A 109,983-nucleotide genomic window follows, 5' to 3' on the forward strand; every position below is an offset into this window, starting at 1 on the left:
AGGGGCTCAAACGAGAGGTGTGTGAATGAAACTCTGTGGATTCGATGTCGGGCTCGACCAGCCCCTGTTCCTGATCGCCGGCCCGTGCGTGATCGAATCGATGCAGCTGCAGATCGACGTCGCTGGCCGCCTGAAGGAAATCACCGGCAAGCTGGGGATGAACTTCATCTTCAAGTCCAGCTTCGACAAGGCCAACCGCACCTCCGGCACCAGCTTCCGCGGCCCGGGCATGGAAGAGGGCCTGAAGGTGCTGGACGCAGTGAAGAAGCAGGTCGGCGTGCCGGTACTCACCGACGTGCACGAATACACCCCGATGGACGAAGTCGCGGCCGTCGTCGACGTGCTGCAGACGCCGGCCTTCCTCGTGCGCCAGACGGACTTCATCAAGAAAGTCTGCTCGGCGGGCAAGCCGGTCAACATCAAGAAGGGCCAGTTCCTGTCGCCGTGGGACATGAAGCCCGTGGTCGACAAGGCCAAGTCCACCGGCAACCAGGACATCATGGTCTGCGAGCGGGGCGCTTCCTTCGGTTACAACAATCTGGTCAGCGACATGCGTTCGTTGAGCGTGATGCGCGATACCGGTTGCCCGGTGGTATTCGATGCGACGCATTCGGTGCAGTTGCCGGGAGGGCAGGGCAGCAGCTCGGGCGGCCAGCGCGAATTCGTGCCGGTGCTGGCACGCGCCGCAGTCGCGGTCGGTGTGGCCGGCCTGTTCGCCGAAACCCACCCGGATCCGGCCAAGGCCCTGTCCGATGGCCCGAACGCGTGGCCGCTGGACAAGATGGAAGCGCTGCTGGAAACGCTGCTGGCGCTGGACGGCATCACCAAGAAGAATGGTTTTTTGGAGAGCACGGTCTGAGACTGGCGCGCTCCATTGTCGTCGTGTTGATGCTTGCGTCGACGTGCGTGACGTCCGCATTCGGCTGCACGATTGGCTCTCAGGTGCCCGAACAAGATCTGCCGGACGCGGTCTTGCGCAATGATGTCGTTTTCGTCGCTCGCCTGTCCGACTACGCGCGTATTGCCCCAGCCTTGGGTGAAGAATACTTCCGTGGACAAATGGCGTTCGAGGTGACCGAGCGGATCAAAGGTGAACCCGGAGCGGGTGCCATGCTGGTCGAAAGGACGACGGTACCGGCCTATGAGGGCTTGCCTCCCGGACCGGCTTGCGGCCCATTCGTCGTCGCACCCTACAACGAGGGTGCCATGTTCATTGTCTTTGCCTTGCGTGACGAAAAGACCGGATATTTGCGTCCGGACCCGCGCTCGTACAGGCTTGATATTCCCGATAGCGAGTCTGAAAGATGGCTCGCCCTTGTCAGAACAACCCACCACGACTCCTTGACCCCATGACCAACATTACCAAGATCCACGCCCGCGAAATCCTCGATTCCCGCGGTAATCCCACCCTCGAAGCCGAGGTCACGCTGGAAGACGGTTCCTTCGGTCGCGCGATGGTGCCGTCTGGCGCCTCGACCGGCACCAAGGAAGCCGTGGAACTGCGCGACGGCGACAAGACCCGCTACCTGGGCAAGGGCGTGCGCAAGGCGGTGGAGAACGTCAACGGCCCCATCGCGAATGCGCTGCACGGGTTCGACGCCACCGACCAGGAGGGTCTGGACCGTCGCCTGATCGACCTGGACGGCACCGAGAACAAGGGTCGTCTGGGCGCCAATGCACTGCTCGGCGTGTCGATGGCGAACGCCCATGCGGTGGCCGCGTCTAAGAAGGTCCCGCTGTGGCAGCACCTGTCCAATGGCGAGGTGACCTTGCCGGTGCCGATGATGAACATCATCAACGGCGGCGCGCACGCCGACAACAACGTGGACTTCCAGGAATTCATGGTGCTGCCGGTCGGATTCGATTCGTTCGCCGAATCGCTGCGCGCGGGCACCGAGATCTTCCACTCGCTGAAGTCGGTGCTGAAGGGCCACGGCCTGAGCACGGCGGTCGGCGACGAGGGCGGCTTCGCCCCCGATTTCCGCAGCAACGTAGAAGCGCTGGACACCATCCTGGAAGCCATCGGCAAGGCCGGCTACACCGCCGGCGAAGACGTGCTGCTGGGCCTGGACGTGGCGTCCAGCGAGTTCTTCGACAACGGCAAGTACCATCTGGTGGGCGAGAACAAGCGCCTGACCAGCGAGCAGTTCGTCGACTTCCTGGCCGACTGGGCCGCGCAGTACCCCATCATCACCATCGAAGACGGCCTGGCCGAGGACGACTGGGCGGGCTGGAAGCTGCTGACCGACCGGATCGGCAAGAAGGTGCAGCTGGTCGGCGACGACCTGTTCGTGACCAATCCGAAGATCTTCAAGGAAGGCATCGAGTCCGGCACGGCCAACGCGATCCTGATCAAGGTCAACCAGATCGGCACGCTTACCGAGACCCTGGAGGCCATCGCGATGGCGCACCACGCGAACTACGCCGCCGTCGTGTCGCATCGCTCGGGCGAAACCGAAGACACCACCATCGCCGACATCGCGGTAGCCACGACGGCCACGCAGATCAAGACCGGCTCGCTGTGCCGCAGCGACCGCGTGGCCAAATACAACCAGCTGCTGCGCATCGAAGAGGCGCTGGGCAGCAAGGCGCGCTACGCCGGCCGCAACGCCTTCGTGTCGCTGAAGAAGTAATCCATGCGCAAGGCGCCCTGGCTCCTGCTGGTCCTCGTGCTGCTGCTGGGATGGCTGCAGTACAAGTTCTGGTTCGGTGTGGGAAGTTCAGGGCAGGTCGTCGCGCTGGAGCAGCAGGTCGAGTCGCAGAAGCGCGAGAATGCCGGCCTGCAGGAGCGCAACGATGCGTTGGCCGCCGAAGTCGAGGACCTCAAATCGGGCGAATCGGCGGTGGAGGAGCGTGCACGCAGCGAACTGGGCATGATCAAGCCGGGCGAGAAGTTCTACCGCGTGGTCGAACCCGCTGCGCCGGCGCCGGCCGCGGAAGGCGATGCGGCCGGCAACGCCGCCACCGCGGACCCGCTTCCCTGATGGCCCGTCTCTGGGCCGTCGTGCCCGCCGCAGGACGCGGCACCCGCTTCGGCGGCGAACTCCCCAAGCAGTATCTCCCGGTGGAGGGTGCGCCCCTGATCGCGCACACGCTCGCGGCCCTGTTCGCGCACGATGCGGTGGAGGGCGCCGTGGTGCCGGTGTCGGAGAACGACGCGGACTGGCCGCGCTGGACGGAATTCGCGGGCAAGCCGGTGCTCGCCTGCGTCGGTGGCGCCAGCCGTGCGGCGTCCGTGCTGGCCGGCCTGCACGCACTGCCTGACGACGTGCGCCCGGATGATTTCGTACTGGTGCACGATGCGGCGCGCCCGAACGTCTCCCTGGCCGACCTGACGCAACTGCTGGAACGTGGTCGCAATGATCCGGTCGGTGCGATCCTCGCCGCACCGGTGCGGGACACGTTGAAACGGGGTGGCGACGACGGCGGGATCGACGCCACCGAACCCCGAGAGCGCCTGTGGCGTGCGTTCACGCCGCAACTTTTCCGTCGCCTGCAGCTGACCCGCGCGCTCGAGTCCGCCACGACCGATGGCGTCGAGGTCACCGACGAGGCGATGGCGATGGAGCGCCAGGGCTTGCGCCCGCTGCTGGTGGAAGGCTCCGAGAGCAACTTCAAGATCACCACGCCGGCGGACCTGGCCCGGTTCGCCTACGAACTGGCGCAGCGTCACCGCTGACCTCCTGACGGAAACGACATGCCCGATTCCTTGAACATCCGCATCGGCCAGGGCTTCGATGTGCACGCCTTCGGCGACGGCGACCACCTCATGCTGGGTGGTGTGCGCGTGCCGCACGATCGCGGCGTGCTGGCGCACAGCGACGGCGACGTGGTGCTGCATGCCGTGTGCGATGCCATGCTCGGTGCGTTGGCGCTCGGCGACATCGGCCGGCATTTCCCGCCTTCGGATGATCGTTGGAAGGGCGCGGACAGCCGTGCGTTCCTGCGCCACTGCGATGCCTTGCTGCGTGAACGCGGCTGGCGCGTCGGCAATGCCGACGTCACCGTCATCTGCGAGCGTCCCAAGGTCGGTCCCCATGCCGATGCGATGCGGGCTTGCGTGGCCACGGATCTCGGGATCGACGCGGATGCGGTCAGCATCAAGGCGACCACGACGGAGAAGCTGGGCTTCACCGGGCGCGGCGAAGGCATCGCGGCGCAGGCGGTGGTGCTGCTGGTGCGCGCATGAGCGGGGCATTGCCGCGCGCGTTCGGCGCGTCGGTGCTGTCGGCGCGTATCCGCACGGCACCGGAGGATTTCTTCGTCGAGGAGCTTCCGGGTTTCGAGCCCTCGGGCGAAGGCGAACACCTGCTGCTGACGGTCGAGAAGCGCGGCATGAATACCGCGTTCGCCGCCAAGCGCATCGCGGCGTGGGCGGCGATCGCCGACATGGGCGTCGGCTACGCCGGCCTCAAGGACCGCCATGCGGTGACGCGGCAGCGCTTCAGCGTGCACCTGCCACGCAAGGTGGCACCGGACCTGGGCGGGCTGGCATCGGACGATCTCAAGGTCATCGATGCGTCATGGCATTCGCGCAAGCTGCCGCGCGGGGCGTTGGCCGGCAACCGGTTCGCGCTGGTGCTGCGTCAGGTGGAAGGGAATCGGCAAGCGATCGATGCACGTCTTGCCGAGATCGCCGCGCATGGTCTGCCCAACTGGTTCGGTGAACAGCGCTTCGGACGCGATGGCGGCAACGTGGCGGCGGCACTGGCGATGTTCGGTGGGCGCCGGGTGCGGCGCGAGCAACGGTCCATTCTCCTGTCCGCCGCACGTTCGGAGCTGTTCAACCGCGTGCTCTCGGCCCGGCTTGCCGACGGCAGCTGGAATCGCGGCCTCGAAGGCGAAGTGTGGATGCTGGCCGGAAGCCGCAGCGTCTTCGGGCCCGAGCCCTGGAGCGAGACGCTCGCGCAGCGCCTGGCCGACTTCGATATCCATCCGACAGGGCCGTTGTGGGGCGCGGGGGCATCGCGCGCGCAGGCTGCCGCCCATGCCTGCGAGGACGCGGCGCTGCAGGGCGAGGATGCGCGCGCGCTGAAGACGGGGCTCGAGCAGGAGGGCCTCCGCCAAGAGCGTCGTGCCCTGCGACTGCGACCCGACGGGTTGGCTTGGGAGTGGCTGGATGCGTCGACGCTCAAGGTTCATTTCGCTCTGCCGCCCGGGAGCTATGCCACCGCCGTGCTGCACGAGTTGGGGGACGCCGCGGACGCGTCCGGACCGGCCTGAGCCGTTCGTCGGAAATCGGGCACAAGCACTGGCAGCGTGGAATGGCGGGCGTATAAGCGTTAGCGACGGCGGTGGATGATGCCTCGCCGCCGAGATGTCGGTCGCAGCAACGTCCTGCTACTTGGAGGTCGCCATGAGTCGCCTCGATCGCTTTTCCAGCGCCCTTTTCCTCGCCGTGCTGCTTTCCGGTTGCGCGAGCACCCGTACCGCGAGCACCGCCGACGAGGCATTGATGCAGCCACGATCCGACGTGGATGCGGTCTACGTGGGCTATGTCAATGCCATCGCCAAACAGCGCGGTACCGAAGTGATGTGGGTCAACCCACCCAAGAAGCGAGTGTCGGCCTCCGTCGCCTCCGCGCGATAGCGGATAGGCAGGCCGAGCTAGCGGCGCCGGGCCAGGAGTACCAGCACGGCGCCGGTGCCGCCCTGCGCCGGTGGTGCCGAGTGGAACGCGAGGACATCCGCGCGATGGCGCAGCATCCTGTCGACCGCATTCTTGATCACGGGTGCGCCGACCTCGGATCGCGTGCCCTTGCCATGGATGATTCGGACACATCCGTAGTCGTGCTGGTGGGCCTCCAGCAGGAATTGCCTCAACAGGCCTTCCGCCTGCAACGCCGTGGCGCCGTGCAAGTCGAGTTCATCCTGGACGGAGAACTGGCCCCGCTTCAGTCGCTGGAAGGCGCGCGGCGACAAGGCCTCGCGCCGATGGCTCAGCACATCGCCGGCCGCGTGCAGGTCGAAGGATTCCAGCCCGCGCTGGAATTCGCTCAGCGCGTCGACATCATCCTGCTCGGCCATGCGAGCACGCGGTTTCGGCGGCGCCTTGCGCGGCGGTGGCGTGGCGGTGTCCAGGCGTCGCACGTCGCCGATCGCCTCGCGGAACAGCGCGGCGTCGTCATCGTCGGGGGGCGCGGAGCGGGACATGCCGCCAGCGTAGCGGCATCGCCACGTGACGCAAGCGCGGGAAGCCTCGGCGTTGTTCCGGTATCATGGGGCCGTCCCCGAGGAACCCCATGCGCGTACTGGTCAGCAACGACGACGGCGTCGACGCCCCCGGCATCCGAATCCTGGCAGAGGGCCTGCGTAGCGCAGGCCACGAAGTGTATGTGGTCGCGCCCGACCGCGATCGCTCCGGCGCCAGCAACTCGCTGACGCTCGACCTGCCGATCCGGCTCAAGCGCATCGACCACTACACCTGCAGCATCGCCGGCACGCCGACCGACTGCGTGCACCTGGCGCTGACGGGCATGCTCGAGTTCGAGCCCGACATCGTGGTATCGGGCATCAACAACACCGCCAACCTGGGCGACGACGTCATCTACTCCGGCACGGTCTCGGCGGCGATGGAAGGGCGCTTCCTGGGCCTGCCCGCAGTGGCCATGTCGCTGGCCACCAAGAACCACGACGCCAGGCATTACGAGACCGCCGCGCGTGCCGCCGTGGAGATCGTCGCGCGTTTGAAGTCGGATCCGCTGCCGGCCGACACCATCCTCAACGTCAACGTGCCGGATCTCGCATGGTCGGAGGTGCGGGGCTTCGAAGTCACGCGCCTCGGCAACCGCCACCGTTCCGAGCCCTGCGTGCCGCAGCCGGATCCGCGCGGCCACACCGTCTACTGGATAGGCCCCGCCGGCCGCGAGCAGGATGCGGGCCCGGGCACGGACTTCCACGCGGTGCGTACGGGCCATATCTCCATCACGCCGATCCATGTCGACCTGACCCGCTACCAGGCGCTCGAGAAAGTCGCGGGCTGGGTGGGCGGATTGACGGCCTCGCTCGAGGGGACGGCATGACGCCGCGACTGCGGCTGCAGCCGGAAGCGGTGGGCATGGGCATGACCTCGCAGCGCGTGCGCGACCGCCTGGTCGAGCGGCTGCGCGAGTCGGGCATCGCCGACGAGCGCGTGCTGAATGCCATCCGCACGTTGCCGCGCCACCTGTTCGTCGATGAAGCGCTCGCCACCCGCGCTTACGAGGACACGGCGCTGCCGATCGGCCACAGCCAGACCATTTCGCAGCCGTGGGTGGTCGCGCGCATGACCGAGGTCCTGCTGGAAGCGGCGCCGAAGAAGGTACTGGAGATCGGCACCGGATCGGGTTACCAGGCCGCGGTCCTCGCGATCCTCGGGCTGGAGGTGTACACGGTCGAACGCATCGGCGACCTGCTGCGTCAGGCGCGCAAGCGGCTGCGGCAGATGGGCTTCAACGTCCGCAGCAAGCACGACGACGGACGCATCGGCTGGGTCGAGCACGGTCCCTACGACGCCATCATCGTGACCGCCGCCGCGCCGGCCCTGGTGCCGGTGCTGGTGGAACAACTCGCGATCGGCGGGCACCTCGTCGCACCGGTCGGCGGCAGCGGCTCGCAATCGCTCGTGCGTCTGGTGAAGCGCGCCGACGGCAGCATCGAGGAAACGACGCTGGCGCCCGTCGTGTTCGTGCCGCTGTTGTCCGGCACCCTGGACTGACCGGCATGACCCATCCGCGTCCCGACGAAGGATCGCCGAACCATCCGGCATCGCTGGGAGAGCAGCTGGCCGGCATCATCGAGCGCCTGCCTCCCGACACGCTGAGCCTGGGCGAACTGCTGGATGTGTTCAGCGACGAAGGCCTGCTGTTGCTCACCATCCTGCTGACCCTGGTGTTCCTGATCCCCGTGTCGATCCCGGGCGTCAGCACCGTGTTCGGCGCGGCGATCCTGCTGGTCGGCGTGAGCCGCCTGTTCAACCGCCCGCTGTGGCTGCCACAACGCGTCAAGCACAAGGCGCTGCCGGCCGATCGCCTGCGCCCCGGCCTGACCGGTGGGCTGGTCTGGGTGCGCCGGATGGAAAGGATCAGCCGTCCGCACCGGCTGCGTGTCTTCGTCGACGGGCCGGGGCAAGGCGTCTTCAACAACCTCGCCTTCATCCTCGCTGCCCTATTGTTGATGGCGCCTTTTGGATTCGTGCCATTCAGCAACACCCTGCCAGCCTTGGCGCTGCTGCTGTACGCCATCGGCTTCATCCAGCGCGATGGCGGCGCGATCCTGATGGGCCACCTGGCCAACATCGGTACGATCGTCTACTTCAGCGTGCTGATCGGTGGGGGCGGGGTGGCGGCACGCGAACTGTTCCAGCGCCTGACCGGCTGAGGCCGGCGGCCATCGCCCTGTGAGGAAACGAACGACCGCATGACCACGACGCTTCGTCCACGCCACCGCATCGCGCGCGCGTTCCTTGCCGGCATCGCCCTCGCGGTGCTGGGCGCCTGCTCCACCACGGTGGTGCGCGAGCCCACCGCATCGTCGACCACGCGCAAGGCGTCCCAGGCCAAGCCCGGTGCCACGGTGCGCGTGCAGCGCGGCGACACGCTCTACGGCATCGCGTTCCGCAACGGCATCGACGTCAACGACCTGGCCCGCTGGAACAACCTCGCTGCCCCCTACACGATCTATCCGGGCCAGTCGCTCAAGCTGTTCCCCGGCACCGGCGGCAGTCGTCCCACGACGACCACCACGACGGCCGCCCGACCCACGACCGGCACGACCACGCGTCCCGCCCCGCCGCCAGCGCCGGTCACCCGCCCAGCGCCGACGCCGGCGCCCGCAAACAGCGGTTTCAGCTGGCGCTGGCCTGCCGAGGGGCACTTGATCGGTCGGTATGTCGCAGGCGACGCGACGAAGCAGGGTATCGACATCGCGGGCAGCAGCGGACAGGCCGTCCGCGCCGCCGCGGATGGGGTGGTGGTCTATTCCGGCGCAGGGCTGGTGGGTTACGGCGAGCTGATCATCGTCAAGCACAGTGAGGCCTGGCTGTCGGCGTACGGCCACAACCGCAAGCGACTGGTCAACGAAGGCCAGAACGTCAAGACCGGCCAGCAGATCGCGGAAATGGGCAGCAGTGGCGCTTCGCGCGAGATGCTCCACTTCGAGATCCGCCACAACGGCAAGCCGGTGGATCCGCTCCAGTACCTGCCGCCGCGGTGAACGTCGTCCAGGGCGGGGCGATGGCAAGGTGGACGCCGGCGGTGCTGGCGGTTGTCGTGTTCGCAGCGGGGGTCCTCGCCGCGTGCCAGCGTCCCCGCGAGGTACCCACGCAATCGCACGTGGACGTGGTCACGCTCAATCTCTGGCACGACAAGCAGGACTGGCCGCACCGGCAGGACATGATCGTCGCCGAGTTGGCGACGCTGGCACCCGACATCATCGTCTTGCAGGAGGTGCTGCAGGACGCCGCGCTACCGAACCAGGCGCAGACGCTTGCCGCCCGACTCGGCTACCGGTACCGCTTCTTTTCCGCCGACGCGGCCGGCCAGGCCCGGCGCTACGGCAATGCGATCCTGGTGAAGGGGGCGGTCGAAAAGTCGCGGGAGGTCAAGCTGTCCCCGCTGGACGATTACCGTACCGCCGGCTGGGTGCGCACGCGGGTCGGGGGCCGTCCATTGAATGTCTACGTGACCCACCTGCACCACACGCCGACCGGCGGGGCGATCCGGGCAGACCAGATCGGCGGTGTGCTGGCGTTGATCGGCGAGACATCGGGCGACGCCCCCTCGATCATCGGCGGCGACTTCAACACGCGCGCCGATGCGTCCGAACTCGCGCCGCTGCGCACGCGCTTCGTCGACGCCTATTCGGACGCGCACGCGGGCGTGGATACGAACGACCCGACGCACACCACGCTCAATCCGCACCTCGGCCATGCGCCGATCCGCATCGACCACGTGTTCGCCCAGCGCGATGCGTTCCGTGTCGTCGACGCCGACATCATCCTCGACCGGCCCGACGCGACCGGCGCCTGGCCCTCGGACCATTACGGCGTCCGCGTGCGGCTGGCGCGCTCGCCGGACTGATCCTCGGCGGTGACGCACAGCGAGGTGCCGCGCCGATGGTCGGTGCCCCATGTTCGGTGCCCGGCCGTATCGATGTGGATCCTGGTCGGCGTGTAGAACCCTAGCCCCATCGCCAGCGCGGGCCCCTGCGTGCGCCAGAAGTGGCATAGCGCGGCCACGCGACGGTCGTCGGCAAGGTCGAAATCCAGCGCATTGTTCAGCAGATGCCGACTGCGCGCGCTGCCGCCGGCGCAGCGGTTCACCTCCACCGACCGGTAACCCGAACGCACCCGGTTGCCGTCGACGATTCCCATCGCCTGCAACTGCGCGACCACGCGCAGGGTAGGCACGATCGCCGCGGCGCTGTCGGGCGGGGGCAACAGGAATTCCGGCGCATCGCAGGCCTGCCAGCGACGGCTGGAGCGCAGCAGCGCGGGGATCGGCACGACCCGACCCACGCCGGCATCGGTCAATGTGCGCTGATAGGCCGTCAGGGCGCGCGCGTCGGCCTTCGCACGCCAGGCGTCGTACCGCTGGGTGGCATCCGGAGCCGGGACCGGCCGAGCGCATGCCGCGAGGAGCAGCAGGGCAGGCAGCAGGGACCGGCCCCGCATCGCGGCCAGATCAGGCCGATGCGAGCAGGAAACCAGCCACGACCTTGCGCGATTCGCCGGCCAGTACGTTGAAGGTGCGGGCGGCCGCGGCATTGGTCATGACCTCCAGGCCCACGCCCTGGCGCAGGCAGGCGGCCATGACGGACGCGGGCGGAAACACCTGGCGCTCGCCCGTGCCCAGCAGGATCACTTCCGGCTGCAGCGCCAGCAGCGGGGCCAGGTCGTCCGGCGCCAGCGCGGCGCTGTCGTGCACCGGCCAGTCCTCGACCAGCTGCTGGGGCGAGAGGATGAAGCTGGTCGCCAGCACGCGGTCGTTCACGCGTGCGGTCTGGCCGTCCGCGGCGCGCAGCGCGAAGGCGTAGTCGGGCAGTTCGTGGCTCAGCTGCATGGCAGGCGACCTGCGTGACGGATCAGCCGCGCGGCAGCACGATGTGCCGGCGTTCCTTGCTCGGACGGTACAGGACGGCGGTGTGGCCGATGCGCTGCACGAGGGCGGCGTCGACCTTGTCTGCCAGGTCCTCGATCATGCTGTCGCGGGCGTCGCGATCCTCGCCGGCGACTTTCACCTTGATAAGTTCGTGCTGTTCCAGCACCGCGTCCAGCTCGGCGATGAAGGCCGGGGTGACGCCCTTGTTGCCGATCTGCAGCAGCGCTTTCAGGTCGTGGGCCTGGCCGCGCAGGAAACGGGTCTGGGCAGCGGTCAGGGCAACAGGCATGCGGCACGGTACGGGTCGAAAAGGGCGATCAGGGTATCATGGCCACCCCCACGAACGGCTCCGGCGGCTCCCGTCGCAGCGTGCCCGGAGACCTCGCCGCCATGGCCACCCGCAGCAAGAGCAGCCAGCGCTGGCTGAAGGAACACTTCTCCGATCCCTACGTGAAAAAGGCCCAGGCCGAGGGTCTCCGATCCCGTGCGGCCTACAAGCTGGAGGAGCTGCTCGAGCGCGACCGCCTCCTCAAGCCGGGCATGGTCGTCGTGGACCTGGGCGCCGCCCCGGGCGGCTGGTCGCAGTTCGTCCGCCAGGCGATGGGGGACAGCGGCCGTGTGGTCGCGATGGACATCCTGGACATGCCGCCGCTGGCCGGCGTGGACTTCCTTCATGGGGATTTCAGGGAGGACAGCGTCCTATCGCAGCTGGAAGCCATGCTGGACGGTGCCCGGGTGGACCTTGTGCTGTCCGATATGGCCCCCAATAAGAGTGGTGTGGATGCGGTGGACCAGCCGCGGATGATGCATCTGGCGGAGTTGGCGATGGCATTCGCCGACGACCACCTGAAGCCGGGCGGGGCCTTCCTGATCAAGCTGTTCCAGGGGGCCGGGTCCGACGACTACATCCGCGAGCTGCGTCGCCGCTACGACAAGGTGGCGATCCGCAAGCCGGACGCCTCCCGCAAGCGCTCCCCCGAGGTGTACGCCCTGGGACAGGGCAAGCGGATCCAAATCAAGTAAGGTCACGTAACGTGCGCAAGCGCAAAGAGGAATACCGGAGCCGATGAGGATGAACGACCTGACCAAGAATCTGCTGCTGTGGGTAGTCGTCGCCGTCGTGCTGATGGTCGTCTTCCAGAGCTTCTCGCCCAAGGGCGCCAGCACGGCGGCCATGGCGGGCGGCACCACGTATTCCGACTTCCTCGACCAGGTCGACAGCGGCAACGTGCAGCGCGTCGAGTTCGGCGGCGATGCCCGCAGCGGCGTCGGCGAGATCACCTACACCCTGCGCAACGGCGACAGCAAGACCATCAATGCGCCGTTTGACCGTGACCTGATAAGCGACCTGCGCCTCAAGAAGGTCGAGATGACCCAGAAGGAGCCGCCCAGCGGCATCAGCCTGACGGCGATCCTGCTGAACTTCCTGCCGGTGCTGCTGATCATCGGCTTCTGGATCTTCATCATGCGCCAGATGCAGGGTGGTGGTGGCGGTGCCAAGGGCGCGATGTCCTTCGGCAAGTCACGCGCCAAGCTGCAGGGCGAGGACCAGGTGAAGGTCACCTTCGCCGACGTCGCCGGTTGCGATGAAGCGAAGGAGGAAGTCGGCGAACTGGTCGAGTTCCTGCGCGACCCCGGCAAGTTCCAGAAGCTGGGCGGCAAGATCCCGCGCGGCGTGCTGATGGTCGGCCAGCCCGGCACCGGCAAGACGCTGCTGGCCAAGGCCATCGCCGGCGAAGCCAAGGTGCCGTTCTTCAGCATCTCCGGTTCGGACTTCGTCGAGATGTTCGTCGGCGTCGGCGCCAGCCGCGTGCGCGACATGTTCGAGCAGGCCAAGAAGCATGCGCCGTGCATCATCTTCATCGACGAAATCGACGCCGTCGGCCGCCATCGCGGCGCCGGCCTGGGCGGTGGTCACGACGAGCGCGAGCAGACCCTCAACCAGTTGCTGGTCGAGATGGACGGGTTCGAAGGGGGCGAAGGCGTCATCGTCATCGCCGCGACCAACCGTCCCGACGTGCTGGATCCGGCGCTGCTGCGCCCGGGCCGCTTCGATCGCCAGGTGACCGTGGGCCTGCCTGACGTGAAGGGTCGCGAGCAGATCCTGCGCGTGCACATGCGCAAGCTGCCGCTGGCCGACGACGTCGAGCCGATGGTCATCGCGCGCGGTACGCCCGGCTTCAGTGGTGCTGACCTGGCCAACCTGTGCAACGAAGCCGCGCTGTTCGCGGCGCGCGAGAACGCCAAGGAGGTCCGCATGGACCACCTGGACCGCGCCCGCGACAAGATCATCATGGGCACCGAGCGTCGCTCCATGGCGATGAGCGAGGAAGAGAAGCGCAACACCGCGTACCACGAGTCCGGCCACGCCATCGTCGGCCGGCTGGTGCCCGAGCACGACCCGGTCTACAAGGTCACCATCATTCCGCGCGATCGCGCGCTGGGCGTGACCGTCTACCTGCCGGAGGGCGACAAGTACAGCATCAACCGCACCGGCATCGAAAGCCGCCTGTGCACGCTGTACGGCGGTCGCGTGGCGGAAGAGTTGATCTTCGGTGCGGACAAGGTCACCACCGGCGCGTCCAACGACATCGAGCGCGCCACCAAGATGGCCCGCAACATGGTCACCAAGTGGGGCCTGTCGGAAGAGCTCGGTCCGATCACCTACGCGGAAGAAGAGGAGGAAGTGTTCCTCGGCCGCTCGGTGTCGCAGCACAAGAACGTCTCCGACGACACCGCGCGCAAGATCGACGAAGTGGTCCGCGGGATCCTGGACAAGGCGTATGCGCGCACCACCCAGATCCTCACCGAGAACATCGACAAGCTGCATGCGATGGCTGATGCATTGATGCTGTACGAGACCATCGATGCGCCGCAGATCGACGCCATCATGGAAGGCCGCGACGTACCGCCGCCCGTGGGTTGGGGCAAGTCGGACAAGGACGACAAGCCGGAGTCGCGCCCGCTGCCCCCGATCGGTGGGCCGGCCGAGCAGACCTGAGTCGCGTTGCCAGCGCGGTGATGAAAGGCCAGACTTGCGTCTGGCCTTTTCTTTGCGCGCAGGTTGCCGCAGGGGCCGCTTCGATCAGTCAAGGGGAATGCCATGAAGGGGATGGGAATGGGCGTCGTCCTGCTGGGGGTGCTGCTGGCCACGTCGGTGCACGCGGCCGAGTTCAAGGCGCCGCGGGACGTGCCGTTTGCGGAGGATTCGATCGTCGCCGGCAACATCAAGCGCGAATGTCCCATCGGGACGCAGCTGACGGACGCCCTGGTCCGGTTCGCATCCGCCGGCGGGCATCGCGTCGAGCTGGTGGATTCGCTGGACACGGCGTCGGGGCAAGTGCTGAAGATGGAATTCCATGACGCGCAAAGCGCGGGCAATGCCTGGATGGGCCATCGCAAGTCGGTCACCGTGAAGGGATGGCTCTATCGCGACGGACAGCAGGTCGCCAAGTTCATCGCGCGGCGGAATTCGGGCGGAGGCTTCGCGGGCGGTTTCAAGGGCTCGTGCGCCGTGCTGGAGCGGACCGTCAACGCCATCGGCAAGGACGTGGCGGGCTGGTTGAACAATCCCGTCGACGGCGGCCAGCTCGGCGATCTGCGCTGAATCAAGCCACTCGTACCACGACAAGGGCATCGCCATGTTCGATACCGTTCCCCAACTCGACTGCGCCGGCCGCATCCTGAAGCTCGATCGTCCGCAGGTCATGGGCATCGTCAATGTCACCCCGGACTCGTTCTCCGACGGTGGCGCGCATGACACGACCGACGCCGCCGTCGCGCATGCGTTGAAGCTGGTGGAGGAGGGGGCCGACGTCCTCGACATCGGGGGCGAATCCACGCGCCCGGGCGCCGCCGAGGTGGAGGTCGAAGAAGAACTGCGCCGCGTGGTGCCGGTGATCGCGCGGCTGGCCGCACAGGTGTCCGTGCCGATCAGCATCGACACCTCCAAGCCCGAGGTCATGCGTGCCGCCGTGCAGGCGGGCGCCGGGATGATCAACGATGTCTACGGCTTGCGCCGCGAGGGTGCGCTCGATGCCGCCGCCGCGCTCGGTGTGCCGGTGGTGCTGATGCACATGCAGGGCGAGCCACGCTCGATGCAGTCCACGCCGCAGTACGACGACGTGGTGGGCGACGTGCACCGCTTCCTGGCCGAACGCATCTTCGCCGCCGAGATGGCCGGCATCCCGAAGAAGCACATCGTCATCGATCCGGGTTTCGGCTTCGGCAAGGACACGGCGCATAACCTGCAGCTGCTGGCGCACCTGGCGCGATTCGTCGAGCTCGGCGTGCCGGTGCTGGCGGGTCTGTCGCGCAAGCGCAGCCTCGGCGAACTGACCGGCCGCGACGCGCCGGCGGATCGCGTGGCTGCTTCGGTGGCCGCCCACCTGATCGCCGCGCAGCGTGGCGCCCTGATCGTGCGCGTGCACGACGTCGCCGCCACGGTCGATGCCCTGAAGGTGTGGAACGCCGTCGCGGCAGTCCCGTCGCCGCGCAAGGCGGCGGCCACGCCCTCGATCCGCTGGCCCGACGACGACTGACGGGCCGGCGCGCGGCATCCGGCGCGTTCGGCGCCTTGGCCCGGAACGTGCGGCCATGTGCGGTGGGGCGTGCCGGCCAGGATGTTCCAGCACCTCAGCGACCGCGAAGTGCGCGACAACATCACGTGGCTGTGTGGTCTGTCACGCGTGGACAACGCGGCGTTGCCGGAAGGACGATGGTCGGACAGCCTGCGCAAGGCCGCGCAGGGTCGCCACGCACCGCTACAAGTACCCGACCGGGCGGGAAATCACCGCGCTCGCACAGTTCCTGGACGCGCGCAGAGCCGGCGCGCGTCCGCCATCGCCCGTGCCGTCAGTGCGCGGGCCGATGGCTTCGCGTGGCGTCGCGTGCGTCCCGTCGTGGCGTTGCCTCTTCCAGCCAGCGTCGCGTCAGCGTCGCGCCATCGCCAGTCGCGACGGCGCCCGCACCCGCGCTCGTCGCTGCCGGCAACGCGGCGCGGTTCGGGATCAGCGGCTGCGAACCGTTGACCCGGATCGGATCGGTCGAATGCTGCTGCTTCCAGTGGCGCAGCAGTTGGCGCAGCGCTTCGGGCGACGCCGTGGACGGCACGGCACCGGCCTGGTTGCGCGCGTTCTCGCCATGGCAGCCGGTGCACGTCCGGATTTCGCCGGCCTGCAGGGTGACCCAGACGCGCTCGCGCACGATCGGCACGCCGGCCGCGTCGGTGCTCTGCCAGGTCAGTGCGCGACTGGCGGGCACGAACGCTGCGGTCGACCCATCCGCGGCGATGCGCACGCTGCCGCTGGGGCCGCCCGTGTTCGTCGGATTGGCAGCGACCGCCATCGGTTGCGCGATCGGCCGGCGGCCACGCTGGTAGATGGATGCGTTGTTGTACGCGCGGATCATGTTCGCCTGCAGGATCTGGTAGTGCGAGACCTCGTAGATCCTGCCGCTGCCGCCGAGGGTCTGCACGCCGCCGGGGACGCGCAGGTTGTAGGGCTGCTGCTTGTCGTCGCGATCGCGCGCGGTCTGGTTGCGGGTGACGATGAGCGCAAGCTGGTTCGCTTTCAGCCAGGCGCGGAACGCGGCTTCGTTGACCTGCTCGCTGGCGAACACCGCCTGTTCCGGCGACGCCATCGGCGTGGTGATGACGGGCGGACGCGCACGCGCCACCACTTCCACCGGCTCGATCTCCCACAGCGCGCCGTTGTAGCTGCGCTGCGTGTCCGGATCCCACCACGTCAGGTTCTTGCTGATGCCGGGGGTGAGCGCCGGGCCGGCTACCAGCATTCCACTGGCGTTCGTCTGCAGCTGGTGCAAGCGCAGCGAGACGCCCGACTGGAAGGACGGGCTGCTCGTGTAGCTGGCGACCATGTGGCCGCTGCTCATCGGCAACGGATTGCGGAAACGGCCACCCGCCAGGTTGCCGCTGCCGTCGGCCGCCGGCGATGCGTCCACGATTTCCATCTGCTCCGCGTTGAGGGTGGGCGCACCGGTGATGCGGACGATCTGGTTGGTGCCGCCGGTGGCGAACTCGCGCGTGTAGATGGCGTAGTAGCTGCCGGGCACGGTCGGGTCTTCGCGTACCTGGAACAGCCCGCCGTCCATGCGGATGTATTTCTTGTTGGCGATCAGCGCGGTGTTGGAGTAGTCAGACAGGGCGCTGTCGGTGGAGAACGACTTCGGCAGATAACCGAACGACAGTTCCTGGCGGCCGATGTGGTTGAGCGTGAGCTCCTCGGTGCCGTCCTGGTTCATCTGCCACGGCGTGAACAGGTTGTAGGTGAAGCCGTTGACCTGCCCGTACGCGCTGCTCATGCCCGATCGCGATTCGGGGAATGTCTCCGGCTGCAGGCCGATGCTGGCCGCGCCCGAAGCTTCGCTGGCGACGTCGTAAGCGCCGTAGGTGCCGGCATCGGCCTGCTGGTCGCGCTGCAGGTGGTCCCAGCGGATGAAGATCACCCGGCCATAGCGGTCGATGCTTGGGGAGAACGCACCGCTCGGTGCATGGTTGAGCAGGCGCACCTGTCCATTCGATGGATCGAGCTGCCAGATTCCGGTGATGGTCGGCGTGCTCTCGTACTCATCGAGCTGCGGATACAGATGGGCTTCGCCCCCGCGCGGACGATCCGAGGTGAACAGGATGCGGTCCTGGCTGTCGTAGATCGGCGACACGTTGTTGTAGTCCGCCGGCTGGTTCGCGACCTTGGTGATGGTGGCGGTCTGGCCCTGTCCCAGGCCGGTAACCTCGTACAGCTGCCACTTCGCGGTGGGGTGCACGTAACGTTGCGGCGGTCCGCCGACCACCATGCTGAAGATCGCCTTGGTGCCGTTCCAGTGCACGGCGGGTTCGCGCACCGCGATGGCATTGGCGCCCTGCTGGCCTTCCATGCCGAAGCCGGCTTCCTTCGTCAGGTTGCGCAGCGTGCCGTCGGGGTAGCGGATCATGAGGTCGCCGCCGCGCGGCAGGGCGAGCATGCTGGGCAGATGGTTGGCGAAGGTCGACATGCGGCTGGCGAACGGATCGCCCGCCATCGGCACCTGCGTCACGAACAGGATCGGGTTGGGTACCGCGGTGGTCGGGACGGCGGCGGCCATCACGCGCGCAGGCTGCGCTGCAGGAGAGGACGAAGGCATCGCAGCCGCCCGGGCGGTAGCCTTGGTAGCGGAAGCTGGTGTTTCCGGGCCGCAGCCGGTGAGCAGGACGGACAGTGCGAACAGGACCAGCAGCGGCTGGCGCAGGGAAAGGGGAAAAACAGGCATCCGGTCGACTCGCGCAAAAATGGAGTGCCGTCCGCTGCGCAGACAAGTGACGTGCACGGATCTCGCGCGCATCGGCCTTGCTGCTTGCATCCCCCTGTGGACGCCGCCCGACTTTACACGAGCCGCGCGCGTGCGCGCCGCCGCCGCATCGTCCAACCATGACCGGCATCCCACAACGCCGTCGGCCCGGGTGGCGGCACGTTAAGCTTGGCGCCCGCCCACGCATCGCGTTCCGCATGTCGCTCGACGCACGTCCGCTCGCCATCGCCATCATGGGCCCGACCGCCTCGGGCAAGACCGCGTTCGCGCTCGACGTGGCGGCGCGTGTCGGCGGCGAGATCGTCAGCGTGGATTCGGCGCTCGTGTATCGCGGCCTGGATATCGGCGCGGCGAAACCCACGCCCGCCGAACAGGCGCGCGTCCCTCATCATCTGCTGGACGTGCGCGACCCCTGGCAGGCGTACTCGGCCGCCGAGTTCGCCGACGATGCCCGGCGCGCGCTCGACGACATCGCCGCACGGGGTCGACTGCCGATCCTGGCCGGCGGTACGGGGCTCTACTTCCAGGCGCTGCTCGAGGGGCTGGCCGCGATGCCGGCCGCCGATGCCGGCGTGCGCGCCGACATCACCGCCCAGGCGCAGGCATGCGGCTGGCCGGCCCTGCATGCCGAGCTGGCGAAGGTCGATCCTGCCGCGGCGGCGCGCATCCACACCACCGATCCGCAGCGCATCCAGCGCGCGCTGGAGGTGTATCGCCTGACCGGCAGGCCGATCAGCGACCTCCAGAACGCCGCGCGCGGCGCCCGCCTGCCGTTCCGCGTGCTGAAGCTGGTGCTGGCCCCCGCCGACCGCGCGGTGCTGCACGCGCGCATCGCGCGACGCTTCGACCTGATGCTCGACGCCGGCTTCCTCGATGAAGTCCACCGCCTGCGCGCGCTGCCCGGCATGCAGGCCGTGGCCGCGCCGCTCGATCTGCCGGCGGTGCGCGCGGTGGGCTATCGCCAGGCCTGGGAGTTCCTCGACGGGCAGGGCACGGCCGCCGACTTCCGCGAGCGTGCCATCGCCGCCACCCGCCAGCTCGCCAAGCGGCAGCTGACCTGGCTGCGCGGGGAGCGGGATGTCCGCTGGTTCGATCCCGCCACCGATCGCGCCCGGCTGGACGAGGCGCTGGCCCTGTTCCTGCCGGCATCGTGAGCCATCCGGGCCACATTGTCCGGAATTGGGACCCGTTGCCGCACTTGGCGGCGCCCCGCCGGGCCGATGTTGTGTAACATCGGGTCTTCCGGGCGGCAGGGGAGCTGTTCGCCGGCCCGGTACGGCAGCACCCAACTAACTATAAGAACGCAAGGCGGGAGTACGTCATGTCCAAGGGGCAATCCCTGCAGGATCCTTTCCTGAATGCACTGCGGCGCGAGCGCGTCCCGGTGTCGGTCTACCTGGTCAACGGCATCAAGCTGCAGGGCACCATCGAATCCTTCGACCAGTTCGTGGTCCTGCTGCGCAACACGGTCAGCCAGATGGTCTACAAGCACGCCATCTCCACCGTGGTGCCGGCGCGCAACGTGCGCGTGGGCCCGGGCGGCGGCTACGTGCAGCAGGGTGACGAGGACGCGGACGGCGGCGACGACGAAACCGCGTGATAATGCGTGCCTCGATTGAAGAGGCACGACCCCATTGTTTGAAAGATCCCGCAAGGGCGAGCATGCGCTGCTGATCCAGCCGTATGCCGGCGGCCGTCCCGACGACGGCCTCACCGAGGAATTCAGCGACCTGGCCCGCTCGGCCGGAGCGACCGTCGCCGCGCTGCTGACCGCCCGCATCGACCGTCCCAATCCGTCCACGCTGATCGGCAGCGGCAAGCTGGAAGAAGTGAAGGCGGCCGCCGACGCGACCGGCGCCGACCTGGTGCTGGTGAATTTCCCGCTGTCGCCGGGCCAGGAACGCAACCTGGAAAAACTGCTTCAGCGCCGCGTGCTCGACCGTACCGGGCTGATCCTGGACATCTTCGCCCAGCGCGCGCGCAGCCACGAAGGCAAGCTGCAGGTGGAACTGGCGCAGCTGCGCCACATGGCCACGCGCCTGGTGCGCGGCTGGACCCACCTGGAACGCCAGCGTGGCGGCTCCATCGGCCTGCGCGGCCCTGGCGAAACCCAGCTGGAAACCGACCGCCGCCTGCTGCAGAAGCGCGTCGAGCAACTGCAGAAGCGGCTGGAAAAAGTCGAAGTGCAGCGCACCCAGATGCGCCGCGCCCGCGTGCGTAGCGAACTGCCGCGCGTGGCCCTGGTGGGCTACACCAACGCCGGCAAGTCCACGCTGTTCAACGTGCTGACCGGCGCCGAGGCCTACGCGGCCGACCAGCTGTTCGCCACGCTCGATCCCACGGTGCGCCGCATCGACCTGCCCGGCGGCGCCGTGGTGCTGGCCGACACGGTGGGCTTCGTGCGCGACCTGCCGCACGAACTCGTCGCCGCGTTCCGCTCCACCCTGAGCGAGGCGCGCGAAGCCGACCTGCTGCTGCACGTCATCGACGCTGCCGATCCGCACCGCGAGGAACGCATCGCCCAGGTCGACGAGGTGCTGCAGGAGATCGGCGCCGGCGACCTGCCGCAGATGCTGGTGTTCAACAAGATCGACCGCATCGAGGGTGCCGCCCCGCGCCACGACCAGCCCGATCCGGGCGTCGACGAAGGCGACGCGCCCAGTGCCGGCATGGGCCGCGAGCGCGTCTGGCTGTCGGCCCGCGACGGGCAGGGCATCGACCTGCTGCGCGGCGCGCTGGCGCAACGGCTGGGCTTCCAGCGCGTGCGCGGCGAACTCCACCTGCCCGCGAACTCCGCCCGCCTGCGCTCGCGCCTGCATGCCCTGGGTGCCGTGCTGGCCGAGGATTTCGAAGAGAACGGCTGGCGCGTCACCGTCGACCTGGCCCTGGCGGATGCCCAGCGGCTGGCCTCGCAGGCCGGCGGGCATCCGCTGGAGGCGCTGCTGCCGCAGGGGGAGCGGGAAGACTGGCAGTAGGTAGGCGCCCTGGGTTGTTGTGGGAGCGACGTAAGTCGCGAATGGGGTGTGATTGGACCCAGGTAGGTCGGTAAAGCCATCGCGACTTACGTCGCTCCCACGACATGCCGCTCGCCCCATGACCTCCCGGCCTTGCCTCCCGGCCGCGCCGTCCCTATCTAGTAGAATCGAAACCTGCGCCGGCCCCGGCCGCGCGAATCTTTCAGAATGGAGTGGGCATGGCCTGGAACACCCCTGGCAGTGGCGGCGGATCTGGCAACAACGGCAACCGGAACAGCAACTGGAAGCCGCGCAACCCGCAGGGAGGCGGTGGCATCGGCGACGTGGTCGACCGCCTGCGTGGCCTGTTCGGTGGCGTCGGCGGCGGGGGCAATCCGCTGCGCTGGGTGCTGGTCGGCGTCGGCCTGCTGGTGCTGTTCTCCAGCTTCCAGCTGATCGGCGAACAGGACCGTGGCGTCGTGCTGCGCCTGGGCAAGTACAACCGCACCATGCAGCCGGGCCCGAACTTCAAATTCCCCTGGCCGATCGAAAGCGTCACCAAGGTCAACGCCACCGGCGTGCGCACCTTCAGCAACAGCCTGCCGGTGCTGACGCGCGACGAGAACATCATCACCGTCTCGTTCAACGTCCAGTACCGCGTCGGCGACCCGCAGCTGTTCCTGTTCGGCACCACCGACGCCACCCGCGTGCTGGAGCAGACCGCGCAGAGCGCCGTGCGCGAAGTCATCGGCCGTTCCGACCTGGACGCCGCCCTCAACAACCGTGGCCCGCTGTCGGCCACCGCCGGGACCGCGCTACAGGCCTCGCTGGAGGCCTATCGCACCGGCCTGGTCGTCACCGAACTGAGCCTGCAGGACGCGCGTCCGCCGGAAGCCGTCAAGCCGGCCTTCGACGAAGTCAACAGCGCGCAGCAGGAAAACGAACGTGTCATCAGCCAGGCCCGCGCGTATGCGGCCAAGGTCGTGCCCGAGGCCCGCGGTAATGCGCAGCAGGTCCGTACCCAGGCCGAGGGCTACAAGACCGCCGCCATCGCCCGCGCGACCGGTGACGCGACCCGCTTCAGCCTGCTGCTGGACGAGTACCGCAACGCGCCGGAAGTCACCCGCAAGCGCCTGTGGCTGGATACCGTGCAGCAGGTGCTGGCCGGCAACCGCAAGGTGGTCGGCGGCGACAGCCGCCAGCTGATCTACGTGCCGATGGGCAACGCGCCGGCGACGACGCAGCCGCCGGCCGGTGTCATCCCGACCGAGGTGCTGCCGCAGGTCGAAAGCACCCCGTCCAGTTCCCGCAATTCGGCGCGCACGCCACGCCCGGCCGGCCGTGAGGAGGCGCAGCCATGAAGAATTCCCTGATCGTCGGCATCGTCGTGGCGGTGCTGCTGGGCCTGATGGGCTCGGTGTTCGTGGTGCGCGAAGGGCAGGTGGGCCTGGTGCTCAACCTGGGCCGCGTGGTGCGCAGCGAGATCGGCCCCGGCCTGCACTTCAAGCTGCCGCTGGTGGAAACCGCGCGCGTGTTCGATCGCCGCTTCACCGCCAATGAGTTCCCGCCGGAACGTTCGCTCACTTCCGAGCGCAAGGACGTCAGCGTCGACTTCATCGCCATCGGTTTCATCGTCAACGCGGCGGACTTCTACCGTGCGACCGGCGGCCAGGCCGAGCTGGCCACCGAACGCCTGGCGCCGATCATCAAGGAGTCGCTGCGCAACGAGATCAACTCGCGCACGCTGACCCAGCTGGTGTCGGGCAACCGCAATGAACTGATCGAGAAGCAGCTGCCCGCCATCAACGCCGGTGCCAAGAACCTCGGCATGCAGGTCGTGGACATCCGCTTCAAGCAGATCGACCTGCCCACCGACAGTGAAGTCATCGACCAGGTCTACAACCGCATGCGCGCGGAACGCTCGCAGGTGGCCAGTGCACTGCGTGCGCAGGGTGCCGAGCAGGCGACGATCGTCGAAGCACAGGCCAACCGCGATGTCGCCGTGCTGCTGGCCGAGGCCGAACGCGATGCGCAGAAGCTGCGCGGTGAAGGCGACGCCGAAGCCGCCCGCATCTACGGCGAAGCCGCCAGCCGCGACGCCTCTTTCTATGCGTTCCAGCGCAGCCTGGAGGCCTACCGCGCCTCGTTCAAGGACGGGCAGGGCGTGGTCGTGCTGGACAAGGACGATCCCTTCCTCCAGTACATGAAGAGCGACCGCTGAGGTCACCCACCGGCCGCCCCAGGGCGGCCGGTCCCGTTTCGCCCCCCCTCTTGCCGTGTCCCGCGCCCGCGCGGGGCAGGAGTCCGTCCATGTCCGACCTCTGGTCCGCCCTGTGCCTCGTCGCCATCCTCGAAGGCCTGGTGCTGTTCGCCATCCCCGCCAGCTGGAAGCGCGCCGCCCTGCAGCTGTTGCAGATGAGCGATGGCCAGGTGCGCGCGGTGGGCGGATTCATCCTGATCTTCGGATTGACGTTTTTGTGGGTGTTGAAGCGCTGAGGCGTGGGAGTCGTTTGCTGACGGAAGCGCGCCCCTCATCCGGCCTTCGGCCACCTTCTCCCTGCTGCGCAGGGAGAAGGGAGCAATAACGGCTTCGCTTTTTCCTTCCCCCCGCTTCGTAAGGAGGAGGGAGCAATCAGGGCTTCGCTGTTTCCTTCTCCCCGCGTGCGGGGAGAAGGTGCCCGGAGGGCGGATGAGGGGCGAGCGCGGTAAGGATCGCCACCAGCACTGCCTCCGTCTCGCGCAGCACGTCATCGTTCCAGAATCGCAGCACCTCAAACCCCTCACGCTTGAGGTGCGCCGTACGCGTGCGGTCGTACTGCTCCTGTTTGAGATGCTGGCTCCCGTCCAGTTCGACCACCAGCCCCGCTTCCAGGCAGACGAAGTCGGCGAAGTAGGGCCCGATCCGGTGCTGCCTTCTGAACTTCCAACCCTGCAGGCGACGGTTCCGCAGTCGCCACCACAGGGCGTGTTCGGCGTCGGTCTGTTCGTGCCGAAGGCGGCGTTCGCGTTCGTGGTCCAACGTGCTGCGCATGGGTGGCCTCCGAGGGTGTGGAGACAGCGTCCGCGACACCCGGGGGTCGATGGGATCGGGGAAGGGCGTGCACGCGGATAGGAAAGCGCCCCTCATCCGCCCCCTGGGCACCTTCTCCCCGCTTCGCAGGGAGAAGGAAAAGCTGGGCGTCTGGCGTCTCCTTCTCCCCGCCTGGGGAGAAGGGGCCCGAAGGCCGGATGAGGGGCCGCTCTTCGCGCCATGCCTGAACCGGCGAGGCGATTCCCACCAGGGTAGCCCCCGTCCCCTTAAACCCGGATAATGCACAAAAGCCGGACGGGCTCCCTGCGTGGGAAGACCGCCGGCTTTTTCCGTGTCTGGGCCCGGCGTGGCGGGCGGCTCCCCGATGGAGCCTGCCGGCGGCAACGGCGCCGTGGACCAGCACGACCCTTCCGGCGGCCCCGATGGCCGCCAACAATCGAGGAGTTACCCGTCATGGGTCAGTCAGTCGTCGTTCTCGGCGCCCAGTGGGGCGATGAAGGCAAGGGCAAGATCGTCGATCTGCTCACCGAGGAAATCGGTGCCGTCGTCCGTTTCCAGGGCGGCCACAATGCCGGCCACACCCTGGTCATCGGTGGCAAGAAGACCGTTCTCCACCTGATTCCGTCCGGCATCCTGCGCCCCGACGCGCTGTGCCTGATCGGCAACGGCGTGGTGCTGTCGCCCGCCGCGTTGATCAAGGAAATCGACGAACTGGAATCGGCCGGCGTGGAAGTGCGCTCGCGCCTGAAGATCTCCCCGGCCACGCCGCTGATCATGCCGTACCACATCGCCCTGGATCAGGCGCGCGAGAAGGCTGCCGGCGGCAAGGCCATCGGCACCACCGGCCGCGGCATCGGCCCGGCGTACGAAGACAAGGTGGCGCGTCGCGGCATCCGCGTGGCCGACCTGCATTACCCCAAGCAGCTGGAAGAACTGCTGCGCACCGCGCTGGACTACCACAACTTCGTGCTGACCAAGTACCTGGGCGTGGACGCCGTCGATTTCCAGAAGACCTATGACGAAGCGCTCGCCTTCGGCGAGTACGTGCAGCCGATGAAGTCCGACGTGGCCGGCATCCTGCACGACCTGCGCAAGCAGGGTAAGCGCGTGCTGTTCGAAGGCGCGCAGGGCGCGCTGCTCGACATCGACCACGGCACCTATCCCTACGTCACCAGCTCCAACACCACCGTCGGCGGCGCGTTCGCCGGCACCGGCGTGGGCGCGGACGCGATCGACTACGTGCTGGGCATCTGCAAGGCCTACGCCACGCGCGTGGGCGGCGGTCCGTTCCCGACCGAACTGGACGACGACATCGGCCAGGGCATCCGCGACCGCGGCCAGGAGTACGGCGCCTCCACCGGCCGTCCGCGCCGCTGCGGCTGGATGGACATCGTCGCGCTGAAGCGGGCCGTCGCCATCAACGGCATCTCCGGCCTGTGCATCACCAAGCTCGACGTGCTGGACGGCATGAAGACGCTGAAGATCTGCATCGCCTACGAATACCGCGGCAAGCGCACCGAATACGCGCCGCTGGATGCGGGCGGGTGGGAAGAGTGCACGCCGGTGTACCTGGAGTTCCCGGGCTGGGACGAGAACACCCACGGCATCACCGAGTGGGACAAGCTGCCGCCGGCCGCCCGTGCCTACCTGCGCGCGCTGGAAGAACTGTCCGGCTGCCCGCTCGCCATCGTCAGCACCGGCCCGGACCGCGACCACACCATGGTCCTGCAGGATCCGTTCGCCTGAGGGATGGTTCCTTCTCGCTGCAAGCGGGGACGCGTGCTCTTCCTTCTCCCCGCAAGCGGGGACACGTGCTCTTCCTTCCCCCGCAAGGGGGGAGAAGGTGCCGAAGGCGGATGAGGAGCGAGCGCGATCCCTCCCACTGCAAAGAAAAGCCCCGCACCAGCGGGGCTTTTTCTTGCCTGCGCCCCGTTTCGGCACGCGGCTTGCAACGCCCCTGCTGCCCTAAATCGCGGCCGATCGCGGCCGTTAGATGCATCAGGTGTCGCCCGTAGTCGATGGAGTTGCCCCCATGTACCGCAATGCCGCCCGCGCCGCTGTCATCACCGGCCCCTGGCAAACCCCCGCACCCGCCGCGGCCAAGCCGCGCGCGGTCGAACGCCGCAAGGCCGTGCACGACGCCGACGCACTGCGCGTGGGCCTCACGCCCGCGCAGCTGATGACGCTGGAGGCGATGGAAATCTTCCACTGGCGGCTGGCCTTCGTACGCCGTCCGCTATTCCAGGCACCCATCCCGGTGCTGTTCGACCGCGGCGATACGCGCTACGTGGTCATCGAGGAAGACGGCACCCTCAACGAGAACCCCACGCTCGTCCTGCGCGCCTGATCCCACTCCCTTCTCCCGCGCGTCTCCTTCTCCCCGCCCAGCGGGGAGAAGGTGCCCGAAGGGCGGATGAGGGGCAGTTATTCGCGCTGATCCTTCAGCGCACCTGAACCAACGCCCCCGCATTTCCCAAAACCCTCACGTTCCCTTGCTCCCGGCCGATACAAGGTGACCCCCTGCCGCTCTGGCGGCAGACCTGTTTCCGTTCCACGCCATCAGGAGCCCCCCACCGGATGTCGGATTCGCATCGCCCCCGCACCCCCGCCGAGCCCGAGTCGCCCGGCACCGCCCCCCGCACCCCGGAGCGCCGCAAGGGCGCCCCGACGATGGACGACGCCACCCTGCTGGCCGGCCTCACCCCCGCGCAGCAGGCCACCATCCAAACCATGGAAACCTTCCACTGGCGCCTGAAGTTCGTCCGCCGCCCGCTGTTCAAGACCCCCATCCCCGTGCTGTTCAATCGCGAGGGCGATCGCTATGTGGTGGTCAACGAGGATGGGACGATTGATGAGAACCCGGCGTTGGTGTTGAGGGATTGAGGGGGTGGGAACTCGGCAGATCATGTTGCTGGCATCGGCAAAATGATCCACAGCAGCACTCATCATTCATGCTTCGATCTGGCTATCGCCGCGCTGACCTCGCGAAACGAAAGTGGCGCCGCTTGAAGATGATCGATGATCTCCTGCGCACAGCACATATCCGGCGCAGGCAGGCTGTCCGGATCATCCAGACTGTCGTCTTTCAGAAAGAAGATCGTGGCGATGATCAGTGGCCCCCCTCATGCCTAGTTGGCCCAAAAGCAAGGCCGACACACTTCGATTGTCTAAGACAGCTTGGCAATGTCCGAGGCTTAAGATCATTGTTGGCGCTTAGCGCAAACCTCATTCCAGGCCAGTCGTTGCTCATAGCCTAGATCTGGGTCTGACTCGACAAGCGTCGTGTACAAGTTAATGAATGTGGCTGGGGAGTCGATCAAGCGAAGATAGTACTTGATGGTATCAAGTACTCCGTTGACGATGATCTCGCACCCATTTGAGCGTCGGAAATCGTTCGTCAGCTTTGCAATCTCATCAATCTCTCCGTCGGCGACGCCCACCGTCGACAAGATCAGATATCGCTGCACGGAAGCGGTTTTTATCTTCTGAATGGCTTCGGCCACATGATTTCTGTTGATCCCAACTTCAAATTTTATCTCAACAGCTTCAAAAGGCGTTCCGCTCCTGTTTACGTCGATGTCGCCTACTGAGCCGCTCTTGCGATTAGCGGCTTTCATCCGTTCCAAAGGGCCTAAGTCAAGGTCCTTATAGCGATCAACTGTCGGAAGGATGGCCTGATAGATCGCGTAAATTGCCACCTGCGGCAGGCGGGGGTTGTTCTTCTCGTAGCCGTGCAAGAAGTGTTGTTTCAGGAGTGTCGTGGTTTGATCGATCGATAGGTTTTGAGGCTTTTCCAATGGAACCTTCCCGCGATTCCTGTCGTCTATAAGTGCGCCTAGGATCAGTTGCAGCGCGGCCTTCGCGAACACAAGCGGGTCTTCCGCCGTTTGTATGGAATTCACTGTTCTTATCATTAGCGGGCCCGCATGCTTTGGCTGGGTCTTGAGTACGAGGTCGTCCATGTACGGTCCAGCAAAAGAGAATGTCTGGCTAAGCCAATGGGTTTCGACGTTGTAGTAAAGGCTGTTCGCCTGCAGAAAGGGGATGGTTGCGCTGTGATCGATTGATCGCGCGGAAAAGCCGCCTACGAACTCCGACTTATGAAGCCGAATGTCTTGGCTTGGTTCGGTGAGCTTGTAGGCTGCTAGAGTTAGGGCGATTCCGCGAGCAGCATGCTTGGTTCTCGATAACTTGAGAATGTCTTCATAAGCTTCGCCCAGGATCGCCTTTTGGTCGGACCAGTCGTCCGCTTTAAGATGAAGCTCGGCCGCGAGGTACGCTTCTCGCAGAAACTGGGTAAATCTCTCGAGCTTTCCTACCTCTACAGTCTCAGTCGTAGAGGCGGGTGCCTCCGCTTTGTGAGTCGCCAAGGTGGAAGAAGGCTCAGGTTCGTTCTTCGGGTTGGATGGCGTTGGAGTTTCGTTGTGTGTCATGCGCTCCTCCGTCGCTCTAGTTGGGCTTTGTCTGAAAGAAGCGGGAACGGATAAGTACAAAGCATCCTTTCATCGCGAATGGTGGCATGAGTTTCCGGTAGCCTGACGTCCCATCGCATCTCTCTAAGCCTGAAAGTTAAACTTCGAACCTCTTTATGATCGCATCCCATCGCTGCTGAAAAATCGGGCTCTGAAAGAAACTGGCCGCAGTTCTCAGAAGATCCAAAGAACTCAATGGCTTTCTCTAGTGAGGTCTTCTTTCCGCCGGTAATCCTTGTCGACACTTTTACGGTGTCTCCACGGTTGGCGTAATGTCCATAGATGTCGATCAGGGTAAAAAACTGACTATCTTTCGTTAGTGAGTCTTCAATCAGATCCCAGATTCGAAAGATATCCTCATGGTCAAGCATCGTTGCTTTGCAGGTCAACGATTCGATGTGTAGTAGGTACTTCGAAAGTCCCGAAATCTTAATCTCGATTTGGCGCTTTGCTTTGACTGAAAGAGGATCGATGGTGAGGTCGATGTGCTGGTCGTGACGTTCATCTACTACCTTGTAGCAGCGTTTGGCCGCTCTCGGTCGCGGGCGACTCGCGAGTATCTGTTTGTCGAAAAATCCCTCGTAGACGGCAAAGAATTGCTCCTTGGAGTTCTCTCTCGGCTGGTCAAGGTGAGTGACGTTTGCGAACCGCTCTGCAATTTCGCGTTTGGCAACATCTTTGAAGTGATTAGTTCTCTCGCGTTGACGTTGTCGGAATGTCGACGTAAAACCAGGGGGGCGAAGAGCGAAATCAAGCTTCTTTGAGGGTCGCAATAGCTGCTCTCTAACGGAGTGGGCTATTACTTGCGCCAACCGTGGCGGGACAGAATTTCCGATCTGCTCAACAACCTTGCCGAACTTTCCGACAAGCTCATACTCGTCCGGGAAGCTTTGCAGGCGCTTCAGCTCCGGAACGGTGAAATGGCGATTCTTCCAGTGAAAAGGTCCGGTGAACTTTCCTGGCTGCGCTTTGATGGTGCGAGACGGACTATTACGGTCAACTTTGTAAAGAAAGTCGTGAAACTTTGAGCGCCAGGCGAAATAGGGCTTTGGGTATCCCATCTCACGGGTGAAAAAGGAATAGTTGAGGCCTTCTGGGACGAGTGGCAGCAGGTGTCCGTAAAGGCCATCAAACTCGTGCGACGGCTCATCTGGGTCCTGAAGGTCCTTAATGGCATCGTAGATCGACACTAAGGCCGGCCCGTTCATTGAGTCGGGCCCATGAGTGGGTAAAGGAAACTCATAGTTCAGAGCCCGGTCGCGATAGCCCACGATGATGAGTCGCTCGCGATGCTGAGGGACGCCATAGTCGGCGCTATCGATTACCTCGGCGCGTAGTTTGTAACCGAGGCGGGAGAATGCATTGCAAATCTCTCGCCATGGTTCACCATCGTTTGCGCCTGGTAGGCCATAGACATTTTCGAATACAAAAACGGCCGGTGAAATGGCTTTGAGGATGCGGCAATAGCTTTCGAACAGGCGCCCTCGTGGGTCAATCGTGCCAAGAACTCCGCCGGAACGACGGCCGGCAGCGGAGAAGGTCTGGCATGGCGGGCCACCGATTACGCACTCAATGCCGACTCCGACGTAGGGAGTCGGATCGAAAGTGCGGATGTCTTGGCAGTGGACGTTGAGCTTGGGTCCAAACAAGCGACCTGGTCCCTTGTTGCGCTCAATGCTGGCCGCATAGCCGGGCTCGATTTCTACACATCCGAGGATGTCGAAGCCAGCGGCGTGGAAGCCGATATCGAGTCCACCTGCTCCGCTAAACAAGCTAAGGGTCTTAATTCTTTTTTGAGGCATGCTGTGGGCTCAGGGAAGGTTCGCGTTCTTCGTTGTAGATGGGGCGTGTTGGCTGCCGTAGTGCTGTGCGACGTACTTACGCATGAATTCTCTGAGTACTTGAGCTGCTGCCCGATCATTTGCACGGCAGGCGGAGATGAAATCTTGTCTGAGCTGATCATCTACCCGCAGTCTGAACCCGCTTGAGTCTTGCACGTAGGCCTCATGGATGTACGTGGTGTGCCCAAATTGTATCCGTCTTCGGAGCCGTAACCTATCCCCTAGGATAGGTTCGGCTGCCCTAGGGGCGCCCCGCTAAGCTGTCCGCTCGCTCTTCGCAAAGGGGCACGGGGACGCAAGTGCCGTCATTGAGTCGATTCTTCCCTCCCGTAGTCTCGTCCATTGAGACTGGTGTCGCTTCCTAGTGTTCGTGAAGGAGGCTCTGACTGCGTTAGACGTTGCCGAGTGCGCCACTATGTTCAAGGTCTGCTTTCGCTGTTGATTGCTGGCGGATTCCCCGAAGCCCACCTGCTGCAATGGATGGGTTACCGCGCTCGACAGACCCGAAAGTACGAACCTAGGAAGGTCGTCATCGCTCACAGGGATCACCTCGATAATTGCCGCCCGTCATCAAAGAACTGGTCAAAAGCAGCCCCGGCACTGCGACAGAAAAAGATGTCTCAGCGCTCCACGGCAAGTCGTCTGGCGGGGAATACGGGCTGTTCCTCACCCTGGGGACTTTCAGTCCCGCGTCTCGGACATTCGAGCAAGCAAGTCGAGCTTGCGGCGGATCGACGGCGATGAGCTGGCCGAGCTGACCTTTGCGCACTACGAGCAATTTGATTCGCGCCACTAGGGTCTGCTGCCATTGCGGCGGATCAATATGTGTCGCAGGTGTTGGCCAAGGACTGAAAGGTCAGGCGAAGCAGCCAAGTGCCGTCGGCTGACCTGTTTTTTTGATTGAGTGCGATGTAGCAGGGGGAGCTTCGAAGCTTCTCAACGAGCGGTGCCACCCCCGAGATTGGGTGGCTTTTCTTCGCTCGCGTTAGGGGCGAGGGCCGGCGTAGGACTACGTCGGGAGTGGGCGAATAGAACACCCGAAAGGGGAATAAGCCCGCCGTCTTGTTGCGGTTCGAGCCTCCCGACACCCCCGGCGCATGCGCGTCCGGGCCGTACCCATGGATTGGAGTACTTGTATGTCAAAGCATGTCGGATCGGCGACCGGTTACCTGTTGAGCGAAGACGGACACGCCGAGCTCTGTCGCCTCATCGAACACCTCTACCTGTTGGCCTGCCTCACCCGCGCCTACGCCCCAGGCGCGCCCGACGAGGAACCCATCCCTATCCCGCCCACCCATTGGGCCGCCAGCCTCCAACTGTGGGGCGACACGCTGGAGCGCACCTTGGCCGCGCTCCGATGGCAGGGCCCCTGAAGCCGAGCGCCCGGCACGCCTGCCCGGCAGTTCAGTGGGCCCGCTCGCAATGGAATGCGCGGGTGAGATAGGGGTGGGGATACAGAAAACACCTCGCAAGCCTCAAACCCTTATCCGCAAGCCTCTCCAGCCTTGCCCGCAAGCCGCCGAGCCTTGCGCGCGCGAGGCATCAGACCTTGCGGTCGGCATGCCATGACCTGCACGCAAGGCCGCCGCGCATCGCGTGCAAGCTGCCGCTTCCCCGGTTTCTCACATTGCGCCTTGCGCGCGAAGTGCCGCGCCTTGCCATCGCAAGCCTGCTGGCGTCGCGATCCGTGCATGGCGGTTTCGCCTGCAAGGCATTTCGCCTTGCGCGCAGGGCAGGCGGAATCCAGGCGCAAAGGAAACCATCCCGCCGCTCAGGCTTCGCACCATTGCCGGCAAGGCTTAATGCCTTGCGACTCACATTGACGCACTTGCGCGTGCGGCCCTTGAGGCGCGCGCAGCGCACGCTACGCTCCTGTTGCCCGCCATGGTGGCGGGTACTCGAACGGATGCACTCAAGGAACGACCATGACCCAGAACCGTATTGCCGTCACTTTCGCGGATACCGCACTGCAGAACATCGACACCGCCATCAACAGCCTCGAACAGGAGTTCGCCGGCTTGATCGGCCTGAGCCCCGACGAGCGTCGCGACCTCACCAAGATGGGCGCCAAATCGGAAGCGTTCTGCCGGCAGGCCGTGAACGTGTTGAGCGAACACAGCGGCGTGCTACCGCGCAACTTCGACCTGGCCGGCTACGTCGGCGATCTCGCGGCGCTCGATCAGCTCCGTCCGCGCGCCGTTCGGCTGCGACGCCTGCTGGAACGCATCGCCGACAGCGAAATGGCCCTCGGCAGCGACCTGATGACCGCATCGCTGGAAGGCTATGCCCACCTGAAGGTGGCGGGCAGGGGAGAAGGACTGGACGAGCTGCGCAAGATGCTGTCCGTGCGCTTCAGCCGCCGCAGCGCAACGCCCGTCGCGCCCGACCCCGCGGGCGGCGACGGGGGCACCGTCACCAACGGCTGACGCCCCCGCATCCTCTCGACAAAGGCCCCGCAACGCGGGGCCTTTTTTCATGCGCGCGCACGCCGCGCCTTCATCTCCATGAACCCCTGCGCGATTCAAGCCAGCGCGTGCGCGGCCGATACAACGCCAGACGTTCTTCCGCCCTGCTGGCCTCCATGTCCCTGTTCCTGCCCGGCGGCGCGCCAGCGCCCGCAACCACCCGACGCCTGCGGCGCATGACCCGCCTGGCGTGCGCCTGCGCCGGTGGCCTGCTGGCGACCACGGCCCACGCCCAGGCACCGGACCTGTCGCGCCTGTCGCTGGAAGACCTGCTGGACGTGGACATCGTCACCGCCTCGCGCTTCCAGCAGCGCGTGGCCGATGCGCCGTCCGTGGTGCAGGTGATCACCGCCGACGACATCCGCGCGCACGGCTGGCGCACCCTGGCCGAGGCGCTCGACAGCCTGCCCGGCCTCTACGTCAGCGACACCGGCCTGTACACCTACCTGGGCGCGCGCGGCCTGCTGCGCGCCGGCGACTACGACACCCGCTTCCTGCTGCTGGTCAACGGCCACCGCATCAACGACCCCGTCTACAGCCAGAGCCCGGTGGGCGCCGAATTCCCGCTCGACCTGGCGCTGGTGGAACGCATCGAATTCGCCCCCGGCCCCGGCTCGGCGGTGTACGGCTCCAACGCCTTCTTCGGCGTCATCAACGTGCTCACGCGCGAGCCCGACACCTACGGCCACGGGCAGCTGCGCGCCGCCGCCGGCAACCACGGCACCACCGACCTGCAGCTGACCGTGCCCGTCAGCGCCGGGCAGGGGCGCACGCTGCTGTCGGTGCGCGCGTTCGATACCGAGGGCCGCACGCTGCGCTTCCCCGCCTTCGCCGACACGCCCACCGGCGGCGTGGTGCGCGGCCAGGACAGCGAGCGCGTGCGCCAGGTGTTCGTACAGCACGCGCGCGACGGGCTGTCGTTGCAGCTGGTGGCCGGCGACCGCCGCAAGGACGATCCCGTCGCCCCGTACGAACAGACCTTCGCCGTGCCCGGCGCGCAGGTGCAGGACCGCTGGATCGCCTTCGGCGCCACCCTGGCCCGGCCGCTGGGCGAGCGCGTCGAGGCGAGCGCACGCCTGGACGTGATCGACTACCGCTACGTCGGCGACTACGTCTACGGCAGCGCACCCACCTACCTCAACCGCGACATCGCCTCCGGCGTGTCGGTGGTGGCGGGCGGGCAGGTGGTCGCCCGCGTCGGCGCGCGCCATACCTTCGTCGCCGGCGCCGAAGCGCAGTGGGACCGTGGGGTGGTGCAACGCAACTTCGACGTATCGCCGCGCGCGACCTACCTGGATTCGCGCCAGCACATGACCAGTGGCGGCGTGTTCGTCGACGACGAGTTCCGCATGTCCGACGCGTGGCGGCTCAATGCGGGCCTGCGCGCCGATCGCAGCGACCGCGGCATCGTGCGCCTCAGTCCGCGCCTGGCGCTGATCGGCACGCGCGCGGACAACCGCGTGGTCAAGCTGATCGTGGGCCAGGCCTACCGCTCGCCCAATGCGTACGAGCGCTACTACCAGGTGGATTCGGACGAAAGCGCGCAGCTGGCGAATCCGTCGCTGAACGCCGAGCACGTGCAGACCGCCGAGCTGTTCTACAGCCGCAGCGTGGGCGCGCACAGCCGGGCCGAACTCAGCGTGTACCACTACCGCCTGAGCGACCTGATCACCTTGGCCGCCACCGACGACGGCACGCTGACGCTCGCCAACGCCGGCCGTGCCACCTCGCGCGGTGCCGAGCTGGCCTACGCCTACCAGGGCGACGGCGGCGTGCGCCTGCGTGCGAGCTATGCCTACAGCGACGTCACCGAATCGGATACCGCGCGGGCCCTCAACGCGCCGCATGGCATCGCCCGCGTGCAGGCGTCCGTGCCGCTGGCCGCCGGCTGGGACCTGGCGATGAGCGCGCACCACATGGGCCAGCGCGTGTCGCGCGAGGGCCGCGTGCCGGCCTACACCACCGTCAACGCGCACCTGGTGTGGGACGTGGCCTCGCGGCCGCTGGCGTGGTCGCTGGGCGTTCGCAATCTGCTGGACGAGCGTTACGCCGATCCGGTCGGCCCGGAGTTCCTGCAGGACACCGTGCCGCGGCGCGGCCGCGAGTACTGGCTCGAAGCGCGGTGGCGCTGGTGAGCGTGCGGCGCGCCGGGCAGGGGATGGCCGCGCTGCTGGGGCTGGCGTTCGCCGGCAGCGGCCATGCGCAGGTGGACGAACACGCGCTGAAGGCCGCGTTCGTCTACAACATCGCCGCGTTCGCGCAGTCGGCGCATGTGCGTGCGTCCACGCTGACCATCTGCACCCAGACTGATGCGGCGCTGGCGGCCGCGATCGCCACGCTGGCCGGCCGCGACCTGGCCGGCCGCCGCGTCACCGTCGCCCGCGTCGCCAGCGCCCCCGCGGCCGACTGCGACGTGCTGGTGCACGCGGCGGACACGCCCGTGGCCGCGGCGCTGACCGCACTGGTGATCTGCGACGCCTGCGCGTTGCCCAACGGCGTCAGCACGGTCGCGCTGGTGCGCGAAGGCAACAAGATCCGCTTCGACGTGGATGCCACGCGTGCGCGCGCCAACGGCATCACCCTGAGCAGCCAGCTGCTGCGCCTGGCCCGGCGGGTGCTGTGAGCACGCCCGGCTTCCGCACCTCGGCCAGCGTGCGCACCAGCGCCATCGTCGCGACGGTGGTGCTGCTGGTGGCGGGCTGCGTGCTGATGCTCATCCAGTGGATCGACATCCGACGCGAGTTCCTGGCCGACGCCGAAGCCCAGGCACGGGTGGTGGCCTCGGGCAGTGCGGCGGCGGTGATGTTCCGCGACAGCGCCGGCGCGCGCGAGACGCTCGCGCCGCTGGTGTCCGTGCCGGCGGTGCGCCAGGCCGACATCGTGGCCCGCGATGGCGAAGTGATCGCCCGCTATCCCGACGGGGTGGACGCCGCGGCCCGCCCCTGCGGCTACGACTGCGCACGGGTGAGCGCGCCGGTGCTGTTCCGCGACCAGCCGGTCGGCACGGTGCGCCTGCAGATCAGCATGAAGCGCGCGCACGGACGGCTGGGCAGCCTGGCCATCGCGTTCTGCATCGCCTCGGCAGTGGCCTACGCGCTGGCGCTGCCGCTGATGCGCGGCATGCGCGAGCGCGTGCGCCGGGCCGAGGCGCAGTTGCACCACCTGGCCCACAACGATCCGATCACCGGGCTGCTCAACCGCAACGCCTTCAACGCGCAGCTGGAACACGCGCGCACGCGCAACCGCCGGCTGGCGCTGGTGCAGCTGGACCTGGACCGCTTCAAGGACGTCAACGACAAGCTCGGCCACCAGGGCGGCGACGCCCTGCTGCGCCAGGTGGGCCACCGCATCGCCGACGCCCTGCCGGCCGGCGCACGGCTGTTCCGCCTGGGCGGCGACGAGTTCGCGGTCCTGCTGGCCGGCGACGACGCGGCTGCGCGCGTGGGCGGCGTGGCCGACGCGGTGCTCGACCGGTTCGTCGTGCCTTTCACGGTAGACGGCCTGAGCCTGCGCATCACCGCCAGTGCGGGCATCAGCCGTTGGCCCGAGGATGCCGCGCGGCTGGAGGAACTGGCGGCCAATGCCGACATCGCCATGTACTGCGCCAAGCGCGAAGGGCGCAATCGCGCCGTGCGCTTCGAGCCGCGCCTGCGCCAGGCGCAGCTGGCCCGCATCGGCGTGCGCGAGGCATTGGGCCAGGCCGTGGCGGCGGGGCAACTGGCGCTGCATTACCAGCCGCAGGTGTGCGCGGAAAGCGGACGGCTGCTCGGTGCCGAGGCGCTGCTGCGCTGGACCCATCCCGCGCTGGGCGTGGTGCCACCCTCGACCTTCATCCCGATCGCCGAAGAAGGCCCGCTGATCCTCGAGCTGGGCCGCTGGGTGATCGGCGAGGCCTGCCGGCAGATCGCGGCCTGGCATGCGCAGGGGCGGGGCCATGTGCGGCTGGCCGTGAACCTGTCGGTGCGGCAGACGCGCGAGGACGCGCTGCCGGGGTTCATCGACGAGGTCTTGCGCAGCACGGGCGTGCCCGCGCACTGCCTGGAGCTGGAAGTGACCGAAAGCGTGCTGATGGAGGACGCCGACGTGGCCGTCGCCCAGCTGGCCAGGCTGCGCGCCCGCGGGTTGCACATGGCCATCGACGATTTCGGCACCGGTTACTCGTCGATGGCCTACCTGAAGCGCCTGCCGATCGACAAGCTGAAGATCGACATGGCGTTCACCCAGGCCGTGCCCGGCGATGGCGAAGCGATCGCCACGGCGATCCTGGCGATGGCGCACACGCTGGGCCTGAGCGTGGTGGCCGAAGGCGTGGAAACGCCGGCGCAGCGCGAATTCTTCCGCCAGGCCGGTTGCCAGCAACTGCAGGGGTACCTGATCGGGCGTGCGGTGCCAGCTGACGAATTCGCGGCGCGCTGGCTCGCTGCCGCCAACGTGGCGCAAGGGGCGGTGTGCGTCGCGGGCTAGGCGAGGGCAGGCGACGCGGCGCGCGCACCGCGGCGGGCGAGGTGCTGCATCGCGCCCGCATCCTGCGCCGGTTCCTGAACAGCAACCCCTCACCTGATCCCGACCCTGCCAAGTTTCACGGGTCCCGCACGCCGACGGGCGGTAGGGTGGCGCATCGCCATCAGACACCCCCCGCCTCCATGGACAGCTCCTTGATGGCAGGTGGCGCGCACGCCTCTGCGGAGCAGCGCGTCCGCCTGTACGAAACCCTCCTGCAGACCACGCCCGACCTGGTCTACATGTGGGACCTGCAGCACCGCTTCACCTACGCCAACGCCGCATTGCTGGCCATGTGGGGCAAGACCTGGGACGAAGCCATCGGCAAGAACTGCCTGGAACTCGGCTACGAACCCTGGCACGCCGCCATGCACGACCGCGAGATCGAACAGGTCATCGCCACCCGCAAGCCCGTGCGCGGCGACGTGCCCTTCAACGGCACCAACGGCCGCCGCATCTACGACTACCTGCTGGTGCCGGTCATCGGCCCCAGCGGCGAGGTGGAGGCCGTCGCCGGCACCACCCGCGACGTCACCGAACGCAAGCTGCACGAAGAAGCCCGCCGCAAGAGCGAAGAGCGCCTCGCCGCGATGGTCGATGCCACCTCCGACCTGGTCTACCGCACCAACCGCGACTGGAGCGAAGTGGACATCGTCGGCGGCAGCCTGCTGTTCGGCCGCCACGGCACGCTGACCCCCGATTGGCTGGACGTGCTGGTGCACCCGGACGACCGCGACCTCGTCGCCGATGCCATCACCCGCGCCCGCATCACCCAGACGCCCTTCAGCGCCGAGTACCGCCTGCGCGCCGAAGACGGACACTGGGCGTGGGTGTCCTCGCGCGCGGTGCCCATCCGCCCCATCGGCGGCGAGGTGACCGAATGGTTCGGCGCCGCCACCGACATCACCGCGCGCCGGCAGCACGAAGAACACCAGCGCCTGCTGCTCAACGAACTCAACCACCGCGTCAAGAACACCCTGGCCATCGTGCAGTCGCTGGCCATGCAGACGCTGCGCGGGGCAGACGACATCGGCGCGGCCTGCGACCGCTTCGAAGCGCGCCTGCACGCGCTGGCGCAGGCGCACGACGTGCTGACCCGCCAGGAATGGGACCACGCCCCGCTGCACGACATCGTGCGCACCGCCATCGCCCCGTGCCTGGTCGACGATGCCGACCGCTTCGACATCGAGGGCCCCGAGATGCAGCTGGACCCGCAGCGCGCCCTGGCGCTGTCGATGGCGTTGCACGAGCTGTGCACCAACGCGATGAAGTACGGCGCGCTGTCGCGCAAGCCCGGACGCGTGCGCATCCACTGGCGTGCCGAAGCGGTGCAGGGGCGCCACAGCCTGGTGCTGTCGTGGGAGGAACACGACGGCCCGCCGGTCGTCGTTCCCGACCACCGCGGCTTCGGCTCGCGCCTGATCGAGCGCGGACTGCGCCACGACCTGGGCGGCGACGTCGCCCTCGATTTCGACAAGGCCGGCGTGAAGTGCCGGATCACCGCCCCCATGCCCGACCTAGGAGTGGCCGCATGACGACGACCGAACCGGCACCGCGTGTCTTCATCGTGGAAGACGAATCGATGCTGGTGATGCTGCTGGAAGACCTGCTGCCCACGCTGGGCTACGAGGTGGTGGGCAGCGCCGGCTCGGTGGAGCAGGCGCTGGCCGACCTGGCCGATGCGCAGATCGACCTGGCGGTGGTGGACGTGAACCTGGCGGGGACGCAGTCGTTCCCGATCGCCGATGCGCTGCGCGAGCGCGGGGTGCCGTTCCTGTTCACCACCGGCTACGGCCAGCAGGGGCTGCCCGAGCGCTTCGCCGACGCGCACGTACTGGCCAAGCCGTTCCGTCGTCATGACATCGAAGCCGCGTTGACGCGCCTGCGCTCGGCCTAGTCACCATCCGCACGTGTCGGCACGCGCAGCGCACGCGATGTGCGCGTGCGCGATCAGGCGGGGGTGGGATCGTTGTCGCCGTGCACGTACGGCACGCCCAGCAGGCGCGACAGCGCATGCAGCCGGCGCAGGACCGCCGAGCGCAGATGCATGGGCGCTGCATCGTAGACCTGCGTCCACAAACCACGCAGGAAGGCATGCGGGTCGCCGATGTCGGCGCCGGAGCGGACCAGGAATTCGGCGTCGTTCAGACGCGCGTCGATGCGTTCTTGGCAGAGCATGAAATGAATGTGGGGCGTGTCGCGTCAACATTCTGTGCTCGGCGTGCATGCGTGTTCAGCGCGCAGTCGCTTTGTTCATGCATCGTGACCGCAGGCTGAAAACGCACGCGCCACGCTCACGATCCGTCAACGTATTCCCCCGCAGGCTGGTTGCTCGCAAGCGAGGAACCCGCCATGGATCGCAAGACCCGGGACACCACACGCGTGTCGCCCAATCCGCTCGAGGAACAGCGTCGCCCCGATGGCGACGTCGTGCCCGGTGAATCGCCGGGCAAGCGCACCAACGACGAACGCAACGATCCCGCCGCCGAACCCGGCGCGAAGGACGGGCAACCCCGCCGACATCCCCCGCAGATCTGAGGACACACCATGACCCCACTCGACAAACCGCTTCGCCGCGAGCTGACCCTGGGCGAGCAGGCCTACACGCTGACCATCGACCCCGCCGGCCTGAAGCTGGTGGAAAAAGGACGCCGCAACGGCGTGGAAGTGCGCTGGGCCGATCTGGTCTCCGGCGACGCGGCCATCGCGGCAGCATTGCAGGCATCCACCGCAGACAAGTGAGCGCGCCGTGTCGGCGCGCAGGAGCATCGCCATGACACCTCGCATCGACATCGCCGCGCACGGCACACCGACGCCCACCGAACCGGGCAAGCCGACACCGCCCGGCCAGCCCACGCCGCCCGGCGCGCCGTCCGAGCCCGGCAGGCCCAGTCCGCCGGGCACGCCGAGCGATCCGTATCGGCCGGAGGATCCGGGCAGGCCGCCGATGCCGCGCGACCCCGGCGATCCCGACGACACCCCGGTCGGCCCGGATCAACCCCCGGATGATCCGGTCCACATCGACGATCCGCGCGAGCCGCGCAGCATCGCCGACTGACCGCGCACCACCGCAACACCGCACCAGGACAGGGGAATCACGTAGACGACCGTCAGCCCACAACGAACAAGGAATCCCACGGAGTGTTCATGCGACTTGCCGATTTCATAGAGGGAAACACGCAGCAGATCCTCGACGATGCCGTCGAGTTCGCCGTCACGCAGGCCCCTGAAGGTGCGAAGCTGAACCACAAGCGGCTGCGCAACGACATTCCGTTGATCCTGCGCGAGATCGTGGCCGACCTGCGGACGGAACAGAGTTCGGAGCAGCAGCACGCCAAGTCGCAGGGGCGGGCGCCGTCGCCGGCCGGTCCCGAATCCGCCGCGACCCGCCACGGACGCAGCCGTGCGGACGATGGGTTCGGCGTCAACCAGATGATCGCCGAGTACCGCGCTTTGCGCGCCTCGGTGCTGCGGCGGTGGGCGGCCGATGAAGCCCTGCTGGCCACCTCCATCGACGACATGGTCCGCTTCAACGAGGCCATCGACCAGGCCGTGGCCGAGTCGCTGGTGGAGTTCTCGCGCACGGTGGAGTCGTGGCGCAACGTCTTCCTCGGTGCACTGGGCCACGATCTGCGGGGTCCGCTCACTGCGGTAGTGGGCACGGCGGAATTCCTGCTGGACAGCACCCGCGGCACGCCGCACGCACGCCAGGCCGAACGCATCCTCAACGGGGGCGTGCAACTGAGCCGCCTGGTCGACGGCCTGCTCGACTACAGCAAGAGCACGCTGGGCGCCGGCATGACGCTGCATCGTGCGCCCTGCGACCTGGCGGCGGCCGTCAGCGACGAAGTCGATCTGCTGCGTACGACGCTGCACGGCGTCACCCTCACCCTGCATGTCGAATGCGACGATGCGTCCGGCCACTTCGACGACGCCCGCCTGCGCGAGGCCGTGCACAACCTGGTCACCAACGCGGCAAAGTACGGCGAGGCGGGCGGCGACATCCGCGTCACCATCGACGGCGACGAGGACAGTGCCTGCATCGCCGTCAGCAACGCGGGCGATGCACTGTCCACCGACGCCCTGAATGCGTTGTTCGATCCGTTGCGCCGCGGCTCCCGCCAGGCCCACCACGGTGAACACACCAGCCTGGGCCTGGGTCTGTTCATCGTGCGCGAGATCGCCTCCGCGCACGGCGGCGACGTCACCGCCCGCGTGGAAGACGGACGCACGATCTTCGTCATCCGCCTGCCGCGCGAAAAGGAAGACGCCCCCGTCGCCGCGTGAGTCCGGGCGCAGCAGTCGAACCAACATGAGAATCTCCGCTCCCTTCTCCCCGTGACAACGGGGAGAAGGTGCCGCAGGCGGATGAGGGGCGTTGTCCCGTCAGTGCGCGCCCACTCAACCTTCGATCCACACGAATCTCCGCTCTCCTTCTCCCCGTGACAACGGGGAGATGGTGCCGCAGGCGGATGAGGGGCGCTGTCCCGTCAGCGCACGCCCACTCAACCTTCGATCCACACGAATCTCCGCTCTCCTTCTCCCCGTGACAACGGGGAGAAGGTGCCGAAGGCGGATGAGGGGCGCTGTCCCGTCAGCGCACGCCCACTCAATCCGCGCGCACACATCGCACTCGTAGCGCACGCACATAGCCCGCGCATCGCCAGATGTTGCCGCCCTGTATGCACCAACCTGAAGCCAGTGCACACGATGGTCACGCGCGATGGGGAAGATCGACTGCACGCCGCACGCAACGCTGCTTGCGTCGGTCTTTCCCCTCACTTATTTCAGCAAGGACATGACGATGACGCGCGATACCTCAGAACGTGATGCAAACCGTGATCCCCTTTCCGGCGCACCCGGCGCACACCCGGTCGGCGTGGGCGTGGGCGGCGTGGCCGGTGGCATGGCCGCCGGTGCCGTGGCTGGCACCGTGTTCGGACCGATCGGTACGCTGATCGGCGCCGCCGCCGGCACCGTCATCGGCGCGGCCGCGGGCAAGGGCGTCGCCGAGCGCCTGGATCCCACCGGCGAAGTCGAGTACTGGCGCGAGACCTCGCGCACGCGTCCGTACTATTCGGACGAACACGACTTCCAGCGCGATTACGCGGGCGTCTACCACGCCGGCGCGGTGGCCCGCGGCGAGTACCCCGAGCAGTCGTGGGAAGACACCGAGCGCCGCCTGCAGTCCGGCTGGGAAGAGCGTCGCGGCGAATCGCGTCTGGAGTGGGAGCAGGCGCGCCCGGCGCTGCAGGATGCCTGGGAGCGTGCGGACCGCACCTACAATGCCTACGCGCGCAGCGATGAGCAGTTCGCGCAGCGTTTCGACAGCGCGCCGTATCGCCAGGACGGCGACGACTTCGATGACTACCGCTCGGCCTATCGCTACGGCACCTATGCCCGCGCGCAGTACGCCGACCGCGAGTGGGACGACAGCCTGGCCAGCGATCTGGAACGCGGTTGGGACCGCGCGCGCACCGGCTCGCGCCTGACGTGGGAGCGCGCCAAGCACGCCGTCGCCGACGCGTTCACGCTCGACCGCCAGCGGCCGCACTGATTCATCGACCCGCATCGCGCCGCGTCTTCCTTGCGGAGGCGCGGCGCCTGCCTGACCTGTATTTGCACAAGGAGAGTCATCCCATGAAGGCATTACCCACCGACGCCCTGGTTGTCGTGGCCGACGGCGAGGGCGCGCGCCTGTTCCGCAACCGCGGTGAGAACGGCACGGTGTCGCTGCACCAGTACGACCTGCTCGAATTGATGAACCTGGACGATGACGGCCCCGCCGGCAGCATGCCGGGCGAGTCGTCCAGCCGGCAGATCGACGAAGCCACGTTCGCCAAGCAACTCGCGAAAGGGCTGAACTCCGGCGCGCTGCGGCAGCAGTACGCCCACCTGGTGCTCGTCGCCGATCCGGTCACCCTCGGCCGCATGCGGCCGTTGCTGCACAAGGAAACCACGCAGCGCATCGTGGCGGAGATCGGCAAGGACCTGACCAACACGCGGCTGGATGCCATCGAACAGGCGCTCGCCGCGGCATGACCTACCGCGCGGACTACCTGCCCACCGAGCCGACGCGCAGCGCGGTGGAGGCGATGCCGGGCAGGGTGCTGCTGGAGTTCGGTGCGCCCTGGTGCGGACACTGCCAGGGCGCGCAGGCCGCGATCCGCGACGTGATCGCGCGCATGCCGGGCCTGACCCATCTCAAGGTGGAAGACGGCAAGGGTCGTCCGCTCGGGCGCGCATTCGGTGTGCGCCTGTGGCCCACGCTCGTGCTGCTGGAACAGGGTCAGGAGCGCGCACGCGCCGTGCGGCCGGTCACGGCGAACGCCCTGCATGATGCACTCGCGGTCGCATCACCGCCCGATCACTGACGAAAGAGCAGCCAGGGATCAGCGCGGCACCGTATCGCGCGCGTCCGGGTAATCGCGTCCGGGATCGCGGGGTGCCTTTTCCTCGTGCGGGATGTCGGGCTGATCGTGGTCTTTCCACGTCGCGTCATCGTTGCGCTGCTTGTCGGGCGTGTTCGCCTTCTCGCCATCGCTGTGCGGGTTGGAACGCGTGCCGGGCGTCATGGGATCACTCGCGCGGTGGAGGGACGTCGATTCCATGCCATCGGCGGTGATGGCAGGGTGAGGTAGTGATGTTCGGTCAGATCGCATGGGAGGCGCGGCACAACGCGCAACACGCAACGCGCTCGAGCGTGCGCGCGGACTCCGCGGCTAGTCAGCCCGGCGCCCGAGCGGTGGCGGAAATGCCGAACAAAAAAAGGCGCCTGCGGCCTCGTCTCCGCAGGCGCCCGGCGGGCACCTCAGGCGTTGCGCACCGCCGTCAGCGATAGACGCGCTCACAACGACGTTCGACGATGCGGTCGCCCTTCGTCTCCTGGCTGTTGCCCTGCACTTTGCGGCCGATCGCGCCGCCGGCGACGGCACCGCCGACCGTGGCGACCTTCTTGCCGTTGCCGCTGCCGATCTGGTTGCCGAGCAGGCCGCCGACGACGGCGCCGATGGCCGTACCGGCGACGCGGTTCGGATCGCGGGTGTTCTTCTGCACTTCGACGTTGCGGCATTCGACCTTGCTGCCGTCGCTGAAGCGGCGGCCTTCATCCTGCGGACCATAGGTCTGCGCGGCGGCGGCGGACATCACCGACAGCAGGCCGAGCGAGAGCAGGTAACGGGAGGTGGTCATGGCGGGTCTCCTGTGGGGTTGCAGGGTGAGGCTGCGCGGGGCGTCGCGAACGGCGAGTGAAATCGCGCAGTGCCGTTCATGCACCAGCGAGCCATCCGTGACGCCTGCACGACAAACATGACGCCGCGCTGACGGCCGGTGCCTGCGTTGACGCCGGCACCACGGTCCGGCGCCTAGCGTCGGGGCTTCACCGACCAGGACGCCATGCGATGCATACCCCCGAAGAACTCGAGAAGAAATTGTGGAAAGCGATCAAGTCCGATCGCACGATGATGATCGGCCTGGATGGGGCCGAAGATGGCCACACGCGTCCGATGACGGCGCTGCTGGAGCACGAGGGTCGGGGTCCGTTGTGGATCTTCACCTCCACCGACAACCTGCTGGCGCAGCGCACCGCATCACCGCAGCGCGCCGTGGCCGCGTTTGCGTCGATGGGGCATGACCTGTTCGCCAGCCTGCAGGGCTCGCTGGTGCGCGACGATGACCGCGCGGTAATCGAGCGCTTGTGGAATCCCTTCATCGCCGCGTGGTACGAGGACGGCAAGGATGATCCGAAACTGGCGCTGCTGCGTTTCGATGCCGAGCATGCGGAAATCTGGCTCAACGAGCACAGCCTGCTTGCGGGCGTGAAGCTGCTGTTCGGCGTCGATCCCAAGGAGGATTACCAGGACAAGGTCGCCGACGTCGATCTGCGCGGCTGATACGACACCGCGCATAGGCCGGACGTCATGTGTCCCCGAACGGCACATGACTCCGGCCGTTTCCGCGTGGCCGGATGCAGGTAGGGCGTGCGTGACGTAGGGAGACCGATACGCTGGAACAGGGGCCAGGCGACGGTAATCACCCGAGGATACCTGCCCCATGTTGTCGTATTCGCAGCATCATCTGCACACCCTGCTGGACCGCCTGGACGCCAGCGACGCCCGCACCACCGGCCAGTTGGAAGCCCTCACCGTGTGGGTTGCCGCGCTGGTGCAGACCCATCCCGACGGCGACCGCCTGCGCGCGTCCGCCCAGGCCTTGTCCGCACGCAATCCTTTCCGCGCGTTGTGCCAGTGCCAGGAGGAGGTAGCGGCCTACGACGCGACGTTCTGCCAGCTGCAGTCGCTGGCGCTGCCGGTCGATGTCGTGCCGCGCGTGCGTACCCCGTTGCCGCCGAACGTATGAGGCGCGTGTCGCCTGACCTGGGCCGTCGGCGCTTGATGCGCGCCAGACGCCAGTGCGAAGGGAGTGCGCCCGCGCTCGTGCCGATGTGCACCGTGGGCGTGATGGCGGCGGTGGTGGCCACGATGCCTGACGTACCGCTCTCGCCCCTCATCCGGCCTTCGGCCACCTTCTCCCCGCCTCGCGGGGAGAAGGGGACGGCGTGGGCGAGTGGGGAATCCGTTCGGGAAGAGGGTACCGCGCCAGCGATCCTTCGACGGGGACGCACTTGCAGCCAAGCTGGGCGAAGCTAGGGCTTCGCACAACGGTACCCTTGTGGTCGCCGTGGCTGTTTCACCTGGATCCGGCAGGCCGCTGCTGCGGCATCGACCACGTGTGCAGTGTCGCGCCGTGGTCGCAAAGACCGCGTCAATACGCGCGTGTACTACACCGGAAACTGGGCGACGCGTCACATGAGCAAGTGAACATTCGCTGTCCAGCGTGCGCGATCACAGCCGGCACACGCAACGCAGCCGGATAGCGCCAGGCGTCGCGTCGTGCTGGCGCGCAGCGTCCTCGCGCAATGTCGCCACGATGGCGTCGGCCGATGCCACCCCGCCGTCTACCTGCGCCGCCACCTGGCCCCAGGCGATGCAGTGTCCGCCTTCGTACACCTCATAGTCGGCGAAATAGCGGCGAACGGATGCGCGAGCGTCTGCGTCAGGTGCCGACGTGCACATCGCACTCGCATTCCGTGCAGCCCAGTTGCTCGAGCGCGATTTCCAGCGCCAAGGCGTAACTGCGCGCACCGTAGCCATCGACGACCGCGAGGCGGCGGCCGGTGGCGGCGGGCAGGGCGCCTTCATCGAGCGTGTCGTGGACCTCCACGTACGGATGGGCCAGACCCTGCACCGCGCGCTGCAACAGCGGATAGTCGGTGAGCGCGCCGGGGTCGAGCAGCGTGGCGCGTACGCCCCACTCGTTGGCCAGACGCAAGGCGGTGAGGACCTCGGTGGTGGAGCTGCAACTGCGGACGGCGAGCGTCTGCCCAGCGCAGCCGGCGCGCTGCACCAGCGCGCCGAGCACCGACGGTGGCAACGGCGGCGGGGCTGACGTGAGGGCGTCGTGGCGTTCGGGACCGCGGATGACGAGGATGGACATGAGGGGCTCCGGCTCAGGCATGGAGGGTCTCCGCAGGGGCGGGATGCAGGCGACGCAGTGCGATGTCCAGCGCCATCGCGTAGGCACGCGGGAGATCGTTGCGCAGGATCACGGTCACCAGCGGTGCATGCTGGGGCTGTACGCGAGGTTCCAGCACGCGCGAGGCGTCGTCGTGCACTTCGATATAGGGTGCAGGCAGGCCGTCGAGTGCGTCGCGCACGGCACGGCTCTGGGCTGCGTCGTGCATCGCCAGGTCGCCGACGTCGAGCAGCAGCAGGTCGGTTCGCTCGCGGCGCGCGCGTCGCAGGCCGCTAACCAACTGGCGGACACTGGCGAAGGCGCGACAGCGCAATGACTGGCCGACGGCGTTCGCACGTTCACACAGCGGGCGGCCGAGGACGGGAACGTCGGGGAGTGCGGCATGCGGGCCGCGCAGGATCAGGATGGACATGGAGCGGTTCGTGACGCACGGCGTGTGCGGTGTGGTCACGATAGGCCCGTGGTGCGTAACGTCGCCATGCGTTCCGGAGACAGGCGCGTAAAGAACGCGTAGCGTTTCAGGGCTGCGCGATCAGCATCACGCCCGTCAGGCCGAGCAGCAGCGTGCGGGCAGCGTCCGTCGAGCGCGCGCGGCAACGAAGGCCGCGACAGAGGCCAGCGGCGACGACCTGCGTTGCCACGAGCATCGCCAGCAGATGCACGGCCACGGCCGTCAGCATCAACGCAACCGACCCGGTGGCGCTGATGGCGCGCGCAGGCCCGTCCGTCATGCACAGTGGCATCAGCGCCGGCACCAGCATCAGGCCGCTGCCGTGCGCGGTGCCCATGAGGCAGGACCAGGCGGCGAGTCCCGCGTGCGATCGAGGGGCGGCATGGCGAGCGGCAGCGCGCGGGCGCACGACGTGTCTCCATGCCGCGAAGACCAGCAGGCCGCTCCCCGCCAAGGCGAGCAGGTGCTGCTGCGGCAGCCTGATGCCCTGCATCACCACCACCACGACCAGCCCCACCGACAGTGCGTGCCCGATGGCGATGGGCAGCAGGGCGCGCCGCACGTCGTGCGCATCGCCGGAATCGGCGGCGATGGCCGCGACGAACAGCCAGCCATTCGCCGGACTCAGGCCATGCACCACGCCCAGACCGGCGATGCTGAGCCAGGGCCACCAGGCATCGGGCAACGGCATGGCGCGTCGACTCAGGGTTTCGCGGCACAGCATCCGCCGGACGCGGTGGCGGTCGTGGTGTCGTAGCGGTCGTGGTGGCGCACCCAGGCCATCGGGTAGGCATCGCCCTCTTCACCGCGGCCGAACGGCGCCAGGTCGAGCAGGGCGTAGGTGTGCATCATCGCTTCCACACCGCGCCCGTAGCGCGAGTAGGCATGGAAGACGTGGCCTTCGTCGTCGCGCACGAACACGCTGATGCCGGGGGCTTCCTCGTGCGGGAAGGGCTGCCGCTTGTAGTTGTAGTCCACGGCGCCGCGCGACATGTCCTCCTGGCTGAAGTTCACGCCGAAGTCGTGGTTGAACGAGGTGCGATGCGAGGATACCCACGGGAATGTCCACCCCATGCGCCGGCGGAAGGCGTCGATATCGGCCAGCGGTGCGCGCGAGACCGCGACCAGGGTGAGGTCGCGCTGGGCGAGGTGCGTGAGCGCACCGGCGTGGTGGTCGGCCATGAAGGAGCAGCTCTTGCAACCCTGTTCCCAGCCCGGCGCGAACATGAAGTGCTGCACCATCAGCTGGCGGCGCCCCTCGAACAGCTCGGCCAGCGTGCGCGTGCCTTGCGGTGTGTCGAACACATAGGGCGTCTCCACACGGACCCAGGGCAGTGCGCGGCGTTCTCGCGCGACCTCGTCTTGCAGGCGCGTGAGTTCCTTCTCGCGCGCGAGCAGGGCGAGGCGGGCGATGCGCCATGCATCGCGGGTGGCGACGGGGTGTGCAGGGTGTGCGGGCATGTCCATGGAAGACTCCATCGAGGTGGGAAGGGACGCGCGGGCATGCGCTGCCCGCGCCGATGCCGCGGGGCATCGGGGGATGAAGGACAAAAGGGCGCGGGGGCGGGTGCGGCGCGCGATCAGGTGGTGCGCGCGGGCCGCTTCACGGCGCGCACCAGGCCGCTGCGACCGCCGCCGCAATAGAACAGGTCGCCGCCGTCGGATTCCAGTCCGCTGACATGGACGCCGGCCGGCAGTTCCAGACGTTCGAGCACGCGTCCATCAGCGGGATCGACGCGGCGCAGGTCGCTGTCGTCGCCTTCCCAGGTGCCATGCCACAGCTCGCCGTCGACCCAGCTGATGCCGGTGACGAAACGGTCGGATTCGAGCGTGCGCAGCACTTCGCCGGTGGCCGGGTCGATCTGCACGATGCGGCGTTCGCGGTACTGGCCCACCCACAGGCTGCCGTCGGCCCAGGCCATGCCGGAGTCGCCGCCCTGGCCCGGGGCAGGAATCGAGGCCAGCACCGCACCGGTGGCGGGATCGATCTTGTCGATGCGCGCTTCGGCGAGTTGGTACAGGTGGGTGCCGTCGAACGCGGTGCCGGCATCGGCCGCACGCGGCAGGCTGCGTGCGACCCCGCCGCCGGCCGGATCGATGGCGATCAGCCGCTCGCCGGTGGCGGCCCAGACATGGTGGCCGTCGTAGGTGACGCCCGCCACGCCCTCGCTCGTTTCGAAGGGACCGTATTCGCGGGCGATTTCAGCAGGACTGACGTGGACTGCGTGGCGCGGTGTGTCGTTCATGGCGGGCTCCTGGGTGGGCGACGGGGCCAATCTACGCAGACGACGGCGAGGCGGGGAGTAACAAGATCGTCGTGAATCCGGCCAGCGGCTGCGCCACCCAGCGCCGTGCGCGCGCACGACCGATCGCGCGCACCTGGCCCGCGGCTTCCATGTCGGCGAGCGCGCGCTGCACCGAACGCTGGCTGTCGCCGGTGGCCAGGGCCAGCGCCGAGGTGGACCAGGCCGTGCCGTCGGCCAGCAGCCCGTGCAGCGCCCCCTGTTCGCCATCGACAGGAGGCGCCAGCACCACGACGTTGCGCGCGCCATGCGGCGACACCTGGAAGCCCTGCGCGGTGGCGGCGAGGTCGGCGAACGGCGCGAGCAGGCGACGCAGGCGTCCGATCTCCACCCGCAGGCGCGCGCGGTGCGTTTCGTCGGGATGACGCGTGCGGAACACGCGCGCGATCAGGATGTTGCGGTCGACATCGCCCGGCCACGCGGCGGCAAGCACATGCAACAGCGCGAACAGTACCGGCCGCCGCGCGAGCGATGCCGCGCCGTGGGCATCGCGTACCGTGTGGCGCAGGGCATCGACCACCAGCGTGCCGGAGGCAAGCAGGGCTTCGACCTCGTCCAGTGTCACGGGCTGTTCGTGGCCGGCGTGCAGGATGCGCGCGGCGGGGCGCTGCAGGCTCGCCCGGAGCTGTGCGATCTCGGCGGCCAGTGCGGGAATGCCCGCATGCCCTGCGGCCGCTTCTGCGCGCTGCAGCGCCAGCCGCGCCTCGCGCGTGCGCAGCGAGCGCAGGGCGATCTCGGCGGCGGCGAGCGCAGCCAGGGCATGGTGCGCAGCGGGTGCGCCCTCGAGATCGAGCGCGTCCAGCGTGGTGCGTGCCGCGTCCAGCCGGCCCAGCAGCAGGTGCCGGCGCAGTGCGATCAGTCGTGCATGCAGGGCGTTGGCGCGGTCCCCGCGCGCGGCGAGCGCCTGCGCGGCGTTTTCCAGCCGCTGTGGCGCGGCGGCGAAATCGCGCAGGGCCAGCGCCACCTCCGCTTCGGCCACCATGCAGCGGGCGCGGGCCAGCGGCTCGCGCGGACCGAAGCCGCGCGTGGCGCGCCGCAGCAGGTCGCGCGCACGTGCATAGTCGCCCAGCTGCGCCATGGCGACGCCGCGCAAGGCCAGTGCCGCCGGATCGTCGCGCCAGCCCACGTGCTTGAGCGCGCCCAGCACATCGCCGGCGGTCAGGGCGCGGCCGGCGGCGGCGATCAGCGAGTCCATGCCCGCAGCCTACCGCGTGGTGCGGTCGCCGTCGCGGGCCGGGTTACTCCGCTTCCAGTTCCTTGTGCATGCGCGCACGGTCGCGACGGTACTGGCGTGCCAGCTGCGTCTTCTTCGTTGCCGTCAGGATCTTGCCGGAGACCTGGAAGAACTTCTTCTCCTCTTCGCGCAGGTGGTGATGCACCTTCTCCGACAGCTCGCGCGCTTTCTTCAACCAAGCCGCGTGGCGCGGGTCCAGGGACTGGAGGTCCTCGACCAGTTCGTCGATCTCGTGGTGTTCGTGCAGCGCGTGCCGCGAGGAATTCAGGCCGCGGTCGTCCATGAGGATCGGAACGTAGAGGAATCGCTCTTCCGCCGCCGCGTGCGCCGCCAGTTCGATGCGCAGCGCGGTGAACAGGTCCAGCCGCTCGCGCGTGCCCGGCTTGGAGCGCAACAGGCGGCGGCACAGCGAGCGCTGGGTTTCATGGCTTTCGTGCAGGGCGTCGTAGATCGTTTCTGGCATGGGTGATGACCTGGCGGAGGGCTGGGGAAGATCAGGGCAGGGTACGCACCTTGGGTTCGCGCGCGAACTGGCGGGTGCGAGCGGCCTTGATGAAGGCGGCCGTGTCCGACGCCTTCACCACGCCGGCGTCCTTGCCGATGCCGGCAACCTGGATGACGGCCGACGCGCCGTCGTCGTGCGCGATCGCCTTCAGGTGGCCGAACGCATCACGGACCCAATCGACCGCGGCGGCCTCGGTCGCCATGGCCTTGCCTGCGGCGTCCGACAGCACCACGGCCACGGCATCGAACACCATCGACGGCGTGCCTGCGAGTTGCCCGTCGGCCGGCAGTCGCTTGCCGTTGCCGAGTGTCGCACCGCCGATCTTCGGCGCGACGATCTTGACCTGCGCGCCGTCGGCTTCCGCCGCCTTGCGCAGTGCGGCGATCGCCGCCGCATCCGAGCCATCGTCCACCAGGATCCCCACGCAGCGGCCCTGCAGGGTCGGCTTCATCTTGCCGATGATCTGCAGCGCGGGCGACGGCGGCATGTCCTGTGGCTTCACGGGGGTCGGCGGTGCGGGCGGCAGCGCGTCCAGGCCCAGGCCGTCGGCGACGCGCTTGGCCAGGTCCGCATCGACATGGCGCAGGTGCCCGACGATGGCCTCGCGCACGTGCGGGGTTTCCACTTTCGAAAGTTCGAACACCAGCGCGCCTGCCATGTGCGCCTGCTCCGGCGCGGTCTGGCTGCGGAAGAACAGCCGCGCCTGACTGTAGTGGTCGGCGAAGCTCTCCGGCCGCACGCGTCCCTTGCGGCCGTCGGCGACGCTGGCATGGCTGCGGAACCCGGTCGGCGTTTCGCGCGGTGTATCCGGCTGCAGGCTGCTGGGTTCGTAGTTCACCCGTCCCTTCGGCATCTGCATCTGCATGTGGCCGTCGCGCTGCAGGTTGGCGAAGGGACACTTCGGCGCATTCACCGGGATCTGGTGGAAGTTGGGTCCGCCCAAGCGCGAGAGTTGCGTGTCGAGGTACGAGAACAGACGGCCCTGCAGCAGCGGATCGTTGCTGAAGTCGATGCCGGGCACGATGTTGGCCGGACAGTAGGCGACCTGCTCGGTCTCGGCAAAGAAGTTGTCGGGCCAGCGGTCCAGCACCATCCGGCCGATCACGGTCAGCGGCACCAGCTCTTCGGGAATCAGCTTGGTGGGATCGAGATGATCGAACGGGAAGGCATCCGCCTGTTCTTCGGTGAACAGCTGCACGGCCAGCTCCCACTCCGGGAAGTCGCCCTTCTGGATGGCCTCGAACAGGTCGCGGCGGTGGAAGTCGTTGTCGGCGGCCTGCAGCTTCACCGCCTCGTCCCAGACGGTCGACTGGATGCCCAGCTTGGGCCGCCAGTGGAACTTGACGAAGGTGCTGTTGCCCTTGGCATCCAGCAGACGGAAGCTGTGCACGCCGAAGCCTTCGATCATCCGCAGCGAACGCGGAATCGTGCGGTCGCTCATCGCCCACATGATCATGTGGAAGGCTTCCGGTGTCAGCGAGATGAAATCCCAGAACGTGTCGTGCGCGCTGCCGGCCTGCGGGTAGCCGCGGTCGGGTTCCATCTTCACCGAATGCACCAGGTCCGGGAACTTCATCGCGTCCTGGATGAAGAACACCGGGATGTTGTTGCCCACCAGGTCCCAGTTGCCCTCCTGCGTGTAGAACTTCACCGCGAACCCGCGCACGTCGCGCGGCGTGTCGACCGAGCCCGCGCCGCCGGCCACCGTGGAGAAGCGGCAGAAGACGGGAGTGCGCACGCCGGTTTCGGTGAGCACGCGCGCGGTGGTGACCTTCTTCAGCGACTTAGTCAGTTCGAAGTAGCCGTGCGCGCCGGTGCCACGCGCATGCACGATGCGCTCGGGGATGCGCTCGTGGTCGAAGTGGGTGATCTTCTCGCGCAGGATGAAGTCTTCCAGCAGCGTGGGGCCGCGGTCGTGCGCGCGCAGCGAGTTCTGGTTGTCGCTGACCGGGATGCCCTGGTTGGTGGTCAGCGGCGGATGCTTGCCGCCCGCGCTGAAGTGGAGTTCGCCGCCTTCGCCGCGCGCCGCGTTGTCGGCCGAGGGGCGGGGGGAAGATTTTGCGGGGGATTTGCGCGCAGCCATCGGGGGTCTCCTGGACGACGTGGGGGCCACTCGGGGTGGCCCGTCGCATCATCGTCGTGGCCGCGTGCAGACCGCGTTAGGAGCGGTTGACGACGTGCACACGCACGGTCGCGGACACTGGCTGTCCGCATCCGGTGGCATCACTGCCGCCCTGTCCACGGGAGTTGACGCAATGGAAACCAACGAACTGCATCGCGGCCGCCTGATCGACCACATCCAGCTGGTCGTACGCGACCTGGAGGCCAGCAAGACCTTCTACCGCGCCGTGTTCGACGTGCTCGGCGTTCCGATGGGCGGCGAGGACGCGAGCTACTTCTGGGCCGATGAGCTGTTCGTCTCCACCGCCGGCAGCGAAGCGGCGGACGGCAAGCTCACGGGGCGCCACCACATCGCGTTCCAGGCGCAGGATCGCGCGATGGTCGATCGCTTCCACGAGGTCGCGCTGGCGCATGGCGGCACGGACAATGGCGCGCCTGGCCTGCGCGACTACCATCCCGGCTACTACGGCGCGTTCGTGCTCGACCCGGATGGCAACAACATCGAAGCGGTGTACCACGGCGAAGCGAAGCGCAGTGCGGCGTCGGTGAAGGTGGAGTTCTGAGACATCCTTCTCCCCGCGTGGCGGGGAGAAGGTGCCCGGAGGGCGGATGAGGGGCAAGCGCCGAACGCGGAAACACCATGAGGATGTTTCGTTCGCGCGGGTTCCATTCGCCCCTCACCCGCCTTCGGCACCCTCTCCCCGCTGGAGCAGGGAGAGGGGAAGGACGCTCGCGCTGCTTACAGAAACATCCCGCCCGACGCCTCGATGGTGAAGGGGGAGTTCTAGGGCTTGCTGATGCCTTCTCCCCGCTGACGCAGGGAGAGGGGAACGGCGCTTGCACACGCGGGGTTACAGAAACATCCCACCCGACGCCTCGATGCGCTGCGCGTTGACCCAGCGGTTGGCCGGCGACAGCAGCGAGGCGACCACGCCACCGATGTCGTCGGGTACGCCGACACGGCCGAGTGCCGTCTGCGAGGCGATGAAGGCGTTGAGCTGCGCGTTGTCGCGCACGGCGCCGCCGCCGAAGTCGGTTTCGATGGCGCCCGGCGCGACGATGTTCACCGCGATACCGCGCGCTCCGAGTTCCTTGGCCTGGTAGCGCGTCAGCACTTCCATCGCACCCTTCATCGCCGCATACGCCGCGTAGCCGGGCAGGGCGAAGCGCGCCAGGCCGGACGAGATGTTGATGATGCGCCCGCCATCGGCGAGCAGCGGCAGCAGCGCCTGGGTCAGGAAGAACGGTCCCTTGAAGTGCACGTCGACCAGCGCATCGAACTGCGCGCGCGTGGTCTCGGCGAAGCCCGCGTGCACGCCCATGCCGGCGTTGTTGACCAGGTGGTCGATACGTTCGCGGCCCCAGGGGGTGAGGCGGGCGCGCACGGCATCGGCGAAGGCGTCGAAGGTGTCGCTCTGGCCGACGTCCAGCGGCAGCGCCGCGGCACGTTGGCCGAGGGCTTCGATCTCGGCGACGACGGCCTCGGCTTCCGCCTGCTGGCTGCGGTAGGTGATCAGCACGTCGTGGCCCTGGCGGGCGACGGCCAGCGCCATGTTGCGGCCCAGGCCGCGGCTGCCGCCGGTGATGAGGGTGAGGGGGGAGGTGGTGGGGGTCATGGCAGGTCTCCAGTGGGGAAGGCGGTGGATTCACCGTGGAGGCACTGTATTGGGCGGGATTGGGCGGATAAATCGGCTTAGACTGATTGGACCGTTCGCCAAGAGCGAACAATCGCCGGAGCCGCCATGAACCGCCTCGATGCCATGCAGGCCTTCGTCCGGGTCGCCGAGATGGCCAGCTTCACCCGTGCCGCCGACAGCCTGGGCCTGCCCAAGGCCAGCGTCTCCACCGCCGTGCAGCAGCTGGAAGCCTGGCTGGGCACGCAGCTGCTGCACCGGACCACGCGGCGCGTGCAGCTCACCCAGGACGGGCAGGCCTTCTACGAGCGCTGCCAGGACCTGCTGGCCGACATGGACGAGGTGCAGCACCTGTTCGCGCGTTCGCCGCAGGCACTGCGTGGCCGGTTGCGCGTGGACATGCCGGCGCGCTTCGCACGGCACTTCGTGCTGCCGCACCTGCCGGCGTTCCTGCACGAGCATCCGCAGCTCGCGCTGGAACTGAGCTGTACCGATCGTCGCGTCGATGTCGTGCGCGAAGGCTTCGACTGCGTGCTGCGCGTGGGCACGCTGGCCGATACCAGCCTGGTCGCGCGGCCGCTGGGCCGGTTGCGCGTGGTGACCTGCGCCAGCCCGGCGTACCTGCAACGCCATGGCGTGCCGCAGTCGCCGGACGATCTGCACACGCATCGGCTGATCCACTACGCCAGCCAGTTCGGTGGCAAGCCCGATGGATGGGAATACTGGGACGGCACGCGCTACGCCAGCGTGCCGATGGAAGGCGCGCTGACGGTCAACAGTTCCGATGCGTACGAAGCGGCGTGCATCGCCGGCCTGGGCCTGATCCAGGCGCCGGTTGCGGGCCTGCGCACGCTGGTGGAACAGGGGCTGCTGGTGGAGGTGCTGCCGCAATACGCCGCGGAGCCGATGCCGGTGACGCTGCTGTATGCGCATCGCCGCCACCTGCCGCAGCGCGTGCAGGCCTTCATGGCGTGGCTGACGGAGACGGTGCGGCCGCACCTGCAGACGGACTGATGCGTGTCCGCTGTTCTTGTGGGACCGACGTCGCTCCCACAGCAAATATCCATGGCCGGAAAAAAGAAGGCCCCGCAGTGCGGGGCCTTCTGCCGTGGACGCGCCGGGCGACTCAGGCTTCGACGTCTTCCTTGTACGCATCCACCGGGATGCAGGCGCACATGACGTTCTTGTCGCCGTAGACGTTGTCCACGCGCGCGACCGGCGGCCAGTACTTCTGCTGCTTGAGCGTGGCCAGCGGGAACGCGGCCAGTTCGCGCGGATAGGCGTGGGTCCATTCGCTGGCCATCACCATCGTGGCGGTGTGCGGCGCGTTCTTGAGCGGGTTGTCCTCGCGGTCCAGGCGGCCGTCCTCGATCGCGCGGATCTCCTCGCGGATCTCGATCATCGCGTCGATGAAGCGGTCCAGCTCGTGCTGCGATTCGCTTTCGGTCGGCTCGACCATCAGCGTGCCGGCGACCGGGAAGCTCAGCGTGGGCGCGTGGAAGCCGAAGTCGATCAGGCGCTTGGCGACGTCCTCGGCGCTGATGCCGGTGGCGTCCTTGAGCGGGCGCAGGTCGAGGATGCACTCGTGCGCGACCAGACCGTTGCGGCCCGTGTAGAGCGTCTCGTAGTGCGCTTCCAGCCGCTTGGCGACGTAGTTGGCGTTGAGCAGCGCCACCTGCGTGGCCTTGCGCAGCCCGGCCGCGCCCATCAGCGTGATGTACATCCAGCTGATCGGCAGGATGCTGGCGCTGCCGAAGCTGGCCGCGCTGACCATGCCGACGTCGCCTTCGCCGCCGAGCTTCTTCGGCAGGTACGGCGCGAGGTGCGCCTTCACCGCGCAGGGACCCACGCCGGGGCCGCCGCCGCCGTGCGGAATGCAGAACGTCTTGTGCAGGTTGAGGTGCGACACGTCCGAGCCCCACTTGCCGGGCTTGGCCACGCCGACGAGGGCATTCATGTTGGCGCCGTCGGTGTATACCTGGCCGCCGTGCTGGTGGACGATGTCGCAGATGGCGACCACGTCTTCCTCGAACACGCCGTGCGTGGACGGGTAGGTGATCATGATCGCGGCCAGGCGGTCGCTGTACTTCTCGGCGGCGCGGCGGATGTCCTCCACGTCGACGTTGCCGTTGGCATCGCACTTGGTGACCACCACGGTCATGCCGCACATCTGCGCGCTGGCCGGGTTGGTGCCGTGCGCGGATTCGGGGATCAGGCAGATGTCGCGATGCGCTTCGCCGCGCGCGCGGTGGTAGGCGCGGATGGCAAGCAGGCCGGCGTACTCGCCCTGCGCACCGGAATTCGGCTGCAGGCTGACGGCGTCGTAACCCGTGCATTCGACCAGCATGGCTTCCAGCTCGTCGATCAGCTGGGTGTAGCCGGCGGCCTGTTCGGCCGGTGCCAGCGGATGGATATTGCCGAACTCCGGCCACGTCACCGGGATCATCTCGGCGGTGGCGTTGAGCTTCATGGTGCAGCTGCCCAGCGGGATCATGGTGCGGTCCAGCGCCAGGTCCTTGTCCGACAGCGCGCGCATGTAGCGCAGCAGTTCGTGTTCGCTGTGGTGGGTGTTGAACACCGGGTGGGTCAGGAAGTCGCTGGTGCGGCGCAGGGCGGCGGGGATCAGCGACGGTGCGCTGGCATCCAGCGCATCGACCGACGGCAGCGTGGCGCCTTCAGCGGCGAACACGCCCCACAGCGCGTCGATGTCGGCGCGGGTGGTGGTTTCGTCCAGCGAGATGCACAGCGAACCGTTGCCGCGCACGCGCAGATTCAGGCGCGCGGCCTTGGCACGCGCCAGGATCGCGTCGCGGGCATCGCCCGGTTCGATGCACAGCGTGTCGAACGCGCTGGCATGCACGGCGGGATAGCCCAGCGTGCGCAGGCCCTCGGCGAGGATGGCGGTGAGGCGGGCGACGCGGCCGGCGATGCGCGCCAGGCCTTCCGGGCCATGGTAGACGGCGTACATGCTGGCCATCACGGCCAGCAGCACCTGCGCGGTGCAGATGTTGGACGTGGCCTTCTCGCGGCGGATGTGCTGCTCGCGCGTCTGCAGGGTGAGGCGATAAGCCGGCTTGCCTTCGGCATCGACCGACACGCCGATCAGGCGGCCCGGCATGCTGCGCTTGTAGGCGTCGCGGCAGGCCATGAACGCGGCGTGCGGGCCACCGAAGCCGAACGGCACGCCGAAGCGCTGCGAGTTGCCGATCACGATGTCGGCGCCCATCTCGCCCGGCGGCTTGAGCAGGGTCAATGCCAGCAGGTCTGTGGCGACGACGAACAGCGCGTTGTGCGCATGGATGGCGTGGGCGTCCTTCGACCACTCCTCGACCCAGCCGCTGGAGGCGGGGTACTGCACGAGCACGCCGAAGTAGTCGCCGGCGGCGAGCTTCTCGTGGAAGGCGTCGGTGGAGCGCACCACGTCGACGGTGATGCCCAGTGGTTCGGCGCGCGTGGCCAGCACTTCCAGCGTCTGCGGATGGGTGTCGCCTGCGACCAGGAAGGTGTTCGACTTCGACTTGGCCGAGCGCTTGGCCAGCGTCATCGCCTCGGCGGCGGCGGTCGCCTCGTCCAGCAGCGAGGCGCTGGCGATTTCCATGCCGGTCAGGTCGGTGACCATGGTCTGGAAATTGATCAGCGCTTCCATGCGGCCCTGCGAGATCTCCGCCTGGTAAGGCGTGTAGGCGGTGTACCAGGCCGGGTTCTCGAGGATGTTGCGCAGGATGACCTTCGGCGTATGGGTACCGTAGTAGCCCTGGCCGATGAAGCTGCGGAAGACCTGGTTGCGGTCGGCGACGGCGCGGATCTTGGCCAGCGCTTCCTCCTCGTTGATCGGCGCCGGCAGCGCCAGCGGCTGCGCCGATTTGATGCTGCCCGGCACGATGGCGTCGGTCATTGCGTCCAGCGAATCGTGGCCGACCACGCGAAGCATGTGCGCGATCTCGGCGTCGTTGGGGCCGATGTGGCGTTCGAGGAACGCGCCGTGGTGTTCCAGCTCGCGCAGGGAGGGGGTGTTCGACATGGCAGGCATCCGGAAGGGCGAATAGGGCCAGCGTGCGGAAGCCGCACGTGGGGTGCCCCTCTGTCCTTTTGCCTGAGAGTTTGGAAGCGCGCCGACGAGGAGGTCGCGTGCTTCGTGCCCCTTCGGCGCCGGCGCTGCCGCATGGGCGGCCGGTCTCTCCAGAGTGTCTGTCGCAGTGGTGGTATCGGGCCTGAGCGATTACGGGCGTTTGCGCCTTCGGCAGCACGTCGCGGGCGACGGGCTTCTCCCACCTGGTCTTGCCGGCGGATTATAGCCCGTCGGGGCGGGCCACCGGCGGTTTGGGCTTACCATGTGCAGCCCGGCGCGGCCTGTTCATGCAGCCGTGCCGTGACTGTCCGGAGTTCCCCCGCAATGAGTGCCCCCCACGCCATCTCCAACCGCCGCCTGGCCCTGCTGCTGGGCGGGCTGGCGATGTTCGGCCCGTTTTCCATCGACACCATCTTCCCCGCATTCCCGGCGATGGGCGCGCACCTGGGCGCGGACAAGGTGGCGATGCAGCAGACCATCAGTGTCTACCTGCTGACCTATGCGCTGATGAGCCTGGTGCACGGCCCGCTGTCGGACACGTTCGGTCGCCGGCGCGTGATCCTGGGCGGGCTGTGCGTGTTCCTGCTGGCGTCGGTGGGCTGCGCGCTGGCCACCGACATGGGCACGCTGCTGCTGTTCCGGGCCGTGCAGGGCCTGTCGGCCGGCGTCGGCTTCATCGTCGGCCGTGCGGTCATCCGCGATGCGCGCGATGGCGACGATGCGCAACGCCTGATGAGCCAGGTGTCGATGATCTTCGGCATCGCACCGGCGATCGCGCCGATCGTGGGGGGCTGGATCCTCGGCTGGAGCGCCTGGCCGATGATCTTCTGGTTTCTGGCCGGCTTCTCCCTGCTGCTGATCGTGGCCGTGGTGGGGTGGCTGCCGGAGACGCATCCGCCGCAGGCCCGCCTCAAGGTGTCCCCGCGCATCCTGCTGCGCGACTACGTGGGCATCGCGCGCAATCCGCGCTTCCTGCGGCTGGCCGCGGCGGGTTCGCTGAGCTTCGGGGGGCTGTTCCTGTACATCGCCTCGGCGCCTGCGTTCGTGATGGACCTGCTGCACCTGGACGAACAGCAGTTCGCGTGGCTGTTCCTGCCTACCATCGGCGGCATGGTGCTGGGTGCGTTCCTGTCGGGTCGTGCCGCCGGGCGCATCGAAGGCACGCGACTGGTGAAGATCGGCTATGCCTGCATGGCCCTGGCGATGGTGGCGAACGTGGGCTACAACGCCTGGGCGGGCGCGGACATCCGCGTGCCGTGGGCGGTACTGCCGATGATGCTGGCGGCGCTGGGCGTGGCGCTCGTATTCCCGATCCTGACGCTGGCGATCCTCGACATGTATCCGCGCCAGCGCGGTGCGGCCTCTTCGCTGCAAGCCTTCAGCAACCTGATCGTCAATGCGGTCATCGCCGGCGTGCTGTCACCGCTGTTGAGCCATCATGGCCTGCACCTGGCGCTCGGGATGGCCGGCTTCGTGCTGCTGGGCTGGCTGATGTGGCAATGGGAAGCCCATGCCCACCGCCGCCGACTCGCGTGTCCGCGCAACCCGGCTGCGCTGGAACCCACCGATCAACTCTGACGTCCTGCGAGAACTTCCATGTCCATCCAGTCCAAGGCCCGCCGCGAGGCGAAGAAGCGCAAGGCGACCAAGGCGCACAACCAGGCACGCGCGAATGCACCGGCCATCGAGCCGCATGCGGAACTGCGCAATCCCGAGGGCGAGCTGCTGGCCGGCGTGGTGCGCCAGGCCGGCGTATGGGTGCTGGGGCTCGACGGCCGCATCGCCGGCAGTTCCGACAGCGCGGCCGAAGTGCTGGCCATGATCAAGCAGGCCGCCGCGCTGCACGAGGCGCAGGGCAATGCGGTGCGGCTGGTGTACTCGGACGAACTGCGCGACACCGCCGTGATCGAGGCGGCCGCGCAGGGGCTGACGCTGGAGCAGTTCGAAGCACAGCTCGCCGAGCAGATGAAGGCCGGCAAGCCGGACGCGGCGCCGGACGTGAATTGAGTCGCCTGTGTCCCCTGTAGGAGCGACGTGAGTCGCGACTGGCCGGCGTCGAAGTCCGCGATGGCCCGAACCGTGCGATCGCGACTTACGTCGCTCCCACAGACGACATCCGGCGACGCAACCACGCCAGCCATCCTGCCACGATCAGCGCCGGCAACCACACCCAGCGCAGTTCCGACAGCAAGACTTCGATGCCGCGCGCGCTGAAGAACCGGTTGGCGAACGGCGACACTTCGATCATCCGCCACGGCGCGAAATGACGCGCATCCGACCACGGCCAGAACAGTGCTACGCCGAGGCCGCCGTCCGTGAACATGTCCAGCAACGGATGCGAGGCGGCAGACAGGGCGATGAACAGGAACGTCGCGCGTGCAGGCGCCCCGAACCACCGCGTACCGCACGCAGCGATCATGCCGCACAGCGACGCGAACATGAGGGAATGGCTGGCGCCGCGGTGGCCGAGGGCGTGCGCGTAATTGATGCCGAGCTTGAACGCGACCACGTCGGCATCGGGCAGCACGGCCGCCAGCATGCCGGCGGCGATCAGGTGGGGCGGCAGGCGCGCGGTGCCCAGGGCGGCGCCGGCGGCCAGCGGAAGCAGGGCGTGGGTGAAGATGGTGGGCATGGCGCACGACGTGGAAGCGATGGACGGCAGCCTCGTGCGGCTGGGTGAGCCGGTGATGAAGTCCAGGTGTGCGAAAAGAAAAGGCCGGCGATGGCCGGCCTTTTCTTGATGTCACGGGCGGGGTCAGCGTTCCTGCCGGATCGGCCTGAAAGCGGGCGCGGGTCGCTGGCGCGCGGGCGTCGTCGGTGCGGGCGGCGTCAGCGGCTGCGTGACGGGCGCGACGCGGGCGCCCTGGCCCTGCGCGATGGCCGTCGACGAACGCACCAACGGCTGCGAACTGTTCTCGCGCACGGGATCGGCCGCGATCCACTGCTTGATCTGCGGGAAGATCAGGTCGAGGCGGGAGTAGAAGTCGCGGTTCTGCGAGTTGTTGAGGTTGCCCGTGTTCGCGCACGTCGCCCAGCCGCCGTACAGACCACCGCGAAGTCGATACGAGTTGTCGCTGTAGCGGGTGAAGATACCCGAGCCGCTGCTGCCCCCCTCCGTGGTGCCTTCCAGCCAGCCGGCGGCAAACCGTTCCGGATAGGGACTGCCCGTCATCGACTTGCCGAGCGAGACCTTCTTGGCATCGCCGGCGGGGTGGTGGATGGCGACCACGTCCGCGTTCAACGCGACCGGGCTGGCATCCCAGCCGGCGAATGTCGCGCTTGCGGGTGCCGCATTCTTGAGGCGAAGCAGCAGGGCGTCGCTCGCGCTGTCGACGAACAACATGTCCGCGCCGCCCGTCAGGGGATTCTGCTTGACGCCATTGGCGGTGGTGCAGCCCGTGTTCTCGTAACCCCAGTACGTGTTCAAGGTGTTGGCGACGGTCTGGTCCGAAATGCAGTGCGCGGCCGAATAGAAATAGGGGACCTGGGTGGACGCCGTCGTGTCATTGAGCAGCGTGCCGGTACAGATGTAGCTCTTGCCGGCCTCGACGAACACCATGTGCGCCACCGCGTTCTTGGCCTGCACGTACGCGGGACCCAGCTGATCGACGCGACAGACGGCGTTGATGTTGCAGGTGCCCGATTCGCCCACCTTCTCGATGATCTTGAAGTCGTTGCGACTGTTGGTGACCAGGTGCGAGACCTGCGGGGCCTGCAATCGGGCCTGCGTCGCCTTGACGTGCGCGGGACGGTAGATCTCGATGATCTGCGTCTGGCCATCGGTGGCGGGCGTCCAGTACAGGCCATTCCCATCCGCGAGCGACTGCGCTTCGGCCGCGGTGACCTTGGCGATGACGCGTCCCGGCTCGTCCGAGCCTGCGAACCTCAGCTCGGCGTGCGGATGCAGCCCGCCGACCTGCAGGCCGACGCGAAGACCCAGCGCATCCGGTGATGCGACCTGCAGGCGTGCGACCGCACCCCCATTCTTCAGGGGAATCCAGCGCAGTGCGGGCGTCGTGCGCGCGATGCCCTCGGTCGACAGGTCGCGTCCGATGCCGATCTGCGTGGCCTTCACCTGCGCACGGCTGTTCTTGCGCTCCAGCTCGACGAGGCGCTCAAGGCGCATTTCCCGGTAGTCCAGCGATGTCGCACTGCGGGCGGGGAACTGCGCCCACTTCCACGCCGGCGTGGCCTGCACTGGCGTACGGCTGGCTTCGCCGGCGACCTGGTCGATGCCTGCGAAGGCGGTGAGGGGCGAGGCCAGCAACAGGCCGGCCAGCAGGCCGAGCGTCGGGGCGGATTTCATGCGTCGGTCATCCTTGCGATGTCGTTTCCGGAAAAAAGGACGGGCCACGTGCGGCCCGTCCCGGTGGCGAGCTTACGATTTCGCCGGTGCCGCGGGCGACGGTGCGGCGACCGTGGCCGGAGTCTGCCAGCCACAGGTCTGGCCTTCGTTCTGCTGCTTCAACCACTCCTGCAGCGGCGCGAAGTATTCCAGTACCGCGCCCGCATCCATCTTTTCGGTGCCGGTCAGTTCCTTCAGCGTGCCTTGCCACGGCTGGCTGGCGCCTTTCTCCAGCATCGCCCAGAACTTCTGGCCCGCCGCCTTGTTGCCGTAGAAACTGCAGTTGTACAGCGGGCCCTTGTAGCCGGCCGCGTCGCAAAGGCCATTGTAGAACTGGAACTGCAGCACGTGCGAGAGGAAGTAGCGCGTGTAGGGCGTGTTGCCCGGCACGTGGTACTTCGCGCCCGGATCGAAGAAGTCCTCGCCGCGCGCGGTGGCCGGCGCCACGCCCTGGTACTTGGCCTTCAGTTCCCACCATGCCTTGTTGTAGTCGGCCGGCTTGATGCTGCCGTCGAATACGCCCCAGCGCCAGCGGTCGATCATCAGGCCGAAGGGCATGAACGACACCTTGGCCAGCGCCATGCGCATCTGGGCGTTGATCAGCGCTTCGTTGCTCTGCGCGGTCGCATCGACCATGCCGATGGACTTCAGGTAATCCGGCGTCATCGCCAGCACCATCGTGTCGCCGATGGCTTCATGGAAGCCGTCGTGCGCGCCGGTCTGGAACAGCGGCGGCAGCTTGTTGTAGGCCAGGTAGTAGTACACGTGGCCGAGCTCGTGGTAGATGGTGGTGAAGTCTTCCTCGTTCGGCTTGATGCACATCTTGGTGCGCACGTCGCCGGCCATGTTCATGTCCCATGCGCTGGCGTGGCACACCACGTCGCGGTCCATCGGCTTGATGAACTGCGTCTTCGCCCAGTAACTCTCGGGCAGCTTCGGCATGCCGAGGCTGGTGTAGAAGTCCTGCGCGCGCTCGGTCATCTGCCTGGCGACCTGCAGCTGCGCCTCGCGCTCGGCCTTGAACAGCGCATCGGTGCCGGGGCCCGGACCCGCCTTCGCGAGGGCGGCCTGGTAATCGGCTTGGTACTGCTTCTCCAGCGCGCCGGTGATGTCGAGGCTGCCGGCGCCCTTGTAGGGTTCCAGCACGTCCCACAGGTTGCCCCAGTCCTGCTGCCACATGTTGCCCATCAGGTGGGCCGGCAGCAGGCCGTTGACCTGGCCCTTCTCCACGCCGTAGGTCGCCTGCAGCTTGGTGCGGGTGTAGCAGTGCAGCTGCTCGTACAGCGGCTTGACCTGGCCCCACAGGCGATCGGTCTCGGCGGCGATTTCGGCCGGGGTCATGTCGTAGCCGCTACGCCACATTTCGCCGGCGTCGGCAAAGCCCATTTCCTTGGAACCTTCGTTCACCAGTTCGACGAAGCGGGTGTAGTCGCCGCGCATCGGCTGGGCGATGGTGTGCCAGCCCTGCCACGCGTCCAGTTGCTCGTCGTAGTCGCGGCTGCTGCGCAATACGTCTTCCAGCTCGCCCAGCTGGCGACACTTCTTCGCATCGCCTTCGCCGGTGCAGTAGGTGCCTGCGCCGTAAGTGCCTTCCATCTTCGTGGCGATCTGGGTCAGCTCGGCGAGCTTGGCCGGATCCTTGGGCGCGGGCATCGCGGTGGCCAGCTTGAGCAACTGGATGGCGCGCGCCGTCTCGGGCGACATCTGCTGGCCTTCGAACTTCTTCGCCTGCTCGATCCAGCTGTTGAGCTGGGTGAGGTAGCGCTCGTTGCCCTTGGCGGCCAGCAGCTGGCTGTCATCGTTGATATAGGTGCTGGACAGCCACTGCGCGGCGGTCAGCTCCGGATACATCTTCTTGAACTCGTCGTTGACGCGCGCGATGAACTGGTCGGCGGTCTCGCCCTTCGGCGCGGCGGGTGTGGCGGCCTTGTCGCTGGCCGGCTCGTCCTTCTTGCAGGCGGCGAGCGTAGCGATGCTCACGCCGACGGCGAGGGCGAGCAGGAGGTGGCGATGCTTCACGGGGCGTCCTTCGGGGTTCGGCTGGCACGGGAACCCGAAGGGTAGTGAGACGCGCGAAGGGCGGCAAGTGCGGCGTCTGTTCCCCCGCAGGAGCGACGTCAGTCGCGAGCGCGTAGCGTCGGCGTCCAACCGCGGAGGCATCGGGTCCCCAGGGACGGGAAGGCGTACGGTCGCGACTGACGTCGCTCCTACAGAGGGGGCCTCAGCGGTGAGGCAATCCGCGATCTTTCAGGAAGGCGCGGGCGTCATCCGCATCCTGCTCGAACCACGCCCGTGTCGAGCCCAGCCTGTAGGTGTATCCCCACGCATCCATGTCGGCCATCAGGCGCGCGCGCCCCACGCCGGGCAGCGCGTCGGCCAGGATGATCTGCAGGCAGCAGGTGGCGTCCTCTTCGATCACCGAATCGGTGGCGTCGGTATGCACCTGCGCGCGGCGCTCGTCCGGCAGCACGATCAGGTGGCAGGCTTCGTGCAGCATCGAGTGCACGGGCGTATCGCCGCGCACGTAGACGTTGTGGGCAATGACGCCGGCCTCGGGTTCGCCCCAGAAGCTGCCGGGGATCGGTGCGCCATCGTCGACGACATGGAGCGACAGGCCATGGGACGCAAGCAGCGCATCGGCAGCGCCGGGCGGCAGCTCGCGCACCCGCATCACACCGGCGTTCCCATCGATGGCAGCAGTGTCGTCGGACGTCATGCGTAGAGCGGAGCTTGCTCCGCTGCCTTTCGTTCCGGACCTGACAATAGCGAGCGGAGCAGGCTCCACCCGACCACGCCGGTCTCGTCAGGTATTGCCTTCGGGCAACGCGACCGAGATATCCAGCACATCGTGGTCGCCATCCTTGATCAGGTCGACCTTCACCGCATCGACGTCGACGTTGACGTATTTCTTGATCACTTCCAGCAGTTCGCGGCGGAGCAGCGGCAGGTAATCCGGAGCGCCGCGCGAATTGCGTTCCTGCGCGATGATGATCTGCAGGCGGTTCTTCGCGGTCTCGGCGGTGTTCTTCTTCGCCTTGAGGAAATCGAACAGGCCCATGCTCAACCTCCGAACAGCTTGCTGAAGAAACCCTTCTTCTCCAGGGTGATGAAACGCATCGGGCGGTCTTCGCCCAACAGGCGGCCGACGGTGTCGTCATAGGCCTGGCCGGCCGGCGATTCCAGGTCGAGGATGACCGGTTCGCCCTTGTTGGACGCGTTGAGCACGTCGCCGGATTCGGGGATCACGCCCAGGGTCTTGAGACCCAGCACGTCTTCCACGTCCTTGATGCTGAGCATCTCGCCGCCTTCCACCCGCGCCGGGTTATAGCGCGTCAGCAGCAGGTTGGCCTTCAGCGGCTCGCCGTTTTCGGCGCGGCGGGTCTTGGAGTCCAGCAGGCCGAGGATGCGGTCGGAGTCGCGCACCGAGGACACTTCCGGATTCACGACCACGATGGCCTGGTCGGCGAAATACATGGCGAGGAATGCGCCCTTCTCGATGCCGGCGGGCGAGTCGCAGACGACGTAGTCGAAGCCGTCGTCGGACAGGTCCTTCAGCACCTTTTCCACGCCTTCCTTGGTCAGCGCATCCTTGTCGCGCGTCTGCGACGCGGCCAGCACGTACAGCGTCTCGAAGCGCTTGTCCTTGATGAGGGCCTGCTTCAGCGTGGCCTCGCCCTGCGTGACGTTGACGAAGTCGTACACCACGCGGCGCTCGCAGCCCATGATGAGGTCGAGGTTGCGCAGGCCGACGTCGAAGTCGATGACCGCGACCTTTTTGCCGCGGCGCGCGAGCCCGCACGCGATGCTGGCGCTGGTGGTGGTCTTGCCGACGCCGCCCTTGCCGGACGTGACTACGATGATTTCAGCCAACGGTGTTCTCCTTGGTCGTTCTTATGTTCGGTTTGCGCCGCGCTCAGTCCTGCGCGGCGATCTTGAGTTGGTCCTGGTCCAGCCAGATCTGCACGGCCTTGCCGCGCAGTTCCTTGGGTACTTCCTCCATCACCTTGTAGTGGCCGGCGACGGCGACCAGTTCGGCATGGAATTCACGGCAGAAGATGCGGGCGTCGGCATTGCCGCGCGCCCCGGCGAGCGCACGACCGCGCAACGCGCCATAGATGTGGATGGAACCGTCGGAAATGACCTCCGCGCCGGCGCCCACCGTGCTGAGGACGGTCAGGTCGCGGTTCTCGGCATACAGCTGCTGGCCCGAACGCACGGGCGTCTTCTGCACCAGGCCGGGTTTGCTTTCCGCGGCCTTGGCGGGCGCGGGCGCCTTCTCCGGGACGGGCTCGGGCGCAGGGCGCGCGGGCGTCGTCGGCGCCTGCGTGCCTCCCACGGGCTCGTATTGCGCACGGAACTTGGCGAGGAGGGGGAGGCCGAGGTGTTCGGCGAGCGTCTCGGTCTCGCGGGTGCCGTAGGCGAGCGCCACCGGCAGCACGCCGGCGCCGCGCAGGCCGTCGATCAGGGCCCGCGCGGTGTCGACGTCCGGCAGCCGGGTCAGGCCTCCGAAATCGACGATCACCGCCGCACGCCCGAACAGCTTGGGCGCGCGTTCGACGCGTTCGCGCATCTCGCGGATCAACTGGTCGACGTCGAGGGTGCGGATGCGGAGGTTGGCGATGCCGACCTGGCCGATCTTCAGTTCGCCGGCCTGTTCGTAATCCATGGGGGCTCGCGTCACGCTCATGTGCCCGTCGGCCTCTGCGCGCTGGCGTCGGCCACCAGGCGGGTCCGCGCCCAGGGCACGTCGGGCAGGGCGTCGCCATAGGTTTCGCGCACCCACGGGTAGCTGCAGAGTTCCTTCATCAGCATGCTCGCGCGCACCTCGGCTTCGGCCATGACGTTCTGGCCCACTTCGCGGAAGCCGAAGCTGCCGTGGAAGAGCAGGGCGGGGTCCGCGCCATGGTCGAGGAAGACTTCGCAGGCCAGCTGCGGGTAGCGCAGCTCCGCGAAACTCTGCACGTCGGCATAGAACGCGCGTCCGACGCCGCCGCCGCGACGGCGGCTGGCCACGACGATGCGGTCGATGTAGAAGAACCGGGGGTAGCGCTCGCCGAACCAGGCGAAGTTGCTGCTGTCGTGGTCGGCGGCGGAGCCGAAGCCGACGAGGAAACCGGCGAGGTTGCCGTCGCGCTCGGCGACGCGGAAGTATTCGGCCGTCTCGTAGAAGCGCCGGACCTTGGCCGCATCCAGCGGCAGGATCGCCAGTCCGGCATTGTTGTTGAGGGCTAGGACGGAATCCAGCTCGTGCTCGCGCACGTCGCGGATGACAATCGACATTACCTGACTCCGAACGGGTCTTGCAGGGCGGCACGAGGCCAAGGCCGGATTATCGCATGGTGCCGCCGCGACCGGCGAGGCGCGGGTGAGCCGCGGATGAACCCGGCCGACCTTCCTTCCAACGTCGGCATGACTTTAGTTGGGACATGGGCGTGGACGATTCCGCCTAAGATGCCCGGATGTTGGGAAGACTCAGCCATACCCGCCTGCTGCGCGCCGCCGGGCTCTACACGTGGGCCCTGGTGGGGATTCCCATCATCCTGAATGTGTGGGTGTTGCCGCCGTCCAGCGGCACGGACGGGCAGGGAGTGAACCTCCCGCTGACCGCCCTGTGCTACTTCACGTTCGGCGCCATCTATTGGGTGGCCACCCGTGCACTGGATGGGCAGCGCGACGCGGTGCCGGTCGCTTGGAACGTGCCGCTTGCGATGGTGCTGACGGCGACCGCGATCGGCGTGGGGTTCTATACCCAGACCGGCTTGGGCGCGGTGCTGCTGCTGATCATGGCGGGGGTGCTGCCTTGGCTGCTGGAGCTGCGTTTCGCGGTCGCATGGCTGCTGGCCGCGCATGTCCTGCTGGTGCCGTCGTTCATGGCGCGCGACGACTTCAATTTCTGGGAGGCGTTGTTCCAGTCCATGTTCTACGTGGGGTTTTCGGCCTTCGTGCTGATCACCACTTACGTGGCGCGCCAGCAGGCGCAGGCACGCGAGGACCAGCGCCGGCTCAATGCCGAACTGCGGGCCACCCGCGTGCTGCTCGCCGAGAGTGCCCGCGTCAACGAACGCACCCGCATCTCCCGGGAACTCCACGATCTGCTGGGCCATCACCTGACCGCGCTCAGCCTGAACCTGGAAGTCGCCGGCCACATGACCGAGGGGCGCGCGCAGGAGCACGTGAAGCAGGCGCATACCCTGGCGCGGCTGTTGCTGACGGACGTCCGCGAAGCCGTCAGCCAGCTGCGCGACAGCGGGGCGATCGACCTCGGGGCGGCGCTGGTGCCGCTGGCCGAAAAGGTGCCCTCCCTCGACATCCGCATGGATATCGAAGAGCCGCTGACCCTGGAGGATCCGCACCGCGCCCACGTGCTGCTGCGGTGTACCCAGGAAATCATCACCAACGCCGTCCGCCACGCCGGCGCCCAGCACCTGTGGCTGCACTGCCGGCGCGAGGGTGCCAACATCCTGATCGATGCCCGCGACGACGGCGCCGGCAGTCCCCGGGTGGTGGCGGGCAATGGCCTGACCGGCATGCGCGAGCGCTTGGCCCAGTACGGCGGCGTGTTGCGCATCGAAACCCAGCCGGGCAGGGGTTTCTGCCTGCACATCGCCTTGCCCGCCAGCGAGGCGGCCCCGGCGCTCGACGCCCCTTCCGCTTCCCCACCCGAACCCATACCCGAGCTCAGCTCCGGAGGAACCCCGTGATCCGTGTCTGTCTGGTCGACGATCAAACCCTGGTGCGCCAGGGCATCCGCTCCCTGCTGGCGCTGGACGACGGCATCGAGGTCGTGGCCGAGGCGGCGGATGGCAAGCAGGCCATCGAGGTCGTTCCGCAGGCCAAGCCCGACGTGGTGCTGATGGACATGCGCATGCCGGTCATGTCGGGCCTGGAAGCCCTGCAGGCGCTGGCGCGCACGGGCCAGCTGCCGCCCACCATCATCCTGACCACGTTCGACGATGACCAGCTTGTCCTCGCCGGGCTGAAGGCAGGCGCCAAGGGATACCTGCTGAAGGATGTCTCGCTCGAGCAGCTGGTCGGCGCCATCCGCACCGTGGCCGATGGCGGCTCGCTGGTGCAACCGGCGGTCACCCAGCGCCTGCTGTCGGGGCTGGAACACATGCGCAACGAGTTCGTCAGCCTGGATCGGCCCGATCCGCTGACGGATCGCGAGACCGAGATCCTGCGGCTGATGGCCAGCGGCTTCTCCAACAAGGAGATAGCCAACTCGCTGGGCGTGGCCGAGGGCACCATCAAGAACCACGTGTCCAACATCCTCTCCAAACTGGGCGTACGCGACCGGACGCGGGCCGTGCTGAAGGCTTTCGAACTGCAGCTCGTCTGAGCCCCGGCCAGGCCCTGCGAACATCACGTCGGCTCCGCGGGAAGAGAAGGGTCCGGCCGACCGGTCCTGCCAGCGATTGAACGGCCGGAACGCCCGTCGCTGCAGCGCAACAGCGCTTCGCGTGAGGGGACGACATGCGCCCGCGTACGTGCCCGGAGCGGGGCGGCCAACCGGTGTCAGATGGGCTGCGCGAAGCCCTGCAACCCTGCTAGGATGCGCGGTGCATTTTTTTCACGGCCGAGGCACCGGCCCCCGGAGACTCCTGAATGACCCGTTTGATCGAGTTCGTGATTGCGTTGGCGCTGGTTCTGGCGCTGTTTCTGGTGATCGGCCTGATCCTGCCTTCCAAGCGCCAGCTGGAGGAAAGCGTCGAGACCAACCGTCGCATGACCATCGTGTTCGACACGCTGAACAACGTGCGCCGACTGAAGGACTGGAACCCGCTGATCCCGAGCGCGGCCAACGAACTGAGCTACTCCGGCGGCGACAACAACACGGGCGTGGGCGCCAAGGTGGAATTCAACTCCGCCGATGCCGCCTGGGGCCAGGGCAGCTGGGAAATAGTCGAGAGCGAGCGTCCGGCGCCGACCGGTGGTCCCGGCAAGATCGCGTATTCGATTGTCGACAAGCGCATGGGCGACGACAAGCGCAGCGTCTTCACGCTGACGCCGAGCGGCAAGAACAACCGCAACGTGAAGGTCACCCAAAGCTATGAGGTCACCTACGGCTTCAACCTGCTCGGCCGCTATGCGGGCATGTACGTCAGCCGCCACGTCGGCGACGCCGTCAAGGCCGGCCTGGGCAAGCTGACCAACATGCTGGCCACCGTGCCGAACTTCGACTACCGCACCGAAGGCAGCCCGCTGACCGACCTGAAGATCGTCGACGTGCCCGCCGAGGACCTGCTGGTCGTCAACGCCGGCAACATCGACCGCACCAACGACGCCATCAAGGCCTCGATCAAGCAGAACCAGGAGTGGATCAAGCGCGTGATGGACGCCAACGGCCTGGTCGCCGCCGGTCCGCTGCGCATCATCACCACCGATTTCGGCACCGAAAAGTACGCCTTCGACATCGCGCAGCCGGTCCGCAAGGGCAGCGCCGCGCCGAAGCCGGATGCCGCCGAGAACGCCGGCCCGATTGCGCCGCCGGTGTCCGCCGCGCCGGTCGCTTCGACGGGTGAGCTGAAGGTCACCATTCCGTCCGGTGCCCCGGTCGAATACGTCCGCACCGAAGCCCGCAAGTCGGCCTTCGCCAGCTACACCGGTTACATGGCGGAGCTGGACAACCAGCGCAACGCACTGCGTGCCTGGGCGGTCACCTCGGGTCACGAAGTCGTCGACCGTCCGTACGAGGCATGGAAGTCGGGTGTCGACGGCTCGTTCGAGGCCACCGGCAAGTTCGACATCTACTGGGCCGTCAAGCAGTAAATCTTCCCGGACGACCGTCCCGGATGATCGGTTCCACGCCAACGCGCCGCTTCATGCGGCGCGTTGCGTTTGTGGGGCCGGCGTTCCGCGACTGGCCGTCCTCCGCTGGCAGGATGCCCATCCGACTCCGGGACCCGTGAGCCGATGAACTACGATCGCCGCCAACGCAAACCTTCGTTCCTGGCCCTGTGCGGAGGGCTGCTCGCGGCGATGGCCGTGGGCTTGTCGGCCTATGCGTCGCACGGGATGGCCGCTGCGCAGGCGCAGTCCCACGCGCAGACCGCCGCACTGTTCGCGTTCGGCCACGGCCTTGCCCTTGCGGCGCTGGGCCCCAGCACGACACGGCGCATGGGCAAGGCGGCGCTCTGCCTGCTGTTGCTGGGCACACTGCTGTTCGCGGGCAGCTTGGCCGCAGGCGCACTCGGTGGCGTGTCCACGCGTCTGGCGCCGGCGGGGGGCATTGCCCTGATGCTCGGCTGGGTGATCTGGGCAGTCGACGCCGTCCGTCGCTGACGCCATGCCCCGGCACGCGCGCGGTTTCGATACGGAACAGGCCTGGGACCATCTGGCCCGGCGCGACCGGCGGCTGGGCACCTGGATGAAGCGCATCGGGTACATCGCGCCGCAGCCGACGTGGAAGACCTCGTTCGATCCGGTGGATGCGCTCGCGCGCGCCATCCTGTACCAGCAGCTCAGCGGCAAGGCCGCCGCCACGATCGTGGGTCGGGTCGAGGCGGCCATCGGCAGCACACGCCTGCACCACGACACCTTGGGCAGCATCGACGACGCCGCGCTGCGCGCCTGCGGCGTGTCCGGCAACAAGACGCTGGCGCTGCGCGACCTGGCCTTGCGCGAACAGCGCGGCGAGATCCCCACGTTGCGGCAGATGTCGACGATGCACGAGGACGAGATCGTCGCGGCATTGGTGCCCGTGCGCGGCATCGGGCGGTGGACCGTGGAGATGATGCTGATGTTCCGCCTGGGTCGCCCCGATGTATTGCCGATCGACGACCTGGGCGTGCGCAAGGGCGCGCAGTTCGTCGACAGGCTGGATGCCATGCCGACGCCCAAGGAACTGTCGGCGCGGGGCGAGAAGTGGGGGCCCTATCGGACCTACGCCGCGCAGTACCTGTGGCGCATCGCGGATTTCGGTAGCGACACCAAGGTGCCGACGAAACGTTCGCAGGACTGATGCCGCCTCACGGCCCGGACAGATAGCGGTCCCAGAGCAGATTGCGGAACCGGTTGCCCGGATCGACCTGGTGCTTGATCTCGGCGAAGCGGTCCGCCTGCGGATACGCCCGCGCGAACTGACGGAGGGTGGCGTGCAGGCGGTAGGGCAGGTAATAGCGGCCGCCATGGTCCAGCGCGGCGTCGATCAGCGCCCGCGTCCAGCCGATGGCGCGCGCGTCCTGCCACGAGCGCTGCTTGTGGTACAGCACGAAACAGAACATGTCGCGGTCCGCCCAGCGCATCAGCGAGGTGGCATCCGTCGCCGCGTGGCGGATCGAGATGTTGAGGACCTCCGCGTCCGCGCCCCTGAGGATGGCACGCATGCGCGCAACGAACGCGTGGAATGCCTGCACAGGGACGAAATACTCCTGCAGCAGGTAGGTGGAGACGCGACGCGTGCGCGGTTCGATCGAGGCGACATCCAGGCTGGCCTCGCAGTTGCGCATGATCACCCGAGGTTCGCTCTGCAGGCGGCGCGTCATGAAGCGTTCGCGCAGCGCATCCCCGCCGGGCAGTTCGGTGGCCGACCAGATCAGGTTCTGCTCGCGACTGTAGTCCAACCCTTCGGGCACCAGGCGGCGCGTGTCGGTCAATGGCAGATCGCTGCGCGACCAGGTGATGGCCAACGGTGCGTCGAAGCCGGGAGGCACCAGATCGGCGTTGTGCATGACGACATCGTCCTGGCCCAGCACGTTCGCCCGGAACCAGTCCGGATAGTCGTCCAGCGGCACTGCGGCGACGCTGCGTGCGATGCGGGTGTTGCGCGCCAGGTCCAACTCCACTTCGGTGATCACGCCGAGGCCGCCGTAGCCTCCCAGCACGGCGGAGAACAGGTCGGGCTCGCGTTCGCGGGACAGTTCGCGCGTGCGTCCCTCCGCGGTGACGAGTTGCAGCGCACGCACCGTGGTGGCGATGGCGCTTTCGCCGATGTAGCGCCCATGGCAGTTCACCGAGACCGAGCCGCCCACGCTGAAATTGCTGTAGCTCTGCATGACTTTCACGGACAGGTCGTGCGGGTCGAGCAGCGCCTGCAGGCGGCGCCAGCGCATGCCGGCCTGCACGCGCGCGACGCGCGCTTCCGGGTCCAGCGCCAGCAGGCGATCCATGCCGGCCAGGTCGACCTGCAGCGCATCGGGTTCGCGTGTCTGGCCGCCCATGCTGAAGCGCGCGCCGGCGATGCAGACCGTGCCGCGCCAAGCACGCAAGGCCGCCGCGACGCCGGCGGTGGTCGTCGGCCGCACCACGCCGGCGATGCGCGTGGTGTCCAGCGCAGCTATATCGCTGGCCGACTCCGCGGATTCGGTCGGTCCGCCGCAGCCGGGCAGGCAGCCGACCGTACCCGCAGCCAGTGCACAGCCCAACGCGTCGCGGCGACGCATGCCGCTCAGCACACCGGCCGGTGACACCAATGCCACGGCTCGTACACGATGCCGTGCGGATTGTCGCGCGGGTAACTCATGCCGAAGCCGAAATCGCCCGCATGCCGGGTGAGCCAGGCGAAGGCCGCGGTCCGTTCGAAGGACGACTCGGCCGGGGGTTCGCCGGGCGTGCCGATGTCGAGTGCGTGGCCACTGTGGTGTTCGCTGTAGCCGGGCGCGGCATTGACGGTGAGGATCTGCTCGACGGTCAGTCCGCGCGCCCGCTTCCGGTCGAAGATGCCGAGTTGGTAGTCGTGGCTGCGGTAACCGGAGATCGCGTCCAGCATCAGGCCGTCACGGTAGGCGGCGCGCTGCATGGCCAGCCAGGCGCGCGCCGTGGCTGCCGACAGCCAAAGGGGGCGGCGATAACGGTCGCGCCCGGCGAACACCAGCGCGGCCGGTTCGGGGACCAGCGGCAGGCCGCTGCGCTCGCCGTAGGAATCGTCCAGCCCCACGTCGTGCAGCCGTTGCTGCAACGCATGCAGGGGCAGCGAGCCTTGCGCGTCCGCATCGATGCCGCGCGTAGCCTGCTCGAGCCGGTCGAGGGCATCCCACGCCTCGTCGAGGCCGGGCTCGCGGAACAAGCGCGGAACGAGCGGGCGCACTGCCCGCGTCGATACGGCCGCCAGGTAGCGGCCATCCCGCTTCCGGCGGAATACGGTATGCGCGCCGGCGAGCGAGCGCGCGTCGGCGTTGCTACGCACGTGCAGCACATCCGCAGGCCACAGTTCGATCTGCGCCGTATTGAGCAGCAGCGTTTTCAGGGGGCGCGTGGGGCGTCGCATGGCCGCAGCTTAGCGACGCGGCGAAGGCGCCGCCAGTTCGCGCAACGTCGCCAGCAGGTCGCCGGGGCGTGCGGGGCTCACGAGCACCAGACCCCCATCGCGCAAGGGCAGGGTGAGTACGCGCGTGCGATCGGTCACCAGGCAGAACGCCTTGCCGAGGTTGCGCAGGCGGAAGTGGCCGGCCTTGAACCCCGGCAGACTGAAGCCGTTGGTCTTCAGCATCGGGGCCAGATCCGTGTGTTCCTCCAGGCTCAGCACGCGCGCCCTCTCCAGGTCGATGGATTCGACCGGTAGCGTCTTCGTGTAGAACGTGGCTTCCACCCGCAGCGTGCGGTGGTCGAGCACGATCCGCCTGCGACGCATCGCAAGCGCGAGCATGGCGCCTACCGCCAGCACGAACGGCACCGTCAGCCATGCGACAAGCGGCGGCGCAGGGGATTCCAGCAGCAGGGCGGCGACGGTCAGGCCAAGGGCGCCCAGCATCGGCAGCCACAGCCACAGGGCGACGTGGCCGGGCAGGGGAGCGATCTCGTAGTGTTGCTTCTGTTGCATGTCATCACCGGGTCAAGGAGCGACGGACTGGCAGGCGGTCCGGGCGGCGACAGCCTTGAGCAGGCCGTTCACTTCTCCGGCGAGCCGCTGTTGCTGGGCGTCGCGCGGAATGCGGGCGATACGATCGCCGGGCTGGAAGCCGTAGTCGCCGAACTGCGAATGATTGGCGCCGGGGATGTCGACCCATCGCGTGTGCGCAGGCAGCATGTGGCGGTTGCGGGCCACGCGGTCGGGCGTCGCCAGGCCGTCGCGGTCGCCGACCACTTTGACGGCGGGCATGGTCAACATGGACAGGTCGACGTCGCGCGGATGCGACGTCGCGACCAGCAGCAGGGCCGCCGTGCCCAGAGGGTCGGCGAGTGCGTGGCGGGATGCCACTTCCCCGCCGCGCGAGTGACCGCCCACGATCCAGCAACGCACGCCCGGCAATGCGGCCATCGCGGCCTGGCCGCGCGCGAGCACCGGCGAGCCCTCCGCGCCGCCGAACGCGCCGCGTCGCGGAAGCTCGACGATCACCGCCGGGTAACCGGCCTCCGCGGTGCGATGGGCGAGCCTGGCATACGCGCGCGGGTCCACCAGTGCGCCCGCATAGAACAGCAGCCCCGTGGCGTGCGGCGACGGCTGCCGTGGCATGAACACCCAGCGCCCCTCACGGTGGTCGACCGCGACGCGTGCATCCCCGCGTGCCGCGCGACGGCCTTCCGCATTGGCGTAGTAGGCGACCAGGCACCACGTGGTGAAGACTACGGTCGCGATGAGCCCCAACGTGACCCAGATGCGCTTGATGCGTCTCGCGAGGCCGGCCACCGGGCGGGCCTCAGGCCGGCTTCTTGAAGAACAGGCGGACCGAGATTTCGTGCTCGATGAAGAGCGTGCTGACCAGTTCCCAGCCCTGCACGCTCATCTTGTCCAGTTCCTGCTGCATGCGGTCGGTAAGCTTGCCGGCGAACATCTTGAACGGAACTTCGACGACCTTGTGGCTCCAGCGATGGTTCATGGCGCGTCCTTCTTGTTTGTCGGGGCGTCGCCCTTCGGCAGGCGCCCGGCCTTGCGCAGTGCGTCGCGCAATACGTATTCGATCTGGGCGTTGAGCGATCGCAGTTCATCGTCAGCCCAGCGCTGTGCCGCCGCCAGGACCTCGGCATTGATGCGCAGCGGGTAGGCTTTCTTGTCCTGCTTCTCGCTCACGGTTGCTTCCTGTTGCGGCGCAGCTGCAGCACCATCGACACGATCAGCGCGTTCACCAGCACCACCATCGCGATCACGATGCCCTGCGCCAGCCTGTCGTCCCCACCGGCCCAGTAGATGCCGACGGCGCCGGCCTGGATGGCCAGCCCCACCAGCACCCAGTGCAGCGCCATGCCGCGCGACCGGTCGTCGGCGGCCCGGCTCATCCATGCGCCGATGAGCAGTGCGGGCAGGCCGGAAACGGCGAGCACCAGCGGAACGAAGGCGTGCATGCCGGCGCGCCCGCGTCAGTAGATCGAGCCGGTGTTGACGATGGGCTGGGTGCCACGCTCGCCGCACAGCACCACCAGCAGGTTGCTGACCATCTGCGCCTTGCGCTCTTCGTCCAGTTTGACGACATCGTTCTTCTGCAGTTCCGCCAAGGCCATTTCCACCATGCCCACGGCACCGGCGACGATGCGCGTGCGCGCGGCGATCACGGCATTGGCCTGCTGGCGCTGCAGCATGGCCTGCGCGATTTCGGGGGCATACGCCAGGTGGCTGATGCGCGCTTCGATCACGTCCACGCCCGCCTTGCCGAGGCGCTCGGCGATCTGCTCCTGCAGATGCTGCGATATCTCCTGCGGATGGCTGCGCAGTGCGATCTGGCCTTCCTCGTGCTGGTCGTACGGGTAGCTGGAGGCCATCGCACGCAGGGCCGATTCGGACTGGATGTGCACGAAGCTTTCGTAATCGTCCACATTGAACACGGCCTCGGCCGAGTCGACGACCTGCCACACGATCACCGCCGCGATCTCGATCGGGCTGCCGTCCAGCTCGTTGACCTTCAGCCGGCTGCTCTCGAAGTTGCGGATACGCAGCGAGATCTTGCGCTTGCTGAAGAAGGGGTTGTTCCAGCGCAGGCCGTTGTCCTTCACCGTGCCCACGTACTTGCCGAACAGGCTGAGCACGGCCGACTGGTTGGGTTCCAGCTTGTAGAGGCCTGCCATCAGGAAGATGACCACGGCACCCAGCAGCGCGGCGGCGACCAGGTGACTGGGCTGCTTCAGCGCCGCCCCCTGGATGAAGACGGCGGCGGCACCGAGACCCAGCACCAGCAGGCCGAGCAGGGTCGGGATTCCGGGCAGCGACGACTTGGCGTTCTCTCTCATGGTCTCGTTCTCAAGGAAGGGTCACAGCAATGACAGGCCGCTGCCGAGCGCGAGCAGGGCAACGGAGGCAAGCAGCAGGGCGGGGACGATCCGGTGCGCCTGCTGCGGCCAGCGGCGCCGGAGCTGCTGGATCACGTGGAGCATGGCGTTTCCCCTGAGTAGCCTGCGACGATTAAAAGATATCAATTTGATATCAGATGTCAACAGGTCGACGGCGCCGTCTGTCGGCCGCCCCGCTAAACTGGCGGCCCCTGTCGCGGACGCACACGCATGACCACCCTAGGAACGCCGCTGTCTCCCCATGCCACCCGTGTCCTGCTGCTGGGTTCTGGCGAACTGGGCAAGGAGGTGGCCCTCGAGTTGCAGCGGCTGGGCGTGGAAGTAATCGCGGCCGACCGTTACGCGGATGCGCCGGCGATGCAGGTCGCGCACCGCGCGCACGTGCTCGACATGCTCGATCCGGCCGCGATCCGCGCGCTGGTCGCACGGGAGCAGCCGCACCTGGTGGTGCCGGAAATCGAGGCGATCCATACCGAAACGCTGGTGGCGCTGGAAGCCGAGGGCGCCGCCCGTGTCATTCCGACGGCACGCGCGGCACGGCTGACGATGGACCGCGAAGGCATCCGCCGGCTCGCCGCCGAAACCCTGGGCCTGCCGACATCGCCCTACCGCTTCGTCGATACGCAGGACGAATACTGCCAGGCCGTGCGCGAGATCGGCCTGCCGTGCGTGGTGAAGCCGGTGATGTCTTCCTCAGGAAAGGGCCAGAGCACGCTGCGCAGCGAAGCCGACATCGACGCTGCGTGGGACTACGCGCAAACCGGCGGACGCGCGGGCGCGGGCCGCTGCATTGTCGAAGGCTTCATCGACTTCGAGTACGAAATCACCCTGCTGACCGTGCGCCATGCAGGCGGTACCTCGTACTGCGAACCGATCGGCCACTGGCAGAAGGATGGCGACTACCGCGAGAGCTGGCAGCCACAGCCGATGTCGCCACGTGCGCTGGAGCGCGCGCAGCAGATCGCCAAGGCGGTGACCGACGATCTCGGGGGCTGGGGTCTGTTCGGCGTGGAGCTTTTCGTGAAAGGTGACGAGGTGTGGTTCAGCGAAGTCTCGCCGCGCCCGCACGACACCGGCCTGGTGACGCTGGTGTCGCAGGAACTGTCCGAATTCGCGCTGCACGCGCGCGCCATCCTCGGCCTGCCGATCCCGGTGATCCGCCAGAGCGGCCCGTCCGCATCGTGCGCGATGCTGGCGCACGGCCACGGCGTGCCGGTATTCGGCAACGTGGAGGACGCACTGGCCGTGCCCGACACCGCCCTGCGCCTGTTCGGCAAACCGCGCGTGGAAGGCCATCGCCGTGTCGGCGTGACGCTCGCGCGTGGCGACGACACGGACACCGCGCGCGCGGTCGCGCGCGATGCCGCCGCTGCCATCACCATTGACCTGGCCTGAGGAAAACACCTTGAACGGAAACACCGGCTACGCCGTCTTCTTCTTCCCTCAGGCGCTGGAAGCCCTGGGCGAGGCCATCAAGCCTTATCTCACCGCCCATGCGGAGGGTCCGCATCTGTTCTGCAAGGAGATCGATACCGGCGGCGCCTTCACCGAGATGACGCTGGTCGGCAAGGATGCCGAAGGCCACGAGATGCAGGTGGAGCTGATGGTGCCCGGCAGCATGATCCGGATGATCGTCTCCGCACAGAACGAATCATTGTTCGGTTTCGGCCCGCGCGCCGCGGCCGTGGTGCCGCCATCCGCGCCTACAGCGTAAGGTCCACCCACACCAGGTGATGGTCGCTGCCATCAGCGATGGCAGCGCCGGGCTGGCCCGGCTTCGGCCAGAACACGCCACTGCCCACCACGCCGAAGCCCGTGGACGGCAGCACATAGTCCAGTCGCAAGGCGCCGTTGCGGCGTCCGAAATCCCCGGTCACGTGCGCCGGTGCGCCGCGGCGCTGCAGGCCCTTGGCGGCGTAGGCGAGTGCGGTCTGTTCGCCGCCTTCGCTGCGTGGCGTGGCCATGCGCATCACGCGCGGGTGTTCGAGCAGTTCGATGATCGCGTCGTGCTGGCCGTCGCCGTCCGCAGGATCGTTGTTGAGATCGCCCGCGATGACGAAACGCGCATCGGATGCCAGGCCGCCGCAGCGGCCCTGGTCGTCGCAGAGCCAATGCGCATCGTGCTGCGTGAGGTATTCGCGCCACAACCGGATTTCATCGGCGTTGCGCATGCCATTCCGGTTCTCCGGTCCGTCGAACACCGGCGGCGTGGGATGGGAGACCAGGAAATGCACCACGCCACCCGGGGTGGATACCGGCACATCCCAGTGCGATTTGGACGACAGGCGAAGTTGCTTCCAGATGGCATCCGAATAGAACGGCGCGCGCGTGGCAGGGTCGACGGGACTGGCCGCACCCGGCAGCGTGCTCCAGCGCAGCAGCTGGAAGGTGCGCACCTGCGTGGCATCGATCGGGAAACGCGACAGCACCAGCATGCCGTACTGGCCGGGGTGCAGGCCGTAACCCCACGCATCGTTGCCGCGTTCGCGGCCCTGCGTGCCGACCGCATCGTTGCGGTCCAGGTCCAGCCCGCTGGGAACGCCGGTATTCACCGGCGCGAGATAGCGATACGGATACTGCAGCGGTTCACCGCCCCCTGGCTGGGCGATCTCTAGATAGCGCTGCTGGAACAGGTCCGCGGCACGATGCGCATCGTCGTAGTCGAATTCGTTCAGCAGTACCAGGTCCGGCCGTACGTGCTGCAGGACGGCGGCGATCTTGCGCGCATGCGCGCTGTCGCCCTCCAGTTGCCGGATCACGCCACCGGCATCGTCCGAAAACAGCGACGTGTTGTAGGTCGCCACGCGCAGTGGCACCGCCTGCCGGCTGGCGGGTTCGGCCGGCTTGGTGGGGGAATGGCACGCGGCAAGCGTCATCGTGAGCAGCAGTAGGAGAGTGCGCATCCGGAGATTCTGTCATGCCGGCATGACAGGCGTAAAAAAAGCGCCCCGGAAACCGGGGCGCCACGGGTCGGCGAGGAGGTCGGCCCGCCGCAGCGTCAGAATGAGCAGCCCATCGCCGCGTAGGCGGTCTTGGCCTGGTCCATCGCGGTCTTGCACTGGGCAGCCAGCGCCGTCTTGTCGGTGACGGCGGACCAGCCGGCCTTCGACTGCTCGATGCCCTGCTTCATCATCTCGCGCTGCGCTTCCGGCACCTTGTCGCTGATGCAGGCGTAGACCTTTTCGAGGTACTGGTCGCATTCGGCGACGCCGGTGCCGGCGTCGACCGTGTCGGCCGGCGTCGCGGTTGCGGTTGCATCGGTGGATGCGTCGGCGACGGCCGGCGCTTCGACGGCGGGCGCGTCGGCGACCGGAGTGGCTTCGTCGGCCGGTTTGCAGGCCGAGAGGGCCAGCGTGGTCAATGCCGCAAGGGCGAGCAGGTTGAACTTCATGAAAGCTCCGATCGTGAGAGTGGATGTGCGAGGTCCGGCGCCGATCCGCATGCGCGTCGGCGGGCACATTGTGATTACCCGGTCACGAAGTTGCTATTCACATTTACCTGCAACGTGTCATCGCGTGCGATCGTGCGTCGACTCACAGATCCGCACGCACCCAGTGGCGTCCATCGAAGCGCTCGAGCGGTGCAAAGCGTCGTTTGTAGTCCATCTTCCGATGGCCATCGATCCAGTAGCCAAGATAGAGGTGCGCGTACCCGTCGCGTCGCGCCCATTCGATCTGACGCAGGATCGCCAGGGTTCCCAGGCTGCGGGCTTCCAGTGCCGGATCGTAGAAGGTGTAGACGGCGGAGAGTGCGCCCGGAATGACGTCGGTGACCGCGACCGCCAGCAGGTGGCCATCCTCGCGCAGCTCCACGAAGCGCCCACGCGACCAGCTGCCCACCAGGAACTGGTCGAACTCCGTGGCGCCATGGTCGTCCATGCCGCCGAGCGGGTGGCGCGCGGCGAGGTAGCGCTGATAGAGCGCGAGGTGTTCGGCGTCGCGCAGGGCGGCGACGATCCGTGTTTCCACGCGGGCATTGCGCGATGCGCAGCGGCGCTGGCTGCGATCGGGCCGGAAGTCGGCGACCGGGATGCGGACGGCGACACAGGCGCGGCATTGCCGGCAATGCGGGCGATACACGATGTCGCCGGAACGGCGGAAGCCCCAACCCAGCGCATCGGGATACAACTGCGGCAGGCGGGGGTCGCGCGGGTCAAGGACCAGGTCGCGGGCGACGCGCTCGGGCCAGTAGCCGCACGGATGTTCGCCGGTATGGAACAGGCGCAGGTCACCGATCGATTGCGTGTTCTCGCCCATGTCAGCCCGTCCAGCGTGATGCCAGCGGCCAGAACGCCAGGCCTGCCGCTGCGCCGGTGACGGCGCCTGCGACCAGGTCGCGGCGCGTATGCCGCTCAAGTGCAAGCCGCGACCACGCCACGGCCGCGGCGAACGACAGCGCGACGAACATCCAGGCGGTGCCCAGTTCACGCAGCAGGCACGCAGCGAACACGATGAAGGCCAGATGCAGCGACAGCTTGCACCAGCGTGCCGTCAGCATCGCGGTGAGGATCATCGCAGCGGACAGCGCCAGGCCCAGCGCCAGCAACGGCTGCCCGCCACGCCACGCGACCAGCCAGGCGCCTGCGGTCAGGGCGACCAGGAGGAAGCGATTCAGCGCCCTACGTTCATGCGTCGCACTGGCGTCCACGTGACTCCAGCGGCCACGCCGCACCTGCCACCACGAATAACCCATCACAAGCGCGGCGAACGTGGCGAACGCCATCCCCGATGCCACGGCGGTGCGTGCGTCGCCCCTTGCCAGCACGATCAGCAGCACCGCCACCGGCAGCACCAGCATGGGGTGGCCGAAGATCGACAGCGCGCGGGCGAAGGGCAGGGACATGCGGCCAGCATACTGCGCACATCGCGTCGCGTGGATCGCGACCATCCGCTGCCTGAACGCGTCCGTCAGCGCGTCAACCAACCCCATCTGGGGACGTTTCCCGTGTCAGTGGCGCACACGGCGCCGCGCCTTCAGGAGAACACGATGAACCGCAAGACCCTGCTTTTCGTGGCCGTGCTGGCCGCCCTCGGTGCCGGTTCCGCACTGGCCGCCACGCAGGCCGGAGATGCACAGAAGCCGGCGCGGGCCAGCCTCGACAAGAACAACGACGGCGCCATCGACAAGGCCGAAGCGGCCGCCCGCCCGCGCCTGGCCGACCGCTTCGCCGAGCTGGACAAGAACGGCGACGGCACGCTCAGTGCCGACGAGCGCCCGCAGCACAAGGGCATGCGGGGTCACGGGCGCCACGGTGGCCCGCGCCACGGCGCGGGCTTCGGCAAGCTCGATACCGACGGCGATGGCCGCATCAGCAAGGCCGAGGCCGCCGCGCAGCCGCGCTTCGCCGAACGCTTCGACACCATGGATGCCAACAAGGACGGCGTGATCGACCGCACCGATCGCGAACTGCGCGGCAAGCAGCGTCGCGACGCGTGGTTCGCCAAGGCTGATGCGGACAAGGATGGCAAGCTGACCCGTGCCGAGATCGACCAGGCCGATGTCGCGCGCCGTGCCGAGTTCCAGCAGCGCCTGCAGGCACGCATGGACGAACGGTTCGCTGCTTCGGATGCGAACAAGGACGGCCGCCTGTCGCGTGACGAGGTGAAGGACAGTCGCCTGGCCGGGCGCTTCGACGCGCTCGACACCAACAAGGATGGTGTCCTGTCGAAGGACGAACTGGCGGCGGGCAAGCCCGTCCGTCGCTGAAGACGGTCACGTGCACCCGGTTGCCCGGGTGCACGTGCGGCCTCAAAGCTGCAGGCGGCCCGACATCAGCAGCCCGGCGAGCAGGCCGGCCGTTGCCAGCGTGAACCCCAGCACGCAGCCCCATACGCGCCAGGTACGCTGGCGCTGCATGCGGCGACGTTCGCCTTCGGGATCGAGCAACAGGTCCCGCGCGTGGCGGCGCTGCAGGATGCGGGGGAACCAGCGGCCCGAGGTCCACCCGATCACGGCCATGTACGCCAGCGTCAGCGCCATGTGCGGCATCCAGCCGGGCATCCGGGCCAGGGCCGTGATGCCGATGACGAACACCAGGATCGCGACGGTGTTGACGGCGCCATAGCGCAGGAGGTCATCGCGCTCGCGTGCGTCGAGCGGATCCCGCAGGTACTTGCGGATACCGAACCACACCGCACCGATGCCCACCAGGGTGCCGAATGCAGTCGCGCCCAATCCGCCTCCCAGCAACTTGAGCAGGCCCTTGCCGGCGACCGCGCCGCCGGTGCCCAGCACGACCGCGCCTGCCGACGGCGGCGCCGAGATCGCGAGCATGCCGAGCACTCCGCTGGCGAACGCGGCCGATGGCGCCGACGTACGCGCGAATTCGCCGAAGCGCGTGATCAGTTCTTCGCGCACGTACTGGCGTGCACGCGACAGGCGCTTGCGCGCGGCGGCGTCGGTGATGCCCAGCAGGGACGCGACGTGGTGCGAGCGCTGCCCTTCGCGGTAGTAGAGCAGCAGCACTTCGCGACTGTCCTCGGGCAGGGCGGCGATGACCTCGCGCGCGGCCTGTTCCTGCTCGGTCTGCAGCAGCGTCTCGGCCGGCGTGGGCGCGGTGTCGGCGGCCAGCGTCAGTGCAATCTCGGCGGTTTCGCCGGTCATCGGGCGGCGTCGCTGCGCGCGCAGGTGGTCACGGGCCAGGTTGCGGGTGATCTCGCGCAGCCAGGGCAGGAAACTGTCGGGGTTCTTCAGGGTCGCCAGCTGGCGCCAGCCTTTCAGGAAGGCCTCCTGCGCGATGTCCTCGCTGGCCTGTACGTCGCGGGTGATCGCCAGGGCGATGCCGGTCACCGCGTTCTGGCACAGCGCGACCACGCGGCCGTAGGCGGCCTGGTCGCCGCGCGCTGCTGCGGGCAGGGTTTCCCGCAGGGAGAGTTCTATCGTCAGGGCATCCATCGGGGTTCCATGTGGCCGGGTAGTGCAGGCACGACGACCGGCGGCAGGAAGTGTGACCCAACCACGCGCGCTTGGCGCTAGAGCGTCAGCCGACCGCTGCCGACCAGAGCGTAGAGCACCGCGGCGACGGCCAGCACGCTGGTGAGCGCCACTGCTTTCCGCCCGATCACGTAGTCGTAGCCCCGCCGCCGCGAGGCATTGGCGGGGTGCGAAAGGATCGGGTCCATGATCCTGGGCAGCGTGACCAGGTACTGGTAGTTGATCACGCACATGCCGGCCAGCATGACCAGTGCGATCGCCACCCAGCCGGTCGCCAGCACCGTCGCCACCATCAGGCAGAACAGCCAGACCGAGCCGGACGTGGTATTGAGCACCATGAAGCGGCGTACCTGCAGCCGTTCCTGCGCCGTCTGGCAGAACCGCGCGAGGTACCACCAGGTGAAGGCATAGCCGATCAGGCCGCCGACCATGCCGCCCATCGCGCCGGCGAGTGCCGCAGGATGCTGGGTGATCTGCTCGACGATCACGCCCAGCGAGCCACCGGCGACGCCGCCGGTCACTCCGCCCGTCGTCAGCCCGCTGGTCCCGAGCTTGCCCGCCAGACCGCCTCCGAGCACGCCGGAACCGATGACCGTCGCCGCGCTCGCGGCGGGCATCGCGCCGACCAGCCCGCCCAGCACGATCATGGTGAAGGCCGCGCCCGGCGCGGTGGAGCGGGCGAACTCGCCGAAGCGTTGCAGCAACTCGTCGCGCACCAGTGCGCGTGCCCGCGACAGGCGCTTGCGCACGGCCGCATCGCTCAGGCCCAGCAGTTCCGCGACCTGCTGCGAACTCTGCCCCTCGCGGTAGAACAGCAGCAGCGCCTCGCGGCTGTCCTCGGGGAGCGAGGAAATGATGTCGGTGGCGACGATTTCCTCTTCCGTCTGCAGCAGGCGCTCGGCGGGCGTGGGGTCCGGGTCGGCGGCCATGCCGATGGCGATCTCGGCCACTTCCCCCGACATGGGACGGCCATGCTGTGCGCGCAGCCAGTCGCGGGCGAGGTTGCGGGTGATCTGGCGCAGCCAGGGCAGGAAGCTGGCGCTGTTCTTCAACCGGTCGAGCTGCTGCCAGGCCTTCAGGAAAGCTTCCTGCGCGATGTCCTCGCTGGCCTGCACGTCGCGGGTGATCGCCAGCGCGATCGCGGTGACGGTGTTCTGGCAGGCGTGGACGATGCGGCCGTAGGCCTCCTGGCTGCCGCGCGTGGCGGCGGGCAGTTCGGCCTGCAGCATCAGGTCCAGGGCGAGGGTCGTCATGGCGTCAGGATCATCGGGTGGGCTGATGACCCTGACGGGCCGGGAAGACGGATGTGACCGTGCGCGGTCAGCCGCCGGTGGCGGGCTGGATGCGGATGCGGTCTTCCTCGGGCGCCTCGTCCGCGGGGGCAGGCGTCGCGGGTTGTTCCCGTGGCACCGGGACGGGCGCTGCGGGGGGCGGCACCGGGCGCCGTATCCACATGACGACGGCGGCCAGGGCAATCAGGGCCAGCAGGATCAGGCGGATGCGCCAGGCCCAGGAGCGCTGCGGCGTGGCCGCGGGTTCCTGGTCGCTGCGAAACGTCAGCGTGGTCGCATAGCCAGGGCGCGTGGTTTCCATCAGGCCGGCCTCGCGCAGCAGTTCGCGCGCGCGCGGCTGGTCTTCGGCATGGCGCACCCATACGGCGGGCTGCAGCTGCGCCTTCACCGGTTCGGTGTAGCTGAACTGCCCGCCGCGTTTGCTGTGGTACGAGCGGCCGTTGCTGATGAAGACGGGAACGCCCGCATCGCTCAGCAGCTTGGCGACGCCTTCGACGGTCTCGATGCGCTGGCTGGAAAAGACTTGCCGCATGGGTATGCCCTCAGTCCTTCGCGGGGACGGCCGAGGCCGCTTCGGCGTCCGGCACCACGCGGATCAGGCCTTCCTGCGCGGTGCTGGCGACCAGGCGTCCCTGGCGATCGAAGATCTGCCCGCGCGCCAGTCCGCGCGAGCCGCTCGCGCTGGGACTGTCGATCGAATAGAGCAGCCAGTCGTCGGCACGGAACGGGCGGTGGAACCACAGCGCGTGGTCCAGCGATGCCATCTGCACGTTCGGCTGGTAGTAGCTGATGCCGTGCGGGTAGGTGGCCGTGCCGAGCAACTGGAAATCCGAGGCATAGGCGAGCAGGGCGCGGTGCAGTTCGGGCGAATCGCCGACCGGCTCGCTCAACCGGAACCACACCTGCTGGAACGGCGGACGCTTGGGCGGATTCAACTCGTCGCGAGGGTAGACGTGGCGGAATTCGAACGGGCCGCGTCGCGACAGCCAGCGCTGCACCTTCGGCGGCAGCGCGGCCATGACCTCCGCGGGCACCGGCGGCGCGGGCGGGATGTCTTCCGGCTGCGGCACTTCCGGCATCGACAGCTGGTGCTCGGCGCCTTCTTCCTCGGCCTGGAACGAAGCCGCGCAGAAGAAGATCACGCGGCCGTGCTGGATCGCAGTGACGCGACGCACCGAGAAGCTGCCGCCGTCGCGCGTGCGATCCACTTCGTAGACGATCGGCGCTTCGATGTTGCCGGCGCGGAGGAAGTAGGCGTGCAGCGAATGCGCGCGGCGCTCTTCCTCACCCCCACCCACCGTGGCCTGCGCGGCCGACAGCGCCTGGCCGAGCACCTGGCCGCCGAACACGTACTTGGTGCCGATATCGCGGCTCTGGCCGCGGAACAGGTTGTCTTCCAGCCGCTCCAGCGACAGCAGTTCGATCAGCTCGGAGACGACGGGTTCGGGTGCGGGCACGGCAGGGCCTGGAGTCTTGGCGAACGGCGATTATACCGGCCGCCCGTGCGCGGCCCGTCAGGGCAGCAGCCGCTCCAGCGGAGTCGTGCGCAGCACCGCGTCCCACGGGAACAGCGGGCCCGGGTCCATCTTCCGCGGTACCAGGACGCCCGGATCGTCGCTGGCGGGCTCGCGCGTGGTGTCGAGGTCCTCGTGGCCGGCGATGTAGCGCAGCGCGGGCAGCGCGTGCCGCAGGTGCGCCAGCAGCGCCGACAGGGCCTCGATCTGCGCCTCGGTGTAAGGCTCTTCCATCGACTGGCGGCCCACGGCGAGCCAATCGGGGTAACGGCCGGTGTTTACCAGCTCGATCCCTACCGACCGCGGGTTGTAGCCACGCACGTGGTGGGCGACGTGTTGCGGGCGCACGTAGACGTGCACGGTGCCATCGCGATCGATGTAGTAGTGGCCGCTGTTGCCGGTGCCGGAGGCATGCAGGATGCGCTCGCCGTACTCGCGTGCCATCGCCATGTCCGGCAGCTCGGTGCAGTGGATGACGACCAGGTCGATCTGTTCCAGCGGCCGGATGTCCAGCTTGGCCTCGTAGGGCAACAGGTTAATGACGGGGGTGAAGGGCAGGTCCGTGCGCATGCTGGGATGCTAGCAGGCAGGGCGGGGAACGGGCTGGCCACGGGCCGCTCCGGTAAACTGGCGGCCTTTCCTGTCGCGGGTTTCCCATGCCGCTCAATCCCGAATCCCCGTTGGCCAAGCTCATGGCCACCCTGCCGCGTGCCGGCAAGGTGGACTGGATCGGCCTGCGACCGGCCCGCGACGAGGTCATGGTCGCCACCGACGCCGTCGAAGCCGTCACCGGCGCTGGCCTGATCGGCGACCGCTACAAGGGCGGCAGCGGCAAGCGCGGCATCACCCTGATCCAGGCCGAGCACCTGCCGGTGATCGCGGCGCTGGCACAGCGAGCGGACTTGCAGCCGTCGCTGCTGCGGCGGAATGTGGTGGTGTCCGGCATTCCGCTGGTCGCACTGAAACAGCGCCGGTTCCGCATCGGCACGGCGATCTTCGAAGGGACCGAGGATTGCGACCCATGCTCGCGGATGGAAGACGCGCTGGGCCCCGGCGGCTACAACGCGATGCGTGGCCATGGCGGCCTGTGCGCGCGGATCGTCGAAGGTGGTTCGTTCCGCATCGGCGATCCGGTGGAAGCGCTCTGATGCGCGGCCACTGCATCCTGTCGCACGGGTTCGAAAGCGGTCCGGACGCCACCAAGGTCACCGCGCTCGCCGACGTGGCCGAACGCCTGGGCTGGACCCACGAACGCCCCGACTACACCGACCTCGACGCACGCCGCGATGTCAGTTCGCTCGGCGACGTGGTCGCGCGGCTGGAACGCCTGCGCTCCCTCGCGCACGCCGCCGCATCGCGTGGGCCGGTGGTGCTGGCCGGTTCCAGCCTGGGCGCCTACATCGCCGGCCGAATCTCGCTGGAGGTGCCGGTGCGAGGCCTTTTCCTGATGGCGCCGCCGATCACCATGGGGCCATTGCCGCCACTGGACGCCGCACCGGTGCCTGTCTCGGTCATCCATGGCTGGGATGACGAGCTGATCCCCGCGCAGGCCGTGACCGACTGGGCGCATGCGCGCCGCGCGCGCCTGCTGCTGGTCAACGACGGGCATCGCCTGTCCGACCATGTCGCCGCTTCGGCGGATGCATTCGGGCAATTGCTCGCCGCTCTCTGACGTATCGAGGTTTCCTTTGAAGTTCTTCGTCTCCTGCGCCAAGGGCCTGGAATATCTGCTCGCCGACGAACTGCTCGCGCTCGGGGTGCGCCAGGCCACCGCCACCATCGCTGGCGTGAATGCCGACGGCGAGCCCGTGGACGCGCAGCGTGCCGTGCTGTGGTCGCGGCTGGCCAGTCGCGTGCTGTGGCCGATCGATGAGTTCGAATGCCTGAACGAACAGGCGCTGTACGACGGCGTGATGGCGATCGCGTGGGAAACGCACACGCGCCCCGAACTGACGCTGGCGGTGGATGCGCACGTGTCGGGCGAGGCGATCACCCATGCGCGCTATGCCGCGCAGCGCGTGAAGGATGCCGTGGTCGACCGCCTGCGCCAGCAGGGCCTGGAGCGACCGTCGGTGGATGTCGAACAGCCGGACCTGCGCATCAACCTGTCGCTGCGCAGGAACCGCGCGACGATCTCGATCGACCTTGGCGGTGGGCCCATGCACCGCCGCGGCTGGCGACAGGCGCAGAACGAGGCGCCGCTCAAGGAGAATCTCGCAGCGGCCGTGCTGATGCGCGGTGGCTGGCCGGCGCTGTACCACGAGGGCGGTGCGCTGCTCGATCCGATGTGCGGCAGCGGCACGCTGCTGATCGAAGGTGCGCTGATGGCGGCCGATGTCGCGCCCGGCCTGCAGCGCCACGGCCCGGCGCTGCCCACGCGCTGGCTCGGCTTCGATGTCGATGCATGGCGCACCCTGTTCGCCGACGCCGTGCAGCGCGAATCGGAAGGCCGCAAGGCGCTGAAGCCGGTGTTCTTCGGCAGCGACGTCGACCTGGGCGCGATCCGCGCCGCGCGTGACAACGCGGTGCTCGCCGGACTCGCGGGTCAGTTGCAGTTCGAGACGCGCGATGTCGCCCAGCTGCCCGCGCGCGATGAACTGCGCGGGCTTGTCGTCTGCAATCCGCCCTACGACGAACGACTCGCCGCCGATGCCGACCTGTACCGCGCGCTCGGCGATGCGCTGCAGCGCGCCGTGCCGCAATGGCGCGCCAGCCTGCTGTGCGGCAATGCCGATCTTGGTTATGCCACCGGTTTGCGCGCGGCCAAGAAGTACCAGCTGTTCAACGGCGCCATCGAGTGCGCGTTGATCGTCTGCGATCCGGTCGCCACGCCCGCCCGCGAACCGCGCGAGGCCAGGCCGCTGTCGGACGGCGCCCAGATGGTCGCCAACCGCCTGCGCAAGAACCTCAAGAAGTTCAAGGCCTGGCGCGCGCGCGAGGGCATCACCTGCTACCGAGCGTACGACGCTGACCTGCCCGAATACGCGGCGGCCATCGACGTCTACGTGGAAGAGGGCGGACAGGCCCGAACGTTCCTGCACGTGCAGGAGTACGCCGCGCCGGCCACCATTCCCGAGCACGACGTGCGTCGCCGTTTCAGCGAACTGCTGGCCGCCACCCGCGAGGTCTTCGGCGTGCCGCAGGAACAGATCGCGGTGAAGGCGCGCGAGCGCGGCAAGGGTGGGTCGAAGTACGGACGCATGCAGCAGCGCGACGAATTCATCGTCGTGCGCGAGTCGGGCGCGTTGCTGCGGGCCAACCTGTTCGACTACCTCGACACCGGCCTCTTCCTCGATCATCGGCCGCTGCGGCGACGGATGGCGCAGGAAGCGCGCGGCAAGCGGTTCCTCAATCTGTTCTGCTACACCGGCGTGGCCAGCGTGCAGGCTGCGGTCGCGGGTGCGTCGGGCACGACCAGCGTGGACCTGTCGGCGACCTACTTGCAGTGGTGTGCGGACAACCTCGCCGAGAACGGCCTGGGCGGCGCGAAGCATCGCCTCGTGCAGGCCGACGCCGTGCGCTGGCTGGAGGCCGAGCAGGCCGAGTACGACCTGGTCTTCTGCGATCCGCCGACGTTCTCCAACTCCGCGCGCGCCGACGACTTCGACGTGCAGAAGGAGCACGTGCGGCTGTTGCGCGCCGCGGTTGCACGGCTGGCGCCGGGCGGGGTGCTGTACTTCAGCAACAACTTCCGCCGGTTCAAGCTGGACGAGAACGCGGTGGCGGAATTCGCGCGCTGCGAGGACATCAGCGCCAGCACGATCCCGCCGGACTTCGAACGCAACGCCCGCATCCACCGCGCGTGGCGGTTGACGCGGGCGTAACGCCGGGCGTCAGCCGACGATCAGGACGAAGTCGCCACGCTGCGAGGCCATCGACAGCGCCAGTGTGCTGTGGCGGGAGGCCAGGTCGGCGGCGGTAAGCGCGGTGCTCGGTGGATGGGCGCGGTAGCTGGCGTCGTCGGACAGCGTGTCGCGCACCACGTAGCCCATCAGCACGTTGACCAGTTCGCCCAGCGCATCCACGGCCAGTTCGTCGTCGCACTGCGCGGGCGGGATCGACAGCAGCGAGCACGCCATCGCCTGCATCGTGGCGCGGGAGCAGCCGACGCCCACCAGCAGGGATTCCGCGCCGGCTTCGATCCGCACGTGCGCGGTCACGTCGCAGGCCTCGAGCGCGCTGTCGTCTGCGATCCCGGAGGCTTGGCACTGGCTGCCCATCAGGCGCGGAAACAGGCGGTTGCTGACGCGGATCGCGCTGGTGGCGGCATCGGCGAGCGCATGCCCGGCGATGCCGAGGGCCAGCGCATGGTTGGCTTCGTCCAGATCGCGGCGGTGCGCGACCAGTTCGGCTTCCAGCTGTTCGGCGGTCAGGGCGCCCTGTTCGACCAGGATCTGACCGAACAGCTTGCGGCCCTTCTTCTGCGCCGCCAGCAGCACGTCGAGCTGGCCCGCATCCAGCAGGCCCATCTCCAGCGCGATGTCGCCGAAGCGGCGATCCTCGGCCCGTTGGCGGTCGTTGATGCGGCGTGCCTGGGCCGCGTCCAGCATCTGGTGATGCACGGCGAGCTCGCCGAGCAGGGGATTGGAGGCGCGCTGCGCGTCCAGCGCGGCCAGCAATTGCGCCGAGGTGATCGCGCCGCGTTCCAGCAGGAACTGGCCGAGGAATTTAGCTGCCATGGTCTGGTCTCGTACGGAAGTTGAAGGAGGACGTGCGCGGCGGTCAGGCGACCGCTTCGTGCAACACGCGATCCATCACTTCCGGATCGATGGGCTTCTGCAGGTACGACTTGGCGCCCAACTTCAGGCACTCCTCGATATCACCCTGTCCACCGAGCGAACTCAGGATCACCACCCGGGCCTGCGCGTCGAGCGACAGTATCCTGCCGAGCGCCTGTTTGCCATCGCATTCCGGCATCACCAGGTCCAGCAGGACGACATCGGGTCTGAGAGCCTGGTACTGGCTGACGGCTTCGTGGCCGTTGCCGGCTTCGCCGACCACTTCGAAGCCGCAGTCTTCCAGCTGGCGGGCAGCCAGCATGCGCAGTGCGCGCGAATCGTCGCAAAGCAGGACGGTAGGACGTGACGCCATGGTGATGGATCCCCCTGTTGGATCGTGGAGGCCCCGCGACGCGTTCGGCGCGGGGCGACATGTAGGCACTATCGGCCCGTACGGGGAGATCTTGAGGCGGGAGGCGGAGCGAGACGGAATCGCGCTGCGGACGGCCGGGGGAGAGGCGGTCCGTCCGCAGCGCGCCGCGATCAGAAGTCGATGCGGGCGGCGAGGGAGACCGGCATTGAGACGCGCTTGCCCGTGTCGTTGATGGAGCCAAGGCCAAGCCCGCCGATGGCGCTGTCGTCGCCTTCGAGGTCCGCGACATAGCGCACGCCCGCCTGTGCGGTGATGCTGAACTTCTCGCTGACCGGAATCAGCACGCCCACGTCGACGCCTGCGCTGGCGGCCCACTTCTTCTCGGTGAAGGGGGCATTGGCGATGGTGATGCCCGCATCGGGAATCTCGAACGTGGCGCTGATGTCGTCGGTCTGGGTAGCGCCGAGACGGCCGGCGATGAAGGGACGGGTGTAACCCGGTTCCATGAAGTAGTGGCGGTAACCGGCTTCGAGGGTCAGGGCCTTGTAGTCGCTGAAGGTGCCGTAGACGGGCAGCGTGGTGTTCAGGGCCGGCACGAACGCACCGCCGACCTGCACCGTACCCGGATCGGTCTCGACGCGACGGACCTGCCCGAAGACCTCCGCGTTCTGGTTCAGGCCGTAGGAGAACTCCAGGCCATAGCCCATCGCGTTGTCGTAGATCTCCTCATGGGAACGCGGCTGGATGCGCAGTTCCGCGCTGACGCCGGCGAGGGCGGGGTTCAGCGGGCCCAGATCCGGAACGGGCGCGATGGCGCCGTCGTGCACGTCGCCGCTGATGGGCGTATCGATGCCACCGAAAACGGACATCGACCACTTGCCCTGTTCGGGACCAGCGGCATAAGCGGGCGCGGAGAGCACGAGCGACACGGCCAGCACGGAAAGCGACTTCTTCATCGGGGAACTCCTCCAGGGGGAAAGGCCGACACCTTGCGTGTCGGATGCCTGCACTACGCAGGCGGGCCCCCACTGGATGCGTTGCGACGCACGCAACGTAAGTGCGCTTTTGTTCACGCCGCGTCGACATCCGATGCGATGCAGGTGATTTCACGCAGCCTTCACTGCGTTGCGTTCAACGGTTCAACGACGCGTGTCGGCGGTGTGGGGCACTCCACGTGCGAGCGCTTCCTCGATCGACGTGAAGGCAGAGTGTGCGCCAGCCGGCGACGCACCCACGTCCGTGGCGAAATAGACCACACCGGTGCCCGCCTGACGGTCGAGCCACAAGCCCGAGCGTAGGCCGTAGGCATCGCCGGAATGACCGACGCGCGCGACGCGGTCGCCGAACGGATCGTCGCCGCAGCCTTGCACCGGTGTCGCCAGGGTCTGCACGGCGAGGCCGTACCGGCAGAAGAAGGCCTTGTTCTGCCCGCCTCCGGTGTCTTCTTCATGCGTCACGCCATTGCCGCCGTCGAACGTCCATTGCGGAGCGACCATCGTATCAACGCTGGCGGATGACAGCAGGCGTATGCCATCGACTTCGCCACCGTCGAGCAACAGGCGACCGATCTTCGCCAGTCCATTCGCCGAGATGCGCAGGCCGCCCTGCGGCGAGAACAGCGCCCCGTTCACGCCGGGCTTCCAGCGGGCGAGGTCGCAATCGGCACCGTCCTCGACGACCACGGCGCAGGCCGGCTTGCCCGTGCGGTTCTCGTCGCGCACCGGTGCGCGGTCGCGATACAGCACCACGGCGCGCGTCGCGGTTGCGGCATCGCAGCTCTCCCAGTTGAAGCAGGCATCCAGCTTCAGCGGTTCCAGCACCAGCCGCTGCATCAGCCGGTCGAAGCGCTCGCCGGTGACGTTCTCCATCGCCATCGCCACCAGCGGGAAATTGAGGTTGGTGTAGCGGAAGTGCGTGCCGGGTGCGTGCGCGTCGTCCCAGGCCTTGGGGTCGTCGAGGATGCCCTTCAGCGGTTGACCCAGCGGTGTGGCGTAGTAGCCGGCGGCATCGGTCAGGCTGGATCGGTGCGACAGCAGCAGGCGCAGCGTGATCGGCGTGGCGGGGAAGCGCGGGTGGCGCAGCGTCCAGCCCAGGTAGGTCGAGACGTCGGCATCGAGATCGAGCTCGCCGTCCTCGACCAGCCGCATCACGCCGATCGTGGTCACCAGCTTGGAGATGGAGGCGACACGCACGGGGTCGTCGGCGGTCACCTTGCGACCGGTGGAGAGGTCCGCCGTGCCTTCCGCATGGGTACTGACGACGCCGTTGCGGTCGAAGGCGACGCGCACCTGGGCGACGGGCCCGGCCGCGGACGTCACCGTGGAGGCCGTCAGGCAGGCAAGGCAAAACAGAATGCGGAGGGAACGCAGGGACATCGGCCAGCACCTCGAGGGAACCGGCCCCGACTTTACTTCATCGTCGGCATCACGAACTCGGCGGCATGCGTCTCGGGCCAGCGGGCGGTGATCGTCTTCAGTCGCGTGTAGAAACGCACGCCGTCGGGACCGTGCACGTGCAGGGGACCGAAGATCGAACGCTTCCAGCCACCGAAGCTGTGGAATGCCATCGGCACGGGGATCGGCACGTTGATGCCGACCATGCCGGCCTGCACCCGGTGAGCGAATTCGCGCGCCGCGCCGCCGTCGCGGGTGAACACGGCGGTGCCGTTGCCGTATTCGTGCTCGTTGACCAGGCGCAGCGCGGCATCGAGGTCGGGCACGCGCATGACGCACAGCACCGGCCCGAAGATCTCCTCGCGGTAGATCGTCATCTCCGGCGTGACGCGGTCGAACAGGCAGCCACCGAGGAAGAACCCATCCGCGTGCCCATCGACGACATGGCCGCGGCCATCGACGACCAGGCTCGCGCCTTCCGCAACGCCGGCATCGACATAGCCGCGCACCTTGTCGCGGTGCGCGCCGGTGACCAGCGGGCCCATTTCCGGGTCGAGGCAGCCGGGGCCGATCTTCAGCGCCGCCACTTTCGGAGCCAGCGTCGCCACCAGCGCATCCGCCGTGGCATCACCCACGCAGACCGCGACCGAGATCGCCATGCAGCGCTCGCCGGCAGAGCCGTAGCCGGCCCCCAGCAGCGCGGACACCGCGCCATCCAGGTCGGCATCGGGCAGCACGACCATGTGGTTCTTCGCGCCGCCCAGGGCCTGCACGCGCTTGCCGTTCGCGGAACCGCGCGCATAGATGTATTCGGCGATCGGCGTGGAGCCGACGAAGCTCAGCGCCTGCACGCGCGGTTCATCGAGCAGCGCGTCCACCGCGGCCTTGTCGCCGTGGACGACGTTGAACACGCCATCCGGCAGGCCCGCCTTCTTCAACAGGTGGGCCATGAACAGCGCCGCGGACGGATCGCGCTCCGAGGGTTTCAGCACGAAGGTGTTGCCGCAGGCCAGCGCCACCGGGAACATCCACAGCGGCACCATCGCGGGAAAATTGAACGGCGTGATGCCGGCGACGACGCCGAGCGGTGCGTACTCGCTCCAAGAGTCCACGTCGCGGCCGACGTTCATCGAGTGCTCGCCCTTCAGCAGGTGCGGGATGCCGCAGGCGAACTCCACCACTTCCAGCCCGCGGGTCACCTCGCCGCGCGCGTCGGAGAGCACCTTGCCGTGCTCGGAGGTGATGATCTTCGCCAGCTCGCCGGCCTGCGCCTCGAGCAGTTCCTTGAAGCGGAACATCACCCGCGCGCGGTTCAACGGGGTCGTCGCGGCCCACGCGGGAAAGGCGGCGGACGCCGCGTCCACCGCCTGCTTCACGTCGTCGGCCGAGGCCAGCGGCACGCGTGCGGTGACAGTGCCGGTGGCGGGGTCGAACACATCGCCGTGGCGGCCGCTGCCGCCCTCCACCCGCTGTCCGTTGAAGAAATGGTGCAGCGCTTCGGTCATGACGGACTACCTGGTGGAATCCCTCGCCCCGCGTGCGGGGAGAGGGTGCCCGGAGGGCGGGTGAGGGGCGACGGCGCCCGTGCGGAAGGTGCGATGAGGTGTCGAGTGTCCGGGTGTTCGAGTGTTTCGGTGCGACGTAGGGCGGTTCGGCTCCGGCGTGCCCCTCATCCGCCCTTCGGGCACCTTCTCCCCGCATCTGCGGGGAGAAGGGACAGCGTCTTACGCCAGCGCCTCGCGCGCCGGCACGTAGGTGTAGCCCAGGTCGTCGGCGACCGCCTTGTAGGTGATCTTGCCGGCGTGCACGTTGAGGCCGTTGAGCAGGTGCTCGTCGTCCAGCAGCGCCTGCTTCGCGCCCTTGTTCGCCAGCTGCACCGCGAAGGGCAGGGTGGCGTTGGTCAGCGCGAAGGTGGACGTGCGGGCGACGCCGCCCGGCATGTTGGCCACGCAGTAGTGGATGATGCCGTCGACTTCGTACGTGGGGTTCTGGTGGGTGGTGGCCTTCGACGTCTCGAAGCAGCCGCCCTGGTCGATCGCCACGTCCACCAGCACAGAACCCGGGCGCATCAGCTTCAACTGGTCGCGCGAAACCAGCTTGGGCGCCGCCGCACCGGGGATCAGCACCGCACCGATCACCAGGTCGGTATCGGGCAGGCGTTCCTCGATGGCATCGCGGGTGGAGTAGATCGTGGTCAGCTGGTGGCCGTACAACTCGTCCAGATACTTCAGGCGGTCGAGCGAACGGTCGAGGATGGTGACGTGCGCGTTCATGCCCATCGCCATGCGTGCGGCGTTGATGCCGACCACGCCGCCGCCGATCACCAGCACTTCGGCCGGCTTCACGCCGGGCACGCCGCCGAGCAGCACGCCGGAGCCACCCTGCGCCTTCTCCAGCGCGTGCGCACCGGCCTGGATCGACATGCGGCCGGCCACTTCCGACATCGGCGCCAGCAGCGGCAGGCCGCCCTTGCGGTCGGTGACGGTTTCGTAGGCGATGCAGGTGGCGCCGGAGGCGACAAGCGCCTTGGTCTGCTCAGGATCGGGCGCGAGGTGCAGATAGGTGTAGAGCACCTGGCCGGGGCGCAGCATGGCGCACTCGTTCGGCTGCGGCTCCTTCACCTTGATGATCATGTCGGCGCGGGCAAAGATTTCCGCCGCGGTGTCGACGATCTCCGCGCCGGCCTTGACGTACTGCTCATCGGTCAGGCCGATGGCCTTGCCGCCGTCGCGCTGGACGATGACCTGGTGGCCATTCGAGACCAGCTCGCGCGCACCGGACGGCGTAAGGCCGATGCGGTATTCGTGGTTTTTGATTTCCTTGGGGACGCCAATCAGCATGTTGCTCTCCAGTAGCGGGAAGGGGCTTCGCGCGAGGGGGAGCGCTGGGGCCGTTGATCCGTAATTTTACGCGGTTGCCCGTATGGTGTCCGCCAGGATGTTCACGATCCGGTCGATGTGGCCCTTCTCCACGATCAGCGGGGGCGACAGGGCGATCACGTCGCCGGTCACCCGGGTCAGCAGGTGGCCTTCGTGGAAGGCGCGGGCGAAGACGTCGTAGGCCCGGGTGCCGGGCGCACCCTGGCGCGGGGCCAGTTCGATGGCGCCGACCAGGCCGAAGTTGCGGATGTCGATCACGTTCGGCAGACCCTTCAGCGAGTGCAGAGCCTCCTGCCAGTAGTCGCCCAGCGACAACGCCTTGTCGAACAGGTTTTCCTCTTCGTACGTGTCCAGCGTGGCGAGCGCGGCGGCGCAGGCCAGCGGATGGCCGGAGTAGGTGTAGCCATGGAACATGTCGATGGCGTTGTCGGGCCCGCTCATGAAGGCATTGAACAGGCGCTCGGAGACGAACGTGGCACCCATCGGCACGCAGCCGTTGGTGATGCCCTTGGCGGCGGTCATCATGTCCGGCGTGACGCCGAAGCGCTGCGCGCCGAAGGCATGGCCGACGCGGCCGAAGCCCGTGATGACTTCGTCGAAGATCAGCAGGATGCCGTGCTTGTCGCAGATCTCGCGCAGCCGCTGCAGGTAGCCCTGCGGCGGGATGACCACGCCGGCCGAGCCGGAGATCGGCTCGACGATGACCGCCGCGATCGTGGAGGCGTCGTACAGCGCGATCTGGCGCTCTAGATCTTCGGCCAGTTCGATGCCATGCGGCGGCAAGCCTTTCGAGAATGCATTGCGCGACACGTCCAGCGTGTGGCGGATATGCGAGACCGCCGACAGGCCCGGGCCGAACCACTTGCGGTTGTTCGGCAGGCCGCCCACCGACATGCCGCCGAATCCGACGCCGTGGTAGCCCTTCTCGCGGCCGATGAAGCGCGTGCGCTGGCCTTCGCCGCGCACGCGGTGGTAGGCCAGGGCGATCTTCAGTGCACTGTCGACCGCTTCCGAGCCGGAATTGCTGAAGAACACCTTCTTGAGGTCGCCCGGCGCCAGTGCGGCCAGGCGCTCGGCCAGCTTGAACGGCAGCGGCGAGCTCATCGAGAAGTTGGGCGCGAAGTCGAGCGTGCCGATCTGCTGCTTCACGGCCTCGACGATGCGCGGCCGCGAATGGCCGGCGTTGCAGCACCACAGGCCAGCCGTGGCATCCAGCACCTCGTTGCCGTCGACATCCTTGTAGTACATGCCCGACGCGCTGGCGAGCAGCCTCGGCTTGGCCTTGAACTGCTTGTTGGCCGTGAACGGCATCCAGAAGTGGTCGAGCGAGGCGGGCGCCTCGAGGTTCTGGCGGGCGTAGTGATCGGCCAGGGCGCGGGAAGAAGTGTCGTCGGCGCTCATCGCGGCTCCAGGGGCGGGGCGGATGGGCGCAGCTTAGCGCGTTGAAAAAACTTTACAACCGTGCCGGAGGTCGGATTCGCCGCACTGTCCCGGCCCCGCCCGACTTCGTTTACTTGCCTGCCGAATATCGTGGAGAGCCCGGATTGACCGGCCTGCCCGGGGGTGTAAAGTATCCCGCAACACTTTCCGCTTTCCTGCCAGGGTGGTGATGGACATCGGCGCGCGCCTGCAACTGGTCCGCAAATCCAAAGGCCTCAGCCAGCGCGAGCTGGCCAAGCGCGTGGGCGTCACCAACAGCACCATCTCGCTGATCGAGCAGAACAAGGTCAGCCCCTCGGTCAGTTCGCTGAAGAAGGTGCTGGACGGCATTCCGATCTCGCTGGCCGATTTCTTCACCCTGGACCTGGAGAAAGGGCTGCCCGACAGCCCGTTCTATGTCGCCGACGAGCTGCCGGACGTTGGCAGCAACGGCATCCACTACTTCCTCGTGGGCCAGCATCGCCCGCAGCGCCAGATGTGCATCCTGCGCGAAGTGATGCCGCCCGGCAGCGATACCGGCGACAGCATGCTGTTGCACGACGGCGAAGAGGGCGGCGTGGTGATCGCCGGCGAAGTGGAGGTCACCGTCGGTGAGCAGGTCCGCGTGCTGAAGGCCGGCGAGGGCTACTACTTCGAAAGTCGCACGCCGCATCGCTTCCGCAATGTCGGTGAAGAAGATGCGGTGATCGTCAGCGCGAATACGCCGGCAACGTTTTGAAATCATACCCCTCTCCCAACGGGAGAGGGGTTGGGGTGAGGGGCGATGGAGTCCGGATGATTCGGACAACGCATCTCCGCTCGCCCCTCATCCGGCGCTTCGCGCCACCTTCTCCCGCTGGGAGAAGGGAACACAGCCAGGAGTTCCCATGAGCACCCCCCGCACGCAACAGGACTGGCAGGCCATGGCCGGCATGCTGTCGATCCGCACGCAGGCCTTCATCGACGGCAAATACGTCGATGCCGCCTCGGGCAAGACCTTCGACTGCTTCAGCCCGATCGACGGCCGCGTGCTCGGCCAGGTGGCCGATGGGCAGGAAGAGGACATCAATCGCGCCGTCGCCGCTGCGCGCCGCAGCTTCGATGCGGGTGCGTGGTCCAACGCGCGGCCGACCCATCGCAAGAAGGTGCTGCTCAAGCTCACCCAACTGATCGAACGGCATGCTGACGAACTGGCCTTGCTGGAATCGCTCGACATGGGCAAGCCGGTGGGCGACGCGCGTAGCGTCGACGTCGCCGCGACCATCCGCTGCATGGGCTGGACCGCCGAGGCGCTGGACAAGGTCTACGGTGAAGTCGCCGCGACCGGCCAGGACGAACTGGGCCTGGTGACGCGCGAACCGCTGGGCGTGATCGGCGCGATCGTGCCGTGGAATTTCCCCCTGCTGATGGCGACGTGGAAACTGGCCCCGGCGCTGGCGATGGGCAACTCCATCGTGCTGAAGCCCTCGGAGAAGTCGCCGCTCACGGCGATCCGCCTGGCCGAGCTGGCGATCGAAGCGGGCATCCCCGCCGGCGTGCTCAACGTGGTGCCGGGCTTCGGCAAGACCGCGGGCGAACCGCTGGCGCTGCACATGGACGTGGACGGCCTGGTGTTCACCGGTTCCACCGCGGTCGGCAAGCGCCTGCTGCAATGCGCGGGCCTGTCGAACATGAAACGCGCGTACATGGAGTGCGGCGGCAAGAGCCCGAACATCGTGTTCGCCGATGCGCACGACCTCGAGGTGGCGGCGAAGGCCGCGGCCGGCGGCATCTTCTACAACCAGGGCGAAGTCTGCACCGCGGCCTCGCGCCTGCTGGTGGAGCGTTCGATCAAGGATGAGTTCGTCGCCCGCGTGGTCGAGGCCGGCAAGGCCATGCGCCCGCGCCATCCGCTCGACCCCGGCGCGCCGATGGGCGCGATGGTCGATGAAGGTCAGACGCAGCGCGTGCTCGACTACATCGAGAAGGGCAAGGCCGAGGGTGCCCGTCTGGCGCTGGGCGGCCTGCGCGCCGACGTGGTAAACGGCGGCTGCTACATCGAGCCGACCGTGTTCGACGACGTGGCGCACGAGCACACCATCAGCCGCGAGGAGATCTTCGGGCCGGTGCTGTCGGTGATCGCGTTCGACAGCGAGGAAGAAGCGCTGCGGATGGCCAACGACAGCGAGTACGGGCTGGCGGCGGGCGTGTGGACGCGCGACATCAGTCGCGCGCACCGCGTGGCGCGCAAGCTGCGTGCGGGCAGCGTCTGGGTGAACTACTGGGACGGCGGCGATATGACCGCGCCCTTCGGCGGCTACAAGCAGTCCGGTAACGGCCGCGACAAGTCGCTGCACGCCTTCGACAAGTACACCGAAATCAAGGCGACCTGGATCAATCTGGGGAGTTGATCCCATGCTCCCTTCTCCCCGCAAGCGGGGAGAAGGTGCCCGGAGGGCGGATGAGGGGCGTGCGCGAACTCGGCGTCGTCGCGGTGCCTGTTTTGCGTGGATTCCGTTCGCCCCTCACCCGCCTTCGGCACCCTCTCCCCGCACGCGGGGAGAGGGGACTCACGACAAGAAGTTCTTCTGCCAGAATCGCCCACGTCCCACCGACCGGCCCGTCCATGACCGCCACTGCTGCCCCCGCGCCGGCCAATTCGCCGCGCCGCGTGCTGTTCGCCAGCCTGATCGGCACCACCATCGAGTTCTTCGATTTCTACATCTACGCGACGGCCGCGGTGCTGGTGTTTCCGCACCTGTTCTTCCCGCAGGGAGATCCGACCACCGCGACACTGCAGTCGTTCGCCACCTTCGCGCTGGCGTTCATCGCGCGGCCGGTGGGGTCGGCGCTGTTCGGTCACTACGGCGACCGCATCGGACGCAAGGCGACGCTGGTGGCGGCGCTGCTGACGATGGGTATCTCCACCGTGCTGATCGGCCTGCTGCCCACCTACGCGCAGGTCGGTATCGTGGCGCCCCTGCTGCTGGCGCTGTGCCGGCTGGGGCAGGGGATCGGGCTGGGCGGCGAGTGGGGCGGTGCGGTGTTGCTGGCGACTGAGAACGCGCCGCCCGGCAAGCGCGCGTGGTACGGCATGTTCCCGCAGCTCGGGGCACCCCTGGGCTTCCTGTTCTCCACCGGCATCTTCCTGCTGCTGACCGCAGTGATGAGCGATGCGCAGTTCCTGGCCTGGGGCTGGCGCATTCCGTTCGTGGCCAGTGCGGTGCTGGTGTTCGTCGGCCTGTGGGTGCGGCTGAGCATCGCCGAGACGCCGGATTTCCAGAAGGCCCTGGACCGCGACGAGCGCGTCAAGGTGCCGATGCTGACCACCGTGCGCGAGCACCCGTTCGCCCTGGTGACCGGCACGCTCGCGCTGGTGGCCACGTTCGTGCTGTTCTACCTGATGACCGTATTCGCGCTGAGCTGGGGCACGTCGAAGCTGGGCTACACGCGCGAGCACTTCCTGATGCTGCAGATGGTCGGCGTGCTGTTCTTCGCCCTGACCATCCCGGTGTCGGCGTTGTATGCGGACCGGTTCGGGCGGCGCAACGCGATGATCGTCGCCACGCTGCTCATCATCGGCTTCGGCTTCCTGTTCGCTCCGCTGCTGGAGTCCGGCAGCGACCTGGGCGTACTCGCGTTCCTGGCGCTGGGGCTGGGCGCGATGGGGCTGACCTATGGCCCCTGCGGGACGATCCTTGCAGAGATGTTCCCCACCGCCGTGCGCTACACGGGTGCGTCGCTGGCGTTCAACCTGGCCGGCATCCTGGGGGCATCACCGGCGCCTTACATCGCTACGCGGCTGGGTGAACGCTACGGATTGGCGTCGGTGGGCTGGTACCTGGCCGGCATGGCCGCGCTGACGTTGCTGGCCTTGTTGGCGATGCCGCGCCGGCGGTAAGGCATCCACGCTCGCAATGGGGCATCACATGGTCGTGCGCATGGCGCACGCTACGATCTCGCCGCCATGATTCGTCACGTAGCGTGCGCCACGCGCACGTCCGCAGGATCTCTCCCCAAGCGCACACAGCACGCTACCCGAACAGGCGCTTCACGGTGCGGGTGAGCCAGCCGCCCTGCTGGTGATCGCGGACGAACTGGTTGAGGTGGCGCTTGACCGAATCCGCGTAGGCCTTGTCGTCGTTGCGGATGTGGTTGAACAGCCAGCGCGACAGCATGCTGCGCAGCTCGTCCACGATGTCTTCGCCGGCCTCGAAGCGGAGCCGGTACTCGGACACGCGCTTGGTGAATACTTCGTGCACGCGCTTGTGCGCGGCGCTGAACGGATAGCCGGCTTCCTCCATCAGCTCTTCCTCGAACGCGAAGTGCGACAGCGTGTAGTCGACCAGCTCATCGATCACTTCGCCGACGGCGAAACGCTCCCTCGACTTCTGGGTCACGTGCAGATGGTTGATCATCTCCACGATGCGCCGGTGCTGGCCATCGATGATGTCGATGCCGGTGTCCATGTCGTCCTGCCAGATCAGCAGTGTCATGTTCGGATCCCCTGCCGGCGGATGCCGGAATGCGGGGAAATCTAGGTACGCGCTGCACTTGCAGCATTGATCCCGATCAATGCCGCATGCGACGGACAGTCGCAGGGGCCGTGATGACCGGTGTGGGAGCGACGTGAGTCGCGAGCTCTTGCTTCAGCGACTCGAAAGCTCGCGACTCACGTCGCTCCCACAGGGAAGAATTTCAACCGCTCGACACCACCCGGTTCCGTCCACCGGCCTTCGCCAGGTACAGCCGCCGGTCCGCTTCGCTGAGCAGGTGATTGAGGGTCTGGCCGGGAAAGCGCGTGCGGAACACGCCGACGCTGACCGTCATCTTCAATGTGCGCTCGCCGATGTCGACGTCGAGGGCCTCGATCGACGCGCGCAGCGATTCGAAGTAGTCCACGGCTTCGCTTTCGCCCAGGTACGGCACCAGCGCGCAGAACTCCTCGCCGCCGAAGCGCGCGATCAGGTCCTGCGTACCCGCATGGCGCGCGATGGCCTGGGCGACGGCCTTCAGTGCGATATCGCCGGCTTCGTGGCCGTGGGTGTCGTTGATGTGCTTGAAGTGGTCGATGTCGATGATGGCGGCCGTCACCGACTGTTGCCTGCCCAGGGTGTTCGGAAGCAGGGCATGGCACTCGGACAGGAAGTGGCGGCGGTTGGGCAGGCCGGTGAGGAAGTCGCGGGTGGCGAGGTCCTGCAGGGTGCCGATCAGTTCCAGCTGGTCGATGTTCTGCGAGACGCGGCAGAAGAATTCCTCGCGCGAGAACGGCTTGTGCAGGAAGTCGTTGGCGCCGCTCTTCAGGAAGCGCGGGACCAGGCTGCCATCGCTGGTACCCGAGATGCCGATGATCGCCAGGTGGTCGCGGGCGTGGCGCGCACGCAGGCGGCGGGTGAACTCGTGGCCCTTCATGCCGGGCATTTCCTGGTCGACGATCGCCAGGCGGATGTCGGGGTTGGCGTCGAGCATGGCCAGGCCGGCCTCGCCATCCGCCGCTTCCACCACGCGGAAGCCGTACATCGACAACAGCGCGGCCGCGTGCTGGCGGGCGGAACGGGAGTCGTCCACGATCAGGGCGGCGATGCGGCGGTTGCGTTCCAGGCGCTGCACAAGCCACACGAGATAGTCGATGCTGCCGGGCGTGTTCTTGAGGACGTAGTCCACCACCTGCCGTCGCAGTACCTGCTCGCGCAGCGTGTCGTCGTAGACGCCGCTGACGACCACGGTGGGCAACTGCCGGGACAGGAAGAACTCCACCACCTCGTCGTGGCTGCCGTCGGCCAGGACCAGGCTGGTGACCACCATGAACCAGTCCGGATGCTTCTCCAGCGTCGTGCGCGCCTCGTCCAGCGTGGCGGCGTAGACGACCGGCAGGCTGAGCTTCTGTTCGATCGCTTCGCCGATCAGGCGCGCATGCGTGCGCGAGTTCTCCACCACCAGGATCCGCTGGGGCAGGGGCGATTGGCTGGCGATGGCGGATACGGCGCGTTGCGGACTGGACATGCTCGGGAAGGCCGAGGAAGGTTTCCTTTCATGTCTATCGGCCCGGGCGGACGGGACTTGAGAGCGGCGTCACGGAATGAGCGGCTGCCGGCGCCGCTCACCAAAGGGTGTCGCGCAGCTTGTACCAGGCCATGCCGGCGACCAGGAGCGGCGTGCGCAGGGCACGGCCACCCGGGAACGGGTGGTGGTCGATCTTCTCGAACAGGTCCAGCCGCTCGGATTGACCGCGGATCGCCTGGGCGAGCGTCGTGCCCGCCAGGCACGCGGCGATCAGTCCGTGCCCCGAGAAGCCCTGCGCGAAGTACAGGTTCGGCGCCAGCCGGCCCCAGTGCGGCGCACGGTTGAGCGAGATGTCGATCATTCCGCCCCACAGGTACTCGATGCCCACGTCGCGCAACTGCGGGAATACGCGGTGCATGCGGCGCGTCATCACGCCGCGCAGGTTCGGGGGCGTCATCGTCGAATAGCTGGCGCGACCGCCGAACAACAGGCGGTGGTCGCGGCCCAGCCGGAAGTAGTCCAGCGCCCAGTTGGTGTCCGCCACCGCCATGTCGTTGCGGATCAGCGCGCGCGCGCGCTGCTCGCCCAGCGGCGGCGTGGCGGCGATGTAGGTGCCCACCGGCATCATGCGCGATTCGAGTTCCGGCGCGATGCCGCGCAGCAGCGCGTTGCCCGCGAGGATCACGGTATCGCAGGCGACCTCGCCCTGCGCGGTCTTCAGCCGCGGACGCGTGCCCCGTACGAGCTGCGTCACGCGGGAAGCTTCGAAGATGCGCACGCCCGCATCCAGCGCTGCGCGTCCGAGCCCCAATGCATAGGCGAGCGGATGGAGATGGCCGCTGACCGGATCGTACATTGCGCCAAGATAGCGGTCGCTGGCGAGTTCGCCGCGCAGGCGCTCGCGATCCCACCACTGCACGGGGTGGTGGTAGCGCGTGTTGAACTCCTCCACGGCCTCCTGCACGTCGCGTTGCTGGCGCGCCTTGATCGGTACGGTGGCGTGCCCGTCGCGCCAGTCGCAGTCGATGCCGTGCCGGTCGATCCGCCCGCGCAGCCAGCGCAGGCCGTCGATCGACAGGTCGAACATCTTCTTCGCATCGTCGAAGCCGACCAGCGCTTCGAGCTTCGCTTCGCCGCAGCTGAAGCCGGCAATGGCCTGGCCACCATTGCGGCCCGAGGCGCCCCAGCCGATGCGCTCGGCTTCCAGTACGACCACCTTGTAGCCGGCTTCGGCAAGTTCCAGCGCCGCCGACAGGCCGGTGTAGCCGGCGCCGAGGATGCAGACGTCGGCCTCGATGCGGCCTTCCAGTGCCGGCTGCGCGGGCAACGGCGTCGTGCTGGCGGCGTACCAGCTGTCGGGATAGGTATGCGCGGACGTCATGCGGGCAGCGCCTGTCTCACACCGATCGCAGGTACCACGCGTATTCCAGGTCGGTCACTTCGGTGTAGAAGCTGTGCATCTCCTTGAGCTTCTGCTGGCCGTAGATGTGCTGGAAGGACGTGCCGAACTGCTCGCGGATGAACTCGCTGCCCATGAACGCGCCGATGGCCTCGCGCCAGAACGGCGTGCGGATCTCGGTCTGGTCGTAGGCGTTGCCGGTGATCGGTGGGCCGGGATCGAAGCCCTGTTCGATGCCGTGCAGCATGCCGGCCAACACGGCGGCGGTGACCAGGTAGATGTTGGCGTCGGCGCCGGCGATGCGGTGCTCGATCCGGGTGTTGGCTTCGTCGCTGTGCGGGATGCGCATGGCGACGGTGCGGTTGTTGTAGCCCCACACGTCGTTGAGCGGGACGAACGCGTTGAGCACGAAGCGCCGGTAGCTGTTGGCGTGCGGCGCGAACAGCAGGAGGCAATCCTGGTCGCTGCGCTGCAGGCCGCCGATGGCGTGCTTCAGCGCAGCGGCCGGGGCCGTCTGCGGTGAGGCGAAGATGTTGTGGCCGTCGGCATCCAGCACGCTGGCGTGGATATGCATGCCGCTGCCCGCCTGCTCGGCGAACGGCTTGGCCATGAAGCTGGCCATCAGGCCCTGCTGCTGCGCGGCGGCCTTGATCGCACGCTTGAGGTAGATCGCATCGTCGCAGGCGAGCAGGGCATCGTCGCGATGCTTGAGGTTGATCTCGAACTGGCCCGGCGCGTACTCGGCCACGGCGGTATCGGCCGGGATGCGCTGCGCACGGCACGCGGCGGCCACCGCATCGGTGAAGCCGCGGTAGTCGTTCAGGTCTTCCATGTAGTAGACCTGCGTGCTGGTGTTGCGTTGCCCGGTCGCCGGATTGATCGACGTGCGAGGGCGTCCTGCATCGTCCATGCGCTGGTCGAACAGATAGAACTCCAGTTCCACCGCGACCACCGGCTTCAGGCCGCGCGCGGCGTAGCGTGCGAGCACGCGCTTGAGCACTTCGCGCGGGTTGGCCTCGAACATGCCGCCCTTCGCGTCCTCCATGCTCAGCAGCAGCTGCGCGGCCGGGCGCGGCGACCACGGCACGGGCCGCAGCGAGCCCGGTACCGGGCGGCAGATGCGGTCCTCGTCGCCGATGTCGTAACCCAGCCCGGTTTCCTCGACCGTGTTGCCGGTGATGTCGGTGGCGATCAGCGACATCGGCAGGCAGACGCCGTCGCGGTAGACCTTCTCCAGCGCATCGCGGGTGATGCGCTTGCCGCGCAGCAGTCCGTTCATGTCGGGCAGCAGCAGGTCGATCTGCTCGCAGTCGGGGATGGACGCCAGCGTGGCGGCATCGTCGGCGGGCAGGGAAGACGCGTCGGAATCAGGGCGCATGAGGGTCATCCAAGAGGCTGCGGCGCAGCTTAGCAGAGCGTTCGATGCGTCAAGAATACTCAACGCGAAGTTTCCAATGGGCCGCTGAAACGCCCGAATTTGGTGCCGCAGCGCACCATATGGGCGCCAAAAATGTCATCCGAGCCCTTCGTGTTGTAAAAATAAAACGGCCGGGTTAACGTGCCTGCAAGCCATTCCGGGCTTCCTGCATGACCCCGCTGCCGCGGGTCGGTCTGCCGACCGACCACAAGCAAATCGGTGCGCATCCCTTTCTTGCCGTCGGCGAGAAATACGTGCGCGCGGTGGTCGACGGGGCGGGCTGCCTGCCGCTGCTGATCCCGACGCTGGACCCCGTACTGCCGCTGCGCCAGGTGCTCGACAGCCTCGATGGCCTGCTGCTGACCGGCGCCGTCAGCAACATCGAGCCGCACCATTACAGCGACGAATCCAGCTATGAAGGCAACCTGCTGGATCCCCGCCGCGACGCGACCAATCTGCCGCTGATCCCGCTCGCCATCGAGGTGGGGGTGCCCGTGCTGGCGATCTGCCGCGGCTTCCAGGAGGCCAATGTCGCTTTCGGCGGCACGCTGTACCAGAAGGTACACGAGCAGCCAGGCCTCATGGACCATCGCGAAAACAAGGACGATCCCCTGGACGTGCAGTACGGGCCGGCGCACGACATCGCGCTGGTGCCGGGTGGCCTGC

Annotated in this window: 119 protein-coding genes, 2 pseudogenes and 1 riboswitch (1 of these 122 cut by a window edge); of the genes and pseudogenes, 62 read left to right on the forward strand and 59 right to left on the reverse strand. The window is 67.7% G+C overall.

The window, feature by feature from the left end:
* Positions 1-25: 25 nt before the first annotated feature.
* From kdsA to Q0907_RS02975, 8 genes are all read left to right on the forward strand, one after another.
* Positions 26-859: a 3-deoxy-8-phosphooctulonate synthase gene (gene kdsA, locus Q0907_RS02940; RefSeq protein ID WP_299341334.1), complete on the forward strand. Its 834-nt coding sequence runs from the start codon at positions 26-28 to the stop codon at positions 857-859.
* 47 nt (positions 860-906) lie between these two features.
* Positions 907-1,353, forward strand: coding sequence for a hypothetical protein (locus Q0907_RS02945; protein ID WP_299341336.1), 447 nt, complete (start codon positions 907-909; stop codon positions 1,351-1,353).
* Positions 1,350-2,633, forward strand: coding sequence for a phosphopyruvate hydratase (eno, locus tag Q0907_RS02950; RefSeq protein WP_299341338.1), 1,284 nt, complete (start codon positions 1,350-1,352; stop codon positions 2,631-2,633). Before Q0907_RS02945 ends, eno begins: the two co-directional genes overlap by 4 nt.
* 3 nt (positions 2,634-2,636) lie before the next feature.
* Positions 2,637-2,984 (forward strand): cell division protein FtsB, encoded by a 348-nt coding sequence (gene ftsB / locus Q0907_RS02955; protein ID WP_296280742.1) that lies wholly within the window; start codon positions 2,637-2,639, stop codon positions 2,982-2,984.
* Entirely contained in the window at positions 2,984-3,679 is a 696-nt protein-coding gene (gene ispD, locus Q0907_RS02960; protein WP_299341340.1) for a 2-C-methyl-D-erythritol 4-phosphate cytidylyltransferase, read from the forward strand. Before ftsB ends, ispD begins: the two co-directional genes overlap by 1 nt.
* An 18-nt stretch (positions 3,680-3,697) precedes the next feature.
* Positions 3,698-4,189, forward strand: a complete 492-nt coding sequence (ispF, locus tag Q0907_RS02965) for a 2-C-methyl-D-erythritol 2,4-cyclodiphosphate synthase (RefSeq protein WP_299341342.1) — start codon at positions 3,698-3,700, stop codon at positions 4,187-4,189.
* A complete protein-coding gene (gene truD, locus Q0907_RS02970; protein WP_299341344.1) occupies positions 4,186-5,223 on the forward strand; it encodes a tRNA pseudouridine(13) synthase TruD in 1,038 nt (345 codons plus the stop codon). Before ispF ends, truD begins: the two co-directional genes overlap by 4 nt.
* A 133-nt stretch (positions 5,224-5,356) precedes the next feature.
* Positions 5,357-5,590: a hypothetical protein gene (locus tag Q0907_RS02975; RefSeq protein ID WP_299341346.1), complete on the forward strand. Its 234-nt coding sequence runs from the start codon at positions 5,357-5,359 to the stop codon at positions 5,588-5,590.
* A 17-nt stretch (positions 5,591-5,607) separates the two neighbouring features.
* Here Q0907_RS02975 and Q0907_RS02980 read toward each other — a convergent pair whose 3' ends face one another.
* Positions 5,608-6,153: a Smr/MutS family protein gene (locus Q0907_RS02980; protein WP_299341347.1), complete on the reverse strand. Its 546-nt coding sequence runs from the start codon at positions 6,151-6,153 to the stop codon at positions 5,608-5,610.
* 89 nt (positions 6,154-6,242) lie between these two features.
* Here Q0907_RS02980 and surE point away from each other — a divergent pair, with 89 nt between their 5' ends.
* Genes surE through Q0907_RS03005 form a run of 5 tightly spaced genes read left to right on the forward strand, consistent with a single transcriptional unit; the run spans position 6,243 to position 10,058 of the window.
* The gene (surE, locus tag Q0907_RS02985; protein ID WP_296280753.1) at positions 6,243-7,022 is read left to right on the forward strand and encodes a 5'/3'-nucleotidase SurE; all 780 of its coding nucleotides are present in this window, start codon (positions 6,243-6,245) and stop codon (positions 7,020-7,022) included.
* Positions 7,019-7,696, forward strand: coding sequence for a protein-L-isoaspartate(D-aspartate) O-methyltransferase (locus Q0907_RS02990; protein WP_296280755.1), 678 nt, complete (start codon positions 7,019-7,021; stop codon positions 7,694-7,696). The genes surE and Q0907_RS02990 overlap by 4 nt, the downstream gene beginning before the upstream one ends.
* A gap of 5 nt (positions 7,697-7,701) precedes the next feature.
* Positions 7,702-8,358 carry an exopolysaccharide biosynthesis protein gene (locus Q0907_RS02995; protein ID WP_296280757.1) on the forward strand — a complete coding sequence of 219 codons (657 nt, stop codon included), beginning with the start codon at positions 7,702-7,704 and terminating at the stop codon, positions 8,356-8,358.
* A gap of 39 nt (positions 8,359-8,397) precedes the next feature.
* A complete protein-coding gene (locus tag Q0907_RS03000) occupies positions 8,398-9,192 on the forward strand; it encodes a peptidoglycan DD-metalloendopeptidase family protein (RefSeq protein ID WP_299341350.1) in 795 nt (264 codons plus the stop codon).
* A 20-nt stretch (positions 9,193-9,212) separates the two neighbouring features.
* Positions 9,213-10,058 carry an endonuclease/exonuclease/phosphatase family protein gene (locus Q0907_RS03005; protein WP_299341353.1) on the forward strand — a complete coding sequence of 282 codons (846 nt, stop codon included), beginning with the start codon at positions 9,213-9,215 and terminating at the stop codon, positions 10,056-10,058.
* On the opposite strand, the gene Q0907_RS03010 is transcribed toward Q0907_RS03005, so the two are convergent.
* Genes Q0907_RS03010 through yhbY form a run of 3 tightly spaced genes read right to left on the reverse strand, consistent with a single transcriptional unit; the run spans position 10,019 to position 11,367 of the window.
* Complete coding sequence (locus Q0907_RS03010; RefSeq protein ID WP_299341356.1) at positions 10,019-10,651, reverse strand: D-Ala-D-Ala carboxypeptidase family metallohydrolase; 633 nt, start codon at positions 10,649-10,651, stop codon at positions 10,019-10,021. The genes Q0907_RS03005 and Q0907_RS03010 overlap by 40 nt on opposite strands.
* Positions 10,652-10,661: 10 nt before the next feature.
* Entirely contained in the window at positions 10,662-11,039 is a 378-nt protein-coding gene (locus Q0907_RS03015; protein ID WP_299341359.1) for an Mth938-like domain-containing protein, read from the reverse strand.
* Positions 11,040-11,061: 22 nt separating this feature from the next.
* Positions 11,062-11,367 (reverse strand): ribosome assembly RNA-binding protein YhbY, encoded by a 306-nt coding sequence (gene yhbY / locus Q0907_RS03020; RefSeq protein WP_299341361.1) that lies wholly within the window; start codon positions 11,365-11,367, stop codon positions 11,062-11,064.
* Positions 11,368-11,468: 101 nt separating this feature from the next.
* On the opposite strand from yhbY, the gene rlmE reads away from it, so the two are divergent.
* From rlmE to folP, 4 genes are all read left to right on the forward strand, one after another.
* The gene (gene rlmE / locus Q0907_RS03025; RefSeq protein WP_296280950.1) at positions 11,469-12,101 is read left to right on the forward strand and encodes a 23S rRNA (uridine(2552)-2'-O)-methyltransferase RlmE; all 633 of its coding nucleotides are present in this window, start codon (positions 11,469-11,471) and stop codon (positions 12,099-12,101) included.
* Positions 12,102-12,150: 49 nt separating this feature from the next.
* Entirely contained in the window at positions 12,151-14,079 is a 1,929-nt protein-coding gene (gene ftsH, locus Q0907_RS03030) for an ATP-dependent zinc metalloprotease FtsH (RefSeq protein WP_299341363.1), read from the forward strand.
* A gap of 102 nt (positions 14,080-14,181) precedes the next feature.
* Positions 14,182-14,685 carry a hypothetical protein gene (locus Q0907_RS03035; RefSeq protein ID WP_299341366.1) on the forward strand — a complete coding sequence of 168 codons (504 nt, stop codon included), beginning with the start codon at positions 14,182-14,184 and terminating at the stop codon, positions 14,683-14,685.
* A 34-nt stretch (positions 14,686-14,719) separates the two neighbouring features.
* Positions 14,720-15,619, forward strand: coding sequence for a dihydropteroate synthase (folP, locus tag Q0907_RS03040; RefSeq protein WP_299341369.1), 900 nt, complete (start codon positions 14,720-14,722; stop codon positions 15,617-15,619).
* Positions 15,620-15,932: 313 nt separating this feature from the next.
* On the opposite strand, the gene Q0907_RS03045 is transcribed toward folP, so the two are convergent.
* Complete coding sequence (locus Q0907_RS03045) at positions 15,933-18,344, reverse strand: hypothetical protein (RefSeq protein WP_299341372.1); 2,412 nt, start codon at positions 18,342-18,344, stop codon at positions 15,933-15,935.
* Positions 18,345-18,580: 236 nt separating this feature from the next.
* On the opposite strand from Q0907_RS03045, the gene miaA reads away from it, so the two are divergent.
* The 6 genes from miaA to Q0907_RS03075 all read left to right on the forward strand — a co-directional run bounded on the left by miaA (position 18,581) and on the right by Q0907_RS03075 (position 23,833).
* A complete protein-coding gene (miaA, locus tag Q0907_RS03050; RefSeq protein ID WP_299341374.1) occupies positions 18,581-19,537 on the forward strand; it encodes a tRNA (adenosine(37)-N6)-dimethylallyltransferase MiaA in 957 nt (318 codons plus the stop codon).
* A gap of 167 nt (positions 19,538-19,704) precedes the next feature.
* Positions 19,705-19,983, forward strand: a complete 279-nt coding sequence (gene hfq, locus Q0907_RS03055; RefSeq protein ID WP_055941633.1) for an RNA chaperone Hfq — start codon at positions 19,705-19,707, stop codon at positions 19,981-19,983.
* Positions 19,984-20,017: 34 nt separating this feature from the next.
* Positions 20,018-21,358: a ribosome rescue GTPase HflX gene (gene hflX / locus Q0907_RS03060; RefSeq protein WP_296280775.1), complete on the forward strand. Its 1,341-nt coding sequence runs from the start codon at positions 20,018-20,020 to the stop codon at positions 21,356-21,358.
* A gap of 218 nt (positions 21,359-21,576) precedes the next feature.
* Positions 21,577-22,698: an FtsH protease activity modulator HflK gene (gene hflK / locus Q0907_RS03065; protein ID WP_299341377.1), complete on the forward strand. Its 1,122-nt coding sequence runs from the start codon at positions 21,577-21,579 to the stop codon at positions 22,696-22,698.
* A complete protein-coding gene (hflC, locus tag Q0907_RS03070; RefSeq protein ID WP_299341380.1) occupies positions 22,695-23,558 on the forward strand; it encodes a protease modulator HflC in 864 nt (287 codons plus the stop codon). Before hflK ends, hflC begins: the two co-directional genes overlap by 4 nt.
* Positions 23,559-23,647: 89 nt before the next feature.
* Positions 23,648-23,833, forward strand: coding sequence for a DUF2065 family protein (locus Q0907_RS03075; RefSeq protein ID WP_299341383.1), 186 nt, complete (start codon positions 23,648-23,650; stop codon positions 23,831-23,833).
* A 136-nt stretch (positions 23,834-23,969) separates the two neighbouring features.
* Here the strand turns inward: Q0907_RS03075 and Q0907_RS03080 are convergent, their stop codons facing one another.
* On the reverse strand, positions 23,970-24,368 hold the full coding sequence (locus tag Q0907_RS03080) for a DUF559 domain-containing protein (protein ID WP_299341384.1): 399 nt from the start codon (positions 24,366-24,368) through the stop codon (positions 23,970-23,972).
* A gap of 453 nt (positions 24,369-24,821) precedes the next feature.
* Here Q0907_RS03080 and Q0907_RS03085 point away from each other — a divergent pair, with 453 nt between their 5' ends.
* The 3 genes from Q0907_RS03085 (at position 24,822) to Q0907_RS03095 (ending at position 27,251) form a co-directional block, all read left to right on the forward strand.
* Positions 24,822-26,114, forward strand: a complete 1,293-nt coding sequence (locus tag Q0907_RS03085) for an adenylosuccinate synthase (protein WP_296280787.1) — start codon at positions 24,822-24,824, stop codon at positions 26,112-26,114.
* Positions 26,115-26,400: 286 nt separating this feature from the next.
* The gene (locus Q0907_RS03090) at positions 26,401-26,715 is read left to right on the forward strand and encodes a hypothetical protein (protein WP_296280788.1); all 315 of its coding nucleotides are present in this window, start codon (positions 26,401-26,403) and stop codon (positions 26,713-26,715) included.
* Between the two features lie 230 nt (positions 26,716-26,945).
* Positions 26,946-27,251 carry a hypothetical protein gene (locus Q0907_RS03095; protein ID WP_299341387.1) on the forward strand — a complete coding sequence of 102 codons (306 nt, stop codon included), beginning with the start codon at positions 26,946-26,948 and terminating at the stop codon, positions 27,249-27,251.
* Between the two features lie 317 nt (positions 27,252-27,568).
* On the opposite strand, the gene Q0907_RS03100 is transcribed toward Q0907_RS03095, so the two are convergent.
* Both Q0907_RS03100 and Q0907_RS03105 read right to left on the reverse strand, forming a co-directional pair.
* Entirely contained in the window at positions 27,569-28,801 is a 1,233-nt protein-coding gene (locus tag Q0907_RS03100) for a hypothetical protein (RefSeq protein WP_299341389.1), read from the reverse strand.
* Positions 28,798-30,642 (reverse strand): DNA cytosine methyltransferase, encoded by a 1,845-nt coding sequence (locus Q0907_RS03105; RefSeq protein ID WP_299341392.1) that lies wholly within the window; start codon positions 30,640-30,642, stop codon positions 28,798-28,800. Before Q0907_RS03105 ends, Q0907_RS03100 begins: the two co-directional genes overlap by 4 nt.
* Positions 30,643-31,817: 1,175 nt before the next feature.
* Between Q0907_RS03105 and Q0907_RS03110 the strand changes: the two genes are divergently transcribed.
* From Q0907_RS03110 to Q0907_RS03145, 8 genes and pseudogenes are all read left to right on the forward strand, one after another.
* Positions 31,818-32,054: a hypothetical protein gene (locus Q0907_RS03110; RefSeq protein WP_299341394.1), complete on the forward strand. Its 237-nt coding sequence runs from the start codon at positions 31,818-31,820 to the stop codon at positions 32,052-32,054.
* A gap of 552 nt (positions 32,055-32,606) precedes the next feature.
* Positions 32,607-33,107: a hypothetical protein gene (locus tag Q0907_RS03115; protein ID WP_299341397.1), complete on the forward strand. Its 501-nt coding sequence runs from the start codon at positions 32,607-32,609 to the stop codon at positions 33,105-33,107.
* Between the two features lie 155 nt (positions 33,108-33,262).
* Positions 33,263-35,281: a TonB-dependent receptor gene (locus Q0907_RS03120; protein WP_299341399.1), complete on the forward strand. Its 2,019-nt coding sequence runs from the start codon at positions 33,263-33,265 to the stop codon at positions 35,279-35,281.
* Positions 35,278-35,769: a YfiR family protein gene (locus Q0907_RS03125; protein ID WP_296280803.1), complete on the forward strand. Its 492-nt coding sequence runs from the start codon at positions 35,278-35,280 to the stop codon at positions 35,767-35,769. The genes Q0907_RS03120 and Q0907_RS03125 overlap by 4 nt, the downstream gene beginning before the upstream one ends.
* Positions 35,766-37,610, forward strand: a complete 1,845-nt coding sequence (locus Q0907_RS03130) for an EAL domain-containing protein (RefSeq protein ID WP_299341402.1) — start codon at positions 35,766-35,768, stop codon at positions 37,608-37,610. Before Q0907_RS03125 ends, Q0907_RS03130 begins: the two co-directional genes overlap by 4 nt.
* A gap of 194 nt (positions 37,611-37,804) precedes the next feature.
* Positions 37,805-38,200, forward strand: a pseudogene (locus tag Q0907_RS03135) (PAS domain-containing protein); the annotation flags it as partial.
* 156 nt (positions 38,201-38,356) lie between these two features.
* Positions 38,357-39,181, forward strand: a pseudogene (locus Q0907_RS03140) (HWE histidine kinase domain-containing protein); the annotation flags it as partial.
* Positions 39,178-39,543, forward strand: a complete 366-nt coding sequence (locus Q0907_RS03145; RefSeq protein ID WP_296280806.1) for a response regulator — start codon at positions 39,178-39,180, stop codon at positions 39,541-39,543. The pseudogene Q0907_RS03140 and the gene Q0907_RS03145, both read left to right, overlap by 4 nt.
* Before the next feature lie 53 nt (positions 39,544-39,596).
* Here the strand turns inward: Q0907_RS03145 and Q0907_RS03150 are convergent, their stop codons facing one another.
* On the reverse strand, positions 39,597-39,824 hold the full coding sequence (locus Q0907_RS03150; protein ID WP_299341405.1) for a hypothetical protein: 228 nt from the start codon (positions 39,822-39,824) through the stop codon (positions 39,597-39,599).
* 174 nt (positions 39,825-39,998) lie between these two features.
* On the opposite strand from Q0907_RS03150, the gene Q0907_RS03155 reads away from it, so the two are divergent.
* From Q0907_RS03155 to Q0907_RS03185, 7 genes are all read left to right on the forward strand, one after another.
* Positions 39,999-40,184, forward strand: coding sequence for a hypothetical protein (locus Q0907_RS03155; protein ID WP_299341407.1), 186 nt, complete (start codon positions 39,999-40,001; stop codon positions 40,182-40,184).
* Positions 40,185-40,193: 9 nt separating this feature from the next.
* Complete coding sequence (locus tag Q0907_RS03160; RefSeq protein ID WP_299341410.1) at positions 40,194-40,388, forward strand: hypothetical protein; 195 nt, start codon at positions 40,194-40,196, stop codon at positions 40,386-40,388.
* 31 nt (positions 40,389-40,419) lie between these two features.
* Positions 40,420-40,704 (forward strand): hypothetical protein, encoded by a 285-nt coding sequence (locus Q0907_RS03165; protein WP_299341412.1) that lies wholly within the window; start codon positions 40,420-40,422, stop codon positions 40,702-40,704.
* Positions 40,705-40,793: 89 nt separating this feature from the next.
* On the forward strand, positions 40,794-41,933 hold the full coding sequence (locus Q0907_RS03170) for a sensor histidine kinase (RefSeq protein WP_299341413.1): 1,140 nt from the start codon (positions 40,794-40,796) through the stop codon (positions 41,931-41,933).
* 511 nt (positions 41,934-42,444) lie between these two features.
* Complete coding sequence (locus Q0907_RS03175) at positions 42,445-43,203, forward strand: hypothetical protein (RefSeq protein WP_299342607.1); 759 nt, start codon at positions 42,445-42,447, stop codon at positions 43,201-43,203.
* Positions 43,204-43,286: 83 nt separating this feature from the next.
* Entirely contained in the window at positions 43,287-43,688 is a 402-nt protein-coding gene (locus Q0907_RS03180; RefSeq protein ID WP_299341415.1) for a host attachment family protein, read from the forward strand.
* Positions 43,685-44,020, forward strand: a complete 336-nt coding sequence (locus Q0907_RS03185) for a thioredoxin family protein (RefSeq protein WP_299341416.1) — start codon at positions 43,685-43,687, stop codon at positions 44,018-44,020. The genes Q0907_RS03180 and Q0907_RS03185 overlap by 4 nt, the downstream gene beginning before the upstream one ends.
* 18 nt (positions 44,021-44,038) lie before the next feature.
* Here Q0907_RS03185 and Q0907_RS03190 read toward each other — a convergent pair whose 3' ends face one another.
* Complete coding sequence (locus tag Q0907_RS03190; RefSeq protein ID WP_299341418.1) at positions 44,039-44,221, reverse strand: hypothetical protein; 183 nt, start codon at positions 44,219-44,221, stop codon at positions 44,039-44,041.
* Positions 44,222-44,477: 256 nt separating this feature from the next.
* Entirely contained in the window at positions 44,478-44,837 is a 360-nt protein-coding gene (locus tag Q0907_RS03195) for a glycine zipper 2TM domain-containing protein (RefSeq protein ID WP_299341419.1), read from the reverse strand.
* 209 nt (positions 44,838-45,046) lie between these two features.
* Here Q0907_RS03195 and Q0907_RS03200 point away from each other — a divergent pair, with 209 nt between their 5' ends.
* On the forward strand, positions 45,047-45,538 hold the full coding sequence (locus Q0907_RS03200; RefSeq protein ID WP_299341421.1) for a pyridoxamine 5'-phosphate oxidase family protein: 492 nt from the start codon (positions 45,047-45,049) through the stop codon (positions 45,536-45,538).
* Positions 45,539-45,698: 160 nt separating this feature from the next.
* Positions 45,699-46,004, forward strand: coding sequence for a hypothetical protein (locus tag Q0907_RS03205; protein WP_299341422.1), 306 nt, complete (start codon positions 45,699-45,701; stop codon positions 46,002-46,004).
* 485 nt (positions 46,005-46,489) lie between these two features.
* Here Q0907_RS03205 and Q0907_RS03210 read toward each other — a convergent pair whose 3' ends face one another.
* From Q0907_RS03210 to Q0907_RS03250, 9 genes are all read right to left on the reverse strand, one after another.
* Positions 46,490-46,720, reverse strand: a complete 231-nt coding sequence (locus Q0907_RS03210; protein WP_296280856.1) for a hypothetical protein — start codon at positions 46,718-46,720, stop codon at positions 46,490-46,492.
* A complete protein-coding gene (locus tag Q0907_RS03215) occupies positions 46,701-47,141 on the reverse strand; it encodes a 3-dehydroquinate dehydratase (RefSeq protein ID WP_299341423.1) in 441 nt (146 codons plus the stop codon). Before Q0907_RS03215 ends, Q0907_RS03210 begins: the two co-directional genes overlap by 20 nt.
* A 13-nt stretch (positions 47,142-47,154) precedes the next feature.
* Positions 47,155-47,592 carry a hypothetical protein gene (locus tag Q0907_RS03220; protein WP_299341425.1) on the reverse strand — a complete coding sequence of 146 codons (438 nt, stop codon included), beginning with the start codon at positions 47,590-47,592 and terminating at the stop codon, positions 47,155-47,157.
* A 106-nt stretch (positions 47,593-47,698) separates the two neighbouring features.
* Entirely contained in the window at positions 47,699-48,322 is a 624-nt protein-coding gene (locus Q0907_RS03225; RefSeq protein WP_299341427.1) for a hypothetical protein, read from the reverse strand.
* Between the two features lie 11 nt (positions 48,323-48,333).
* Positions 48,334-49,098: a DUF899 domain-containing protein gene (locus Q0907_RS03230; RefSeq protein ID WP_299341429.1), complete on the reverse strand. Its 765-nt coding sequence runs from the start codon at positions 49,096-49,098 to the stop codon at positions 48,334-48,336.
* A 113-nt stretch (positions 49,099-49,211) separates the two neighbouring features.
* Entirely contained in the window at positions 49,212-49,877 is a 666-nt protein-coding gene (locus tag Q0907_RS03235; RefSeq protein ID WP_299341430.1) for a glutamine cyclotransferase, read from the reverse strand.
* Positions 49,878-49,908: 31 nt separating this feature from the next.
* Complete coding sequence (locus tag Q0907_RS03240) at positions 49,909-51,129, reverse strand: helix-turn-helix domain-containing protein (RefSeq protein ID WP_299341433.1); 1,221 nt, start codon at positions 51,127-51,129, stop codon at positions 49,909-49,911.
* A gap of 43 nt (positions 51,130-51,172) precedes the next feature.
* Positions 51,173-51,631, reverse strand: a complete 459-nt coding sequence (locus Q0907_RS03245; RefSeq protein WP_299341436.1) for a hemerythrin domain-containing protein — start codon at positions 51,629-51,631, stop codon at positions 51,173-51,175.
* A 31-nt stretch (positions 51,632-51,662) separates the two neighbouring features.
* Positions 51,663-53,756 carry a catalase gene (locus tag Q0907_RS03250; RefSeq protein ID WP_299341438.1) on the reverse strand — a complete coding sequence of 698 codons (2,094 nt, stop codon included), beginning with the start codon at positions 53,754-53,756 and terminating at the stop codon, positions 51,663-51,665.
* Between the two features lie 172 nt (positions 53,757-53,928).
* Between Q0907_RS03250 and Q0907_RS03255 the strand changes: the two genes are divergently transcribed.
* Positions 53,929-54,357: a VOC family protein gene (locus tag Q0907_RS03255; RefSeq protein WP_299341441.1), complete on the forward strand. Its 429-nt coding sequence runs from the start codon at positions 53,929-53,931 to the stop codon at positions 54,355-54,357.
* 288 nt (positions 54,358-54,645) lie between these two features.
* Here Q0907_RS03255 and Q0907_RS03260 read toward each other — a convergent pair whose 3' ends face one another.
* Entirely contained in the window at positions 54,646-55,410 is a 765-nt protein-coding gene (locus Q0907_RS03260) for an SDR family oxidoreductase (RefSeq protein WP_299341443.1), read from the reverse strand.
* Positions 55,411-55,536: 126 nt separating this feature from the next.
* On the opposite strand from Q0907_RS03260, the gene Q0907_RS03265 reads away from it, so the two are divergent.
* The gene (locus Q0907_RS03265) at positions 55,537-56,442 is read left to right on the forward strand and encodes a LysR family transcriptional regulator (RefSeq protein ID WP_299341445.1); all 906 of its coding nucleotides are present in this window, start codon (positions 55,537-55,539) and stop codon (positions 56,440-56,442) included.
* A gap of 112 nt (positions 56,443-56,554) precedes the next feature.
* Here the strand turns inward: Q0907_RS03265 and gcvP are convergent, their stop codons facing one another.
* Entirely contained in the window at positions 56,555-59,458 is a 2,904-nt protein-coding gene (gene gcvP, locus Q0907_RS03270; RefSeq protein WP_299341448.1) for an aminomethyl-transferring glycine dehydrogenase, read from the reverse strand.
* Positions 59,459-59,499: 41 nt separating this feature from the next.
* Positions 59,500-59,621, reverse strand: a riboswitch (glycine riboswitch).
* A 200-nt stretch (positions 59,622-59,821) separates the two neighbouring features.
* Between gcvP and Q0907_RS03275 the strand changes: the two genes are divergently transcribed.
* Both Q0907_RS03275 and Q0907_RS03280 read left to right on the forward strand, forming a co-directional pair.
* Positions 59,822-61,075: a multidrug effflux MFS transporter gene (locus Q0907_RS03275; protein ID WP_299341451.1), complete on the forward strand. Its 1,254-nt coding sequence runs from the start codon at positions 59,822-59,824 to the stop codon at positions 61,073-61,075.
* An 18-nt stretch (positions 61,076-61,093) separates the two neighbouring features.
* Positions 61,094-61,504 (forward strand): hypothetical protein, encoded by a 411-nt coding sequence (locus Q0907_RS03280; RefSeq protein ID WP_299341454.1) that lies wholly within the window; start codon positions 61,094-61,096, stop codon positions 61,502-61,504.
* 85 nt (positions 61,505-61,589) lie between these two features.
* Here Q0907_RS03280 and Q0907_RS03285 read toward each other — a convergent pair whose 3' ends face one another.
* The 8 genes from Q0907_RS03285 to Q0907_RS03320 form a co-directional block, all read right to left on the reverse strand.
* Positions 61,590-62,129 (reverse strand): metal-dependent hydrolase, encoded by a 540-nt coding sequence (locus tag Q0907_RS03285; protein ID WP_299341456.1) that lies wholly within the window; start codon positions 62,127-62,129, stop codon positions 61,590-61,592.
* 123 nt (positions 62,130-62,252) lie between these two features.
* The gene (locus Q0907_RS03290; RefSeq protein WP_299341458.1) at positions 62,253-63,803 is read right to left on the reverse strand and encodes a trypsin-like peptidase domain-containing protein; all 1,551 of its coding nucleotides are present in this window, start codon (positions 63,801-63,803) and stop codon (positions 62,253-62,255) included.
* Positions 63,804-63,875: 72 nt separating this feature from the next.
* Entirely contained in the window at positions 63,876-65,861 is a 1,986-nt protein-coding gene (locus tag Q0907_RS03295) for a M2 family metallopeptidase (protein ID WP_299341460.1), read from the reverse strand.
* 202 nt (positions 65,862-66,063) lie between these two features.
* Positions 66,064-66,513 carry a hypothetical protein gene (locus Q0907_RS03300; protein WP_299342608.1) on the reverse strand — a complete coding sequence of 150 codons (450 nt, stop codon included), beginning with the start codon at positions 66,511-66,513 and terminating at the stop codon, positions 66,064-66,066.
* 132 nt (positions 66,514-66,645) lie between these two features.
* Entirely contained in the window at positions 66,646-66,900 is a 255-nt protein-coding gene (gene minE / locus Q0907_RS03305) for a cell division topological specificity factor MinE (protein WP_296280889.1), read from the reverse strand.
* Positions 66,901-66,902: 2 nt separating this feature from the next.
* Positions 66,903-67,712, reverse strand: a complete 810-nt coding sequence (minD, locus tag Q0907_RS03310) for a septum site-determining protein MinD (RefSeq protein ID WP_296280891.1) — start codon at positions 67,710-67,712, stop codon at positions 66,903-66,905.
* 43 nt (positions 67,713-67,755) lie between these two features.
* Positions 67,756-68,529, reverse strand: coding sequence for a septum site-determining protein MinC (gene minC / locus Q0907_RS03315; protein ID WP_296280893.1), 774 nt, complete (start codon positions 68,527-68,529; stop codon positions 67,756-67,758).
* Positions 68,526-69,122: a GNAT family N-acetyltransferase gene (locus tag Q0907_RS03320; protein WP_299341464.1), complete on the reverse strand. Its 597-nt coding sequence runs from the start codon at positions 69,120-69,122 to the stop codon at positions 68,526-68,528. The genes minC and Q0907_RS03320 overlap by 4 nt, the downstream gene beginning before the upstream one ends.
* 179 nt (positions 69,123-69,301) lie before the next feature.
* On the opposite strand from Q0907_RS03320, the gene Q0907_RS03325 reads away from it, so the two are divergent.
* The 5 genes from Q0907_RS03325 (at position 69,302) to Q0907_RS03345 (ending at position 73,803) form a co-directional block, all read left to right on the forward strand.
* On the forward strand, positions 69,302-70,543 hold the full coding sequence (locus Q0907_RS03325; RefSeq protein WP_296280896.1) for a sensor histidine kinase: 1,242 nt from the start codon (positions 69,302-69,304) through the stop codon (positions 70,541-70,543).
* Positions 70,540-71,181: a response regulator transcription factor gene (locus tag Q0907_RS03330; protein ID WP_296280898.1), complete on the forward strand. Its 642-nt coding sequence runs from the start codon at positions 70,540-70,542 to the stop codon at positions 71,179-71,181. The genes Q0907_RS03325 and Q0907_RS03330 overlap by 4 nt, the downstream gene beginning before the upstream one ends.
* A gap of 266 nt (positions 71,182-71,447) precedes the next feature.
* The gene (locus Q0907_RS03335; protein ID WP_299341468.1) at positions 71,448-72,611 is read left to right on the forward strand and encodes a polyketide cyclase; all 1,164 of its coding nucleotides are present in this window, start codon (positions 71,448-71,450) and stop codon (positions 72,609-72,611) included.
* Between the two features lie 144 nt (positions 72,612-72,755).
* Positions 72,756-73,124, forward strand: a complete 369-nt coding sequence (locus Q0907_RS03340) for a DUF423 domain-containing protein (RefSeq protein ID WP_296280902.1) — start codon at positions 72,756-72,758, stop codon at positions 73,122-73,124.
* A 4-nt stretch (positions 73,125-73,128) separates the two neighbouring features.
* A complete protein-coding gene (locus tag Q0907_RS03345; RefSeq protein WP_299341471.1) occupies positions 73,129-73,803 on the forward strand; it encodes a DNA-3-methyladenine glycosylase in 675 nt (224 codons plus the stop codon).
* Positions 73,804-73,810: 7 nt separating this feature from the next.
* On the opposite strand, the gene Q0907_RS03350 is transcribed toward Q0907_RS03345, so the two are convergent.
* From Q0907_RS03350 to Q0907_RS03390, 9 genes are read right to left on the reverse strand one after another with little or no spacing between them, the layout of a single operon-like run.
* A complete protein-coding gene (locus Q0907_RS03350; RefSeq protein ID WP_299341473.1) occupies positions 73,811-75,223 on the reverse strand; it encodes an FAD-binding oxidoreductase in 1,413 nt (470 codons plus the stop codon).
* A 5-nt stretch (positions 75,224-75,228) separates the two neighbouring features.
* On the reverse strand, positions 75,229-76,047 hold the full coding sequence (locus Q0907_RS03355; protein ID WP_299341475.1) for a M15 family metallopeptidase: 819 nt from the start codon (positions 76,045-76,047) through the stop codon (positions 75,229-75,231).
* A gap of 9 nt (positions 76,048-76,056) precedes the next feature.
* Positions 76,057-76,599, reverse strand: a complete 543-nt coding sequence (locus tag Q0907_RS03360; RefSeq protein WP_299341478.1) for a PH domain-containing protein — start codon at positions 76,597-76,599, stop codon at positions 76,057-76,059.
* A 12-nt stretch (positions 76,600-76,611) separates the two neighbouring features.
* Positions 76,612-77,406: an alpha/beta hydrolase gene (locus Q0907_RS03365; protein ID WP_299341481.1), complete on the reverse strand. Its 795-nt coding sequence runs from the start codon at positions 77,404-77,406 to the stop codon at positions 76,612-76,614.
* Between the two features lie 10 nt (positions 77,407-77,416).
* Positions 77,417-77,596, reverse strand: coding sequence for a DUF4177 domain-containing protein (locus Q0907_RS03370; RefSeq protein WP_296280912.1), 180 nt, complete (start codon positions 77,594-77,596; stop codon positions 77,417-77,419).
* Positions 77,593-77,787, reverse strand: a complete 195-nt coding sequence (locus Q0907_RS03375) for an Arc family DNA binding domain-containing protein (protein ID WP_299341484.1) — start codon at positions 77,785-77,787, stop codon at positions 77,593-77,595. Before Q0907_RS03375 ends, Q0907_RS03370 begins: the two co-directional genes overlap by 4 nt.
* Entirely contained in the window at positions 77,784-78,059 is a 276-nt protein-coding gene (locus Q0907_RS03380) for a hypothetical protein (protein ID WP_299341487.1), read from the reverse strand. The genes Q0907_RS03375 and Q0907_RS03380 overlap by 4 nt, the downstream gene beginning before the upstream one ends.
* Before the next feature lie 15 nt (positions 78,060-78,074).
* Positions 78,075-78,938 carry an SPFH domain-containing protein gene (locus Q0907_RS03385; RefSeq protein ID WP_296280917.1) on the reverse strand — a complete coding sequence of 288 codons (864 nt, stop codon included), beginning with the start codon at positions 78,936-78,938 and terminating at the stop codon, positions 78,075-78,077.
* Positions 78,939-78,959: 21 nt separating this feature from the next.
* Positions 78,960-79,082: a hypothetical protein gene (locus tag Q0907_RS03390; RefSeq protein WP_299341491.1), complete on the reverse strand. Its 123-nt coding sequence runs from the start codon at positions 79,080-79,082 to the stop codon at positions 78,960-78,962.
* Positions 79,083-79,208: 126 nt separating this feature from the next.
* Between Q0907_RS03390 and purT the strand changes: the two genes are divergently transcribed.
* Both purT and Q0907_RS03400 read left to right on the forward strand, forming a co-directional pair.
* Positions 79,209-80,393, forward strand: coding sequence for a formate-dependent phosphoribosylglycinamide formyltransferase (gene purT, locus Q0907_RS03395; RefSeq protein WP_299341494.1), 1,185 nt, complete (start codon positions 79,209-79,211; stop codon positions 80,391-80,393).
* A gap of 10 nt (positions 80,394-80,403) precedes the next feature.
* Entirely contained in the window at positions 80,404-80,712 is a 309-nt protein-coding gene (locus Q0907_RS03400; protein WP_296280921.1) for a hypothetical protein, read from the forward strand.
* On the opposite strand, the gene Q0907_RS03405 is transcribed toward Q0907_RS03400, so the two are convergent.
* From Q0907_RS03405 to Q0907_RS03420, 4 genes are all read right to left on the reverse strand, one after another.
* Complete coding sequence (locus Q0907_RS03405) at positions 80,702-81,901, reverse strand: endonuclease/exonuclease/phosphatase family protein (RefSeq protein WP_299341497.1); 1,200 nt, start codon at positions 81,899-81,901, stop codon at positions 80,702-80,704. The two genes, Q0907_RS03400 and Q0907_RS03405, sit on opposite strands and share 11 nt — an antisense overlap.
* 95 nt (positions 81,902-81,996) lie before the next feature.
* Complete coding sequence (locus Q0907_RS03410; protein ID WP_299341499.1) at positions 81,997-82,389, reverse strand: hypothetical protein; 393 nt, start codon at positions 82,387-82,389, stop codon at positions 81,997-81,999.
* A gap of 142 nt (positions 82,390-82,531) precedes the next feature.
* Positions 82,532-83,254, reverse strand: coding sequence for an arginyltransferase (locus Q0907_RS03415; protein ID WP_299341502.1), 723 nt, complete (start codon positions 83,252-83,254; stop codon positions 82,532-82,534).
* Position 83,255: 1 nt separating this feature from the next.
* Entirely contained in the window at positions 83,256-83,840 is a 585-nt protein-coding gene (locus Q0907_RS03420; RefSeq protein ID WP_299341505.1) for a hypothetical protein, read from the reverse strand.
* A 144-nt stretch (positions 83,841-83,984) separates the two neighbouring features.
* Here Q0907_RS03420 and Q0907_RS03425 point away from each other — a divergent pair, with 144 nt between their 5' ends.
* Positions 83,985-84,704, forward strand: a complete 720-nt coding sequence (locus Q0907_RS03425; RefSeq protein WP_299341507.1) for a calcium-binding protein — start codon at positions 83,985-83,987, stop codon at positions 84,702-84,704.
* Between the two features lie 42 nt (positions 84,705-84,746).
* On the opposite strand, the gene Q0907_RS03430 is transcribed toward Q0907_RS03425, so the two are convergent.
* The 5 genes from Q0907_RS03430 to Q0907_RS03450 form a co-directional block, all read right to left on the reverse strand.
* Positions 84,747-85,892 carry a sigma-70 family RNA polymerase sigma factor gene (locus Q0907_RS03430; protein ID WP_299341509.1) on the reverse strand — a complete coding sequence of 382 codons (1,146 nt, stop codon included), beginning with the start codon at positions 85,890-85,892 and terminating at the stop codon, positions 84,747-84,749.
* 77 nt (positions 85,893-85,969) lie between these two features.
* The gene (locus tag Q0907_RS03435; RefSeq protein WP_299341512.1) at positions 85,970-87,184 is read right to left on the reverse strand and encodes a sigma-70 family RNA polymerase sigma factor; all 1,215 of its coding nucleotides are present in this window, start codon (positions 87,182-87,184) and stop codon (positions 85,970-85,972) included.
* Between the two features lie 67 nt (positions 87,185-87,251).
* Complete coding sequence (locus Q0907_RS03440; protein ID WP_299341515.1) at positions 87,252-87,755, reverse strand: DUF2007 domain-containing protein; 504 nt, start codon at positions 87,753-87,755, stop codon at positions 87,252-87,254.
* Between the two features lie 10 nt (positions 87,756-87,765).
* Entirely contained in the window at positions 87,766-88,680 is a 915-nt protein-coding gene (gene tesB / locus Q0907_RS03445; RefSeq protein ID WP_299341518.1) for an acyl-CoA thioesterase II, read from the reverse strand.
* Positions 88,681-88,737: 57 nt separating this feature from the next.
* Positions 88,738-89,307, reverse strand: coding sequence for an N-acetylmuramoyl-L-alanine amidase (locus Q0907_RS03450; RefSeq protein ID WP_299341521.1), 570 nt, complete (start codon positions 89,305-89,307; stop codon positions 88,738-88,740).
* A gap of 86 nt (positions 89,308-89,393) precedes the next feature.
* Between Q0907_RS03450 and Q0907_RS03455 the strand changes: the two genes are divergently transcribed.
* The 3 genes from Q0907_RS03455 to rlmKL are packed head-to-tail and all read left to right on the forward strand — an operon-like array spanning position 89,394 to position 92,561.
* Positions 89,394-89,885 carry an MOSC domain-containing protein gene (locus Q0907_RS03455; protein ID WP_299341524.1) on the forward strand — a complete coding sequence of 164 codons (492 nt, stop codon included), beginning with the start codon at positions 89,394-89,396 and terminating at the stop codon, positions 89,883-89,885.
* Positions 89,882-90,409: a YqiA/YcfP family alpha/beta fold hydrolase gene (locus Q0907_RS03460; protein ID WP_299342610.1), complete on the forward strand. Its 528-nt coding sequence runs from the start codon at positions 89,882-89,884 to the stop codon at positions 90,407-90,409. The genes Q0907_RS03455 and Q0907_RS03460 overlap by 4 nt, the downstream gene beginning before the upstream one ends.
* Before the next feature lie 16 nt (positions 90,410-90,425).
* Complete coding sequence (rlmKL, locus tag Q0907_RS03465; RefSeq protein ID WP_299341527.1) at positions 90,426-92,561, forward strand: bifunctional 23S rRNA (guanine(2069)-N(7))-methyltransferase RlmK/23S rRNA (guanine(2445)-N(2))-methyltransferase RlmL; 2,136 nt, start codon at positions 90,426-90,428, stop codon at positions 92,559-92,561.
* A 9-nt stretch (positions 92,562-92,570) separates the two neighbouring features.
* Here the strand turns inward: rlmKL and Q0907_RS03470 are convergent, their stop codons facing one another.
* From Q0907_RS03470 to Q0907_RS03500, 7 genes are all read right to left on the reverse strand, one after another.
* The gene (locus tag Q0907_RS03470; RefSeq protein WP_296280943.1) at positions 92,571-93,416 is read right to left on the reverse strand and encodes a chemotaxis protein CheX; all 846 of its coding nucleotides are present in this window, start codon (positions 93,414-93,416) and stop codon (positions 92,571-92,573) included.
* A gap of 43 nt (positions 93,417-93,459) precedes the next feature.
* Positions 93,460-93,828 (reverse strand): response regulator, encoded by a 369-nt coding sequence (locus tag Q0907_RS03475; protein WP_296280945.1) that lies wholly within the window; start codon positions 93,826-93,828, stop codon positions 93,460-93,462.
* A gap of 170 nt (positions 93,829-93,998) precedes the next feature.
* Positions 93,999-94,784 (reverse strand): hypothetical protein, encoded by a 786-nt coding sequence (locus Q0907_RS03480; protein WP_299341530.1) that lies wholly within the window; start codon positions 94,782-94,784, stop codon positions 93,999-94,001.
* Between the two features lie 183 nt (positions 94,785-94,967).
* Positions 94,968-96,203, reverse strand: coding sequence for a serine hydrolase domain-containing protein (locus Q0907_RS03485; RefSeq protein ID WP_299341533.1), 1,236 nt, complete (start codon positions 96,201-96,203; stop codon positions 94,968-94,970).
* 32 nt (positions 96,204-96,235) lie between these two features.
* Positions 96,236-97,726, reverse strand: a complete 1,491-nt coding sequence (locus tag Q0907_RS03490) for a CoA-acylating methylmalonate-semialdehyde dehydrogenase (protein ID WP_299341536.1) — start codon at positions 97,724-97,726, stop codon at positions 96,236-96,238.
* Positions 97,727-97,945: 219 nt separating this feature from the next.
* Complete coding sequence (ald, locus tag Q0907_RS03495; RefSeq protein ID WP_296283069.1) at positions 97,946-99,061, reverse strand: alanine dehydrogenase; 1,116 nt, start codon at positions 99,059-99,061, stop codon at positions 97,946-97,948.
* Positions 99,062-99,127: 66 nt separating this feature from the next.
* Positions 99,128-100,501, reverse strand: coding sequence for an aspartate aminotransferase family protein (locus Q0907_RS03500; protein ID WP_299341539.1), 1,374 nt, complete (start codon positions 100,499-100,501; stop codon positions 99,128-99,130).
* A gap of 208 nt (positions 100,502-100,709) precedes the next feature.
* On the opposite strand from Q0907_RS03500, the gene Q0907_RS03505 reads away from it, so the two are divergent.
* From Q0907_RS03505 to Q0907_RS03515, 3 genes are all read left to right on the forward strand, one after another.
* Positions 100,710-101,258 carry a cupin domain-containing protein gene (locus Q0907_RS03505; protein WP_296283067.1) on the forward strand — a complete coding sequence of 183 codons (549 nt, stop codon included), beginning with the start codon at positions 100,710-100,712 and terminating at the stop codon, positions 101,256-101,258.
* Between the two features lie 148 nt (positions 101,259-101,406).
* Positions 101,407-102,909: an aldehyde dehydrogenase gene (locus Q0907_RS03510; protein WP_299341542.1), complete on the forward strand. Its 1,503-nt coding sequence runs from the start codon at positions 101,407-101,409 to the stop codon at positions 102,907-102,909.
* 215 nt (positions 102,910-103,124) lie between these two features.
* Positions 103,125-104,399 carry an MFS transporter gene (locus Q0907_RS03515; protein ID WP_299341545.1) on the forward strand — a complete coding sequence of 425 codons (1,275 nt, stop codon included), beginning with the start codon at positions 103,125-103,127 and terminating at the stop codon, positions 104,397-104,399.
* Positions 104,400-104,532: 133 nt separating this feature from the next.
* On the opposite strand, the gene Q0907_RS03520 is transcribed toward Q0907_RS03515, so the two are convergent.
* The 4 genes from Q0907_RS03520 to Q0907_RS03535 form a co-directional block, all read right to left on the reverse strand.
* Positions 104,533-104,994 carry a bacteriohemerythrin gene (locus tag Q0907_RS03520; RefSeq protein ID WP_299341548.1) on the reverse strand — a complete coding sequence of 154 codons (462 nt, stop codon included), beginning with the start codon at positions 104,992-104,994 and terminating at the stop codon, positions 104,533-104,535.
* Between the two features lie 202 nt (positions 104,995-105,196).
* Positions 105,197-106,501, reverse strand: coding sequence for a diguanylate cyclase (locus Q0907_RS03525; protein ID WP_299341551.1), 1,305 nt, complete (start codon positions 106,499-106,501; stop codon positions 105,197-105,199).
* Positions 106,502-106,598: 97 nt separating this feature from the next.
* The gene (locus Q0907_RS03530; protein WP_299341554.1) at positions 106,599-107,882 is read right to left on the reverse strand and encodes an FAD-binding oxidoreductase; all 1,284 of its coding nucleotides are present in this window, start codon (positions 107,880-107,882) and stop codon (positions 106,599-106,601) included.
* A 16-nt stretch (positions 107,883-107,898) separates the two neighbouring features.
* Complete coding sequence (locus Q0907_RS03535) at positions 107,899-109,278, reverse strand: glutamine synthetase family protein (RefSeq protein ID WP_299341556.1); 1,380 nt, start codon at positions 109,276-109,278, stop codon at positions 107,899-107,901.
* A gap of 209 nt (positions 109,279-109,487) precedes the next feature.
* On the opposite strand from Q0907_RS03535, the gene Q0907_RS03540 reads away from it, so the two are divergent.
* Positions 109,488-109,983: the 5' portion of a gamma-glutamyl-gamma-aminobutyrate hydrolase family protein gene (locus Q0907_RS03540; protein ID WP_299341559.1), read on the forward strand. It continues 266 nt past the right edge of the window; 496 of the gene's 762 nt are visible here — the first part of the coding sequence; its start codon is at positions 109,488-109,490; the stop codon falls past the right edge of the window.

It is taken from the genome of uncultured Pseudoxanthomonas sp. (assembly GCF_947498795.1).
Lineage (GTDB): Bacteria > Pseudomonadota > Gammaproteobacteria > Xanthomonadales > Xanthomonadaceae > Pseudoxanthomonas_A.

Bases quoted from the DNA above. Each gene is read 5' to 3' on its own strand.
- gcvP (WP_299341448.1), bottom strand. From the start codon at position 59,458: ATGCCTGCCATGTCGAACACCCCCTCCCTGCGCGAGCTGGAACACCAC.
- Q0907_RS03185 (WP_299341416.1), top strand. From the start codon at position 43,685: ATGACCTACCGCGCGGACTACCTGCCCACCGAGCCGACGCGCAGCGCG.
- Q0907_RS03385 (WP_296280917.1), bottom strand. From the start codon at position 78,938: ATGAGAGAGAACGCCAAGTCGTCGCTGCCCGGAATCCCGACCCTGCTC.
- folP (WP_299341369.1), top strand. From the start codon at position 14,720: ATGTTCGATACCGTTCCCCAACTCGACTGCGCCGGCCGCATCCTGAAG.
- Q0907_RS03240 (WP_299341433.1), bottom strand. From the start codon at position 51,129: ATGGACTCGCTGATCGCCGCCGCCGGCCGCGCCCTGACCGCCGGCGAT.
- Q0907_RS03180 (WP_299341415.1), top strand. From the start codon at position 43,287: ATGAAGGCATTACCCACCGACGCCCTGGTTGTCGTGGCCGACGGCGAG.
- Q0907_RS03215 (WP_299341423.1), bottom strand. From the start codon at position 47,141: ATGTCCATCCTCGTCATCCGCGGTCCCGAACGCCACGACGCCCTCACG.
- Q0907_RS03325 (WP_296280896.1), top strand. From the start codon at position 69,302: ATGTTGGGAAGACTCAGCCATACCCGCCTGCTGCGCGCCGCCGGGCTC.
- Q0907_RS03010 (WP_299341356.1), bottom strand. From the start codon at position 10,651: ATGCGGGGCCGGTCCCTGCTGCCTGCCCTGCTGCTCCTCGCGGCATGC.
- Q0907_RS02975 (WP_299341346.1), top strand. From the start codon at position 5,357: ATGAGTCGCCTCGATCGCTTTTCCAGCGCCCTTTTCCTCGCCGTGCTG.
- minE (WP_296280889.1), bottom strand. From the start codon at position 66,900: ATGGGCCTGTTCGATTTCCTCAAGGCGAAGAAGAACACCGCCGAGACC.
- Q0907_RS03245 (WP_299341436.1), bottom strand. From the start codon at position 51,631: ATGCCAGAAACGATCTACGACGCCCTGCACGAAAGCCATGAAACCCAG.
- Q0907_RS03150 (WP_299341405.1), bottom strand. From the start codon at position 39,824: ATGCTCTGCCAAGAACGCATCGACGCGCGTCTGAACGACGCCGAATTC.
- Q0907_RS03430 (WP_299341509.1), bottom strand. From the start codon at position 85,892: ATGGATGCCCTGACGATAGAACTCTCCCTGCGGGAAACCCTGCCCGCA.
- Q0907_RS02990 (WP_296280755.1), top strand. From the start codon at position 7,019: ATGACGCCGCGACTGCGGCTGCAGCCGGAAGCGGTGGGCATGGGCATG.
- Q0907_RS03535 (WP_299341556.1), bottom strand. From the start codon at position 109,278: ATGCGCCCTGATTCCGACGCGTCTTCCCTGCCCGCCGACGATGCCGCC.
- surE (WP_296280753.1), top strand. From the start codon at position 6,243: ATGCGCGTACTGGTCAGCAACGACGACGGCGTCGACGCCCCCGGCATC.
- Q0907_RS03475 (WP_296280945.1), bottom strand. From the start codon at position 93,828: ATGGCGTCACGTCCTACCGTCCTGCTTTGCGACGATTCGCGCGCACTG.
- Q0907_RS02980 (WP_299341347.1), bottom strand. From the start codon at position 6,153: ATGTCCCGCTCCGCGCCCCCCGACGATGACGACGCCGCGCTGTTCCGC.
- Q0907_RS03350 (WP_299341473.1), bottom strand. From the start codon at position 75,223: ATGCGTCGCCGCGACGCGTTGGGCTGTGCACTGGCTGCGGGTACGGTC.
- Q0907_RS02995 (WP_296280757.1), top strand. From the start codon at position 7,702: ATGACCCATCCGCGTCCCGACGAAGGATCGCCGAACCATCCGGCATCG.
- Q0907_RS03320 (WP_299341464.1), bottom strand. From the start codon at position 69,122: ATGTCGATTGTCATCCGCGACGTGCGCGAGCACGAGCTGGATTCCGTC.
- Q0907_RS03165 (WP_299341412.1), top strand. From the start codon at position 40,420: ATGACACCTCGCATCGACATCGCCGCGCACGGCACACCGACGCCCACC.
- Q0907_RS03110 (WP_299341394.1), top strand. From the start codon at position 31,818: ATGTCAAAGCATGTCGGATCGGCGACCGGTTACCTGTTGAGCGAAGAC.
- hfq (WP_055941633.1), top strand. From the start codon at position 19,705: ATGTCCAAGGGGCAATCCCTGCAGGATCCTTTCCTGAATGCACTGCGG.
- Q0907_RS03095 (WP_299341387.1), top strand. From the start codon at position 26,946: ATGTCGGATTCGCATCGCCCCCGCACCCCCGCCGAGCCCGAGTCGCCC.
- Q0907_RS03120 (WP_299341399.1), top strand. From the start codon at position 33,263: ATGTCCCTGTTCCTGCCCGGCGGCGCGCCAGCGCCCGCAACCACCCGA.
- minC (WP_296280893.1), bottom strand. From the start codon at position 68,529: ATGAGCGTGACGCGAGCCCCCATGGATTACGAACAGGCCGGCGAACTG.
- Q0907_RS03405 (WP_299341497.1), bottom strand. From the start codon at position 81,901: ATGCGCACTCTCCTACTGCTGCTCACGATGACGCTTGCCGCGTGCCAT.
- Q0907_RS03200 (WP_299341421.1), top strand. From the start codon at position 45,047: ATGCATACCCCCGAAGAACTCGAGAAGAAATTGTGGAAAGCGATCAAG.
- Q0907_RS03470 (WP_296280943.1), bottom strand. From the start codon at position 93,416: ATGGCAGCTAAATTCCTCGGCCAGTTCCTGCTGGAACGCGGCGCGATC.
- Q0907_RS03520 (WP_299341548.1), bottom strand. From the start codon at position 104,994: ATGACACTGCTGATCTGGCAGGACGACATGGACACCGGCATCGACATC.
- ispD (WP_299341340.1), top strand. From the start codon at position 2,984: ATGGCCCGTCTCTGGGCCGTCGTGCCCGCCGCAGGACGCGGCACCCGC.
- Q0907_RS03410 (WP_299341499.1), bottom strand. From the start codon at position 82,389: ATGAAGTTCAACCTGCTCGCCCTTGCGGCATTGACCACGCTGGCCCTC.
- Q0907_RS03145 (WP_296280806.1), top strand. From the start codon at position 39,178: ATGACGACGACCGAACCGGCACCGCGTGTCTTCATCGTGGAAGACGAA.
- eno (WP_299341338.1), top strand. From the start codon at position 1,350: ATGACCAACATTACCAAGATCCACGCCCGCGAAATCCTCGATTCCCGC.
- Q0907_RS03530 (WP_299341554.1), bottom strand. From the start codon at position 107,882: ATGACGTCCGCGCATACCTATCCCGACAGCTGGTACGCCGCCAGCACG.
- Q0907_RS03115 (WP_299341397.1), top strand. From the start codon at position 32,607: ATGACCCAGAACCGTATTGCCGTCACTTTCGCGGATACCGCACTGCAG.
- Q0907_RS03225 (WP_299341427.1), bottom strand. From the start codon at position 48,322: ATGCCGTTGCCCGATGCCTGGTGGCCCTGGCTCAGCATCGCCGGTCTG.
- Q0907_RS03075 (WP_299341383.1), top strand. From the start codon at position 23,648: ATGTCCGACCTCTGGTCCGCCCTGTGCCTCGTCGCCATCCTCGAAGGC.
- hflC (WP_299341380.1), top strand. From the start codon at position 22,695: ATGAAGAATTCCCTGATCGTCGGCATCGTCGTGGCGGTGCTGCTGGGC.
- Q0907_RS03290 (WP_299341458.1), bottom strand. From the start codon at position 63,803: ATGAAATCCGCCCCGACGCTCGGCCTGCTGGCCGGCCTGTTGCTGGCC.
- Q0907_RS03015 (WP_299341359.1), bottom strand. From the start codon at position 11,039: ATGCAGCTGAGCCACGAACTGCCCGACTACGCCTTCGCGCTGCGCGCC.
- Q0907_RS03440 (WP_299341515.1), bottom strand. From the start codon at position 87,755: ATGCGGCAAGTCTTTTCCAGCCAGCGCATCGAGACCGTCGAAGGCGTC.
- yhbY (WP_299341361.1), bottom strand. From the start codon at position 11,367: ATGCCTGTTGCCCTGACCGCTGCCCAGACCCGTTTCCTGCGCGGCCAG.
- ftsB (WP_296280742.1), top strand. From the start codon at position 2,637: ATGCGCAAGGCGCCCTGGCTCCTGCTGGTCCTCGTGCTGCTGCTGGGA.
- Q0907_RS03480 (WP_299341530.1), bottom strand. From the start codon at position 94,784: ATGAAGAAGTCGCTTTCCGTGCTGGCCGTGTCGCTCGTGCTCTCCGCG.
- Q0907_RS03455 (WP_299341524.1), top strand. From the start codon at position 89,394: ATGCCGCTCAATCCCGAATCCCCGTTGGCCAAGCTCATGGCCACCCTG.
- Q0907_RS03090 (WP_296280788.1), top strand. From the start codon at position 26,401: ATGTACCGCAATGCCGCCCGCGCCGCTGTCATCACCGGCCCCTGGCAA.
- Q0907_RS03220 (WP_299341425.1), bottom strand. From the start codon at position 47,592: ATGTCCATCCTGATCCTGCGCGGCCCGCATGCCGCACTCCCCGACGTT.
- truD (WP_299341344.1), top strand. From the start codon at position 4,186: ATGAGCGGGGCATTGCCGCGCGCGTTCGGCGCGTCGGTGCTGTCGGCG.
- Q0907_RS03505 (WP_296283067.1), top strand. From the start codon at position 100,710: ATGGACATCGGCGCGCGCCTGCAACTGGTCCGCAAATCCAAAGGCCTC.
- Q0907_RS03420 (WP_299341505.1), bottom strand. From the start codon at position 83,840: ATGTCCCTGCCCTTCGCCCGCGCGCTGTCGATCTTCGGCCACCCCATG.
- Q0907_RS03105 (WP_299341392.1), bottom strand. From the start codon at position 30,642: ATGCCTCAAAAAAGAATTAAGACCCTTAGCTTGTTTAGCGGAGCAGGT.
- Q0907_RS03235 (WP_299341430.1), bottom strand. From the start codon at position 49,877: ATGAACGACACACCGCGCCACGCAGTCCACGTCAGTCCTGCTGAAATC.
- Q0907_RS03005 (WP_299341353.1), top strand. From the start codon at position 9,213: ATGGCAAGGTGGACGCCGGCGGTGCTGGCGGTTGTCGTGTTCGCAGCG.
- miaA (WP_299341374.1), top strand. From the start codon at position 18,581: ATGTCGCTCGACGCACGTCCGCTCGCCATCGCCATCATGGGCCCGACC.
- Q0907_RS03435 (WP_299341512.1), bottom strand. From the start codon at position 87,184: ATGACGACCCTCGCCCTGGACCTGATGCTGCAGGCCGAACTGCCCGCC.
- Q0907_RS03380 (WP_299341487.1), bottom strand. From the start codon at position 78,059: ATGCACGCCTTCGTTCCGCTGGTGCTCGCCGTTTCCGGCCTGCCCGCA.
- Q0907_RS03300 (WP_299342608.1), bottom strand. From the start codon at position 66,513: ATGCGGGTGCGCGAGCTGCCGCCCGGCGCTGCCGATGCGCTGCTTGCG.
- Q0907_RS03340 (WP_296280902.1), top strand. From the start codon at position 72,756: ATGAACTACGATCGCCGCCAACGCAAACCTTCGTTCCTGGCCCTGTGC.
- Q0907_RS03285 (WP_299341456.1), bottom strand. From the start codon at position 62,129: ATGCCCACCATCTTCACCCACGCCCTGCTTCCGCTGGCCGCCGGCGCC.
- Q0907_RS03510 (WP_299341542.1), top strand. From the start codon at position 101,407: ATGAGCACCCCCCGCACGCAACAGGACTGGCAGGCCATGGCCGGCATG.
- Q0907_RS03085 (WP_296280787.1), top strand. From the start codon at position 24,822: ATGGGTCAGTCAGTCGTCGTTCTCGGCGCCCAGTGGGGCGATGAAGGC.
- Q0907_RS03280 (WP_299341454.1), top strand. From the start codon at position 61,094: ATGTCCATCCAGTCCAAGGCCCGCCGCGAGGCGAAGAAGCGCAAGGCG.
- Q0907_RS03045 (WP_299341372.1), bottom strand. From the start codon at position 18,344: ATGCCTGTTTTTCCCCTTTCCCTGCGCCAGCCGCTGCTGGTCCTGTTC.
- Q0907_RS03000 (WP_299341350.1), top strand. From the start codon at position 8,398: ATGACCACGACGCTTCGTCCACGCCACCGCATCGCGCGCGCGTTCCTT.
- Q0907_RS03175 (WP_299342607.1), top strand. From the start codon at position 42,445: ATGACGATGACGCGCGATACCTCAGAACGTGATGCAAACCGTGATCCC.
- Q0907_RS03355 (WP_299341475.1), bottom strand. From the start codon at position 76,047: ATGCGACGCCCCACGCGCCCCCTGAAAACGCTGCTGCTCAATACGGCG.
- Q0907_RS03260 (WP_299341443.1), bottom strand. From the start codon at position 55,410: ATGACCCCCACCACCTCCCCCCTCACCCTCATCACCGGCGGCAGCCGC.
- Q0907_RS03360 (WP_299341478.1), bottom strand. From the start codon at position 76,599: ATGCAACAGAAGCAACACTACGAGATCGCTCCCCTGCCCGGCCACGTC.
- Q0907_RS03390 (WP_299341491.1), bottom strand. From the start codon at position 79,082: ATGCTCCACGTGATCCAGCAGCTCCGGCGCCGCTGGCCGCAGCAGGCG.
- Q0907_RS03265 (WP_299341445.1), top strand. From the start codon at position 55,537: ATGAACCGCCTCGATGCCATGCAGGCCTTCGTCCGGGTCGCCGAGATG.
- Q0907_RS03275 (WP_299341451.1), top strand. From the start codon at position 59,822: ATGAGTGCCCCCCACGCCATCTCCAACCGCCGCCTGGCCCTGCTGCTG.
- Q0907_RS03210 (WP_296280856.1), bottom strand. From the start codon at position 46,720: ATGTGCACGTCGGCACCTGACGCAGACGCTCGCGCATCCGTTCGCCGC.
- Q0907_RS03370 (WP_296280912.1), bottom strand. From the start codon at position 77,596: ATGAACCATCGCTGGAGCCACAAGGTCGTCGAAGTTCCGTTCAAGATG.
- Q0907_RS03515 (WP_299341545.1), top strand. From the start codon at position 103,125: ATGACCGCCACTGCTGCCCCCGCGCCGGCCAATTCGCCGCGCCGCGTG.
- Q0907_RS03160 (WP_299341410.1), top strand. From the start codon at position 40,194: ATGACCCCACTCGACAAACCGCTTCGCCGCGAGCTGACCCTGGGCGAG.
- Q0907_RS03250 (WP_299341438.1), bottom strand. From the start codon at position 53,756: ATGGCTGCGCGCAAATCCCCCGCAAAATCTTCCCCCCGCCCCTCGGCC.
- Q0907_RS03080 (WP_299341384.1), bottom strand. From the start codon at position 24,368: ATGCGCAGCACGTTGGACCACGAACGCGAACGCCGCCTTCGGCACGAA.
- hflK (WP_299341377.1), top strand. From the start codon at position 21,577: ATGGCCTGGAACACCCCTGGCAGTGGCGGCGGATCTGGCAACAACGGC.
- Q0907_RS03170 (WP_299341413.1), top strand. From the start codon at position 40,794: ATGCGACTTGCCGATTTCATAGAGGGAAACACGCAGCAGATCCTCGAC.
- Q0907_RS03525 (WP_299341551.1), bottom strand. From the start codon at position 106,501: ATGTCCAGTCCGCAACGCGCCGTATCCGCCATCGCCAGCCAATCGCCC.
- Q0907_RS03205 (WP_299341422.1), top strand. From the start codon at position 45,699: ATGTTGTCGTATTCGCAGCATCATCTGCACACCCTGCTGGACCGCCTG.
- ald (WP_296283069.1), bottom strand. From the start codon at position 99,061: ATGCTGATTGGCGTCCCCAAGGAAATCAAAAACCACGAATACCGCATC.
- ispF (WP_299341342.1), top strand. From the start codon at position 3,698: ATGCCCGATTCCTTGAACATCCGCATCGGCCAGGGCTTCGATGTGCAC.
- Q0907_RS03155 (WP_299341407.1), top strand. From the start codon at position 39,999: ATGGATCGCAAGACCCGGGACACCACACGCGTGTCGCCCAATCCGCTC.
- Q0907_RS03450 (WP_299341521.1), bottom strand. From the start codon at position 89,307: ATGCGCACGGACCTGCCCTTCACCCCCGTCATTAACCTGTTGCCCTAC.
- ftsH (WP_299341363.1), top strand. From the start codon at position 12,151: ATGAACGACCTGACCAAGAATCTGCTGCTGTGGGTAGTCGTCGCCGTC.
- purT (WP_299341494.1), top strand. From the start codon at position 79,209: ATGACCACCCTAGGAACGCCGCTGTCTCCCCATGCCACCCGTGTCCTG.
- Q0907_RS03345 (WP_299341471.1), top strand. From the start codon at position 73,129: ATGCCCCGGCACGCGCGCGGTTTCGATACGGAACAGGCCTGGGACCAT.
- kdsA (WP_299341334.1), top strand. From the start codon at position 26: ATGAAACTCTGTGGATTCGATGTCGGGCTCGACCAGCCCCTGTTCCTG.
- Q0907_RS03490 (WP_299341536.1), bottom strand. From the start codon at position 97,726: ATGACCGAAGCGCTGCACCATTTCTTCAACGGACAGCGGGTGGAGGGC.
- Q0907_RS03100 (WP_299341389.1), bottom strand. From the start codon at position 28,801: ATGACACACAACGAAACTCCAACGCCATCCAACCCGAAGAACGAACCT.
- Q0907_RS03230 (WP_299341429.1), bottom strand. From the start codon at position 49,098: ATGGACATGCCCGCACACCCTGCACACCCCGTCGCCACCCGCGATGCA.
- Q0907_RS03500 (WP_299341539.1), bottom strand. From the start codon at position 100,501: ATGAGCGCCGACGACACTTCTTCCCGCGCCCTGGCCGATCACTACGCC.
- rlmE (WP_296280950.1), top strand. From the start codon at position 11,469: ATGGCCACCCGCAGCAAGAGCAGCCAGCGCTGGCTGAAGGAACACTTC.
- Q0907_RS03195 (WP_299341419.1), bottom strand. From the start codon at position 44,837: ATGACCACCTCCCGTTACCTGCTCTCGCTCGGCCTGCTGTCGGTGATG.
- Q0907_RS03485 (WP_299341533.1), bottom strand. From the start codon at position 96,203: ATGTCCCTGCGTTCCCTCCGCATTCTGTTTTGCCTTGCCTGCCTGACG.
- Q0907_RS03425 (WP_299341507.1), top strand. From the start codon at position 83,985: ATGAACCGCAAGACCCTGCTTTTCGTGGCCGTGCTGGCCGCCCTCGGT.
- Q0907_RS03415 (WP_299341502.1), bottom strand. From the start codon at position 83,254: ATGGGCGAGAACACGCAATCGATCGGTGACCTGCGCCTGTTCCATACC.
- Q0907_RS03255 (WP_299341441.1), top strand. From the start codon at position 53,929: ATGGAAACCAACGAACTGCATCGCGGCCGCCTGATCGACCACATCCAG.
- Q0907_RS03335 (WP_299341468.1), top strand. From the start codon at position 71,448: ATGACCCGTTTGATCGAGTTCGTGATTGCGTTGGCGCTGGTTCTGGCG.
- Q0907_RS03190 (WP_299341418.1), bottom strand. From the start codon at position 44,221: ATGACGCCCGGCACGCGTTCCAACCCGCACAGCGATGGCGAGAAGGCG.
- Q0907_RS03035 (WP_299341366.1), top strand. From the start codon at position 14,182: ATGAAGGGGATGGGAATGGGCGTCGTCCTGCTGGGGGTGCTGCTGGCC.